Below are 115,343 nucleotides of genomic sequence, written 5' to 3'. Positions count from 1 at the left end.
CGTTCACAACGTGGATGCCACGGTGCTGGGAAGTGACTTTCCTCAGGTGACTCTGTTGGGCAACAGTTTTTTGAGCCGCGTGGATATGCAGCAACAGGATGGCCTGTTGTTGCTGCGCGCGCGCAATTGATCACGCATTTTGATGGATTACGAGGTATCAGTTTGACCATTCGTTTTGTGGAATCCTGCAAACTGCCCACTTCCTGGGGCATGTTCGAGATGCACGGTTTTGAAGAAGTGGAAACCGGCAAGGAACATGTGGTTCTGAGCATGGGGGATCTGGATACGGATGAGCCGGTGCTGGCCCGTATTCATTCCGAGTGCCTGACCGGGGATGGACTGTTTTCCCTGCGCTGTGATTGCGGTGCCCAGTTGCAGCACGCCATGCATCGCATTGCCACCGAGGGACGGGGTGTGGTTTTCTATCTGCGCCAGGAGGGCCGCGGGATCGGTCTGTTGAACAAGATCCGTGCCTACCACCTTCAGGATGCGGGGGCGGATACGGTGGAGGCCAATGAACAGCTGGGATTTGGCGCGGATATGCGCGACTACTCGATTCTGAAGCCGATGATCGAGCACCTGGGGATCCAGTCGATTCGCCTGATGACCAACAACCCCCGCAAGGTAAAGGCACTGCAGGATCTGGGTGTGGAGGTCAGTGAGCGCCTGCCACATCAGTCCGGTCGCAATCCCCACAATGTGAACTACCTGTCCACCAAAAAGGGCAAGCTGGGGCACCTGTTCGACGACGAGAGCGGTACCGAGGAGGGGTGAAGGTGGAAATGGTGACTGCGAGCCGCTTTCGCTGTCACAAACCTTTCATAAAACCGTCACGGTAAGGCAACGGGAAAACGCCAATCTATACGTGAGCAAGATGCAGAGCGCGAGAAATGCTCAGGAAGAGCAAATCAGTTACTCAGGGACAGCGTGCTCAGAAATTGTGTCTATACTCAAAGTTATCTGATCGTTGGCGGTCGAGAAAGGTGATGTACCTCCAGCGCTAAGATATAAGGGCCGGCTTTATGCCGGCTTTTGTTTTTGTGTTTTATGTGCCGTCGAGACAAATGACATCCATGTCATTTTTCTCTCCGACGCAATCGAAAACGCTGGCGCAGAGGCGTGGCTCTGCTGGGTTTTCGATTGCTCGCGCCGGCCTGCGGCCGCGGGCGCTACCTCCTGTAGCGCTGGGCACTTCGTAGCCCGTCTGTTTTTCTATCCTATTGCACAGGGGCGGCTGCCCTGCTAAATTGCGCGAAATTACACCAGCGGAGGCTTGTTGATGAGTGTATCCAACCCCCGCCGGGCCAGCCGCGACTGACCGTAACCTAGTCAGCCACCTGCCCGGCAAGTTCCCTTTTTGTCGGGTTCCCTCGGAACCCCTGAAAAACTACTGCGCGTCTGCCTGGCGATTCCCGGCGGTGCTCGGAATGCTCATGTACTTAAGTACACTCCGCTTCCTGCGCTCCGGCGGTAACCACCAGACAACCGCTCGCTACGTTTTTCAGCGGTCCCGCCCGGAAACCCCATCCAATCGTGCCTGTGTCCAGAATAGCTCTGGATATGAGGCTAGAATGATCTGTGCCTGACAGTCACAAAATCGTGTCAGGCACCTTTGAGGGTTTAGGACATTGAGTAAATCCCTGATTTCACGCCGCCCGGCATTTCGGCGCGGTGCCTCTCCGTGTACGGACAATAACCGTCAGGCCAGTATTTCGCCGCTTAACGCTCTTGGCTGGAAGCCGTTCTTTCAGCAACAGCTGAGCCTGGACGAGTTGAGCGAGTGCGAGCCGGTCAAGGTGATGGCGGTGCATCGCAGTCAGATTGAAGTGGCAGGTGACGCCGGTGACGAGGCGGTGCTGGTAAACGGCCCGCTGTTTGAAGGCGTGGCCGAGCGGCCCACGGTGGGCGACTGGCTGTTGCTGGAGCGGGAAACCCGCAGGCCGGTCCGCAGGCTCGACCGCGTCAGTCTGTTCAAGCGCATGGCGCCCGGGGCCAAGCAGGCGCAGCTGATCGCGGCGAATGTGGATAACGTGCTGATCGTTTCCTCGTGCAATCACGACTTCAACCTGTCGCGGGTAGAGCGCTACCTGGCTCTGGTGAAAGAAGCCGGTTGTCGCGCCTGTCTGGTGCTTACCAAGGCGGACCTGGACCAAGACCATGAACAGTATCGCAACGCCCTCAACGGGTATCGCGACCTGCCAGTGGTGTTAGTGAACGCGTTGGATGCCGAGAGTGTGGAGCCGCTGCGCGAATACTGCCGCAGTGGAGAAACCCTGGCGCTGCTGGGCTCATCCGGTGTGGGTAAATCCACGCTGTTGAACAATCTCGCCGGCACCGAGCTGGCCGAGACCTGTGGTATCCGCGAGGACGACAGCAAGGGCCGGCACACCACCCGGCACCGTGCCCTCTACGCCATTCCCGGTGGTGGCTTGCTGCTGGACAGCCCGGGTATGCGTGAGCTTGGACTCGCCGATGTAAGCGAAGGGCTGGCGGCAACCTTTGCGGATATCAGTGCACTGGCCGCAAAATGCCGCTTTGCCGATTGCGCCCACCAGTCGGAACCCGGTTGTGCGGTGCAGGCGGCGGTCGATTCCGGCGAGCTGGACGAGCGACGTCTGCGCAACTGGCGCAAGCTGGAACGGGAAGTGGCGCGCAACAGCAAGACGCTGGCGGAAACCCGTGCGGACGACCGTGCCCTCGGGCAGTTTTACCGCTCGGTGCAGAGCCACGCGCGGGCCCATAAAAAGCGTGTCGACTGACTGTTAACACCCGTGCAACGCGATAAACCCGCAAGCCATATGCCCACGTGGTATCTGGCTTGCGGGTTTTTTTGTGGGAGTTTTGATAGTCTGCCCGGCAAATAACCCATTCCCCCCGTACCGCTTCATGAACCCCGATCGCAATCTCTACCCCAATCCAGACGCTGCCAGCTGCCGTATTCTGATCGCCGAAGACGACGCCGAGCTCAATCAGCAGATCGCCTCCCTGATCCGCGATGCTGGCTATCAGACCGGCAGTTGCTGGGACGGGGAAGCGGTGTTGCAGGAGGTGGCGGCCCAACCCTATCAGCTGATCCTACTGGATCTGATGTTACCGAAACTGGATGGTCTTTCTGTACTGCGTCTGCTGCGCAAATCCAGTCAGGTTCCGGTCATTATCGTTACCGCCAAGGGCGCGGAAGAAGAGCGGATTACCGGGCTGCGTCACGGCGCCGACGACTATATTTCCAAGCCGTTCAACCAAGAGGAGCTGCTGTTGCGGGTTGAGGCACTTCTGCGCCGCGCGCAACCGCAGGTCGTGCAAAAGCGCGAATTCCTGGAAATCGATCAGTTGCGTCTGCGGTTGTCGGACCTGACGGTGCGGGTAGGGGCACGGGAGATGGAGCTCACCGCGATTCAGTTCAACCTGCTGTGGGAGCTGGCGGCAAATCGCGGAGAAGTCCTGAGCAAGGCCTATCTTTCGCGAGAAGTACTCAATCGCCCCCTCGGCGCCTTTGACCGCAGCCTGGATATGCATCTGAGCCGGGTACGCCGCAAGCTCACCCAGGCCGGCTGGCGCGGTGAGCGCCTGCAAACGGTGCGCGGGCAGGGGTACTGTCTGAAATGAACCGACTTCTGCTGTGGAAACTGATTCTGCTGATCACCGCCGGTATCGTCGCCATGTTTTACCTGATCAATTATGTGACGGTGCGCGCTGAGGAGGAGATGAGCATGCTCAGCCAGGCGCACCGGAACGAGTTGCGCGGGTGGGGACGAGAGGCGGAAACGCGCTACCGCTCCGGGGATATGGCATCGCTGCAAGAGTGGTTGGAAAATTTGCAGCATCGGGAGGAAACCCTTGCGGCAGTCGTTGGCTACAGTATTCGCCACGTCGCCGGCAGCCGCGGCCTCGAAGATCGCTATAGCGGAAACAACCTGGGGCGGGACGTGGAGTGGAAGATTCACCTGTATTTTGAAAATAACCCGGTGATGGAGATTCCGTTTGAGAATTCCGATACCAGTTTCCTGGTACTGCTACCAGACCGGATGCGCCCCGGCAGCCACTGGCAGACCACCCGTCTTCTGCTGCAGATTTTCCTGCCGGCGCTGATCCTGGCCATAGTATCGATGCTGCTGTACCGACATATCATGAAGCCTCTCGGCAGTCTGCAACGGGCCACCCGGGACTTCAGTCGGGGCGATTTTCCTGTGCGGGTGCGCCCGCAACTGGGGCGGCGCAAAGACGAGTTCAGCGAGCTCGCTACCACCTTTGACCAGATGGCCGCGCGCATCGGTGAGCAGCTGGTGAATCAGCGCCAGTTGATCGCTGATTTTTCCCACGAACTGCGCACTCCGCTCACACGTCTGGAAATTGCCATCGAAAGTCTCGGCAAGCAGTACCCCGGGGATCCCGATGTTCAGCGCCTGTATCGGGAATCCCGGCATTTCCGCAAGCTGACGGAAGACACTCTGGCACTGGCGTGGCTCGATAACGAGCAACCGCAATTGAATCAGGAAACCCTGGATCTGGTGGATCTGATCGATGTGATTGTGGATGACGCCCGCTTCGAATTCCCGGACCGGAATATACACACCTGCCTGCCGGATTCCGCCGAGCTCAAAAGCAGCAACCACCAGGCGGTGGGCCAGGCGCTGGAAAATATCCTGCGCAACGCCCTGCGCTATACCCCGACGGGTGAGGCGGTGGAGATAGCGCTGGGGGACTACCCGTTGGAGGGGGGTAAGGCGGGGTTTAGAGTCACGGTTCAAGATCGCGGCCCCGGCGTGCCTGAGGCACTGTTGGAGACCATATTCCGCCCCTTTTTCCAGGCGGACCCCTCGCGTAATACCGGCCAGTCAGGCAATGGTCGCTCCGGTGGGGTTGGGCTCGGGCTGGCACTTGCGCGCCGTCAGCTCAAGGCGGTGGGCGGAGAGGTCGATGCCAGCAACCGCCCGGGTGGCGGTCTGTGTATGACGATTATCTTGCCGGCGACCTAGCTGGTACCGGCGCTCAATGTAACAATTGCAACAGGGCTGTACTTTAAAAGGGCTAATAGGAATAATTCGCGTTTACGGTTAAGTGAAACTGCGAATCCACCTGATTCACCTGAAAAGGAAAGCCCAATGCCCAACAAATCCCTGCTCAACCACTGCGCGCTGCTGCCGCTACTCGCGACCGGCGCGCTTTCTACCAGCGCACTTACTGCGACTTCCGCTTTCGCTGCAGATGAGCAGGCAGAGCGGGAAAGCCTGGAAAGCGTCGTTGTGGTGGGTGTGGCCACTGATTCCGAAATCACTCCGGAGCAACTGGAGAAGCAGCAGGCCAATGATCTGGCGGATATCTTTCGTCATATCCCATCGGTGTCCGTGGGGGGCTCTATCGGTATTGCCCAGAAGGTCTATATCCGCGGTATGGAAGATACCCTGCTGAACGTTACCGTGGATGGCGCTCCGCAGACAGGTACCCTGTTCCACCATATCGGCCGTGTCTCCATCGAGCCGGAACTCCTGGACAAGGTGGAGGTGCAGTCCGGAGCCGGTGAAGCCACCAGCGGTCCCGGTGCCATTGGTGGTGCCATCCGCTTCAAGACCAAGGATGCCGATGATCTGCTGGCCAGCGACGAGCAGTTTGGCGCGCGGGTCAAGGGCGCTTACTTCAGTAACGACGGCAGCAAGGGCAGCGCTTCCGTGTACGGCAAGCTCAGTGAGAACTGGGGTGTGATCGGCTCATTTGTACAGGTCGAGCGCGACAACATGGAAGATGGCGATGGGAATGAAATTCTCGCAACCGCCGCCGACCAGAGCCTGGCCTTTGTAAAGGTCAGCGGTGACATTTCTGAAAACCAGAAACTGACCGTCAGCTATGAACAGCGTGAAGAGTCCGGCGAACTGGGTCGCCGACCAAACTGGTACGTGCGGGAAGGTGACACGCTGTATCCGATGGACGCCGAGCGCGAAACCCTGGTAGCCAATTACAGCGCCAGTCTGAGCGACGCGGTGAACCTGGAAGTTACCGCCTACGATACCAGTGCCGACATGGTTCAAGATGGCCCCTGGGGCCTGTACGGCGGCAATACCGCATCGATTGGTTTTGATATCCGCAACACCAGCAGTTTTGGCCCGCATACGCTGATTTATGGGGTTGAGCGGAGGAACCAGAAAGTGGTTGCCGGTGGGCGCGAGGTGGATTCGACATCCAGCATTTCTGAGACCGGGCGTGTGCAGGGAGTCTACATTCAGGACCACTGGCAGGTGAGCGAGCCTCTGATGCTCAGCTTCGGTGTGCGTTACGACAGTTACGAATTGACTCAGAACAATTTTGACGGTGAATTCAGCAGCGACGATGTCAGCCCGAATGTCGGTTTTTCCTATGCGCTGAGCGATACCTGGACCCTTTCTGCAGGGCATGCCCAGGCCGTGCGCGGCAAGGAAATTGGCGATTCCTTTACCCTGGATATAGCCCAGATCGATCCGGACCTGAAGGCCGAATCCGTGGACAACAATGAGCTGGCTCTGGAATATGCCGGAGACGCCCTGGCACTGAAGGCTGCAGTCTATCAGAGCACCATTGACGATGTGATTTATGATGAGGACCTGTTCGAGAATATCGGAAAGCTGGAGTCGGATGGTTTCGAATTGAGTGCTGCGTACACCTACGATAAGTGGTATCTCTCTGCTGCATACAGTCACAATGACTCCACGTTGAATGGCAACGATATCGAGGGTTACGAGCACAACGGGCTGGGTAATACTCGAGGCGATACACTCACCCTCGCCGTGGATTACGCGCTTACTGATCGCCTGGACCTCGGCTGGAACCTGACCCATGTTCAGGGAATAGACGTTGATGTACTGCACCGCTCCGTGGAGCTGGGCTGGATTGATGAGCTACAGACCATTGATAAGCCGGGCTACCAGGTACACGACATTTACCTGCGTTGGCAGCCGCTGCAGGACGATAGTCTGGCGGTCAACTTTGCGGTACAGAACCTGTTCGACGAGCACTACCGTGATCACTCCAGCGTAGGGGATTACAGCGACATTCCAGGCTGGGAAATCGTATCCGGCCTGTACGAAGCCGGCCGCGATGTACGTTTGTCTGTAGATTATCGTTTCTGATTTCTGCTGTTAATGAACAAAAGGCGCGGTGTGTGAACACCGCGCCTTTTTATTTATCTTAGTCCTTCTTCACTGGCCTTAATCGCAGAATTTTTTTGTTGGCGTATAAGAAAATTCAATAACATCAAATAAAACTATGAAATCCAGAACTCGTTTACTGTGGATTAAACTCCACACTTATTTTTCCTGTTTCTTTCTTCCCCTGGCGGTGATGTATCTCGCCACCGGCATGCTGCATATGATGGATATCGACGGTGGAGTCCGCACCGAGAAGCAGTTTGAAGTTAGCCTGCCCAACGGCATTCCCAAGGACGAGGAAGCCGTGCGGGCAGTGATACTGCCGCTGATGCAGGAGAAAGGGCAGGATATGAAGTTACCTGCGGACTACTATTACGAGCCGAAAGAAAATTATATCGGTTGGTATGGCTACAAGGGGCAGGTGTTCTTCGAGCCGCTGGAAGACCCGAACAAGGCAATACTGCACGTTAAAAAGCACGATCTGTGGCACCAGTTTCTGTTGATTCACAAGGGGCACGCCGGGCCGGTATTCTGGGTGCTCGGTATCATGTTTGGTCTCAGCCTGTTCTTCAGTCTGGTCAGTGGTCTGGTTATCGCCATTGCGGTACCGATGTTCCGAAAAACCTCCATCGTATTTACTTTACTGGGAGCTGCCACCCTTGCGATCGGTATAGCGCTGAGTGTGTAGAGTTCTCATTTTTTGATTTTGGCGTGGACAACTCAAATAAAAGCGCGCCAAAATTTCATAATCTATCAGACCAATTTTTACCGGCAGTCGCGAAAAAAGTGCGACCCGCATCAAAATATTTTTTTCCTTCCGAAAGTATTCGGAACTTTTTTCGCGAAAAAATTCTTTTAGTTTCATTTGTCTACAGTGATTGGTTGACCAATAAGTCACTGTTTGGCGCGAAATTAAATATTGGTGTTGATTTCAATTTCGCTATTTTGTAGCCGGTTCATACGGTGTGCTTTCAGGAAAAAATTTTTCATTTGTTTTCATTGGTTTAGCGAATTTGGTTAACCAATTTTGCTGTTTCTGCAGATTTTTTATTGTTCGGTTTTCGGTGATATCTCTGAAAATTGACAGCCTGTTCCGGCGGACATTAGCCTTCCTCGCGCTTCGTCTTTTCGTTTTTATTACAGATACCTTCCCTTTTTTGGGGGAGATGTTTTTGTGTGTGGTTGGCAAGTGCGAAGCGCTATAGCGAGTAGATGTTCCGAAATAAAAATCAATAATCAGGTCTCTATGCGATGAGAAAATTCACACTGAAAAAAATCAGTCAGAAAATGGCGCAGTCCGCGCTTTATCTGGCGGTCGGCGTATCCACAGCGGTTGCGGCGACCATTGAAAACCCGGGTTTTGAATCCGGTTGGTCCGGTTGGGATGATTCCGATCCTTCCGCTATTTCCGGTGTTGCCCTCGGCGGCAGCAGCAGTGCAAAAATCACCGGCTCCGGTGGGGCTTTTTCCCAGCAGGTTGCGGTAGATCCGTATACGGATTACAGCCTGAGTGCCTGGTTGCGTGGTGCCGGTGGGATCGAGGTCACCGTCGGATCCGAAACCTACCGTGACGCCGATACTTATTCCGATTGGGGTGAGCTGGGGGTGACGTTCAATTCCGGCAGCCACAGCAGTGTGACGGTCACCGGTACCTATAACGGCGGCGAAGGTCGTTTTGACGACTTCTCCATCGTAGATGGCGGCGGTTCTAGTTCTGGTGGTGGCTCCAGTTCAAGTTCCAGCTCCAGTTCCGGATCGGGCTCCAGTTCCGGTTCCGGGGGGGGCGGCACTGACTTGTGTGAAATCCAGTCTTCCAGCGCCAGTTCCGATGACGGCAACGGGCCGGCCAATGCCCACGACGGCAACCTCGGTTCACGCTGGTCCGCCAATGGTGCCGGCGAATACATCACCTTCGATCTGGGTAGCAGTTGCATGGTCAGTGCACTGAATATTGCCTGGTACAAGGGCGACAGCCGTACGGCATCGTTTGAGGTTTACGTAGGCGATAACCAAAACAGCCTTACTTACGTCTACGGTGGCAACAGTTCCGGTAACAGCCTGCAACTGGAGGCGCACAATTTTGACGATTTCTCCGGTCGCTATGTGCGAGTGGTAGGCCTCGGGAATACGTCCAATAGCTGGAACAGTATGACCGAGATTGAAGTGGTGCGCGGCGAAGGCGGCCCGGGTAGCCCCAGTGCGGTGATCGATGTGCCGAGTAATGTAACCGTGGGTATTCCGTTTACTCTGGACGGCAGCGGTTCCTATAATTCCAATGGCGGGTCGCTGAATTACAGTTGGGATTTCGGTGACGGCGTTACCTCGCTGGATGAGAGCCCGGTACACACCTACAACAGCACCGGTGTGTACACGGTGAATCTGCAGGTCACCAACGCCGCTGGCATTACCGATAGTGCCAGTGCCGAAGTGACCGTGAGTGAACTTCCCTCCGAGTACCCGGTGGCCACCATCAGCGGCTCTACCACCACGCGGGTAAACACCAGCCTGAACCTGAGTGGTTCGTCTTCCTACGACCCGGACGGTGGCGACATTACTGCCTACGCGTGGGACTTTGGCGATGGCAGCGGCGGCAGTGGCGCCAATGTTTCGCACATCTACAGCGAGCAGGGCAGTTACACGGTTACCCTGACGGTTACCGATGATGAGGGCTTTGAATCCTCTACGACTGAAACCATTACCGTGGATAATGCGGCAGTGGAAGACCTGTGGCCGCTGGTCAACAACAGCTTTGAGCTGAGTTCGTCCACCGGCGGCTGGGAAGAGCGTGACCCGGCCAACGTGGTTTCCACTAATGGCACCTCCAATCCAATGCCGGTGGACGGTGGCCGTCTGCTGGTGATCAAGGGCGATGGCGGTCGTATGGAACAGGCGATCTACAAGCCGGCTGCGGGCAACCGCTATCAGGTGAGCGCCTGGGTCTACAATCACGGCACCATCGGTATTCAGGACCTGGGTTCGGATAACGTCTACGAGACCACGACCAATCACGGCGATGGCTGGCAGCAGGTTACCGTGGAGTATGTTTCTACCGGCTCACCGGCACTGGCCTATGCCCGCTACGGCGATGGCAGCGGCGATGCAATCTTCGACCTGTTCGAAGCGGAAAATGTCACCACCCAGGCGGACCTCGAAGTACCTCCACCGGCACCCATCATGCGCTACGCCTCTCAGGTGATTGACCTGTCCTGGTGGAAGCTGACCCTGCCGATTAACGGAGCCGAGGAACACTACACGCCGGACCTGTATACCTTCTCCAGTGACGAGTGGTTCAAACTGATCTTCGACGAAGAGGAACAGGAGTACGCGGTTCAGTTCCGGGCCAATCACCACGGGGATTCCACCAGTGGCTCCAGCAACCCGCGCAGTGAGCTTCGGGAGATGACCCAGAACTACCATTTCCAGAACTCGAAAAGTGCCGCAGCCTGGTCCAACACCGATGGCAAAAAGCACACTATGTGGATCAAGCAGAAGGTCACCAATCTGACTCATGTAAAGCCACACGTGGTAGTGGGACAGATTCACGACTCCGGCGACGATGTTGTGGTTTTCCGTATCGAAGGTCATAACGGCACCTGCCCGCCGGGCACCGATGACGACTGGGATAACTGCGGTACCGTGGGGAACCCGGACACTCACGCCAATTTGTGGATCACCAATGGCAACGACCGCCACGGCTACCTGGTGGATGGCAACTACGAGCTGGGTACCGTGTTTACCGTGAAGATGGAATCTTACGACGGGCAGACGCACTTCTACTACAACGAAGAAAAGGTGCCCTACGTACACGACGAAGCGATTTCCGGCTGCTACTTCAAGCTGGGTAATTACACCCAGTCCCACGATGGTACAGCGCCGGGAGAAAGCTACGATAACTATGCGGAAACCTATGTGTACGATTACTATGTGTCGCACGAGTAGGGTACAGCGAGTAGACTGAAGTCGATGTATTGGCTTCGCACATAAAATCAGGGCCGCGAGAGCGGCCCTGATTTTTTCTGAAACGAATATCGATTTTAATGAAGTGCCGCCTGGCCACCGGCATCACTCACCGGGCTGGTAGCGCTGATCGCGCCGCCCTGTGATTCGATCCAGGTATTCATACGGCTTTCCAATACATTCAATGGCAGTGCGCCGGCGCCGAGTAGCGCGTCGTGGAACTGGCGAATATCAAAGTTTTTACCCAGTGCCTCTTCCGCGCGCGCGCGGATTTCCTTGATTTTTAACTGGCCTATCTTGTAAGCCAACGCCTGACCCGGCCACACCAGATAGCGGTCGATTTCCACTACGATGTCGTGCTCAGGTTTTGCGCTGTTATTCATAAAATACTGAATCGCCTCGTCCCGGCTCCAGCCCAATTGATGCATCCCAGTGTCCACCACCAATCGCACCGCTCGCCACATATCGTAGGTGAGTGCGCCGAATTCGTTATAGGGATCCTTGTACAGTCCCAGGTCGTACCCCAGGCTCTCGGAGTAGAGGCCCCAGCCTTCCACAAAGCCCGTGTACATTTTTGTGCGGCGCAGCGGGTGGATATTTTTCTGTTCCTGAGCGAGAGCAATCTGTAGGTGGTGTCCAGGCATCGCCTCGTGCACGGTCAGCGCTTCCATTTCCCAGGTTGGGCGGCTCTTCAGGTTGTAGGTATTGGCGAAGAAGACGCCCGCGCGGCCGGATTCCATGGAGCCCGGCTGGTAATAGGCGGTAGTCTGGGATTTTTCTGAGTAACTTGGAATCGGCTTGATGCCGTAGGGCAGGCGCGGCAGAGTACCGAACTGTGCCGGCAGTTCACCGTCGATGCGTTTGGCGATATCCCGGTAGTTTTTCAGCAGGTCTTCTTTGTTCTCGTAATAGAACTGCGGATCGTTGCGCAGGAAATCCGTAAACGCTTTGAAATCACCATCGAAACCGGTCTTCTTGATGATCGCATCCATTTCATTCCTAATACGGCGCACCTCAGCCAGACCGATGCGGTGGATTTCCTCCGGGCTCAGATCGGTGGTGGTTTCCTCTCGCACTTTATACGCGTACCAGCGGATACCGTCATCATGCTTGGTGAATGCGGTTTCGGTGTTCGCATTCGGAATATAATCCCGCTCAACATACTCGGCAAATCGCTTCCAGTTCTGCACCAGCGTTTTCTGATAAATGTTGACGGCACGGGTCCGCAATCTGTTTTGCTGCGCCGCGGGAATGCTCGCGGACATTTCAAAAAACGCCTTCAGCAGGGGGCTTTGTTTGGGGTCGGCGGGTATCAGTGCGCGGATCTGGCCGGGCAGGTCGCGTAGGGTGATTTGCGGCGGCGTCAGTTTCTGTGCGAGGCCTTTCTCCATCAGAATTCTGGTTTGCTCGATCAGGCCGGGCAGTTTGTCCAGGCGGGCGAGAATATCTTCGTAATCGGCAGCGGTACGTTTGGGCATGGCGTTCAGCACCGCAGGCACTCTGCGCTGGATACCACTCATGTGATTGACGGGCATCAGGTGCTCGGGGAACTGGTAGCCGCGTACCTGCAGCAGCAGGTCCTGATACATCAGCTGGTAATCGAGCTTTTCACTGTCGCTGAGTTTGTCTTCGTCGAGGTGACGGCTGGCGGCGAGCAGTTCGCGGGTCTGGCCTTTGCGACGTTCGATGCCTTTGATGGATTGATCGGTCCAGTTCTGTTCTACGCCGGGGTAGCCTTCGTAGGTGGCGGCTTCGGGGTAGCTTTCCATAATCCAGCGGTAGCGGAGATCTTGCAGTGCTTTAAGTTTGTCACTGGCACCACTTTTCGGAATTTCACCCATGGCGTTGTCGAAGGCTTTATGATCCATGGCCTGTACATGCAGGCTGGCAGCCATAATGGCAATGGATACCCCGAGGCGTTTGGAGTTCAGGATTTGCTTAACGGAATGGGTAAAGGACATCGTACTTCCTGTCTCTGTTTATATTTTACTTTTAGCGAACTGGCTAAGTTGTGAAGCTGCCAGAATATAAGGCGGGGTACTGGGTAAAGCTTTTCGGAAGCATCGGCGACAGGGACGTCGCCGACGGAGCGTACATGGGTTAGGCAAACGTTTGCGAAGCATGGCTTCGCGTGCGGCCTAACGACGCCAATCTGTGATTGGCGGCCGGCCCCGCTTGCGGGTATTTACAGCGGTTCCGAAAAGCTTTACCCAGTGACCCGGCGCCACCGCAGCTCTTTCGGAGCTCGTCATTGGAGCTCTGTCCGGAGCGCGTGGCGGCCGGGCACCAGGGGCGGGTTTTCAGGACCGCTGTAAACCCATCCCTGGGAGCTTCGGCGCAAACATCCTGTTTGCGACGATCCTGAAAACCCGCCCCAGGCACCCGGCCTTAAGTTCGAGTACTCGGCTTCGTAAGTGTTATATTGCTGCAGCTTGTCCGTTGGATTGGGCCTGGTGCATTTGCGATTGGCGTTCGCGAATTTGTTCTTCGATACCAGAGGCATCGAGGCCGATTTCTGCAAGCAGTTTGGGGTGCTTGCCGTGTTCGATGATCTTGTCGGGCAAGCCCAGCTGCAACAGCGGTACCGGAACGATGCGCTGGTTCAGGTATTCTGAAACCGCACTGCCAGCACCGCCAGCAACCGTGTTTTCTTCCAAAGTGACCAACAGCTCATGGCTGTCGGCCAAACGGTCTATCAACTCTTCGTCCAGGGGTTTTACCCAGCGCATATCAACCAGCGTCGTGCCGAGCTTTTCTGCGGCTTCGCGGGCCGGGGCCAACAGGGTGCCGAAACTCAAGATCGCAACGTTTTTGCCCTCCTGAATCACCCGTCCCTTGCCGATCGGCAGCTCCGTCATTGTTTTTTCGATTTCCACACCCGGGCCAGTACCGCGCGGGTAGCGCACCGCAGACGGGCCCTGGTGCTGGTAGGCGGTGTAGAGCAGCTGGCGGCACTCGTTTTCATCACTGGGTGCGGCGATGACCATATTGGGCAGGCAGCGCATAAAGGTCAGGTCGAAACTGCCCGCGTGGGTGGGGCCGTCTTCGCCGACGAGGCCGGCGCGGTCGATGGCGAAGGTGACGTCCAGGTTCTGGATGGCCACGTCGTGTACCAGCTGGTCGTAGCCGCGCTGCAGGAAGGTGGAGTAGATGGCAACCACCGGCTTCTGGTCTTCGCAGGCGAGGCCGGCGGCGAGGGTGACCGCGTGCTGCTCGGCGATGGCGACGTCGTGGTAGCGCTCGGGGAAGCGCTCGGCGAATTCGACCATACCGGAGCCTTCGCACATGGCCGGGGTGATGGCGACCAGTTTTTCATCCTGCTCCGCGGCATCGCACAGCCACTGGCCGAAAATATCCTGATATTTGGGGCCTTTCTTTTTCTGCTGTCCAGGCACTTCGGGGGGCGCGGCGACCTGAACCTTGGGTTCCGGCTCGAGTTTATTGAGCGCGTGGTAACCCACCGGGTCTTCTTCCGCTGGGCCAAAGCCCTTGCCCTTGGTGGTGACGATATGCAGCAGTTGCGGGCCGCGCTGATTGCGCAGGTTGCGCAGGGTGTGCACCAGGTCCTGCATATTGTGGCCATCGAGGGGGCCTACGTAATTGAAGCCCAGTTCCTCAAACAGAGTGCCCGGAGTGATCATGCCCTTCACGTGTTCTTCGGTGCGGCGCGCCAGCTGCCACGCCTTGGGGATGGCCGACAGGATCTTGCGGCTGCCTTCGCGCATATTCAGGTAGGTCTTGCTTGCCAGAATTCGCGCGAAGTAGGTGGCGAGGCCGCCCACGTTCTTGGAGATGGACATGCGGTTGTCGTTCAACACCACCAGCATGTCTTTGCCGGTGTGGGCAGCATGGTTCAGGGCCTCGAAGGCCATACCGGCGGTCATGGCACCGTCGCCGATGACGGCGACCACCTTGCGCTCATCCGGGGAGCCCAGGGCCATACCCAGGGCGGCACTGATGGAGGTGCTGGAATGGCCCACACCGAAGGTGTCGTAGGGGCTTTCGCTGCGCTTGGGGAAGCCGGACAGGCCGCCCTGCTGGCGCATGGTAAGCATCTGCTCGCGGCGGCCGGTAAGGATCTTGTGCGGGTAGGTCTGGTGGCCTACATCCCACACCAGGCGGTCTTCCGGGGTGTTGTAGATGTAGTGCAGGGCAATGGTGAGCTCTACCACGCCCAGACCGGCACCAAAGTGACCGCCGGTCTGGCCCACGCAGTAGAGCAGGTATTCACGCAGCTCGGTTGCCAGTTCCGGCAACTGTTTTTCCGACAGGGCGCGCAGTTGGGCCGGGTCATCAATCTGGTCGAGGAGCGGCGTGGATGGGCGCTGGCGGGGAATCTCGTCGAACATCAAGGGTCCTGAATCGGGCAGCCAGGGGCGTCGCGGTCGTTCAAAAACGGGGCGCGACGACCCAAGGTATCAATTGCAACTGATATAAGAAGCGAATTGTATGCCTCCAGCGGGGAGATTGCATCCCGCGCCGAACCTCGGCTTTCCGGTCATATTTGATGCCTGCCGGTTACAGCCATCCGAGCACCAGGTAGATCCCCAGTAACAGCACCACCCCGGCCACCATACTACCGGTGAGCCAGTTTCGGGCCATTACGCCCTCCGCACGGTGGTGGCTGGCAATGCCGTCCACAAGCCGCTCCACACCCGATAGCGTGGCGCTGCGCAGGCGGTTGTCGAGGGCGAACAGGCGCTCGAACAGGGCGCGCATGGCATCCGGTACCAGCCGGCGGTAGATCCAGTCCACATCCAGGTTCACCGATGGCAGCTCCGGTGGGTACAGGTGGCGCAGATTGAGCCATACGAACGCCAGAGCGGAGAAGAACAGCAGCTGCAACTGGGTCAGCACGTGGGTCACGTCGTAGGGGGTGTAGGACATCGAGTATGGCAGCAGGCTGTACAGCGCCTGTGGGTAGATGCCGATGACAAGACACAGGGCTGCGGCAATACTCATGGCGATCAGCATGTTCACCGGCGGCTCGCGGGCTGGCAGTTTGGCGTCGTGGGCAAAGAAGGCAAAGTAAGGAATCTTGATGCCGGCATGGTGAAATACCCCGGCGGAGGCGAACAGCAGGATCAGCCAGACCCCATCATAGCCGTTCTTGATCGCCGCACTCATCACCATGGACTTGCTGACAAATCCGCTGAACAGCGGGAAGGCGGAAATGGACGCCGCGCCAACAATACACAGCACTGTGGTCTTGGGCATCTTCTTGTAGAGCCCGCCCAGTTCCGAGCCGTTGATCTTGCCGGTCACGTGTAGCACCGCGCCCATGGACATAAACAGCAGCCCCTTGAAGATCACGTCGTTAAAGGCATGGGCCACGGCGCCGTTGATGGCCAGCGACGTGCCGATGCCAATGCCCACCACCATAAAGCCCAGCTGGTTGATCAGGCTGTAAGCCAGTACCCGGCGCAGGTCATTTTCGATGACCGCATAGAAGATGGGGAAGCAGGCCATGGTGGCACCGATATAGACCAGAAGCTCGGTGCCGGGAAAGGTTCGAGCCAATGCGTAGACGGCGACCTTGGTGGTAAATGCGCTGAGAAATACGGTGCCGGTAGGAGTGGACTCCGGGTAGGCATCGGTAAGCCAGCCATGGAAAAACGGAAACGCGCACTTGATGCCGAAGGCGAGAAAGATCATCCAGCTGTAGGCATTGTCGTCGAGACCAATCTCGCCGAAAGCGAGGGTGTTGTGGGTCTGACTGTAGAAAATAATCCCGGCGAGTAATAACAGGCCAGAGAGAATATGCAGGGTGAAATAGCGTAGCCCCGCCGCGTAAGCGCGACCGCTGCGGCGTGCCCACACCAGAAACACCGAGGTTAGCGCCAGCAGCTCCCAGAAGATAAACAGGGTGAGCAGGTCGCCGGCAAATACCGCACCCAGGGCACTGCCCGCGTAGAGCATACTGGCAACCTGTTGCAGGGTGTCGCGTACATGCAGGGCGTAAATTACCGAAATCAATGCGGCGATATGGAACAGGTAGCCAAACAGCAGGCTCAAGCGATCCGCTTTGAACAGCAGCAGGTTGAAGTCGAGAATGGCGTAGTGACCAAACTCAACGCCGGAACCACCGGCGCCCAGTTGCCATAGATTGGCGAGGCCGAGAACCGGTACGGCGATGAATAGAGCAGCGCGCGCCCAACCGCGCAGAAACAGGCCCAGTAGAGCGGCGAGAAAAAACGGAATAAACGGTGCAACGTCAAGCATGATCATGCCCTCCATTGCCCTTCCCGGTAGCCTTCAGGCTTGTGGACTCACCGCTATCGGTGCAATCAAAGTCGGTTAGCGCCCGCTTGTCGTAATAGTCTTCCGGGCGCATGAGGAAGGTACGCATCCACTTGGCTGCAAACACCAGAATCACGCAGCCCACAAACCCGTACATCGGGTAGAAACCTGGCAGCCCCTCCCAGCGGAACTCGGTATGCCGATGAATCACAAAATCCGCCGCAAACAACAGGGCGCAAATAGCGTAAAACACTCGCAGCATTTTGCGGATGTTATCGGGGTTGTCGAAGAAATCCTGCTTATCAGCACTCATGTTAAATCCCGGCCTCAATCAGTGCATAAAATGCATTGGGGAACAGCAGTAGATAAATGCAGCCCGCCGCGGTAATCCCGAGGGCGATCAAAGACGGCAGTGGTGCTTCTCTGATGGCAGAAGCCTCACCGGCAGGGGCGCGGGCGTCAGCAGAATCCTGGGTGCTGCTGGAGAAGAACGCGCGCAGTGGAATTGGCAGCAGGTAGGCAATGCTTAACAGCGAGCTGATCATCAGCAGCACCATCAGTATCCACTGTTCCGCCTCGAAGGTGCCGAGCATCAGGTACCACTTACTCCAGGTGCCGCCAGTGGGTGGAATACCGATAATACACAGGCTGGCTACCAGAAACGCGCTCATGGTTACCGGCATCTGTCGACCCAGTCCGTACAGCTGGTTCACTTCGGTTTTGTGCGCAGCCACCAGAATGGCACCAGCACAGAAAAACAGGGTGATTTTGCCAAAGGCGTGCATCACGATATGCAGTGCGCTGCCAGTCATGCCCGCGCTGGTGGCGAGCAGGGCACCCAAGGTGATATAGCCCAGTTGGCTCACCGTGGAATAGGCCAGGCGTTTTTTCAGATTCTGTTGTCGCAGGGCAATAATGGATGCGAGCAAAATCGAAATGCCGGCCAAGTAGAGCAGCCATTCGGTAGCCGGGATTGCCTGCAGGGTTTCGATACCGAAAATCAGCAGACAGATTTTCAGCAGCACAAATACACCGGCCTTCACCACCGCCACCGCGTGTAACAGTGCGCTCACCGGCGTCGGAGCCACCATGGCCGCAGGAAGCCAGCGGTGGAAGGGCATGATCGCGGCCTTGCCCACGCCGAACACAAACAGCCCCAGCAGAACAGACAGAAGCGCGAGAGAAGTACCCGGCGAGAAAACGCCCCCTTGCTGGAACGAAAGCGTACCGGCGAGCAGCCAGGTGGCGATAATCGCCAACAGGAAAAAGCCCACCGATGTGCCGAGCAGAATACCGAGGTAAATACGCCCTCCGGCGCGGGCCTTGTCGGTACCGGCATGGGTGACCAGTGGATAAGTACAAAGTGTCAGTACTTCGTAAAAGATAAACAGGGTAAACAGGTTTTCCGCAAAGGCGATGCCCATTACCGCGCCAATGGAAAGCGCGAACAGGCTGAAAAACCGTGTCTGGTTTTTCTCGCCGTGGCCACGCATATACCCGATCGCATAAAGGGTGGTGATAATCCACAGAAAGCTCGCCACCAGCGCAAACATCAGTCCCAGAGGCTCCACGCGGAACGCCAGAGCCAGTCCCGGCAGAATATCCAGCCAGTGTGCAGCGATCACGTCGCCATTCAGCATGGGTTGATAGAGTTGGGTGACGGTAAAAAACAGCGCACTGGCGGCAGTCAGTGAGACCGCTTCGCGGATATTTTCCCGACGTGCGGTGAGCTGAATACCGAGCAGTGCCAGCAGCGGAATCAACAGGGTCAGTTGTAACAGGTCGGATTCGTTCACTGCGCGGCCCCTCCAAGCAGGAATTGTGAGGCTGCCGCAGTCACTTCCACCGGCAGGCGGGTGTCAATCCCGAAATAGATATTGGCCGCGATCAGTAGCCAGGTCGGAAGCAGAATACCCAGCGGTGCTTCGTGTTTTTCCGCCGCACCCGCTTTATTCTGTGGCGCCTGGAAATAGGCAGCCTCCACCAGTTTCCAGATATAGGCCACGGCCAGCAGCGATCCCAGTACCACCAGCACCGCCACCCACCAGAGTCGCTGCTCGATAGCCGCAGCAATCAGATACCACTTGCTGACAAAGCCTACGGTAAGCGGCATGCCGATCAGGCTGACTCCGCCGACCACAATGGCGGCCATGGTCCAGGGCATGGTGCGGCCAAGATCGCGGAAGTGCTCAATACGGCAACCGCCCGTCTGATAGACCAATCCCGCCAATGCCAGGAATAGCCCACCCTTCATTAGTGCGTGATTGAACAGGTGCATCAACGTTGCCTGCAGCGCGGTCGCGGTGCCAATACCGATACCCACTACCATATAGCCAATCTGCGCCACACTGGAAAACGCCAGCATGCGTTTGATATTCGCCTGATAGATGGCAACGATGGATGCGGCAAACACACCCACCAACCCAAGGCCAATCAGCAGAATATCCAATGGCAGGTGTGACAGGGAGAAGTCCACACCAAATACGGTGAAGGTGAAGCGCAACAGTAAATACAGTGCGACCTTGGTAGCGGTTGCTGCGAGAAATGCAGTGACAATGGAGGGCGCACAGCTATAGGCATTCGGCAGCCAGAGGTGCAGGGGAAACAGTGCCAGTTTCAGGCAGATACCTACAAAAATAAATGCAAATGCCGCGAGTACCGTAGATGATTCGGCGAGCGGCGGAATACGCGCGGCCAGATCCGCCATATTCAATGTGCCGGTCATCATATACAGAAAGCCGATACCGATCAGGATAAAGGTGGCACCGATGGTGCCCATAATCAGGTACTGAAATGCTGCCCACAGCGCGCGGCGGTCTTTGCCCAGTGCAATCAGTGCATAGGTGGATAGAGAGGAAATTTCCAGGAATACGAATACATTAAACGCGTCCCCGGTGGCGACAATACCCAGCAGGCCGGCAAAGCACAGCAGATAAAGGGTATAGAAAACGGTTTGACGATTGGGCTCCAGCTCCTTCTGTACACTGGTATTGGCGGCAAGCAGTACCACGCTGCTGAGCGCGGAAACGATAAACAGTACCCAGGCGTTAAGGAGGTCGATACGGTATTCGATTCCCCAGGGCGCTTTCCAGCCGCCCAGTTCATAGGTGATGGGGCCTGTGGCATAAACCTGCTGCAACAGCAGAATGCTGACCACCAGTGCAGCCACACTGACCGCGAGAGTAAACAGCCATACCAGGGTGGTCTTACGAATCAACAGACAGGAGGGGGCCGCCATCAGCGGCAGAATGACCTGCAAAATAGGGAGGTGCGACAGCATGGTCTACGGCTCCTTTTCCACCGCGGGCTGGGGTTGTGACGAGGTGCGCTCCTGCTGCGCTTCCGCAGCCTGAATGTCCCGTTCTTCTATGGAGCCATAGGCGTGTTTAATGCGAATGGTCAGCGCCAGTGCCAGTGCGGTGGTCGCAATGCCCACAACAATCGCGGTAAGGATCAGCACATGGGGCAGCGGGTTGGAATAGAGAGTGTCGCCCTCATGCAGAATGGGCGCACTGCCGCCATCCACCTTGCCCACACTGATATAAAAAATGAAAACGGAGGTCTGGAAAATATTCAATCCGATGATTTTCTTCACCAGGTTGCCCTGGGCGATCACTATGTACAGGCCGATCATCATCAGCGCAATGACGATCCAGTAGTTGTAGTGCGATGCCAATAACATCCTAACCTGCCCCCCGTTCCAGTGTTTGTAGTGGGGACAGACCGCGACTGACCTCACCGCCGGTGGTGTCGTCTGCATAGGACGGTGTGCCCTTGATCGCGAGTTCAGCCTCCCGGTCGCGCAGCTGCGCCGAGAACAGATAGGAAATCATGATCATCACCGAGGCGACGGTGATCCCGACGCCGATTTCTATGGCGATAATGCCGATGTGTTGCCCGGTAACCGGGTCCCCGGCCAGTGCGCTGTAATCCAGAAAGTTTTTTCCATTGGCGAGACTCAACAGTCCTGTGCAGCCAAAAATCAGAACACCCATTGCCGCCAACAGCTGGACCAGCTCGTGGCTGGCGACCTTGCGCACTGCGTCCAGGCCAAACACCATGCTGTAGAGAATAAATCCCACCGCAAAGATCACCCCTGCCTGAAAGCCGCCACCGGGGCCGTACTCACCATGGAACTGCACGTACAGTGCGTAAAGCATGATCGGAGCAATCAACACTTTGGCGACAACCCGCAGAACGATATCCCGTGATGCCTGCTGTACCGGTGAAGGCTGCATAATCCGCAAAGGTTGTGCGGCATTGGTCATCAGCAGTGACAGTACCCCGAGTCCGGCGGTAAAGATCACCACCACCTCGCCAAAGGTATCGAAGCCCCGGTAACTGGCCAATACCGATGTGACGATATTGGGGATCCCGATTTCACGCATGGATTCCTGGATATAGTGAGGTGCCACATGCACCTGTGCTGGTGCATTGGCATCACCAAAGGATGGCATATCGACGGTAGCGGTAACCAGCAATGCGCCCACGGTGGCCACAAGCGCAATGGCGAGTCGCGCACGATTGCGGTCTGCGCGTTGGTAGCGGCCACAAAGTGCGAGTGTCAGCAAGATCAGTAGCGGTGAGATTCCGGCGCCCACCGCCGCTTCGGTAAATGCGACATCCACCGCGCCCATGGTCATGAAAAAGCCCGCCGACAGCAGACCGTAAATTCCCGCCAGCATGGCTGCGGCAAACAGGTCTTTGATCCAGGCGATGGAAATGGCGGTGACCAGCAACAGGGCCAGTAGCGCGATATCAAGTAGCAGGTTCATCGGTATCGACCCTCGATGGCTGCCGGTATTGTTTTGGTTGTCGTCATTGTGGTTGTCAATTTCCGAAATTGGCCCCGGTTGCCTGATACATGTGACGCTCAGACGCGGGTGCTGTCGGCGGCTTCAGGCTCGGCGTCTGGCGATGTATCCACAGGTTGTGAGTTAGTCATTTCTGTCGGTGCAGGCTCTGGCGCAATCTGCGGCAGGCGTAGTGCGCTGAGTTGCGCCGAGCGCGCGAGCGCGTGGCTGGCGGTGGGGCTGGTAAAGAAAATAAACAGCATGATCAGCGCCAGTTTAAAAAGCGCAAGACTCCAGCCGGCGGTGAGCATCAGGCCGCTGATAATCAGTAAGGTGGCGAGGGTGTCGGTAATACCCGCCGCATGCATGCGGGAGTAGAAATCGGGAAAGCGCAGCACACCCACGGCGCCGGTCAACATGAAAAAACAGCCCAGTAAAAGCAGGGTGCCACTGGCAAAAGATTGTACTGTTTCAATCACCGGTCACCTCCGGCGCGCCGTTACCATTGCGGGTGCGGAACTCAAAATACCGCAATACCCCGATTACACTCACAAAGTTGATGAGCGCGTAGACGATGGCAATATCGAGATATTCGGGTTCGCCAAAGGTAAAGCAGATAACGGCAATCAACAGAACGGTTTTTGTGCCGAACATATTCACTGCGAGAATACGATCGTGAATCGTCGGCCCCTTTATCGCGCGTATCAGCGCAAGCGTCATAACGACGAGCAGGGCAATCAATGTAGCGTTCAGCATTTTTAATCTGCCCTGTCAGAGTTCAGAAACGGGTGTGTCGTCGGTAAGAGCCGCAACCCGCCGTTCCATCTCGCCCCGCTTGAGATCATCCAGGCCGCTGCGGCGAAGCGCATGTACCAGCACCGAGTTATTATCGATGTCCACTGCTACTGTACCCGGGGTCAGGGTAATGGAATTGGCATAGAGAACCCGGCCGAGATCGGATGACAGGTCGACGGGGATACGTTCACTGCAGGGGGAGATGGTCGTGCGTCGGGAAACGATACCGCCCCACACACAGGCGGCCACTTCCAGATTGCTGACGATGATTTTGCGCAGTAGCCACAGATAGTAACCGGGTAACGTTGCCCACAATTGCAGCGGCAGGGATTCTCCATCCACCACTTTCATGCGCCGGGCAATGAGGATCACAAAGACCGTGGAAGCTAAGCCAAAAGCGAGAATCAGGGCAGTGTATTGCCCGGAGTTACTCAGCCATATAAATGCGAGAACGGCAAAAAGGCACAGGGTATAACGCATGAATAATCTACTACAGAAACCATATTAGAGTGCGAATAAGCCCGGTGTGGTGAGCGCTGGCCAAGTGGGGCAACGAAACCACATCAGGGGTTCGGTACATCTTTTTTACAGCGATAGTGATTTTCAAAAACTGTCAGCATCGCGGATTCCGCCGTTGCCTCTTCGGCAAAGGGCTGTGAAAGTTCTGAGACTTTGCCAATCAGGGTGTCAAGCGTTGCTGCCTCTGGCAGACAGTAGCGGCTGCTGAGCCGTTGGGCCGCGTCGTCGGAGAGGCGGCTGGCACGCGTGCGAATGGCGCGTGCGACAAATTCGGATGGGCGCTCGTCTGCGGCAACAATATCTCTGCTTGCAGACAGGTAGCCGTGGATAAATGCCCGGCAGCTGGTGGCTTGGGCGCTTTGCTGGTCAACCTGGTGGCTTTTGCAAGCCTCTATCAGCTCCGTTGCCGTGAGAGGTTCTGCAAGTACATCGCTTGTCAGGCCAATTGTCAATGCGGCGACGGCCGCGGGGGCAATCACTGAACGCAGTTGTTGCTTCATTCTCGTCACCTATTATTTTTATTTATGTTTTATTTCACCTGTACACACCCAGCACCCTCAGTGTTTTTCTATTTTTGCGGGGCGTGGGGCCTTTCCGTGTGCAGGCTTTGGTAAATCTTGCAGAGTTTTTGTTGTTCGTCAAATTGGTTCGGCTGCCAAGAACTGAGCTTGCCTTGGTATTTTTTGAAAGCGCACGGTTGTAATAAAGCACAGGAAAGCTCTGCGGTCGTGCCGGTATGCAATGTTTCACAAGTTTTGGAGGGGATTTGGGGCGCGGCGTATGGGTGCCGTTTTCGTGGCAGAGGGAGTAAGCCAATCATTTGGCGTTGAGGTCGGTACCGGCGGGAATACGCGAGCGAATAGGGGAAAGTGGCTGGGCGGATCCGCGCCTCTGCCAGGGTGTTGAAAGTGGCGCCTGGTGACGATCGGTCAGACCGATCAATAACGTCGTTTGACGATGTAATCGGCCAGTTGCTGAAGAATGTCGGTGTTGACGCTTTTGGCGCCAGTGGAAAGTTTCCCCAGGGCCAGGCTTGCTTCCCGGTGCAGCTCATCGGCTTTGGCCTGAGCCCCGTCCAGCCCCAGTAGCGAAACGTAGGTGGGTTTGTTGCGCGCTGCGTCAGCCCCCTGGGTTTTGCCGAGTACCTGGGTGTCTGCAGTCACATCCAGAATGTCATCCTGTACCTGAAATGCCAGGCCAATTGCCTCGGCATACTGGGTGATCGCGGCAAGTTGGGCATCATCCGCCCCGCCGATCAGGGCGCCGATGCGCGCACTGGCGACAATCAGCGCACCGGTTTTCAGACGGTGCATCTCTTTAAGTTGCGCCAGGGTCAGGGTGTGATCGACGGCGGCGAGGTCGATGGCCTGGCCGGCGACCATGCCTCGGGCGCCGGCAGCGCGCGCGAGCTCAGCAAGAACGGTCACCTTCAGCTCCGCCGGCAAGTGTGCGTTTACCAGTAACTCGAATGCCTGGCACTGCAGGGCGTCCCCGGCGAGGATCGCGGTGGCCTCATCAAACTGGATATGGCAGGTGGGGCGTCCGCGACGCAGGTCGTCGTCGTCCATGGCCGGCAGGTCGTCGTGTACCAGGGAGTAGGCGTGTATGCACTCCAGAGCGGCCGCCGCCGCGTGGCATTTTGCGGACGCTGATTCACCGGCTAGTGCCAATGCCGAGGCATAAACCAGTGCCGGGCGCAGGCGTTTACCGGGGCCGAGGGCGGCGTACTGCATGGCGGCAAACAGGGCTTCGGCGTCACTCTGGTCGGCCAGGGCGGCCTTGAGGGTCTGCTCGACCTGCTGACTGGAGGACTGCAGGAAGGCTTTCAGCTTGGCGGGCACGGGCGTGGCAGCCGGAGAAGAACTGCTCACTTACTCCGCGTCTCCGGAAAATTCATCGGCGGCGTCGAAGGGCAGCTCCTGCACCTTTCCGTTCTCTTCCATCAGCACCTTCACTTTCTGCTCGGCACTGGCCAGCTTCTGCTGGCATTCGCGGGTCAGTTTTACCCCGCGCTCAAAGTCCGAGAGGGCTTCATCCAGGGGCAGATCGCCACTTTCCAGCCGTTCTACCAGCTGCTCCAGCTCTTCCAATGCGCTTTCGAATGTTGCGGCTCTCTTCTTCGCGGCCATGGGGTAATTCTCTGATAGGACATGCGGGTGCGGGCAACCTTAGCGGCAAGTGGAAAAGGGGTCAATGTCACACCACCTGCGACAATATGGCGCACTTGTGTCGCAGGCTTTTTCGGTAGCATTTATCCATTGGTAAAATCGCCGAACAAGGAAGTTACCGTGTCGCACTCTGCCCCCTATTTACTCCGCCCCCTCGCCCTGATCGCACTGATTCCCGCAACCCTCGCTGCCACGGAGACTGCCTCGCTGCCCGACAATGCACTCGAGCAGGTTATCGTCACCGCCACGCGCGAGGCCAAGACCCGCTCGGAGCTGGCGGAATCCGTCGGCGTGATCAGCGAGGAGGCACTGGAGCATATCGCGCCGGCGCATCCCGCAGATGCCCTCAACCGCGTGGCCGGGGTGCATGTGAATAACCTGGGCGGGGAAGGGCATATGACCTCGATTCGCCAGCCCATCTCCACCGCCGGGGTCTACCTGTTCCTGGAAGATGGCATTCCCACCCGTCCCACCGGCTTCTTCAACCACAACGGCCTGTACGAGATCAATGTGCCACAGAGCGCGCAGCTGGAGGTCACCAAGGGCCCCGCGTCGGCGCTATACGGCAGCGATGCTATCGGCGGGGTGATCAATGCGGTCACCAAGGCGGCACCGGACGCTGCCGAATTTTCCATCAATGGCGAACTGGGTGCGGACGGCTGGCAGCGCGCGCTGATCTCCGGCGGCAACAAGCTGGGGGAGAGCAGCGCCTTTCGCCTGGACCTGAACAGCACCGCCAGCGAAGGTTTCCGTGAGGAGGCCGACTACACCCGCACCTCCATGAGCGGCCGCCTGGACAGCCAGTTTGCCGAGGGCTGGGACAGCAAGACGGTGTTGTCTTACTCCACCATCGACCAGAGCGGTGTGTCCGGTCTTGAAGAAGAGGACTACCGCAACAATGTGCAGAAAAACCTGTACCACGGGGATATCGGCGGTCGGGATATCGAGGCCTTTCGCCTGTCTTCCGAGCTTTCCTACACCCCCGACGAGAAGAGCCTGATTACCGCCACCCCGTTTGTACGCCACAACACCTCGGCGATGATGCCCAGCTGGATGGTGACCTACGACCCGAATATCCGCGATACCGAATTCAGCTCCTACGGCCTGCTGCTGAAGTACCGCCGGGATTTCGACGGCGGCGAAGTGATTGTCGGAGTGGACGCGGACTACACCCCGTCGGAATACCGCGAGGAACGCATCACGGCCACACAGGACGGTGAATACTTTGTGGATTACGCGCGCACCGGCGAGCTGACCTACCACTTTGAAGCGGAGCAGACCTCCGTTTCCCCGTATGTACACGCGGAATTCGCCCCCAGCGCAAACTGGCTGTTGAGTGCCGGCCTGCGCTACGACGTGTTCGAGGTGGACTACGAGGATCAGCTGGGTACGCCGAATACGGACCCCTCTCACTTCCGTCCGGCGTCCCAGTCCCGGGACTACGACAACCTGAGCCCCAAACTGGGGGCGGTGTACAAACTCAGCGACAGCCACCAGCTCTACGCCAGCTATCGCCGCGCTTTCCGCGCGCCCACCGTGGGTACCCTGTTCCGTCCGGGTTCCTCAGAGGGCACCACCGAGCTGGAACCGGTGACCAGCGTCAGCCAGGAAATCGGTCTGCGCGGTATTGTCGCGGAGCGGGTGAATTACGAGGTGGCGGTGTATGACATGACCACCGAAAACGACATTGTCAGTTACATTTCCAACACAGACGAGGGCAATGATCGCAAGACCACCAACGCCGGTGAGACCAGCCACCAGGGGGTGGAGGTTTCCGTGCAGGCGCCAGTAGGGCAGCAGTGGCAGCTGGGGGTTTCCTATGCGGCCATGCGCCAGCAGTACGAGGACTACTCCTACGTATTCAGCCGGTTTGATCCCAGCTGTTTCTGCATGGTCAGCGAAAACCTGAACTTCGCCGGCAACGATATCAGCCGCGCGCCGGAGTCCCTCGCCAACGTCACTCTGGCCTATACGCCCGAGTGGCTCACCGGCCTGCGTATGGAGCTGGAGTGGTCGCACATGGGTGACTACTACACCGACGAAACCAACACCCAGCAATACGCCGGCCACGAACTGTTCAACCTGCGCGCCACCCACGACGTGGGTGAAGACCTGTCTGTCTACGCGCGCCTGTCGAATATTACCGACGAGCGCTACTCCACCTACACCTCCAACCAGGTGGGCGATGAAGACCTGAGTTACCGCCCGGGACTGCCGCGCTCGCTGTTTGCCGGTGTGCGCTACCGCTTCTGATTCCCTGATACACGGCGTAATAAAAACAACAATCAAAAGAGAACAGCATGAACCTGAAAAAGCAGTGGCTGGACTGGCACAACAAGCTCGGATGGTGGGCGCTGGCGGGTATCCTGATATGGGCCACTTCCGGTATCAGCCACCCGATGATGGCCTGGTTTGGGCCGTCGGCGGCCAAGTTCTTCCCGCCCTCGGTGAGCCTAGAGGCCTCTGAACTGGGCAAGCTGCCGGCGCTGCTGGCGGACGGGGAAAAGGTCAGCGGCGCGCGTGTTGTGAAGCTGGTGCCGAGCGTCGGAGCGCCGTTGCTGCAGGTGACCCATTCCGAAACCGAGCCGCGCCGTTATTACGACCTCGACAGCGGCCGTGAAGTGCTCGACGGCGACCTGCACCAAGCCCGCTGGCTGGCGGCCTATTACAGCGGCCGCCCGGCCGATGAGATTGCCGATGTGCAGGTGCAAACCCAGTTCGACAATACCTATCCCTCGGTCAATCGACTGCTTCCGGTGTACCGGATCCGGTTTGAAGGTGATGATGGCCTGACCCTGTTCGTGCACACGGAAACGGCGGCCCTGGCCTCCATGACCGACAGCACAAAAACCCTGATGCAGAGTGTGTTCCGCCAGCTGCACACCTTTGCCTGGCTGGACGATCTGGAATACGGCCGCCTGATCCTGATCGGCCTGCTGATGCTGACCCTGTTTGCTTTTGCGGCCACTGGGCTCGCACTGGTATTTGCCCTGAAGCACAGGAAAATCAAAGACGGCAAACGCCGCTATCACCGCCTGCTCGGCTATGTGCTGTGGCTGCCGCTACTGGGCTGGTCCGCGAGCGGTTTCTATCACCTGCTGCAGTCCTCTCTGGTGGAGTCGGTGCAGGGGCTGCGCCTCGGCGAAGCGGGGGAGTACCGAAACCTGAATACGGACTTTGCCTGGGTAAACGCGCTGGATGGCCGCGCCATCAACAGTCTGTCGCTGATTCGCGGCGCAGAGGGCATGCCGATGTACCGCGTGGGCCTGGCTCCGGCACAAAGTGCAGCGCCCGGCAATCGCAACCAGCGTTTTGATGGCCGCCCATCGGAAGCGGGATCCCTGTTTGTGGATGCGCGCAGTGGCCAGTTACTGACCGAATTTGGTGACCGCGAACAGGCCCAGCTGCTGGCTGCGCGGCTTGCCGGTATTCGGCCCGAGGATATCGCCGGTATGTCGCTGGTGACCCGCTACGGGCCGGGCTACGACTTTCGCAACAAGCGCCTGCCGGTGTGGCAGGTGGACGTCGCCAATGACGATAAGACCATGCTGTTTGTGGATCCGGTGACCGGGGTTCTGGTGGATCAGTCCCGTGGCGTCGATCGTGTCGAGAGCCTGTCTTTCTCCCTGTTGCACAAATGGAGCCACCTGACCCCGTTTACCGGTCGTCAGGTGCGGGATTACCTGATCGTCGCCACTCTGCTGGTGTTGATCGGCAGCAGTGTGATCGGCGGTGTGATGCTCGCGGGGCGCCGTAAAAAGGCGGTGCGCAAATCCCGGAGCGCGAGTACTGGCCCAATGCCCGCCCCCGCGACACAATAGCAATATACGTTTTACCGAGTAGATTGCCCGTGTCATCCCCAGTGCCGCCCTTGGGTGGAGACAAAACCATCATCACCAACCTGCGGCGTCTTACGGCGCTGCGGGCCATCGCGCTCTCGGCCTATATCGGTGTCAGCCTGTGGCTGGCGGATTCTCTCAGTGGCAGTGCACTGGTGTTTGTAGTACTGGGAGTGGTAACCACACTGATCAGCGGCTGGCGCGCGCGCGGAAGCGTTGCGGTGGGGCGGCGGGAGTTTTTCGGTCACCTGCTGATGGACTGGCTGTGGCTGCCGCCGTTGCTGGCCTTTAGCGGCGGCGCTGCCAATCCCTTCGTCACCTATCTGCTGGTTCCCCTGACTATCGCCGCGGCCACCCAGCCGCGCTTTTTTGCCTGGCTGATGGCCGCCATCAGTATCGCCATCTACACCGGGTTGATGGTGTTTTTTCCCGGTGTGGAGAGTGGGCACGGTGCTCACGCCGGCCACAACATGAGTCACGCCAGTGAGGGCAGTGATTTTTATCAACACCTGATCGGCATGTGGGCAACCTTCACCTTCTCTGCGCTGCTTATCGCCGGCTTCGTCAACAGCATGGCGGAGGCCCTGCGCAGCCGCGATCGCCACCTGCACAAGTTGCGACAGGAGCAGGCGCGGCGCGATCAGGTCCTTTCTCTGGGGACGCTGGCGGCGGGCACTGCCCACGAGTTGGCCTCGCCCCTGCAGACGATCGGGTTGCTGGTGGAGGAATTACAGGCGCAACAGCAGGACTTTTCCGAGCCGGTAAAAGACGATCTGGAATTGCTGCAGCAGCAGGTCAATCTGTGCAAGCAGGCCCTGGAGCAGCTGAAAAGCCGCGCGCGGGACCCTGCGGGCAGTGAAGAGCTGCAGTCGGTGGCGGCGTTTATCGAGCGCAGCCTGGAACGCTGGCAGCTGCTGCGCCCGGACGCGCGCTTCACACTGCAGCAGCGTGGTTCCAATCATCAACAGGCGCGCCTGCCGCTGACCCTGGAGCAGACCCTGATCAATATTCTGAACAATGCCCTGGATGCATCTCTGGCTGCAGATATTCCACAACCGGTGGCCCTCGATGTGGACTGGAGCAGAGATCGCCTGCGCATCGAAATTGCCGACAGTGGCCGCGGGCTCGAATCTGAGAACCCGACTGCGGAATCCGGTGGTTTCGGTATCGGACTGATCCTGTGCAAAACCGCTCTTGCGCAGCTTGGCGGCAAGTTGACGCTGACCGCGCGCAAGGATGTTCCGGGTACGGTCGCCACCATCGAACTGCCACTGGAAAACGAACATGAGGAGGCCCTGTGAGTCGCTCCAGCCCACGACTACTCATCGTCGACGATGAATCCGGTACCCGCAATATGCTGGAGCGGGCCATGTCGCGCCGGGGCTTTGACACCCGGGTGGCAGAGTCGGTGGATGAAGCGCAGGGGCTGGTCGCGCGGGAAAAATTTGATTGCGCACTACTGGATCTGAAAATTCACCACGACAGTGGGCTGGAGCTGATAGCGCCACTGCGTTCGGCCAACCCGCGTGCGCGGATCATCGTGCTGACCGGTTATTCCAGTATTCCAACCGCGGTGGCGGCCATCAAACTGGGGGCAGACGATTACCTGTGCAAACCGGCCGGAGGCGATCAACTGGTGGCGGCGTTGACCGGAGAGCAGCGAGCAGCCGATGTTGTTCCGGAGCTACCGGAAATTGCCAGCGCACCACCGTCGGTCAACCGGCTGGCGTGGGAGCATATTCAGCGGGTGCTGGCGGAAAACGAAGGCAATATTTCCGCAACCGCCCGCGCCCTCGGGATGCACCGGCGGACCCTGCAGCGCAAATTGCAGAAACGGCCGAAAGGGCAGTAACTCTTTTCCCACTCCTCCGTCCAATCTCTCCATACCAGCCCCAGAGTCGGGATGATGAGATCCACCGTCATGCCGGACTTGATCCGGCATCCAGCCCGCAACCAGCCGAGTACTCCGCTTCCTAGATCCCGGCCTACACCGGGGTTACGTCGTTTTAAGGCAGAAAATGTTCCAGCTGCCGCCCGCCGCCCTTGATCTCCCGCTCCATCAAGTAGTGGGCCAGGGCACGCTTCTGGCTGTTACTGAAACCGTAATTGGGCATCGGCGGCGTGGGGGTGTCGAAGTAATCCGCGAGCTGCTTGATGGTATAGCGACGGCTCAGGTCTTTTAATGGAAGCTGCTGGTGGCAGCGTGTGCAATTGCGACGCTCGAAGATCTGCGCGCCCTGACGGGCGGCACTACTGTCGATAGCGAGTGGCTTTTTGGGGGCGCTGATGGGCGCGCGTTTATCCTCCGGCGCTGTATCTGCACCGGAGGCTGTCCCCGCACGCACGCGATAGATTGCACCGGCGTAGTCGTCGGAAATATAGATATTGCCCCGCACATCTTCGGCGATATCCACCGGTCGACCGTATACCGTTTCGCGATCTTCGCCTAAAAAGCCCCAGATAAAATCCTCCGCACGAATCTGTCCATCCTCACCCCAGTGCAGAGCCAGCACCTTGTAGCCGTCTTTCACATCCCGGTTCCAGGAGCCGTGCAGTGCCACCAGTGCAGCGTCGCGGAAGGCGGCCGGTTGCAGGGGGCTGCGTAAAAAGCGCATCCCCAGCGGTGCATTGTGCGCACGGAATTCAAATACCGGTGGAATGGACCTTTTAATCATCTGTTGGATACGTGCTCCGCCTTTCACGCCGAGGTCCGGATCTGGAATACGGTCGCCATTGGCGTAGGGCCAGCCGTAAAAGCCGTCTTTCTCAATACGGTTCAGTTCACAGGGAGGGAAATCGTTACCGAGCCAGTCGCGGCCATTGTCTGTAGCGTAGAGGGCGCCATCTTTAGGAGACCAGTCGAAACCGACGCTATTGCGCAGGCCGGTGGCGAATATCTCGAAATGGCTACCGTCCGGTCGAAAGCGCATGATCGTTGCGCGCTGCGGGTCTTCTTCTGCGCAGACATTGCAGGTAGAGCCGCTGGAAAGATACATCCAGCCATCCGGCCCCATGCCGATGGTTTTGGTCCAGTGATTTCCGGTATCGGCAAGGCCGCTCACGACCTTCTGGTAACTACCGGCGATACGGCCATCCGAGTGGTCGAACGGGACCCGGCCAACGCCGTCGCTCTCTGCGATGTACAGCCAGTCTTCAAACAGTGCCAGACCATGAGGGCGCTTGAGTCCGTCGATCAGTACCCGCTTGCCATCCGCCTTACCATCGCGGTTGCGGTCACTCAGAAGCAGGCTGACCTGACCGAGCTTGGGTTGTGATACCAATAGATCGCCATTGCGGGTAATCGTCATAAAACGCGCATTGGGTACCTCATCGTCAAACAGCTCCAGGTGAAACCCGTCAGCAACTTTTAGTTGATGCTGTACTGTGTCATCGCTGGTGCTGGCGCCGAACAATTGGCCCCAGGGTACATTCACCCCCGGCACCCACCCCAGTGACAGGGCTAAAACCAGCACAAACACCCCAATGGCGCCAAATGCAGCGAAAAGATAAAAAACTAGCGCTTTTTTCGACGTAGATCTCACAGTTGTCTTGATCTCGTAACAGAAGTAACTATAGTAAGCCGCTGAATGTCGCACAGACGTACCAGTTGCGATACGCGCCACGCGCCTCCCCCGGACCTGATCAGGTTTAATGTGACGACCGTCACTCGCTTGTAAGACATCTCTTACAACAAGTTCAGCACTTTCCCACTACCCTAATTTTCCCATTCGACCATAATGTATTTGCAAGGACGGAGAACGGATTGCAACGGCGGCAAGGACAGGTCACCAAGGATTGGAGACCGCGCTGCCAGCCCGAAAGGATTTGGGCACCATCCTGTGAGACGCACCGCTTGGGCCGGATTGCTCAAGCGGTGTTTTACATCCTGAGCCTGCAAAATTTCTTTCCTTCCTGAACTCGCCGTATGGTTCTTCTTGTTTTAACGCTTTCACATCTTGTCTATACAGGCTCGCTGCGGCTGTTTGGTAGATTTCTGCAGCGGATTGCCTCCACTGTCTGGAAATCGTAACAAACCTCCGCTTTAATCAGAGCAAGCCGGTCCAATTTTATGACTGGTGGGTATGAGGAGGATAACGAATTCAGTAATCAAATGCTGTACCCGTTCGTACCGCAACCACCCGCTCATCACTGGTGGTCTAGCCTCCATCGGCTCCAGAATTCGCTCCATTCCTCCCGCGCATCGAATTCTTCCTCTCTCTCCGCTTCTTTCTCCAAGTCTTCTGTCCACGTTTTCCCTGACAACTTTTTAAATTCCCCGAGCCTCGCCGGACTGTCCGCGGGGCTTTGTTGTTTATTGAATGGTTTCCTGAGCTCGCAAAAACGGGAGGTGAACTCATGCAAGCGCAAATCCTGAGGCTGAATCTCGCCGGCCAACCCCTCGAATGGCTGACCTGGGAAGAAGCCGCCTGTTTGTATGTGCGGGAACTGGTCACCTGGACTCTTGGTGGTGTTGTACAGACGGTACATGGGGGAATTAACCGCCTCGGTGAGCGCTCAACCCTTGACCTCGCCGCCATCATCGCCTGCGGTGGCGACCGCATGGCCCGCCCCCGAACCCGCCCGCCCCTCACCAACCGCGCCCTGTTCGCGCGGGATCAGCACCTGTGCCTGTACTGCGGTAACGGATTCCCCATCCGCGAACTCACCCGCGACCATATTCACCCCGTCTCCAAAGGCGGCCGTGATACCTGGGAAAACGTCGTCACCGCCTGCCGGCGCTGCAATCAGCACAAGGGCAACCGGCTGTTGGAAAATATCGACATGGAACTACTGGCGCTGCCATTTGTTCCCAATGCGGCGGAATACCTGGCACTTACCAACAGTGCGCGGATTCGTGGAGATCAGATGGAGTTTTTACGGGGGCAGTTTTCGAGAAAACGGCAGGAAGGGTGGCTGGAAAATGGGCTGCCGCAGGTCAGTTGAGTAGGTTTATTTGAAGGGAATTGTGAAGGTGACGATGCCGGGTGCAGCTTTGTAGGCCTTCCGCGAGAGGGGCCGAAGGCGCCGTGAATCCGTGGAGCGGCCGGGCCACCTCGTGGAAGAGCCCCCATGGATGGGTTATCGGGGGGGCGCCTAGCTCGTGTCTTACAAAGCTGCACCCGGTAGCGTCACCGCCACCGGGATAAGTTACTGGACTGCACTTCGGATGAGAGTACCGAGATAAGATGAAAAATCATGCCCCTGGTTTTGCAGCATTTTCGGGAACATCGAAATAGAAGTCATCCCCGGAAAGGTATTTACCTCATTCAGATAAATCTCCCCGTCATCCGTCAGAAAGAAATCAATCCGCGAAAGGTCCTTTAACTGTAAACCCACAAACGCCCGCTTAGACGCCTCGCGAATCCATCCCAGCTGTGCATCCGACAAGCCCTCCGCCACCACATGGGTCCGCGCCCGGCTGGCCTCCGCGTACTTTTCCTCGTAACTATAAAATGTATCCTCCGGCGCACACACCTCACCCGGCGGCGTCACAACCAATTCGCCGTCATAGATGTAAGCCGCCACCTCCAGCTCCCGCACCTTAAGACACTTCTCCACCAGCACATAGGGCGACAGTTTGAACGCCTCCCGCAAAGCCCCATCCAGAGCCTCCGGATCGCTCACCTTGTAACAACCCACCGAAGACCCCTGGTTCGACGCCTTCACAAACACCGAACCCCATTGCTTCAATGCATCCTGCGCCTTCGCCGCCTCCTCTGCATTGTCCGCACACAGAAACTGATACGGGGTATTGTCGATCCCAAGGGCCGTCAGCCAAAGCTTGGTAGTGATCTTGTTAAAACAGATCTTGCTCGCCTCAGGCCCGCAGCCGAAATAGGGTAGTCCGAGAATTTCCAGCTGCGATTGCAGATCGCCGGTTTCGCCCGGATAGCCGTGAATCGCCGGGACTACATAATCCACCGGCTGCGCACTGCCGGAATTGCCGCCCGATGCGCTGTACAACAGCTTGTCTGAGCGTAACTCCCGTACCTGGTCATTCTCATCCACAAAGCGGCCATCGCCGTCCATGGTGACCCGGGTCAGCTGGACCGTCGGTGATTTCGCCAGTTCCCGTTGGATAAAATCCGCGGTGCGCAGGGAAACATCGTGCTCACTGCCGCCACCGCCGCAGATCAGCAAAACGTGAATGGTCCGTGATGGGGTGCTATTTGGGGCCTGTGTATTCATCTGGCTCTCATCAGTTGTTCGGCTCTGCCGGTGCCGTCAGTACCTGGGCGCACTGAGTGGGCATTTCTGGTTTCTTAGGCGGTTTTTCCGGCTTGGGTTTGGTGGGCGCGGTACCGTTTAGAATGGCGTAAAATTCATCGCTAAACCACCAGTCCAGGCCGCCGCCGCAGGGTTTGCCGCGTACCTTCGCCTGCGGCTTGCAATTTTTGTCCCCCGGCGGGCAGTTCAGACGTACATGAAAGTGGTAATTGTGTCCCCACCAGGGGCGCACCTTGCGCAACCATTCGTTATCGCTCCCTGCAATATTGCACATTTTTCGCTTGATGGTGGGGTGCACGAAGATTCGTGCGACGCGAGGATCTTCCGAGGCGAGACGCAGGATATTGGGAATACGCGGATCCCAGTTTTCCTCCAGCAGTACATGCTTGCGCTCGTCGGCCATGGGGATAGCGGAGATATTGTCCCGCTCCCAGGCTGTCAGCGGGCGCTCGGCGGCGCGCTTATCCTGGGAAAACCAGATATCCGCATCCAGCCCCTGCTGGTGGCTCTTGTGCCCGCTGCTAAACGGTCCGCCACGGGCCATGGACATATCACCGATCTGCAGCCGACCGAGGTTGTTTTCTTCCACGGCGTTGGAAAAATCCTTGAGAAACTCCACCAGATACGGATTGCCGTAGTGACGGTCGCGCCCGGTGCGCACCAGCTGAAAGCCTTCGCCGCGCAATGGCATCTGCTCCGCGCCGCTCAGACAGCCGTTGCTGTAGCTGCCGATGCTTTCGGGCAGCTGGTTCGACGGTTTCTTCACCGCTTCCCAGGGGTTTTTGGCGGAAGAGGTGCTCGCCAACAGAGCCAGTGTGGCGGCGGATAGGATTTGAAAGGCTTTCTTGATCTGAGGCGACATGGTTACTGCGGGTACGTCGATTTAGGGTTTGGTGGTCGAGAAATTATAGAGGTTCCGTCCGCTAGTTCTGTGGAAGTATCCGCTTTCGTGGTTTTTGGCGGTTGTCGGCTATTGAGGGGCGGCTTGGCTGGCCGGTGCTCTCTCGCTAGACACGCCGTGAACCCATCCCTGGGGGCTCTGCACCGCCGTCCATGGCGGTGAAGGTCTAGCGAGAGAGCCCCGGCCATCCAAGCCTTCAGAACTACCCAATCCCTTGCCAACTGGTTTGAGGGTGAAAAACTCTAGAGAGCTATAAAACTTCCCGACAAGCCGCCACCAGCGCCTGCATTTCCTCATCGGTTCCAATGCTGATACGCAAGTACTCACTAATCCGCGGCTTGTTGAAATAGCGCACGATGATATTGCGTTCGCGCAGGGCGTTGAACAGATCCTCTGCGGAAATTTTTTGGGGCTTGGCAAAGATAAAGTTGGCGGTGGAAGGGACGATATCGAAACCGATCTCGGTCAGCTCAGAGCAGGTCCACTCGCGGGTCGCGATCACCTTGGCGCAGTTGTCCGCCAGCCACTCCCGGTCGGCAATTGCCGCCGTCGCGACTTTCTGTGCAATACCGTCGATAGGGTAGGAGTTGAAGGAGTTCTTTGCCCGGTTCAGCCCCTCGATCAGGTGCGCCTGGCCCATGGCATAACCCAGGCGCAAACCCGCCAGGGCGTGGGATTTGGACAGGGTGTGAATCACCAGCAGGTTCGGGTAGCGGTCGATCAGGGCGACCGCACTCTCGCCACCAAAATCAATATAGGCCTCGTCGATCACCACCACCCGCTCCGGGTGCAATTGCAGCAGCTTCTCGATTTCTGCCAGCGGCAAATAGCGTCCGGTCGGGGCATTGGGGTTGGGGATAATCACGCCGCCGGCGTTATCGATGGCAAAGTCTTCTACCGCGATGGAGAAGTCGTCCCGCAGGGGCAGCTTTTGTGACTCGATGCCGTAAAACTGGCAGTAGACGGGATAAAAGCTGTAGGTGATGTCCGGGTACAGTAGCGGCTCCGGGCGCTGGAAGAAGCTGTAGAAAGCGTGCGCCAGTACCTCGTCGGAACCGTTGCCCACAAACACCTGCTCCGGTGACAGATCGAACTGGGCGGCGATGGTCTCGCGCAGCTGGGTGGATTCCGGGTCCGGGTAGAGGCGCAGATGGGCAGCCAGGCCTTCTTCCTGCAGCACCGCCTGCGCCTTGGGAGAGGGCGGGTAGGGGCTCTCGTTGGTATTCAGCTTGATCAGGCGCGCGGTGGTCTTGGGCTGCTCGCCGGGGACATACGGCTGCAGCTTCGCCACCGCGGGGCTCCAGAAAAGGCTGTGATCTTTATTGGACTCGGTCATGACATTCACTCCTTGTGCGCGCCAGAAGGCAGCGGCGCGCGGAGATTTTATGCGTTCACGGCACAGAGTTCGACGGTTGGGCCAGATTAAGTGGGCATTTACTCGCCGCGTACCTCCAGATCCGATTCCGTCGCCTTGCTGGCGGTTTTTTTCTTGCCAGACTCCTGATCCAGTGGGATATCGAACAGCGCCGGCGTGGAGGCCAGGAACTCTTCCAGAGGCACCGGCTTGCGCCACAGCAGGCTTTTGGACTTCAGCTCCTTGGACACCTCAGGGGAGTCGCTGAACTCGTCCATCTTGCCAATCTCGACCGCCGCGGCAAAGCCCAGGAAGCACCAGGGCAGCAGTACCGAGGCCACCAGCCGCCAGTGTGGAGCGATATTCAGCGCGAGATAGGCCGCGCACCACAGCATCACCGGCAGGATTACCGCCAATGCCAGGATATTCAGCAGTGGCAGCGCCTGGTGCAGGTTGAAGTTGAAGTTGAGCAGGGAGCCAAACCACTGCCAGGCGGCATAGACCAGCGCCGCGGTGGCAGCGATGGAAAGGTGCGCGAGGAAGTGCGCCTCGTGCTTGACCACCTTGCCGATAAAGGCCCAGGCCGCGGCGTAAATCAGCAGCCCGATCACCGCGTCGGTGAGTACTTCCACCGCCCCGGTCCACTCGAATTCCATGGTGCTGCCGAGGTAGGCCAGCCACAGGCTGAGCCCTGCCACCAACAGGCACAGGGCGATGGCGACAATTGGCGTTGCCGCCCGGTCAAACACATTTTCCGCCGAGTGCAGGGGGACCGCCGGCGCCACGCTCATTTCCGCATCGATAAAACGCACCCGGCTTTTGCCGATCTGCACTTCGTCACCACACTGGATCTGGCGCTCGCGCACGTCCGCCTGCTTGACGGATTTATCGCGAAAGTTGCGCATCAGGCGCATGCCGTTGAGGCTGTTCAGGTCGCGCAGTACATAGCAGCCGTCTTCATCCTGCACCACTTCCGCGTGTACCGGGTCTACGTGCGGGTCTTCCAGCATTACATCGTTGCTGTAGCAGCGGCCCAGCGTGGCGCGCTCGCCGTTCAGGCGGAAGCGGTTACACACCCGGTGGGCACGATTGATTTCTTCGATAATCAGTGCCATTGAACTTCGCTCGCAAACTTCTGGGTAAAGGCGGTGGCGGATTCCTGGGTAAACCCGGACAGGGTGAAGTGGCTCACCAGGGCGCGGTTGTCGTGATCCACCGTGAGGCTCACATAGAAGACGTCAAACAGCTCCGGGTAGTCCTTGTAGCGGCGCACACAGTAGGAGGTACGTGCGATCACCGGCTCACCGCTGCCGTTGGCCTTGGGCGGTGTTTGCGCCTCGTCGCCGGAGTGCTCGTCGCTTTCTTTGTTTTTTGCACCATCGCCAGAGTGCGTCTTGCCGTTGCGCGGGTGGGTGGTGAACTGCTGCTTGCAGTTAAAGTCGGTTACATCGTCCTCGCCGGCACTGTTGCCGGGGAAGAAGCCGCTCATGTTTTCCTCGTAGGCTGCGTAGAAACGCGAAGACAGAAAGTCGTCTTCGGACTCGAGCCAGAAGAACTCATATTCCACCCGCCCAGTATCAAAGGTCTCAGATAGATACACCACATCCTGGCCGGTACAGCCCTTGGCCACCTGCTTCACCAGTTCGTCTTCGTCGTCGCTGGTATTTCCCCAGCACTGGATCGAGGGCACGATTTCCCCCACCACCATGGCATCGCCCAGGGGGCGCAGCTGCCATTTGGCGTCAAGGATCTGGTCGATGATGCGCTGCTGGTTTTTGTGCAACTGGCGGTTGATGACGGGTTGCAGTTCCAAGGCCCCGTTGCCTTCGCCGGCGTCTTTTTTATAGTCCAGCAGCAGGGCCACCAGCTTGTCCACCGGTACCAGGAAGCTGATCTGGTTGCCCGCAGTGGCTACGTTGATGCCCACCACCTGGCCATTGCGATTGATTACCGGGCCGCCGCTCATACCGGGGTTGATGGAGCCGGAGAAATGAATGCGGTCGTAAAAGCTGCCACCGGCGATGCCGTTGTAAGTGCCGGGGACGATGGTCATCCCCAGGTCCAGCGGGTTACCCATGGAGACAATGGTTTCGCCCTTGCTCGGCGCCTGACTGGCCAGCTGCAGGAAATCCGGGCCGGGCTTACCCTTCTGGCGCAGGATTGCCAGATCGTTGACCACGTCCACATCCAACAGCTCAAGCTCGCCTTCCTTGCCATCCACCGACAGGTATTTAAGGACGTACTTGTCGGTATCGTGCACCGCCTCGGAGACTACGTGGTAATTGGTGGCGATCAGGCCGTCTTTGGAAATCTGGAAGCCGGAACCCAACCCCGCCTTGGAATTGGAAGAAAGCTCGATCAGGCGAATCTGATACAGGCTGCCGCGGTAATCGCTGTACAGCTGTTCATAACTCTGTGCCTGGGCGATGGATGCATAAAGCCACAGCGCGATAAAAGCCACAAAGGCGTGGGAAAAGGCGCGGTAATTCTGGCGCGAAAACATTCTCGTCATTGTGGACTCGTGAGTATGGATAAGTCAGCGCTGATTAAATTATGGGCGAAATGACCGCCGATCTTACGGGATCCGCTGCGCACCAACAAGCAATCGTCCCGAAAGGCACAAACCTGTCTCGCGCACAGGGTATCGACTTCACAGTGTAGTGAAACCTCCGCAAAGCGTTGCGGCTTCACCGCAGGCCGGACTTGATCTGACATCCCGCGCAGAACCACTTCCCCGTCATGCCGGTGCCCTGGTGGCGGAAAAAACATCAGGCTGAGGAATAAATCCGCACCCGTGTAATTGCGTGTAATGGCGTGTGATCGACCTGTAATGGCGAAATCCGTAAATTTCACCTCAAGGTTGAAGGGGACGCGATGCCCGGCCCTCACAGGAGCCGCGGCAAGGTGGATTGCAGACACCCTGTTTCCGGTGTCCGTTACGGAAAACGGATCTACGGATAAGGATCAGCGGGAGCGAAGGATCTGCTCTCGTCATCGGCAAACAGCAAAGCGCTCTTTAACCATTTTGCCAAAGGATTGGTAGTTACCTGTCTCCGCAGAGCCTAGGCGGCAGGTAACCAGATCAGGAAGACTTCGGCGCAAGCCGAACCGTCAGGCCGGCCCGGTAACCACAGAGCCTAGGAAGCCGGGATCGTGGAAGGGCCTGACAGAGGCACGGATGCCTCATTTCGCTCTTGATAGTGTTGTTGTAACCGTAGATGGCTGGGACCATCTGATTTATACCGGCAGTAAGCTTGCTTACTGCCGGTTTTTTTTAATCAAAGTGTTCTGGAAACCCGCCAACCGGTTGCAGTAAGCTATGTGACGCAGTTCTCGTCCTGAGTCTGCGTCTGATTCAGATATTTTCCAAGACCATTGATCCCCTGGGCGGTTTGCAGGGCAGGTGAGCAATCGCTCGCTGATTACAATTATAGGGATGACAACATGACTAGTGCCGAACAGAAGTGTGCGGACCTGAATACCCTCAACTGGAACTTCCCAGAAGACGGCCGCAAAATCAAACTGGTATTGAAACCAAAACCCGCCGCAAACGGTATTCCCCAGTACTGGCAGCTGAATGAAGTGGGTAACCTGAGCCCGGATGAAGCATTTGGCAATATGGATTTCAAGATCAAGCGCGACGAGGGCGCGCTGACGTTGATTGTAACTCTGGATACTTCCGAGTTTGGTATCGACGATCTGCAGTTTACGGACTTGAGCGGCCGCGGGCAGATGGACGGCATTGTTGCGCTAACCCCGAACTTCAAGCACCAGTTCCGCTCGCGGGTCAAAAAAGGCAGCGACGGTAAAACGCTGCGTATCAAGATCTGGGATGTGGAAGAAGTGCCGGATGACTTCTCTTTCCTCTGGTTTTGCTATAGCCCGTCTTTGGATGCGCATTTTGTTTCCGGTGATCCTAGGACGCGAATCGAACCGCTTTAATCAGTTGCAGATTGTCGCTGTTACCTCTTCTAGAGCTTGGGGGTGGGCGCAGAGCAGCTGGAAGGCTGGCAATTTAAACCACTCTGCGCTCATACCCTGATCTAAAAGCTCTTTGATATATAAGTTGGCAGATCGCCACTCGCCAGCAGTCGCATAGATTTGACTCGCCGCATGTTTGATGAATGTATCTTCGGGGTTTTCTCTGAGTAGCTTAGTTATTAGTAATATTGCCTCGTTAATATTGTTTGTATTGGCAAGCGCGATAGCTCTATATTGTAAGCTATCAAGTGAGGTTGCCTCACTTGATAGCTCCAGCACTAGCTGGAAATATTTGGTGGCTTTCGTGCGTTCATGTAGCGCCAAATAGGTTTCAGCAAGTTGTCCGGTGGTTGGGATGTCCTTTGGTGCTTGCTCTAATGCTTTTCGAAATTCTGGAAGGGCTTTATGGTACTTTTCTTGTAAAAAGTAGGCAGTTCCGAGATTAGATTTGGTGCGCCAACCTCGCTGCTGCTCGGGAATTGAGGTAATGGCACTCTCTGCAGCCTCGAGATTCCCGCTTTCGAGCTCTATAACGCCAAGTAGCGAGTAGGATGACCAATGTTTCGGGAAGTTTTTGGCGATCCTTCTTAGGGTGGTGCGTGCATTGTGGTAATCGCCACTGGCTGTCTGATTCATGGCCACCAGATAAAAGTTGTCGGCGGATGGGTTGAGTTCAGCAGCTTCTTGAGCTTCGCGTAGACCTTCTTGATACTGCCCATTTCGATAAAAATATCTTGCGCGCTTACTCTTGAGTTCAGAAATCGGGTAATTAGAAGATTCAAGCTTCGAAATGAGCTGTCCAAATTTTTCCTGATGATCCCCCAAGCTATAAAGGAATAGCTTTAGCCCGTCAGTAAAAGTCTCATCGATACCGTAGTCTGGAGCTGAATTTAATATTTGAATGGCTGAGTTGAGGGTTAGAGAGTCCCCATTTAAGACATATAGGATTGCCGCGACATCGGTTACGGTGCGGTATATGGTTGTATTTTTAGGGTAAGTACTACCCAGTAGAGAGAGGAGTTTGAAGTCTTCCTTCGTTACATCTTTGCTTTCCAGACGGCCCACTATGTCCAGGTAGCTGCTGTAGTCGCTGTCTGACATCAGCAGTTGCTTTTCACTATGCTTCGAGTAAATCTGCGAAAACAGTGCGGCACTGCTATTTGCGATCCGGTATTCTGCTTCCTGTCGCTTATCGGCTAAAAAGACAAAGCTTGCTTGTTGCTTTACTTGACTGTCGGCGGGGGCTACTCGTTGCAACGCTATTTCGCAGCGAGCTTCTGCGCATTCCAGTTTAGCATGGAGGGCATCGGTAACCCCCTTATCCCTCAACTTTTGCAGCTGCGTCTCAAAATCCTGCCCCGCCTTCGGCGTAAAACTCACCAACGCACTCGCCTTCAACTGCGAAACCGAATTCATCAACGCCTGCCGCACCATGGTCCGCGTCAGCGCCTTGGCATTCTCCTCCCCGCGAATCTCCCCGTTAATCTCCACCGGCATCACCGCAATATACTGCGGTTCCAGCCGGGTGAATTCCTTCCAGCCCCAGTAGCTCCCGGTACTCAATACCAGCGCGGCGGCAACAACCGCCAGCACCCGCTGCCAGCGGCGGCGGGATTTGATTTTGTGGTGGGTAAACAGGTCGGTGAGGGTCGCGGTGTAGTCTTCGCTTTCGGCCTCCAGCCCCTGTTTATGCAGCAGAGCGAAGCCCTGATACACAATCTGCGCACTCTGCGGGCGCATTGCCGGATCTTTCGCAAGTAGCTTGTCCAGCAGTATCGCCAGCGGCTCGGGGATGCCAGCCCAGGCCTGTTGCGGCGGGGTGTGCGGGTCGTTAGTGACGCGGTGGGCCATGGCCAGGGCGCCGGTGTCGTTTTTGCCGAAGGGGCGGCTGCCGGTGAGCAGCTCGTAGGCGATGGTGCCAAGGCTGAACAGGTCGCTGCGGGCATCCAGGGCTTTGCCGAGGATCTGTTCCGGCGACATGGCGGTGATAGTGCCGGCCAGCTGGTTTTCCGCAGTCAGGGTCTGTTCGTCCAGCTGCTGGGATTTGGCGATGCCGAAGTCGGTGATCTTGGCCACCGGTTCGCCCTTGGCGTTTTCCGCAATCAGGATATTGTCGGACTTCAGGTCCCGGTGAATGATGCCCAGGTCGTGGGCCTGCTGCAGGCCCTGGCAGATCTGCATCAGCAGGCTGAGTTTCTGTTGCAGGTTGGGTGTGCGCTCGCGCATCCAGGCGCGCAGGGTTGTGCCCTCGATATATTCCATCACCAGGGCAACGCTGCGGCCGCCATTGTCCAGGGTGTCTTCCAGCACATCGTGCAGGGCGACAATATTGGGGTGATTGAGCTGGGCGAGCAGGCGCGCTTCCTGCTGGATGCGCTGGTGGGCATTGTCACTGGCGGCGTCGGCCTTGAGCCGCTTGATCGCCACCCGCCGGTGCAGCTTGCGGTCTTCCGCCAGGTAGACCACGCCCATGCCCCCGGCACCGAGAGTGCTCTGGATCTGGTAGCGGTCGCTCAGGTGTGGTGCATCGGTTGCGGGAGATTGCGGTGCAACCTCGGAGTCGGCAATGTCCATCTGCGTGTGTTCTTGTTGTGATTGAGCCCGGACCCGTTACCGCTGGGCCCACATAGGAAACACGAACACTAAAAACGGGCGCGCCGGAGCGTTGAAGAGTGGATCGGTTATGCGATCAAAGCTTCGTGCTGGCTTCACCACTGGCGGCGATCTGGGAATCACCGGCCGGTTTGTTCTTGTGTTCGGCACCGCCGCAGAGCCCGGGGTATTGCTGCCGGAGATCATCGAAGGCGGTCAGACTGCAGATTTTGACAAACTGCGGTGTGCAATACCAGATGGGCGAGATGCCCAAATCCAGGGTGTTGCGGATGTGCACCTTGGCGGAAAGCAGGTCGCCGGTGGTGATATACACCTGGGCCTGGGCGTAATTGACGAAGAGATCATCCGGCGCGCTGCGGCGGATCTTCAGTAGGTTCTCCACCGCTTTTTCCGAATGGCCCAGCTCGGCCTGGGCGCGGGCTCGCATCAGCAGCGCTTCCCAGTCATCGCGGTCGGCGGTCAGGTCCACGGCGCGTTGGGCGAGTCGTCGGGCTTTTTCCGGCAGACCCATATCACTGGCAATTCTCGCCTGGTAAATCAGCGGGTCAGCGTTTCGGGGCGAGAGATCCGCCACCCGCTGGAAGCAATCATTGGCCTGAGAAAGTTGCTTGTTGATGTAATAGGCCTGGCACAGGTTGTATAGATCGAAGGGGCCTATTTTATCGCTGCCGACTTCGGTCAGAAGGCGAATGGTCTCATCGGGCTGGCCCATATCCAGCAGGTTGGCGGCAAGCAAGGAAATAGCATCGAGGTAATGTGGATTGAGGTCGAGTGCTTCTTTCAGTGTGCGGTTAGCACCGGGCATATCGCCATTTTGGGTCTGTGCACTCGCTTTCTGGGTGAGATAGATATAGCTGGTGCGCATTGCCAGCGCCTTGTCGATCTCCTGTATGGCCTCGGTGTACTTACCCTGACGGTGGTGATAGATCGCACTGAGGTAGTAGTAGGTGGCTTTGTTGGGCAGGGTCAGCTTGAGGCGCTCAAGTAGCTCGGCAGCGCGGGTGAAATCCTGAATGTGCGTAGCATGACGAAACTCACCTACGAGAATTTCCGGGGCGTCGGCCAGGGAGGCGGGCACTTTGCGCAGAAACCGAGTGAAGCGTTCTTCTGCTTCCGCAGTGCCAGTGTTGTAATCGCGGTCGATGACAATGTCTGCGTACAGTTCGTAGATCGGTGTAAATGTACTGGCACGCTGCTGCAAGGCTTCCAGTTGGTCCAGCAGCTCTGCCTGATGCAATTGGTCGTTGCGGCTCTCGTAGACTTTCAGGTACTGCTGGTAGTCACTGGCGCCAATTTTCAGAGATTGATCGCTGGCGCGCGATGGAAATTCTGCGAGCAGGTGGTCAAGTTGGTGCAGGGTGCGGGCGCGACTTTCCAGGCTTTCCTCGATTGACAGTCGGGTGCTGCGACTGCCTTTCACGGTGAGTGTTTCACTATCGAGCAGCTCCAGGGATAAGGCACAGTTGACGGTGTCGCAATCCAGGTTGGGCACCAGCAGCAGGTCGGCACTGAGGCTTTTTGCCTGCACAGAGAAAGGTTGCCCGCGCAATCTGTGGGATTCCGAAAAGGAAATCAGGCTGAGCCCCTGGCGATTGGACAGTCCCTGCTTGAGCGCGCTGCGCACGTTGTCGGCAAGCAGGCGCTGCGCCCGGCTGGTGGTTTGTGCGCTCTCCCGGGGTTCCAGCACCGCGATATACCGGCTGTCTGCAGTCGCGTCCTGCGCTCCGGAGAAATGCTTGAGCCCGACGATCACGGCTGCGGTTGCCAGCAGACATAGGCCGAGGGTGCCTGTTATCAGCGTGAGGCGGTGTTTTCGTTTGGGCGCCTGGTAAAAATCCTCAGCCGTTACCGTGGCGGTCAGGCTGTGGGTGCGGGTAAAACTGGTATTGCTGCCGCGCAATTGTGTCAGCAGGACTTCAAGCTCGGTTGCGACGGCAGCCGCGTTCAGCGGGCGCTGTTCCGGTTGTTTGGCCAGTAGTCGGTCCAGCAGGTCGCTCAGGGCCGGGGGAAGTTCTGGGGCCAGTCTGAAAGCTGGGGGATGCGGACTTTTTACGATGCGATCAACGATGACATAGGGGCTGTTGTTGTCCCCAAACGGGTTCTGCCCACACAGTAGGTGGTACGCCAGCACGCCGAGGGAGAAGAGGTCGCTACGGTTGTCGAGGGGTTTACCCTGGGCCTGTTCCGGTGACATGGCGCCCCAGCTGCCCGCGACGTGCTGTTCGCGGGTGAGATCGCTGTCTTCCTGCCAGTGTTTGGCGATGCCGAAGTCGGTGATCTTGATGGTGCCACTGCCGTCCACCAGGATGTTTTCCGCTTTCAGATCGCGGTGGATGATGCCGGCGCTGTGAGCGCGGGTGAGTCCGGTGCAGATCTGTTTGAGCAGTTGCAGCTTCTGCAGCAGGTCCGGGGAGCGTTCCCGGTTCCAGCGGTCGAGGTTGCAACCATCGACGTACTCCATAACCAGTGCGATACCGCTGCTCTCATCGACAACATCGTAGATCTGCACAATGTTGTTGTGATTGAGTTGCGCGAGCAGCATAGCCTCACGGCGGATGCGTTCGTCAGCGTTGCCGCTGTTGGGATTGCGGAGCAGTTTCTTGATTGCAACCTGGCGGTTGAGGCGCTCATCGGTGGCCAGGTACACCACTCCCATGCCGCCGGAACCCAGTCTGGCGGTGGCGTGATAACGGCCGATATAAAACGGTAACTGCTCTGACTGCATGTTGCTGACTGCGGTAATTAAATCTACGGGAGAACCGCCGTCCGTGGATTCAGTTCTAGTCCTCTCCGGAGGCCGGTGTTATGCCGGCTCTCCTTCGATACTCGCATGCACCGGATACTCGCCGGTGGATGCTTCCAGTTCTTCTTTTTGCGAGCCTTTGAAAATATCCAGTTGCGTGCAGCCCAGGCGCATCTCATAAGAGCGGCGCTCCACCAGACGCGAGGTATCGATGGCGTCTGGCAGGCTGTCGGCAATCTGTTTGCGGGCGCGGAAAATCTGGGTGTTCAGGTGGTTGACGGTAATGCCCAGTTCACGGGTGGCGAGGTCGATGGCGACCCAGCCCTGATCTGCCTCATCCACACCGCGCTGGATATCGCGGATACGCGCGCGCGCCAGGTACAGCAGCAGGTAATTGTGTGAGCGCGCAGCCAGGTCCAGCTTCATTTCGTCTTTGGCCAGCTGCAGCTGCACGTGCTCCTCGTGATGGCTTACGGTATAGCGCAGGCGAAAATCAGAGATGCACAGGTTCTTGAATGACAGCTCGGTAGTGGTGCTCTGGCTGTTGCCGAGGAACAGTTGCCAGCTGCTGCGGGCGCAATCGATGCGTGCGCCGTGGTTGACGACTCTGGCGCTGTCGCGGTTTTCCGCGCAATCGAGAATGTCGTAGATCCACACGCCGTTGACCGGGTTGAAGTGCAGGCTGGCAATAGGATCGTGTTCGTCCGGTAACAGGTGGTAGGACTCCAGCGGCATGCCTTCACCGGTTTCCATATCGATTAGCAGGTTTTCTGGGGGATCGAGGTTCTCCACCACCCATTCCGGGTTGGCGGCGCGGCCAAACGTCAGTCTGTCGCCCAGTTGCAGTTGCTGGTTTTTGGCGGGAATCAGTTGCTGACCATTGACCCAGGTACCGTTGCGGCTGAGGTCGCGGATAATCCAGTGGCTGCCGGTCCACTGGATGGCAGCGTGGATGCCGGAGATCTCCGGCAGTGTAATGCGCGTGTCGGCGACTCCCTGGCGGCGGCCGACGGTGTGGTGCGCCATCAGGTAGACCGGTTGATCGCGGTCAGGATGTTGCAAGCAGGCCATGTTCAGTCCATTCCCCAAAAAGCTGTCTGGAAATCCTGCGCTATGCCCGCTCAGTTCTGATACTCGCGGGGTCGGGATTCCATGCAGAAGTTGCAAGACAGGGCGGCCGGAGTGGCTTTTTGCCGAGCACGGCCATGTGCTCGGATGAAGAGAGGGCTATTGCCGCTCTCACCGGATTCTTGCCGGTAGGTTTCACCGGGGCGCGATCGCGGGTGTGGGGGTAGGCACCGTGCCTGCCAGAGATGACTCCTGCAGGGAATGCGTCCACCCATCGTTGGTTCTGGCCTTTAGGGGCCGTTTTGGTCTGCCGCGACAGTGCGGTGCGCCGCTGTCTTGAGTTGGTGCCCACTTACCGCTGGCCAGCCAGAAAACGGGTCGGGCAGCCGGCGAGGAGGCACCTCGTATTGTCGCCCCATTTATACCCGACTGCAGCCTGAATGCAATGATTGGATGAGAATTGTTACGAAATAGAACAAACCTTGCACTGGCGCGGGACTCAACGTGTGATTTTTGCGCCAGCTGTTCAGTTTTCGTGGTCGCTCTTTGTGGGTCTGGTGGTGTCCTGGGCGGGCAGATTGCGGCCATCTTTGCGGTCAAGGTCGCCCACGTCCAGTACCGGAGAGGCGTCGATGTGTTCCGCGTCCATCATCAGGGCCACTCGCTGCAGCGAGGAGATGATCATCGATTGCTCCCACTCCCGCAGATCGCGAAATTGTTTGACGAAATGCTCCTGTAGCGGGGTTGGCGCGTCGCGAATGATGTCGGCCCCCTTGTCGGTGAGGTAGGCGTGCACCTTGCGCTTGTCTTCCGATGAGCGCTCCCGGTACACCAGGCCGCGCCTTTCCAGTCGGTCCAGAATGGTGGTGACCGTGGCCTGGCTGAGGCTGATCTCCTTGGCCAGGGCGCCGATGGTGACCTGCCCCTGTTCCCGAATCGCCTGCAACAGGAGCAGTTGCGGAGCGGTCAATCCGGCGGTCTTCACCAGTTGTTTGGAGTGCAGGTCGGTGGCGCGGATCAGGCGGCGCAGGGTGATCAATACTTCTTCAATTTTATCCATCAGCAGCAGGCTCTTGAAATCGGGGTGGCTGGCGCGGCGGCTTATTTGCCCGCGGCCGATTTTGGATTCTGTGCCGCTTTTGTCAATTGCCGGGCCGTCGAAGACGGGCTGGAAATCGGATTTTGAATCATCGGTCGGTTCTCGCGTGGAACCTGGCGACACTTTTGCCCGGGGCTCTGGAGAGGGATTTTCGTGCCCGCCCATGGTGCGCCGGCCCTTTGCCTGCGCGGGTTTCGCCTGATTCTGGTGCTTTTTGCTGGCGCCGGAATTGGCTGTGTTCTGATCAAGTTGCATAAGGCTTGGCCTTGCACCCTCGCTAATATTTAGAGTACTATGGATTTAATTGTTTAGAGCAGTAAATAACTTTTTGCGAAAAAGGTCAAATTTCAAGCGGAACACGGTTTTAACGACGGGGTTCCGCTTTTTGCCAAGTGTGTTAAGGAAATTTGATATTGTTCTAACAATTTGATGACTAAAGAATTAAGCGAAAGGTATTGGTTTGAGCGCGACAAGCGAACAGAAAGAAGACGACTCAATCGACGACAAGGTACAGCTGGCGCAGCCGGCGGACACTCCCAGAGCTGGCGGTTCAGTCGAGCGGAGTGCCCAGGTTCAGCTGCGCCGCCCGGTCAGTGAGGATGGTGCCAATGTGCATCAGCTGATCGGGAACTGCCCGCCCCTGGATACCAATTCCCTCTACTGCAACCTACTGCAGGCCAGCCATTTTGCCGCCACCAGCGTGGCGTCCGAACTGAATGGCGAGCTGGTGGGTTTTATTTCCGGCTACATCATCCCCGAGCGCCCCGAGACCCTGTTTATCTGGCAGGTGGCGGTGGCGGAAAACGGTCGTGGGATGGGGCTGGCCAGCCGCATGCTGCACGAGATTCTCGCGCGCCCGGCCTGCGCTCAGGTGAATCATCTCGAAACCACCATCACTCCGGACAACGACGCCTCATGGGCGCTGTTCCGCAGCCTGGCACGCAAGCTCGACGCTGCTCTGGCTGAATCGGTGATGTTTGACCGCGACCGCCACTTCAATGGCCAGCACAGCAGCGAAATGTTGCTGCGCATCGGCCCGTTTGATGTGTCTGCTGCGCAAGCGAGTGCCGCCGGCTGAGTGGTAACACCACTCTATGACCTGTTTCCCTGTTCCTAATTTGTAATTGAAATCAACGACTCAAGAAGGGTTGTCACCATGAAAGTATTTGACGAAATCGAATCTGAAGTAATGAGCTATGCCCGCGCTTTTCCGCGGGTTTTCAACAAGGCCCAGGGTGAATACCTGTACGACGAGGAGGGCAACCAGTACCTGGACTTCCTCGCCGGTGCCGGCACCCTGAATTACGGTCATAACAATCCGATCTTCAAGGAAGCGCTGCTGGAGTACATCCAGCAGGATGGCATCACCCACGGTCTGGATCTGCATACCAAGGCCAAGCGCGAATTTCTGGAAGCCTTCTACGAGAACATCCTGAAGCCGCGCGACCTGAGTTACGTGATGCAGTTTACCGGCCCCACCGGTACCAACGCGGTGGAAGCGGCACTGAAGATAGCCCGTAAATATAAAGGCCGCGAGAACATCATTTCCTTCACTAACGGTTTCCATGGCTGCAGCCTGGGGGCGCTGGCCGCAACTGGTAACTCCCACCACCGTGGTGCCTCCGGTGTGAGCATGAGCAGCGTGGCGCGTATGCCGTACGACGGCTACCTGGGTGATGAGTTCGATACCACCGCGTATCTCGACAAGGTCCTCAGCGATTCCTCCAGTGGTGTCGACCACCCCGCAGCAGTGCTGGTAGAAACCGTACAGGGCGAGGGTGGTATCAATGCTGCCAGCGTCGAGTGGCTGCGCAATCTGCAGGACGTGTGTAAGAAGCACGACGTGCTGCTGATCGTCGACGACATTCAGGCGGGCTGTGGTCGTACCGGCAGCTACTTCAGCTTTGAGGAAGCGGGCATTGTTCCGGACATCGTGACCCTGTCCAAATCTCTCAGTGGTTACGGACTGCCGTTCGCGGTAGTGCTGATGAAGCCGGAGCTGGACCAGTGGAAACCGGGCGAGCACAACGGCACCTTCCGCGGCAACAACCTGGCGTTTGTGACTGCCACTGCTGCCATCAAGCACTTCTGGAGCGATGACAAGTTTGCCAAGGAAGTACTGCGCAAGGGCGAGTACATCGAGAAGCGCCTGCAGACCATTGTCGACAAATACGGCGACGGCAACATGACCACCCGCGGTCGCGGTATGTTCCGCGGTCTCAACTGCGTAAGCGGCGAGCTGGCCGACAAGATCACCACCGAAGCCTTCCGCAACGGGCTGGTGATCGAGACCAGTGGTGCCGACGACCACGTAGTAAAAACCCTGTGTCCGCTGACCATCAGCGATGAGAACCTGACCAAGGCGCTGGACATCGTGGAAGCGGCTGTCGCCAAAGTACTGAAGGGCGAAGATGTGCCGGAAGAGCACGACTTCTTTGCCGATGAATCGGGTCAGCACGACAACACCCTTGCTGGTGCCGCCTGATCCTCACTCGCTTTGTGAAAACCCGGCCGGCGTTTGTTATGCAGGCCGTTTTACAGCGCTCACGCTGAAGAGCGCACTGAAGACCTAATTTAGAAAGATTGAGTAAGAGTTAGCAATGATCGTAAGAAAACTGCAAGAAGCCGAAAAAACAGATCGTCGTATTGTATCTGAGGGCTGGGAGAGCACCCGCCTGCTGCTGAAAAACGACAATATGGGTTTCTCGTTTCACATCACCACCATTTATGAAGGTGCCGACCTGCACCTGCACTACCAGAACCACCTGGAGTCTGTGTACTGCATTTCCGGTGAAGGTTCCGTGATGGCGGAAGACGACGGCGTGGTTCACGAGATCACTCCGGGCACCATCTATATTCTGGACAAGAACGACAAGCACGTACTCAAAGCCAAGTCTGAAATGAAAATGGCGTGCGTATTCAACCCTCCTCTACACGGTAAAGAAGTGCACAACGCGGAAGGCGCCTACGAGCTGGATGCGGAAGAGGTACAGGACGAAAAATAAGCCGGTCGCCAACGTCATCGCAATGCACAACAAGGCAGCGGAGTTTTGGAGCACCACCCGGGAATATTTTGATACTGGCAACAGTCGCGGTGCTCCCAACTTGAAACTCGAAAACGGTCAACGCAAGGATTCCATGAAAGCACATACGGTTGAAAAGATCGGCGGTACGTCCATGAGTGACTATCGCGCGGTACGCGACAACATCATTCTCAAAAATGGCAAGGCGAAAGCGGAAGGCCTTTACCGCCGTGTTTTCGTTGTTTCTGCCTATGGCGGCATCACCGATATGCTGCTGGAACACAAAAAATCCGGTCGCCCGGGTATTTTTGCCCTGTTCGCCGGTGCCGATGACGAGCGCGAGTGGTCTGACGCCGTTGCCGGCCTGCGTGCGCGCATGGAAGAAGTGAACGCAGAGCTGTTTGACGATGAAGTGACCCTAGCCAAGGCCAATGGTTTTATCGGTGAGCGTCTGGACGACGCGGCCAATTGCCTGGCGGACCTTGAGCGGGTGTGTCAGCACGGCCACTTCGCCCTGGAGGGGCACCTGGACGTGGTCAGCGAAATGCTTGCCAGCCTTGGGGAAGCACACAGTGCCTGGAATATGGCGCAGCTGCTGAAGCAGGAAGGTATCAATGCGCGCTTTGTGGACCTGACCGGTTGGCGTGATGGCGAGCACCTGACCCTGGATCAGCGCATCGAGCGCGCTTTTGCCGATGTGGATTTTGATACCGAACTGCCCATCGCCACCGGCTATGCGCACACCGCCGACGGCCTGATGAAAACCTTCGCCCGCGGCTACAGCGAAATGACCTTCAGCCGTATTGCGGTAATTACCGGCGCCAGCGAAGCGATCATTCACAAGGAATATCACCTGAGCAGTGCCGATCCGCGCCTGGTAGGTGAAGAGCAGGCGGTGCCCATCGGTCGCACCAACTACGATGTGGCGGATCAATTGGCCAACCTGGGTATGGAAGCCATTCACCCGCGTGCGGCAAAAGGTCTACGTCAGCGGGAGATCCCCCTGCGTGTGATGAATACCTTTGAGCCGGAACACCGGGGCACCCTGGTTACTGGCGACTATGTAAGCGACACACCGCGGGTGGAAATCATCGCGGGGCGTAAAAACATCTATGCTGTTGAATGTTTCGATCAGGACATGATGGGCAGCATGACCAGCTACGACCGGGCGATTAATGAAATCATTGCGCGCTTTAAAGGCAGCGTCGTGACCAAGGACACCAACGCCAATACCATTACGCACTACCTGAGCAACAATCTGAAAACCGTCAAGCGCATCAAAAAAGCCATTGGCGAGTTGTTCCCGGATTGTGACATTCAGGTGCGCAAGGTGGCAGTGGTTTCCGCCATTGGTAGCGACATGAAAGTCTCTGGCATGTTGTCCCGCGCGGTTGGCGCACTGGCCAACTCGGCGATCAGTATTCTGGCCGTGCACCAATCCATGCGTCAGGTGGACATGCAGTTTGTAATCGACGAGAGCGATTACGAAAGCGCCGTCAAAAGCCTGCACGCCGCACTGGTGGAAGTCCATGAACATGGCGAAGCCATATGCGCCGCGTAACCGCTAGCCTGTGCCCGAAACTGCCGTCAGCTTTGCTGGCGGCAGTGTTGGTTGTGGCCGGTGGTTTTTTCCCGGCTCACCTGGCTCTGGCGCAGCAAGATACGGATGTGCCACCGCCGGTCATCAGCGACGAGGAAAAAGAGGCAAATCAGAAGAAACTCGCAGAGCTTGAGCGGGTTGCCGAGGAAGCTGACAAACTCGATAAAGCACTGTACACGCCATTTATTGAACGCTACGTGCTGGATGAGCTGAAGCAGTTGCGTGTCGATATGGCTGCGCAGAAAGTCTCCCTGACCGAAAATATTGTCGATCGTCAGTTGAGCGCCGCCGACAAGGCGATCACCTATGCCACCGATACCATCACCTATTTCTTTTACCTGATCGCCGGATTCAGTTCCCTGCTGGTGATCATGGGCTGGACCTCTATCCGGGATGTGAAGGAAAAGGTACACACCCTTGCCAATCAGGAAATCTCCAGCCTGGTGGAGCAGTACGAGGCGCGTCTGCGTAGCATTGAAGAGCAACTGTCTGAAAAGACTCAGCATATCGAGGATAACCGGGACGAGATTGAGCTGACCCAGGAAATCCACTCCCTTTGGCTGCGCGCCGGCCGCGAACAGACGCCCACGGGTAAAATTGCGGTGTATGACCAGATCCTCAAGTTGCGTCAGGACGACGGCGAAGCCCTCACCTACAAGGCGGATGCAGTACTGGAGCTGGACGAGCCACAGTGGGCCATCAATCTGTGCCTGCAGGCGCTGCAGATCGACAGTCAGAACGGCAATGCCTATTACCAGTTAGCCTGTGCCTACGCCTATCTCGAGCAGTGGGAAGAGTCCATCAGCTATCTGCAGAAGGCTCTGGATATCTCCCCGGCCTATCGGGATGAGGCGCTGGAGGATTCAGCGCTAAATGGACTCTACGGCTCGGAAGAGTTCGCAGCGCTGCTCGGGATCCAGTCCGAGTCTGGCGGTAAGCCTGAGGAACCGCGTTAGCGCTGCAGGTAAATCCCGCGCCGAAAATAAAAACGATGTGGGCCGCTACGAAAAATTTCAATAACAAACAAACTGCTTAGGGGGAATGGACGTGCTGATCAGTTTCCTGTTTTTTCTTTCGCTATTCGCTGCGATAGGAGTCAGCTCCTACCGCAAAAGTCGCGGGACCAAAAAAGACTACTATCTCGCGAGCCAGGATGTCTCGCCGATGCTGGTGGGGCTTTCTGCGGTGGCTACCAATAACAGCGGTTATATGTTTATCGGTGTGATTGGTTACACCTACGCCACCGGCCTCGCTTCCATCTGGCTGATGCTGGGGTGGATACTCGGGGATTTCCTCGGTTCCCTGTGGATGCACAAAAACCTGCGCGAGGCGGCCAGGCGCAGCGGCGAATCCAGCTACGCCGGCGTACTGGCCTGCTGGCAGGGCACGCGGTTCGGTCACTGGCAGAAGCTCGCCGGAATTCTCTCTCTTCTTTTTCTTCTTGCTTATGCCAGTGCCCAGTTGGTGGCCGGCAGTAAAGCGCTGTACGTAGTGCTGGACCTTCCGATCTGGAGCGGTGCGGTGATCGGTGGCGTGATTGTTGCGGCCTATTGTCTTGCCGGGGGGATTCGCGCGTCCATCTGGACCGATGCGGCCCAGTCGATGGTGATGGTGGTCGCCATGAGTATTCTACTGATTGTGGCGACGCAATCGGTGGGGGGGATCGGCGCTGCCTGGCAGCAGATGGGGCAGGTGGAGGGCTTCCTCAACTGGTATCCACAGGACCTGCTGTTACCCGGTGTTGCCGGCGGTGTGCTGTTTGCGTTGAGCTGGTTGTTCGCGGGTATCTCCGTGGTAGGCCAGCCCCATGTGATGGTGCGCTTTATGGCCCTGAATGATTCCGGGCGCATGCTACAGGCACGTTGCTGGTACTACCTATGGTTCACCATTTTTTACTTTATGGCGACCGGTGTTGGCATGTTGTCGCGAATCCTGCTGAATGATCCGGGCACTTTTGATGCAGAGCTGGCGCTGCCGATGATGGCAATGGAGTTGTTGTCGCCCGTCTTGGTAGGTCTGATTCTCGCCGGCATTTTTGCCGCGACCATGTCCACCGCGGATTCTCTGGTGCTGAGCTGTTCAGCGGCTCTGACCCACGATCTGTTGCCTCAGCGCACGGAAAATACTCGCCTGCTGAAGATCGCGACCCTAGGTATTACTGCAGCAGCAGTAGTCTGGGCGCTGGCGAATAAGCAGAGTGTTTTCAGCCTGGTGGTGATGAGCTGGTCGGCGCTCGCCTCGGCGTTTGCGCCGCTGTTAATGGTGCTGGCTGCTGGCGGTAAACCTTCCCAGAAACTGGCGGTTGTGATGAGTGTGCTCGGATTGGCTACAGCGTTAATCTGGCGCTGGCTCGGCTGGCATGCGCATATCTACGAAGGAATGCCGGGGATTCTGATGGGGCTTGTGGTTTACGCTGTGGGTTACTTTGTCGCTCGAGAGCCTGTTGGGCGTACCGTCAACGCATAGTGGCAAATCGGTGGATGCGCTGCGCTTATCCACCCTACGAATAAACTACGCGCCATACCCGTAGGGTGGATAAGCGCAGCGCATCCACCAATCCCATCCACCAGATCTTTTCCCAAAAACAAGAAACCCGGCACCAAGGCCGGGCTTCTTGTCCATCCTGTGAGACGGCAATCGAAGGCTTACTGACGGATGCCTTCCACATCCAGAATCATTTCCACGGTTTGGGAAGCCGGACCCAGGTCGTAGTCGATACCGAAGTCTTTCAGTTTGAATTCGGTCTTGCCGGTGAAGCCCTGACGGTAGCCGCCCCAGGGGTCCTTGCCGCCGCCGATTTCTTCAACGTCAATGGTGATTGGCTTGGTCACACCGTGCAGGGTCAGGTCGCCTTTCAGCAGTGCTTTACCATCGCCCTTGGGTTCAAAGCTGGTGCTTTTGAAGGTGGCGGTGGGGTACTTGGCCACGTTCAGGAAGTCGTCACCGCGCAGGTGCTTGTCGCGCTCCGCGTGGTTACTGTTCAGGCTGGCGGTGTCCACAGTGACCTGAACGGTGGAAGCCTCCGGCTTGGCTTCATCGTAGGTGAAGCTGCCGTCGAACTTGTCGAAGCGGCCGTACAGCCAGCTGTAGCCCAGGTGCTTGATCCGGAACTGGATAAACGCGTGGGCGCCCTTGGTGTCGAACTGGTAGTCGGCAGCCTGAACGGAAGTGCCGATGGTGCTGGCAACCAGTGCCGCGAACAGCAACGAAGCGAATTTTCTCATGGAGTATTTCCTTTGTGGGTTAACGGTATGTTGGTTAGTGACAGTAACGTTTTGGTATCAGCGGTTCAGTGAACCAGTTTTGGGCCCCAGCCCCAGCATTTTGCGCAGGGTATTGTCTTTGTTGACGAAGTGGTGCTTGAAGGCCGCAAGCCCGTGCAGCAGTACCAGCCCCATCAGCGTCCACGCCAGCCACTCATGGAGGGTGCCGGCAATATCCTCCTGATTTTCCAGCCCCTGAATCGTCGCCGGCACACGAAACCAATTGAACACTTCAATCGCTCGACCATCGGCGGTGGAAATCAGGTAGCCGGTGAGACATATGACAATCAGCAGGAAATAGAGGGCGCCATGAGCTGCACTTGCTGCGCGCTGTTGCCAGCGCGGCGCCGGTTCCGGATTTGGAGCGGTATTTACTGCACGCCACAGCAGGCGTGCCAACAGCAGTATCAGTAACAGAATGCCAACAGACTTGTGTATGTCTGGTCCCTGGCGATACCAGGGGTCGTAATACCCGAGCCCGACCATCCACCAGCCGAGAGCAAACATGCCGATGATGACCGGTGCCATCAGCCAGTGAAACGCGACGGCGACCCAGCCGTAATGGGAATTACTGTTTCGGGACTGCACGGGGGGTGCCTCCATCAGGGCAGACTCAGTTTCAATGGAAGGGGATTATAAAAATTTTCCCGGCAGGGACTAGCGCAAAAAGCTGTAAGAATTCTTCGAAAAAATCGCAAGAGCGCCTGCTGTTCGGGCGAGTACAGCTATCTGAGGGGCAGGGCGGGATTAGTGGTGGGTTGCGTGCTGGCGCTCAGCTGCGTTGAGAACCTTACCGAGTAGGCTCGGGTCGAGCTTGGTGCGGTCACTCAGTTGGTGGGTGAGCCAGTTCAGATCATGGGCAGATCCGCGGTTTGCTCCGTTTTCCATCGCCATCTGTTCCAACTGCCAGATCACATCCAGCAGCAGTTCTGGCTCCAGAGATTGCTCGTCTTCATCGTTGAAGAGTTGACCTTCCAGCCGGTCCAGATCGCGGCGTCGTACCACCAGTTCGGCGTAATTGGGGTACCAGCGTGCGCTGAAAGGCTCCGGGCGATTGTTGAAATCGAAAGCGATACGCAGACGATTACCGTCGCCGTCTACCAGCGTGGGCGTGTCATTTTCTTCTGCGGGCAGCGCGGGGCGCTGGCGCAAAATGCCGACAATGGCGCGCCAATCACTGTTGTGTTCGGGGCACAGGCGCAGGGGCTGGGTGAGTTCGATGGTGCCCCAGCCGGGTTTGTCGAGGTAGGCCAGTTTCTGGCCGGGGCGGTACCAGTAGAGGTCGAGTTGATGATCTTCGGCGAGGCTGGCGAGGTCGTCGCTGGTGAGAGGGTCTTCAGAGAGCGCGCTCAGGTGATCGACTGCTTGCTGGATGCTGAGCCAGCGGCGCATATGGAAGGGTTTGGTGCTGGTTTTTCCTGGATTGTTGCCGTCCGACGTCGCCATTATTGCCCTGCTTCCCTGCAATGACCTTTATCCCGTTTTACCCATAAAGGTTAGCAGCTGGCGGTGAATTTGGTGGTCGCTTTGTAAAGGGTTGTGGCGGCGACGCTGCCGGGTAGGCCCCTGCAAGACACGAGCTAGGCGCCCCCCCGAAAACCCATCCATGGGGGCTCTTCTGCGAGGTCCCTCTCGCAGAAGGTCTTGCAGGGGCCTACCCGGCATCGCCGCCTTCGCATCTGAGAATTGTGATTATTTAGAGCCAGCCTTTCTTTTTGAAATAGAGATAAGGCGCCATACCCGCCATCAACATCAACAACAGCGCCCAGGGGTAGCCCAGCAGCCACTCGAGTTCCGGCATATGTTCGAAGTTCATGCCGTAAATACTCGCCACCATGGTGGGGGGCAGGAAGACGACGGCGGCGATGGAGAAAATTTTGATGATCTTGTTCTGCTCGATGCTGATAAAGCCCTGGGTGGAGTCCATCAGGAAGTTGATCTTTTCGAACAGGAAGGTGGTGTGAGACATCAGTGTGTCGATGTCACGCAATATACCCCAGCAGTCTTCGCGCAGCTCCGGGTCGTCTTTCAGGTGGCGTTGCAGGAAGGCAATAGAGCGTTGGGTGTCCATCAGGCACAGGCGGATTTTACCATTGGAGTCTTCCAGCTTTGCCAGGTGATCGATGGCTTCTTCCAGGTCGGCTTCTTCATCTTCCAGCACCAGGTGGCTGACTTCACCCAGCTTGAGATAGTTGTCTTCCAGGGCGTCGGCGAGGTTTTCCACCTTCTGTTCAAACAGCAGGATCAGCAGTTCCTGGGCGTTATGTGCCTCTACCTGATTGCGGCGGGCGCGCATGCGCAGCAGGCGGAAGTCGGCCAGTTCGCTGTCGCGTACGGTGATCAGACGCTGGGGCTGCAGGATGAATGCCGCGGTCGCGGTGTCGTGGCGGCCTTCGCTCTGGGTCAGGTAGAGAGAGTGCACGTGAATACCGGCGGAATCGGTGAAAAAGCGCGCGGAGGATTCGATTTCGTCGACATCGTCAGATTCGGGTAACTCGGTGCGCAGTAGTTGTTCCAGCAGATCGCGTTCGTCTTCTTCCGGGTCCTGCAGGTCAATCCAGGCGGCGTCAGACAGCGGCTGGCTGTGGTAATCGCTACCGGCATAGGTCTCTTTGATCTTACCGCGCTGGATTTGGAACAGTCTCAGCATACCGCTTCCTTATTGATTGGGATCTTTTATGGAATCTGCTCAAGATGCCGGGCGTGTCACGGCCGGCTGCTCGAGGGGCATGGTCTCAGGGTGGGGGGGACAAATCAATTGGCGCGCCCGGCAGGGATGGCCGGGCGCGCAGGTGGGATTTAGACATGAAAAATACCGTCCGAAAACGGCACGGTGTCACAACCACATGGGCAGCTGCGCGCGAATCTCTTCCGCATCGCTGGTGGTGAGATTCTTGCGCGCCTCACCGGCGATGGTGGCCAGACACGGAGAGCTCATCGACAGGCGCAGGCTGCCGGCCATCGAAGGTTCCGCGACGATGTACAGTCGGTTGAACCGTCCTTCCTGGCGGCCTCGCTCCAGGGTGTGTGCAATATCTTTGGCGAACTTCTGTGCGCCCTGCTTCCGCAGGCTGGTGGGTTCGGCCATGGCGTGTCGACCTTGGCCCTGGCTGTCGAACGAGCGCCCGGGGGCGTCGCGACGCAGTTCCTCCCCTTTCATGCGCCCTTCCGGGTACACTAGGGATTCGATTTCAGTGAGAGTGCCCGCACGTTTTTCCGCTTCAAACACGCGAGCGTGAGTATGGTTGGCTACCAGAACCCAGGCTTTTGGCATGGCGGTTACCTCTCTTTTTCTGGGGATTCCGCTGAATGTTAGGACCGTTGTCTGAGGGTTCCTAACCGACATTGCACCAGGAGCCACGGGGCCAGCTTTACAGTGAATTGAAAAAAAGTGCGTCCCTGCACTCACTACGCCAGCCGGTGGGCGTATAACACCGGCTTGCTCCGGAATAGCAGATGCGGAGGTATTCCAGAGACAGTGCGTCCGTGCACTGCGTACTCAAGCGCGCTTACCGGAAACCGCCTGTGACCGGTCTCCCGCGCAAAAAAACGTCGTCCGCAACGGGATGAAATGCCGAACTGAAGACTCTCCGTTCGCGAACTGTGACGGGAGCAGATGGTAACACCATTAAATGCGAATTGTTAGCATTTGCATATATTGATGCCGATTTCTTTTTTGTCCCGGGTTGTCAGGCTGCCATGAATAACGGGGGATCCGCGGACTCGCAGTATCGGGTGGGTAGTGCCCCGCCGGGTAGGTGGGAGAGCCGTGGCACCACACAGACCGTTGCCGGTGGCACGTAATCGGTTTGTCATAAAACGTACATAGACTGCGAGGCTGAATCCACAACCTGCGTGTCGTGACACAACCGCAATGTCGCCGCTTTTCTTTGTCAGCCAACGTGTGTATGTCGCTACCCTGTGCATGATCCTGGCACTTGGGGTGGGGGTGAGTCTGTGGCTGTCACAACAGGAAGCGGCGGCACCGGTACTGCGCGATTATCACGTCTATCAATGCGTCACCGGGGCCGAAGCCCGCGCGCCTGGCCAAAAACGCGAGATCTTTAACCTGCTTACGGTATCTTCCATTTTTGCCCGGGAGATTGCCGATAACCTCTGTCGCTCCGCAGATATGGCGCGCCACTACCACGGCGTGCAGATCTCCTGGAAACCCCGCAGCCAGTTGCGCGCAGAGGAAGTGTTGAACGAGGATTATGACCTGATATGGAGCCGCACGCACAGTCTCAGTGGCTTGGTACCGGAATACTCCACTTATTACGAGCCCCTGTTGCGCTACGACCAGTACAAGGTGTACTGGTTCAGCCGCGACCAGAAACCCCGGCTGGAGCGCGACTACTTTCAGGGGAAAAAGATCGGGCTGTTGAATGACAAGCTCAGTCACACTTTCCACCTGCTGCCCCTGGCCTCACTGAAAGAAGTCGGTCTGGATATCTCCCAGCAGCAACTGTTTTATTTTGATGACGCTATCAGCCTGTACCGCGCGTTCAGAAGCGGAGATCTGGATCTGGTGAGTGGTGGACTGTTTCTCGAGCAGGATATGGACATTCCGCTTCAGCGTACTCTGATGGCCGACAATGTAACCGCCGCCACCTTATTTGTACGCCGCGCGCGTCCGGCCAATATCGATTGCGCGATCGCCGATGCGTTCGATCGTGCCAGCAGCGGCCTGTTCAGTGCGCACCGTGATTTTCCCGGCGCGCATAAATGCGTGGGAGTGGGCGGATGACACGCCACTTCTACCGCGGGCTTGTTGTGTGGTGTCTGCTGACCACGGTATTGAGTGGATTGGCTTTCTGGCATGCACAGCACAGTTTCCGCGCACACCTCAGCCAGTCGCTTCAGGAACAATTGCCCGAGCGTCTGCAACTGGCTCTGCAAAACCGTTTGTCCCATGGGGGCGCACAACCCTGGGTGACAGAGCGGCTCGAGCAGGATCTTGCTTCAATTGTCACGGCGGGCCGGCTGCCCGTGTTAGGGCCGTGTCGCGCCCATGTGATCCAGCTGCTGGATGACCACGGGAGCGCGGTCAACACCGGTACAGTGACGGCCAGCGCTGAGGTGATTGTGCCCTGGCGGTTCGGGGATAGCGAGATATTCGAGCGCGCGCGACTGGCGGTCGACTGTGAAACCAATATGCCTTTGCTCGTGGGCAGTCAGGGGCTGCTGGCGTTGCTACTGCTGGGTGGAATGGCTCTGCTGCCGCGGCCGCTGAACAGCAGTGCGCGGGCCCAGGTCCAGTCGCTGATGGCGTCCGGCACCGGTTACCGCGCCGCGCGGCGCCTGCAGCGGCAGCTTGCGCAATTAAACTCTGTACAGAGGCAGCTTTTCTCATATTTTAGTCAGGCGTCTCCCCTGGCACCTGCGGAAATTCTGCACCGTTTGTCCCAATCGGATATTGCCGTGCTGAGCGCACCGCAGCTGCCCTGGTTTCACCGCGCCCTGTCGGTGGACACCTTGCCCGCGCAAAAAGCGCCCTGGCTGGAAGCTATGGACACCGCGCTGGCTGTCGCCAATGCGCCGGATCAGCTGACGTTCGATTGCCGGCGGTTGCGGGTGTCTATTCACGGTATCCATATTGCCCTGTCCAAAACTCCGTTCTTCTATTACCTCTGGTATGCGCGCCTGCGAACACAGGGTGAGGGCTGGGTACTGAATCCCCCAGTCAATCGACCGGATCGGGAAAATGCCCAATCGCTGATCGAACTGATGGAGTTCCACGGCGGCCACGCCAAGTCTATTAACGATCTTCGTGAAAATGGCCTGCGGGCAAAAACGCTGGACCAGAACCGCAATAAAATCCGCGATGAGCTGGTCTCGGCACTGGGAGAAGATCTCGCCAGCGCCTATCTGTTTACTTCCGAGCGCGATTTCAAAAGTGGCCGCTACCGCTATCGGCTGGGGCTCGATGCCGCGTCCATCACCTTTATAACTCACTGATTTCAAAGAAAATTCCGTTTTAGGGATATCTCTTTTCTCGCTGTAAGCCTCTTTTTAACCCCCTTGTCATACGCAGTTTTGATCATGTGTCCCGAGCGGCCCGGCATCTCCACAGGGCCATTTTGCAAGACCTTACAGGCACAACTACCCGAACCGTTTTCGGAGCAAAACAATGATCAATTCGCGTAAAAATGATTGGCCGCGCAACCGCCTGGCGTTACTGATATCCCTTTCCCTCGCTGCGGCCGCCGCGCCGACGCTGGCTCAGCAGAGCGTGGATGCGGCACAACTGGAGGAAGTGGTGGTGATGGCATCTCCGATTCGAGACAGCCAGAAAGCGGCGATCGATGCCAAGCGCGATGCCGACAATACCGTCGATATTATCTCGGCAGATACCATCGGCCGCTTCCCGGATCAGAACCTGGCGGATTCGCTTGGCCGCGTTCCCGGTCTCGCCATTGAGCGCGACCAGGGCCAGGCCCGCTACATCAACTTCCGCGGTGCGCCTTTCCGTTACACCTCTCTGGCTATCGATGGCCTGAGCATTCCGGGTGCAGAAAATGGCCGCGTGCCGCGTTTTGACAGTTTCCCTTCAGTAATCACCAGCCGCATTGATTCCAACAAGGCGATCACGGCGGATATGCCGGGCAGTGCGGTGTCGGGTCATATCAATATCTCCACCTTCGACCCGTTTGTAAACGATGGCTGGGCCTTGTCCACAGATCTGGGGATGGGCAATCAGCAACTGGGTGATGGGGATATCGAGAAATTCGCGCTGCGTACTTCCTGGTCCAACGAAAACTTCGGCTTCTCCCTGTTTACCTCGGAAAATAGCCGCGAACAGATTACCGACAACCGCGAATACGATATCGCACGCGATGACAGTGGTGAGCTGCTGGTCAACGAGCTGGATTTCCGCAGCTACAAGGTCGTGCGTGAAGACCGCGCCTACGGTGGTCGTTTTGAGTTCCGTGGAGATGGTGCGCTGGAGCGTGTATTTGTCTCCACCCTGTATAACGAATTCCAGGACTTTGAAGAGCGCAACCAGTACGTATTCGACTTTGCCGGAGGTGCAGCTGCCGTTGGCGCACCCCAGGCGACCGGTGCTGTGGGAGAAAATCAGTTTGCACTGGTTGGACGCGCCCTTGAATACGGTCTTTACGAGAACTCTACCTTCACCAACACCCTGGGGATGGACCTGGCGCTGGGTAGTTGGGTGGTCGAATCCCGAATCAATTTCACCGAAACAGAAAATACCATGTTCCTGCCGCTGCCCCGCAGCGAAGGCGGTTTTGCGGTGGCCAGCTTCGACGTGAGCGATCTGCACGACCCGGCGGTTTACGGCCTGTTTGATCCCATCGCACAGACACCGATGGATGTCAGCGATATCAATTACGCCGTTGATCTCGGCATGCTGATCGGTACGGAAATGGCGATCGATGCCACCAAATTCAAGCTGGATGCCGAGCGTGACCTGACGCTGTTTGGCCGCGACGCCGTGGTAAAAACCGGTATCGAGTTTGACGCCCGCGAGGCGGAAGGTCTTGGTTTTGTACTTTCCTACGGTCTCTTCCCTGGCGATGTGAATATCGGTGATTTCGCTACAGACGAAGCCTGGGATACCCAGTTCAGTAACGGCATCGACGGTGCCACTTACTATGACAACAAGGGCTTGCGTGCGGCCTGGGATGCCGCTGTTGGCGGGCTGGAACTGAGCCCGAATGATTCCCAGGGGATCCGCCTGCAAGAGGACGTCAGCGCCGGTTACGCCATGGTGACCACACAGTATGACTGGGGCAACCTGGTATTGGGCATGCGCGTGGAGAATACCGATTACCTGAGCGAGGGCCCCACGGGTAACTTCGAAGACAGCTTTACCAACGTGCTGCCCAGTGCGCATCTGAATGTCGACCTGGCCGACGACGTCAAACTGCGTATGTCCGTTTCCACCGGTGTCAGCCGCCCGACCTACGCCGAATGGCGCGGTGACGACATGGTGGATTTTGTTCAGAGCAGCGTCACTGCGGGCAACCCCTCCCTGGAGGCGGAAGAGTCGATCGGCGCGGACCTTTCCCTCGAATGGTATGCCGGTGAGGCCAGTCTGATGAGCGCGGGCCTGTTTACCCGCAACATTGACAACGTGATCTATGCACAGAGTGATGTGATCGCCGGCAGCGCCTATATGCCGGAAGTGGGTGCCGACTATTGGGTATACACCCAATATCTGAATGGCAGTAACGGCAAGATGAGCGGAGCCGAATTCAATGTTATCGCCCAGGCGGCAGACTTCATGCCGGTACTGGACGGCTTCGGTATTAGCGCCAACCTCACTCTGCTCGACAGTGAGTTTGAAACGGTCGCTGGTGCGCGCCACAGCCTGCCGGGTACATCGGAGACCATTTTCAACGCGTCAGTGTTTTATGAAATGGAAGGCTTTTCCATTCGCTTAAATCACCAGTATCGGGACGACTGGCTCTCCACCACCGAAAACGTCGGCATGACCGATTACTGGGCGGCGCAGGAGCGCGTGGACCTGTCGGTGAGTTATGACCTGCCAATGGCGATGTTCGGCTCCGACGTCACCCTGTACGCCAATGCCAACAACCTGACCGACGAGCAGGATGTGCGTTACACCGGGGACGAAAGCAATCCGAATCAGGTTGAGAGTTATGGCCGACGCTATCTCGCGGGCTTCCGCGTGAATTTTTGATCATTGATCTGGTTATCAAGAAAACATATTGAGGTGAACCATGAATAAACGGATAACGAATACGCTGGTTGCCGCGCTTGCGGCACTGGCACTGGGTGGCTGTGCTTCTTCTGACGTGATGCGCGGCAACGCACTGTCTCAGGTTAAAACCTTGCCAGCTGAGCAGGCTGCTGTCCCGGCAGCCATCGAGCACACCCGGGTACTGCCACTGGAAGGCGGGCGCAATTTCCGTGACCTCGGCGGTTATAAGACTGCCGATGGGAAAACCGTAAAGTGGGGCAAGCTTTACCGCTCCGGTGTGTTGACCAACCTCACCGAAGGGGACTACGAGTTTCTCTCGAACCGTGACATTGCCACCGTGGTGGATTTCCGTTCAAGTGAAGAGCGCTCGAGCGAGCCCACGCACTGGCAGGCCGGTGAAATCGATCATATGACCTGGGACTACCAGATGATGGCGGATTGGGAAGCAGAATTCGGCAAGGTGCTGCGCAAGCCGGACTTCACCAGGCAGGATCTGGTGGCGCTGATGGACAAAGGCTACGTTGGCCTGGTCCGGCAACAGACACCGCACTACAAAGCCATGTTTCAGAAACTGATCGAGTCCGACGACGCGCTGTTATTCCACTGCTCTGCCGGTAAGGATCGCACGGGTATCGGTGCCGCATTGATTCTCACCGCTCTGGGGGTGGACCGCGCAACCATTGAGCAGGATTACCTGTTGACCAATGAAGTCATCAAAAACAGTAAGCACGACATCATGCAGCTGCCGGAAGATGCCAGCGAAAAACAGAGGCAGATGTATGCATTCTTTGCCCAGCTGCCGCCGGAAGTTCGCAATGTACTGGCCGGCGTGGAAGTATCCTGGCTGGAGTCCGCATTTGCCGAAATGGAGCGCCAGCACGGTTCCGTAGAAGGCTATATTCAGCACGCCCTGGATGTGGATGCTCAGGAGCTGGCCCTGCTCAAGGCGCGCTATCTTCAGTAGTGTCGACTCGTTCGCTCCCGGGGCCAGATTCTGAATCTGGCCCGCAGGTTGCAAGGGATAGTATTCGTGCAGCAAACTGGTATTTCGCCTACTGGCCGCACGATCTATTAACCCGAAGACCCGGGAGCGACACTATGCCCCTAGACACTATGCCCCTAAGATTACCCCTAAGCCATTTTCCCACGCCCGAATCTCACCCTGTTCACTCTCCGCGATCCAAAACCCTGCCGCTTGTCCTGGCGCTGATGCTGTCTTGTCTGACTGCCTGGTCCCCGGCGCTTTCTGCCAACACCGCAAGCGGCTGGTCCGGCTATACCGGCGGTGAGCCGGAATTCTGGCTGTCGGTAGCGCCTTCTGATATTCGTGTCGAAGCACCCACCCCGCTTACCGGCAGTAACCTGCAGATACTTTTGGCGCTGTCGGGCAGTAATAGTGGCCTGGGGGAAATGCGCAAGAAAGCCAATGATGCGTTTGCTGTGTACCTCAACCAGCAGGTTCAGCAGCAATTTGGTGAATTCTTTGACGATGAGCGGGTGCGTGTTGTGGATAGTGCCGCACCGCTGACGCTGCATACCGAATTTGATGTAACGGTGCGGCAGAAAATTCTCGATATATTCAGCAGCAGTGATTATGACGTGGAAAAGGGCACCATGACGGCCTATGGAAAATTTCACTACCGGCTACTGGGCTCGCAGGCCGGCGCACCAGCTCTGCGGGAAGGGAGTGTGGACATCGCCGACCTGAAACTGCAGGCCCGCTACCGTACCAAGGCCCCGAAAGATGGTGGTACCGTGGAAGATACCACCCGTGAGGCTACTGAGCGTCTGCTGGAGGAACTTGCCGAGGAAGTACTCGACGAGATGGAAGATATTCTGGAAGTGGATGCTCTGCAGGATCTGGCCCGCAAGTAACCAGGCGTTACCCCCCGGCACTCGCGGTCTGCCTGTTCCGTTTAACGGGAGGCAGGCGGTCAGCGGATCACGGGCTGGCCGCGATACATCCTGCGTGGCTGCGCTTGAGACCCCCGCCCATCGTGTAGCGCAAGTTCATCGCCATAAATCATTTCATAGATATCCTTGTGCGCGGATTCCCGTAAAACTTTCTGCCCGCGATACAGTCGTTCCGGTGGCTCCTGGCCGGTGAGGAACGGCCCTCCTTTCATGGCTTCCAGTTGTGCGATCAGAGTGAGCGACTCCGTATCTTTACTGCGGTGCTTGAGATCAGCCAGCTGCTGCTCAAAATTAAAATCGGAAAAACGCAGGTTGATGCCAAACTCGGCCTGAATACGTTTGCGCAGTTTCCGCAGTGAGTTGAGTGCCTGGGAGGTCATCAGCCATTGGTGGTCGGTCATCGTCATTGAGCCTTTTGTTGTCCTTTATCCATGGCGGAGCAAGGAATGGGCCAGCTCTGCGGAACCCGCCGGGCTCCGGTGTTATGGAGCCGAGCGGTGAATCTCCGGCACCAGGAAAGGGCGTGAGAATTGATCTCTGATGTAAAACAGTGCGACAGCGGCGGCGACCAGTGTATTAAAGACAGGCAGGCATGTTCTGATCTGTTAAGCTTTCCGCCCAAAGGGCCATCAGAACAAACAGGAGAGCTACATGTCAGCGGAGCCGATCAAGTGTAAAGCCGCGGTCGCCTGGAAAGCCGGCGCGCCACTGTCCATCGAAGAAGTGGAAGTTGCACCGCCCAAGGCGGGCGAGGTACGAATCAAACTGATGGCGACCGGTGTGTGTCACACCGATGCATTCACCCTGTCTGGCGATGATCCTGAGGGGGTATTCCCAGCCATTCTCGGCCATGAAGGCGGCGGTGTGGTGGAGTCCATCGGCGAGGGTGTCACCAGTGTCGCGGTGGGTGATCACGTGATTCCGCTGTATACCCCGGAGTGTGGCGAGTGTAAATTCTGCACCTCCGGCAAGACCAATCTGTGCCAGAAAATCCGCTCCACCCAGGGCCAGGGCCTGATGCCCGACGGTAGCACGCGCTTTTCCGTCAACGGTGAACCGATTTATCACTATATGGGCACCTCCACCTTCTCCGAATATACGGTACTGCCGGAAATTTCCGTGGCCAAGGTAAACAAGTCGGCCCCCCTGGAAGAGATCTGCCTGCTGGGGTGTGGTGTGACCACCGGAATGGGAGCGGTGGCAAACACGGCGAAGGTGGAAGAGGGCGCGAGCGTTGCCGTATTTGGCCTTGGCGGAATAGGTCTTGCCACCATTATCGGTGCGCGCCTGGCCAAAGCGGGCCGGATCATTGCCGTCGACATTAATGAAAGCAAGTTTGAGCTGGCGAAGAAGCTGGGAGCTACCGACTGCATCAACCCGAAAAATTTTGACAAGCCGATTCAGGAAGTCATCGTGGAGCTCACCGACGGTGGTGTGGATTATTCCTTCGAGTGTATCGGCAATGTGAATGTTATGCGCTCGGCCCTGGAGTGTTGTCACAAGGGGTGGGGCGAATCCGTGATTATCGGCGTTGCCGGAGCGGGCCAGGAAATTTCCACCCGGCCGTTTCAGCTGGTCACCGGGCGAGTGTGGCGCGGGACCGCGTTTGGCGGCGTGAAAGGGCGCTCCCAGCTGCCCGAATACGTGGAGCGCTACCTCGCCGGCGAGTTCCAGTTGGATGATTTTATCACCCACACCATGCCGCTGGAGCAGATCAACGAGGCGTTTGATCTGATGCATGAAGGCAAAAGTATTCGCAGCGTGATTCATTACAACCATAGTCACCATAACTGAGGTGCTTCCCGCATGCTAGAACTTGTCAGCAAGACCCAGAGCTTTGACGGCAACCAGTGCCAGTATCGCCATCGCTCGGACGCGCTCGATTGTGAAATGCAATTTTCCATTTTCCTGCCATCCCAGGCGGAAAAGGATCAGCGGTTTCCGGTGCTGTACTGGCTCTCAGGCCTTACCTGTACCGATGAGAACTTTTCCCAGAAAGCCGGCGCTCAGCGTATGGCGGCGGAGTTGGGTATTGCTCTGGTGATTCCGGATACCAGCCCCAGAGGTGACAGGGTGGCGGATGATGAGGCGTATGATCTCGGCAAGGGCGCTGGCTTTTATGTGAACGCCACCCAGGCGCCGTGGAAGCCGCACTATCAGATGTACGATTATGTGGTGAAAGAGTTACCGGCGCTGATTGAGGAAAATTTCCCGGTGAGTGATCGCCGTGCCATCAGCGGCCACTCCATGGGAGGGCACGGTGCGCTGACCATTGCGTTGAAAAACCCCGGCCGCTATACCTCGGTGTCTGCTTTCAGTCCCATCTGCAATCCCATGGCCTGTGCCTGGGGAGAGAAGGCCCTGGCGGCATACCTGGGGGCGGATAGAGCCCTGTGGGAGGAATACGATGCGACCGCGCTATTGAGCCGCGCCACTGCGCAATTACCGATGTTGGTATCCCAGGGGGAAGAGGATCAGTTCCTGGATCAGCAGCTGAAGCCCAATGCCCTCAAGGCGGCGGCAGACGCGGCGGGTTATCCACTGAAACTGGAGTTTCACGCGGGCTACGACCACAGTTACTATTTTATTGCCACCTTTATCGAGCAGCACCTGCGTTTCCACGCAGACTATCTGCTGCATAACCCCTGAGTAAATTCAGCCGCCTCGGGGGTCAGTGCCCCCAGGGTGCCGGTGGGGCCTGTACGGGCTTGCTCAGATCAAACTGCACGCGGAATTCCCGCCCATTGGGGCGGGTTAATTCATAGATGAAATATCGGTCCGGGTGAATTTCCATGGCCCAGATATTCTCCAGTGACGCATTCAGTCCCTCACGCTTAAACGTCTCAATGGATTCCTGATCCACCGGAAATTCCTGGCGGTTTTCTGTTCCCGCACTGGCGGTATCGCCACCATACATGGTGACAGCATCCTCACTGCCGTCTTTGTGGCGATGATCGTGCTTGAGTCGAAGCCCGTTTTCCGTGCGTGTCAGAATCCAGGTGCGGGATCGATCGTCGCCCACGTGAAAGGGAATGTGAATTTCCTGTACCGGGTTCTCGCAGCCGCGCACATGCATGACCAGTTCCTCGCCTTCAAACGGATCGGGTTTATCGGAGGGCGGCTCATTGGCGGTAATGTCTCCGGCAAAAGCCTGGCCGCAATGGGCTGCGATGTTTTTCAGAAATTGGTCGGCAGGATGTTCCTGTGCAGTTGGGTGAGACTTGGTGTCACAGCCTGACAGCCACAGCGCGCTGACAGACAGTGACAGGATGGCACTGGCCCGAATTTTCATTGATAACGCCCAGAGTTGGATTTATTCAGGCCAGTTTACGCTATCTCACGGAGAATCGTAGGGTCCTCAACGGGCTCGGCACTCTCCTTTAACCTCCACATTGCCCCGGTCTGCTGTTTTTTCGATAACAAACCACCCATGTGGGCAGTAGTTGGTTTCTGCGAGCACCAGGTCCAGACGTTCCATGGCGGCCTCGCTGGCGTTTTCGCGCATTTTGGCCGGCATCCCGCCCGCGCCGCCGCCTTTACCTCCACCCATGCCGCCGCCGGGGCCTCCGCCTCCCTTGCCACCTCGACCGCCGCCGCCCGGTTTTCGGCCACCTCCTGCATTTTCCATGCTCAGACTGGCGGTGTAGGTAAACAGATGGTTGCCCTGCGGGGTGATACTGGTAATGAAGGACTCGGAAAAAACCGGCGGCGCTTTCGGGGCGCTGGCGCATCCGGTCACCGTGGCAATGGCCGCGAAAGCGGCAGCGCTGTACAGACGTTTCATGGTGTCTCCTATGTGGTGTGCGCTGGTTGAGACAATCGCGGTCGCATTTTCGTTGAATTCCGTTGGGTAAAGATCCGTTAACGAGTGTTAACCGGGAGATGTCGAGGGGGGAGCCTGGCCTGTGAAAGTTTCTAACATTAATAAAATTTAATGTTGAAAGTTATTTTCCTGGTTGGTATGTTTTCCAGTATGCGCTGGTACCACCAGTCCATTTTTTAGATCTTCACCTTGTATCGCTCGCAGTCGGGGCTCGCTCTGGTACCACCGGGTTGGCCGGGGGAACCGGCTTAGAGAGTTCCCGGAGCTTTTTTTACCTCCTGCAATGATTGGAGTAGGGGCAGCGTCCAGGAGTTGTGTGTTGGGGGCGTTTATCGGGCCTTTTCAGGGGGAGTGGCAGGGTGCGCACGGGTGTAGAAAATGCCCAGGTGGCCGCGCAGATACTAATAATCAAACAAGCCGATACGAATAAAAAATAAACATCACCGAGGGTTCGCCATGCCAAGGAAATTCCATCCCACATTTAACAGAGTGTTCAACAGGAAACTGCTGAGTATCGCCGTATGCGGCGCGGTCTACGGCCTGTTGCCAGGACAGCTCGCTGCACAGGAAGCAGAACAAATCGACGATGCACTGGTAGAAGAGGTTGTGGTCTACGGTGATTTGCGTTCCAACCTGCAGTCCGCACAGGACCTGAAGCGGGATGCGGACACGGTAAAAGACGTGATTACCGCATCGGACATCGGCGCACTGCCAGACAAGTCCGTGACCGAGGCCCTGCAGCGGGTGTCGGGCGTGACCATCGAGCGCTTTGCCGCGTCCGACGACCCCAACCACTACGCCGATGAAGGCACCGGTGTGCTGGTGCGCGGTCTCGACCGGGTACGCAGTGAGATCAATGGTCGCGATGCCTTCAGTGCCAATCCCTGGGGTGGCCTGAACTACGAAGATATCTCCCCGGAACTGCTGGGCGCGGTAGAAGTGGTGAAGAACCAGACCGCGGACCTGACCGCCGGTGGTATCGCCGGCACGGTAAACCTGATTACCCGCAAGCCGCTGGACTCCGACGAGCAGATTCTGGCGTTTACCGCCAAAGCTAATTACGGCGATTTTCGTGAGGAGGCCACGCCGTCCTTTTCCGGACTGTTTTCCGATTCCTGGGAAACCGATATCGGTAAGATCGGCTTCCTGGTAGCGGGCTCCGGTTCCGAATACAAAACCCGCGGCGATGGCGTCGGCGTAGCCAACTACTATTCCCGCGGCGATGCATTTATTGGCGAAATGGCCTGGGGTGCGGTGGTTCGCCCGGCAGAGGACTCGCCGCTGGAAGGCCCGATGATTCCCGGTCAGGAACCCGGCAGTGTGGTGTATGCCCCTGGCCAGTTCTCCCTGCGCACCGCAGAAAATGACCGCACCCGCGAAGGCTTTGCCAGCTCCGTGCAGTGGCAGAGCAACGATGAAAGGATCACCGCTACCTTGGAACACATCAGTTCCAAGGCCGAGCTTGAGTGGGAAGAGCGTGTGATCGGTACCCAGGGGCAGGGCTTCCACCCCACCACCTGGTTTGCCGCCCACTGGCTGGAGGACGAATCGCATCCCATCACCTTTGACGACGGTTACCTCACCAGCGGTATCATCCGCGCCGACGCCGAACTGCCGATGCTGGCTTCCTCCCGTTACAACCAGAACATCAACTCGGTGGAAGATACCTCGCTCAATGTGACCTTCCGGCCGACGGATCGCATGACGGTATCCGTGGACTACCAGCACGTTGAATCCGAAGAGATTGTGCACAACTACGGGATCAATGCCCGCGTTGCCCCGGGCTCCAATGCCTCGGATGTGTTCCTGGACCTGCGCGGCTCACTGCCCAGCGTTGAGTTCCTGAACCCCACCTGGAACAACCCGGGCTACTGGTCAAACTGGGCCGGTGAAAACCAGACCCACTATATTGCCACCGCACTGGATCACGAGGTCAATTCCGACGCCGAGGGCGACAGCTTCCGTCTCGATCTCGATTACGAGCTGGATGGCCTGTTCAACAAAATCCACACCGGTATGTATTACTCGGATAAAGCGTTGACCATGCGCAACACCGAGTACGCCAACTGGGGCTTCGTGAATGAAGGCTGGGTGAAGGCGCAGGTGGATAAGGCCGGTCCAGATGTCGCTCCGGAAGCCTGGGAGACCGTCGACTTCAGTGATTTTTACGATGGCCAGGTACTGCAGGGTGATATCACCAGCAACTTCTACTTCCCGCGTATGAGCCTGGTGAAGAATTTCAGTGAAGCCATGCGCAGTGGTTGTGGCACCTGGAACAATGCGCCGTTCGGCTCCGCCGGTCAGCCCAATGCAGAGTGTTATTCGGGCTCCGAAGATCTCGCCGACCGCGTCAATGGCCCGTTCGCCGCTCACGATATTTCCAATACCGGGGAAGAGCGTCTTGAGGCATATATCCGCGCTGATTTCGCTATAGATGACAGCGTTGTCCCGGTGCGCGGTAATGTGGGCCTGCGCTATGTCAGCTACCAGCTGGACTCCGACGGCTACGTGGTACTGCCCCCGGCCATTTCCGGCAGCGACAGTCTGATCAGCGTATTCCAGGAAACCTACCCGGACCTCTACGCGTTTGCCGATGGCACCGGTTCCGTACAGAGTGTTGAGGGCACGGACTACGATACCGTACTCCCCAGCCTGAACCTTGTGTTCAACCTGTCTGACGATGTACTGCTGCGTTTCGGTGCCTCCCGCGGCTTGTATTTCCCGACGCTGGATCAGGCCCGCAGCACAAAAACCCTCGGCATCAGCTACACCGCGATTCGCGAGAACCCGGGCTCCGACGACACCGACGATGCCAGCAACCCGGTGGTTGGCGTGACTGACGTCAATCTGTTTGGTACCTCGCTGAACCCGAATCTGGAGCCGGAGAAAGCCGACAACTTTGATCTGACAACGGAATGGTATTTCTCCGACGCAGGCTCGGTGTCCATGGGCCTGTTCTACAAGAAAATGCACGACATTATCCGCAATCGCAGTTTCGTCGAAACTGTGACCAACCCGGACAATGGCATTTCCCAGGAATTCAGCCTGACCGGCCCGGCGAACACCGGCTCCGGTTCCATTCAGGGTGTCGAGCTGTCCTACTCGCAGTTCTACGACTTCCTGCCCGGTGCGCTGAGTGGTCTGGGACTGCAGCTCAACTACACCTACATCGATCAGAATGACCTGAACGATCCGGAGAGCGGCCTGGGTGCTCAGCGCTTCACCGCCGATGGACAACCCATCAGTGATCAGCGCGATACCTTCCGCAACTTCTCCGGGCTGCCGCTTGAGGGATATTCCGATCAGAACTACAACATCGTGGGCATGTACGAGTACAACGACTTCTCCATGCGTCTCGCCTACACCTGGCGCTCGGATTACATGGTGACCCGCCGCGACTCCAACGAGTTCGCCCCCATCTACACGGAAGCTGCCGGCATGATGGATGCGAGCCTGTTCTACTCCCTGAATGACAACTGGCGAGTGGGCTTGGAGATCGGCAATCTGCTGGATCTTGAAACCAAGACCCTGGCGCAGGTCAGCCAAGACGGTACCACCAAGGAGTCTCTGACCTTCAAAACCGACCGTCGCTATGGTCTGACGATCAGCGGTAATTTCTGATCGCGCGTTAATCCGACAATGTTGTTCAACAAAAAAGGTGTGCCACGAAAGTGGCACACCTTTTTTGTTTTATCTACTTTTTCAGCTAGTGAGAGTCACGGACCTCAGATTTACTTCCTATTTTCTAGCGCAGTCAGTGAGGAATAGAGAAATACTCAATGGCACCGCGCTTCTGCATGGTCACGTACCCGATGCTTCCATCGGAGCTCAAAGCGATATTGGTCGGGTGTTGTCCTTTCAGGCGGATCGTTGCAAGAATGTCACCGGTGGGGGAAACCTTGAGTACGGTGCCGGCGCCGTAGCGGGTGATATACAGCTTTCCCTCTCTATCCGTCTGCATTCCGTCCAGTCCAAAGTCATCAAACGCGATCAGTAGCTGTTTGTTGGCTACATCGCCATTCTCCAGCACGTCGTAAACCCACACCCGACGCTGCACACTTTCATTGAGATACAGCTTCTTACCATCCGGGCTCAGCTCGATACCATTGGTGGTCCCCATGTCCTTTTCCAGTAGCGTAAATTCACCGTCTGGTGAGATACGCCACAGCTGCCCACTGTCGTTCGCCCAGTCCGGATCGCTCGCATACATGGTGCCGTCACCCGCAATAGTAATATCGTTCGGCTGGTGCATCTGCGGGTTGTGGAACCTGTGCTGGATCTCTTTATTGGCCGGGTCGATTTTCAGCACATTGTGGCCGGTGTAATCCGCTACATACAAAAAGCCTTGGTGAAAGCGCAGGCTGTTGCCGATACTGCCTTTGGGTAGCTTCAGCCAGACTTCGCCGGACTCTTTTGCTATGACGCGGCCGATGGTGCCTTGCTCTGAATAATTTACCGCATACAGGCTGCCATCGGGGCCGACCACAGGTCCCTCCACACCGCTGGTGAAGCTGCCCTCGGGCATCCAGTCGGTAGTGTCCGGTTTTTCGTTGATCTCTGTAGAAGCCGCGGCGTTTGCGGCAATCGCCAGGGCCAGCAGGGAGGTTGTTAAGGTCTTAACCATATTCAAGATATTGTCCGTTTACTTTGTTTGGTTCTTCGTTAAAGCGTACTGCAGCTGATCCAGCAGCCGCTCCAGAACATAAACCGCCGGCAGAGTCACCTCTGTGTGCATTCCTTTAAGCGCTGCCAGTCGCATGCGGATATTGATTTCCTCACTTTCCGAGAAGGTCTGTTGCTTCTGGTAGCGCTCGGTAATCAGCACGGCCAGTTCCAGCTGTTGTTGCACTTTTTCTGCCAGCTGCTGGACCTCAGGGGAAAGCTGACCTTTTTGATTCAGTAGAATCTCAGCGGCGGCACCTGCGCGTTGCATGCTTTCGAGGCCGCTCAGCACCCGTGTGCGGGTGAAGTCGGATTCGGAATTTTCCGGCAGGCTATCCAGAAGCTGGCGATAATCTCGCAGGGCCATACTCTCAACCGGCAGGCTGTCGGCAAAGCGGTGCAGGGAATCCCGGCGGGAGTAGGTTTCATTGGCCGATTTTTCGTGGTGGCGGTGGTAGTAGTGGGCGGGCTCCAGTACGGCCGAGAATGCCAGCGCCTCTGCCTGCAGGTCTTTCGGGAATAGTTTTTCCTGCGCATCCGTTTGCTGGATGTTGTGTTGAAGCCCCAGCGCAGTTTCCGCCCATTGATCGATTCCACTTAGCCGTTGATAGAGAAAATCCTCGTACTTCAGCTCCTTGTCCGACCAGAGTCGCTCGGCGACCGCAAAGGTACGGGGCCACAGGCGCAGGTCGATATTGTGTTCGTCGACCATCTCCGCCCAGAGTGCCGCTTCGCCACCCAGGATATTCTTTTTCTGTGCGTCGTTCAGCGCGGCAGTACCAGAAGAGCCGGAAGAAAACGTGGGGACTTTACTCTCCTGGTTGTTGCTGGCAATCAATTCACCCGTTGGGTGGTAGGGTGCGTTACCCACAATAAATTCACCGCCCAAAGCTTCATCCTGCAGGTTCACACGCGCGCGCAGCGGGCCCATCCAGGTGTCCAGTCGGAAGTAGGTGTAGGAGCCGGTACGCCTGACCTGGTGCAGAATCGCGGGTTTTTTGCCATTGAATACCATCACCCCGCGCAGCTCGCCGCTAGAGGATTCCACAATGGTAAAAGATCCGGTAACCGCGCTGCCCCGTTTGCGCGGTGCTTCGAACTGCCAGGTCTGCCACTTCTCCCCGGGCTGAATGGCATCAAATTCCAGTGGCGCGGGGATAATGTTATTGCGGTAGTGGTAACTGGTGTATTGGGGCTGATCCACATAGAAGCCTGTGGACAAAATGCCGTAGTGTCCGGCGCGGGCAATCTCCCCCAGCGCATCCGGACCGCGCCAGGACTGTACCGCGGCGGTAGGTGCCAGATCCGGGTGCAGGGTTTCATCCCAGCCGATCATCTTGCGGTGGAGCCCTTTCAGAATCTCTGCCAGCCGGCTGTTGAAGTAATTGTGCAGTGCGTGGCTGTCGGCAAGTTCGTGTTCCTGCATATAGCGCTGTATCTGCGGGTTCTGTTCCCAGTGTTCCGGGTCCACCTCGTCCCCGCCGATATGTACATACTCAAACGGAAACAGCTCGGCGACTTCCCCGAGAATTTTTTCAGCAAAGGTGTACACCGCCGGGTTGGCGGGGTTGAGCAGCGGCTTGTGCACGCCCCAGCGGTCTTCCGGCTGGTAGGGCCCGGGCGCAGACATCAATTTAGGATAGGCGACGGCAATGGCGCTGGCGTGGCCGGGCATATCGATTTCCGGTACTACAACTATGCCGCGCTCGGCGGCGTAGGCGACGATTTCTCGCACCTGTTCCCGGGTATAGAAGTTGCCGCCGGGCGCTGTCTGGTGAAGTTTTGGATAGGCGCGACTTTCCAAGCGCCAGCCCTGATCGTCTGTCAGGTGCCAGTGGAAGACATTCAGCTTGGCCGCGGCCATACCGTCCAGTTGGCGTTTGATGGTGTCGACCGAAAGGAAGTGGCGTGCGGAGTCCAGCAGCACTCCGCGCCAGCGGAATCGCGGGTAGTCGACAATCTCGAGCGCCGGCAGACTTATGCCATTCGCGCCTGATGTGTTTTCCCCGACGCCGCTCAATTGTGAGAGCGTTTGCAGGCCGTGAAGCAGTCCAGTGTCGCTGTGGGCACTCAGCCGCACCTTGTCTGCCTCGATACGCAAGCGGTAAAACTCGCGGCTGACGTCGAGTGCCGCCAGCGTGTTTTCATCAATATGTTTCTGTTTGCTTTCAAACACGATTTCGATCCGTGCCGCCGCGTTATTGTCCGCGATTTTTTTGCAGTCGACGGCAGCCTGCAATGCGATATTGCGCTGGCGCTGCAGCTGCGCGCGGAAACGCTCGGTGGCCGCGATCAGTTTAGGAGAGGCTGCGTGCGCAAAGCAGAGCTGGCTATTCGCATCCAGTCGCATCGGGTCGGCGGAAACTGGCTGGATCTGGCGGGGGTAGGGCATCAATGGCGTGAGTAGTTTGACTTCCCCGCGGCCTGTAGATTCAGCGCTACCAATCGGGGTGGCCAATGCGAGAGCCAGACCTGTCAGTGCGCTGACCTTGAACAATAGATTTCCCATATCTTTTTTTATTCTTGTTGTGATGATTAGAAACAGGTTTCCGCCGTTTCCAGCAGGTTGTAATCATCGTCGATGATCAGTACCTGGCGCCACTTGTCGAAGGTGAGGCAGGGGTGCGAGGTGGAGAGGGCGAGCATATCGCCCACCTGAAGATCGGCGTCCTGCGGAATCTGCAGCATGGCGTGCTGGTCCATGATGTTGGTAAGCCGCCAGTCTTCCGTGATTGTATGCGGGGTTGTGTCCCGGCCCGGACGAAAGTGCAATTCCGGTCGCGGCAAGCCCGCATCGTAGGCGGCGTCGCGCTTACCGAAATTTAGAATCGCCATGCCCGGTTCCGGCAGCGATTGCACATAGGCCCAGACTTCCAGGCTCGACTGCAAATCTCCGCTTGGGCAACAGTGCCCGTCCAGCCGCGCCATCACCGCGGCCTGTGCTTCCTCATAAATGCCCCGGTCATGGGTGAGGTAACAGCCCGGGCGCAGCACCGGCAGGATGCGCGGCGCCTTGTGATCGGTAAATACCTCGGCCACCAGATCGTACCAGGCGGAACCCGCTCCGCTCAGAATGACCGTTTCGGTGGCAAACTCTTCTCGCTTGAGCAGTGACAGGCAAATATCGCGCACCATTTTCAGGTGTTCGGTCACACGCGCTTCCGCGTTTTCTCCATGGATGAGTCCCTCGTAGGTTTCCACACCCGCCAGCTGCAACTGGGGCCAGCGTTTAAGCTCCTCACACAGCGCATTCACATCTTCGGTATTGCGGCAGCCGGTGCGCCCCCCGGGCACGCCGACTTCAATCAGTACTTTCAGTGGCTGCTTAGTGGAGCCGAAAAATTCTCCCAGCTGGCGGATATTGTTTGTGGAGTCCACCAGGCAATAGAAATCCAGCTGTGGGTAATCCCGCAGTAAGTCACTTGCCAGCTGCATATTTGCCCGGCCAACCAGCTGGTTGGCCATCAGTATCCGGGTTGCCCCGGCTTCTGCCGCTGCCCTTGCCTGCTGCGGGTTGGCAAGGGTCATACCCCAGGCACCTGCGGCCAGCTGCATGCGGAACAGTGCCGGGGTCATGGTGGTTTTGCCGTGGGGGGCCAGCTTTACCCCGCGCTGGTCGGCAAATGACTGCATCCACTGCAGGTTGTGCTCCAGGCGCGAGCGGTAGAGGACCGCTGCGGGCAGGGGGATTTCCTCGCGCAGCAGGTTGGCGGCCGGGGAAGACTGTGGGTTTGTGGGCTCGGCGCTCATGGGCCAACTCCGTCTCAAAACAATCAAGGCTGTTAATAAATTGTGGTAGAAAGTATCACATACTTAAATGCAGTATTGAAAGTAACAAACACGATACATATACTGCACCGAGTTCAGTAACATCCCTATCCGTTTCAAATGGGGCGCATCAAAGAGTCGTTTCTAAGTGTCACAGCGTGCGGCCTAAAGAACACCAGGAAAACAGGAACCCTGCCGTGAGTCACGAACCGGATATTGTTTCGAAGATCAACGCCCATTATGGCCAATTGCGCGATGCCGAGCAGAAGATCGCGCGCCTGGTGATGGACGATATCGGCTTTGCCGCCCACGCGAGTATCAGTGAGCTCGCGGATAAAGCGAGCGTGAGCGAGGCCACCATTACCCGCTTTGCCAAAGCGGTGGGCTGCAAGAATGTACGCGACCTGAAATTGCGTCTTGCCCAGGCGCTGGCGGTGGGGCAGCGGTTCTACACCGAAGTAAAGGCAGAGCCCGGTGCCAACTACGGCGTTTACGACGAGATCAAAGCGGCACTGGATCACAACGCACGACTGATTACCGAGGCGGTGATCGAGCCCGCGGTAGAGGCTCTGGTAAAGGCCCGTCAGATTCTGATTTTTGGGGTAGGTGGCGGCTCCACCGTGCTGGCTCAGGAATGTCAGCACCGGTTTTTCCGCCTGGGTTTTCCGGCCACTGCCTACTCGGATCCCATGCTGATGCGCATGGCGGCGTCCACCATCGACAACAACGATGTGGTGCTGTGTCTTTCCATGGGCGGTTACAGCCCGGATGTGCAGGAAGCGGCGGAGATTGCGCGGGAGTACGGCGCAACCACACTGGGCGTCACCGTTGCGGATTCGCCACTGGCGAAAATTCTGCACCACCTGGTGCCGATGGAACCTCTGGAAACCGATTACATTTTCAAACCGACCGCGGCGCGCTACGTGATGCTGGCCGCGATCGATGTGCTGGCCACCGAGCTGGCGGTTAAACAAAAACGCAAAAGCCGTGAGACGTTGCGGCGTCTCAAGCATACGCTCGACAGTCACAAGCACGGCGAGGATCGCTTGCCGCTGGGAGACTAGCAGCCTGCTGGGACCGAAAGGAAATGGAATGATTTACGATACGGTGATTCGCAAGGGCTCGGTTGTCGACGGCAGCGGTGCTGCTATTTTTACCGCCGACATTGCCCTTGCCAATGGCCGTATCCAGCGCATCGCCGAGCCCGGCACTATCACAGACACTGCGCGAGAAATTATCGAGGCCGAAGGCCTGTACCTCGCTCCCGGTTTTATCGACGTCCACACCCACGACGACCTCGAAGTTATCCACAATCCGCAGGTGCCTGCCAAAATCAGCCAGGGGGTTACCACGGTGATCGTTGGCAACTGCGGCATCAGTGCCAGCCCCGTTACCCTGCAAAGCGATCCGCCCGATCCATTGAATCTGCTGGGCGATCGCAATCGCTTCGCCTACCCGCAGTTTTCCGATTACGCCCGCGCGGTGCAAAAATCCAGCCCCAATGTGAATGTGGCGGCACTGGTAGGCCATACCTCCCTGCGCAACAACCATATGGATGACCTGCAGCGCACCGCCACCGAATCAGAACTCACCGCCATGCGCGCGCAATTGCGCGGTGCCCTACAGCAGGGCGCCATCGGACTCAGTTCCGGCCTCGCCTACGGCAGCGCCAAGTGTGCGGATACGGCCGAAGTTCTGGAAATGGTTGCGGAGCTCGCAGAGCAGGGCGGCGTGTACACCACCCATCTGCGCACCGAGTTCGATCGCATTCTGGAAGCGATGGACGAGGCATTGATGACTGCCCGGGAACATCGGGTACCACTGATTGTTTCCCACCTGAAATGCGCCGGGCGCGGTAACTGGGGGCGCAGCGAAGAAGTGCTGGGAACCCTGGAAGCTGCCACCGAGTATCAGCAGGTTGCCTGCGACTGTTACCCCTACACCGCCAGCTCCAGCACCCTGGATCTGGCGCAGGTCACCGACGATGTGGCAGTGTTTATTACCTGGTCCGAGCCATTTCCCGAGCAGGGTGGCCGCTCGCTGGCGGAAATCGCACGTGAGTGGAATCTGTCCAACTTTGAGGCCGCGGAAAAGCTGATGCCCGCCGGTGCGGTGTATCACTGCATGAGTGATGAGGATGTAAAAAACATTCTCAAGCACCCCCTCACCATGGTCGGCTCCGACGGTCTCCCCAACGATCCCCATCCTCACCCACGTTTGTGGGGTGCCTTCCCGCGGGTGCTCGCCCACTACGGCCGCGATCTCGGCTTGTTCGACCTGCCACAGGCGGTGCACAAAATGAGCGGACTTTCCGCGACCAATTTTGGCCTGGCGAATCGCGGGTTTATTCGCGAAGGGTATTGCGCGGATCTGGTGCTGTTCGATTACGCCGCGCTGGAATCCATGGCGAGTTATGCACAACCGCAGCGTCCGGCGCAGGGAATATCCCGGGTGTGGGTAAACGGGGTTTGTGCCTACTCCGGCGGTGTTGTTCATGACAGCCGGAGTGGGGCCTTTTTGTTTCGCGATTAGTTGCGGTGGCTGGTTCGGACTCTGTGGTGCTCTGTTCTCGTGTGGTGGCGGCAGATCATCGGGTAGGGCTTTTTGAAACCGCTGTGAATACATCCCTGTTGCCGACGCTTTCAAAAAGCCCTACCCGACGCTCTGCCTAGAATTCGGAGCCCTGCACTTCGTAAGCTTGACCTTGCTTCCGCTTTCGAAGTGATTGGTTGGGCGTGAAGGTGGAGTACCGGGTGAAGACTTTTGGGAGCGTCGCAAACAGGATGTTTGCGCCGCAGCGCCCAGGGATGGGTTCACAGCGGTTCCGAAAGTCTTCACCCGGTAATCCACCGCCACTGAAATTGCTTTGACATGTACCACTAAATTTTCAACAAGGGTAGTAATCATGATTCAGAGATTCGGCGCCGAAGGTGGAACGGGCACGGGTGGCCAGCATTTGCCATTTTCCAGTGCGGTAGAGGCCGGTGGTTTTCTCTATGTGTCGGGCCAGACGCCGATGCGCGATGGGGAAGTGGTGGAAGGAGGGATTGTGGAGCAGTCCCAGCTCGCCATCGACAACTGCTTTGCGATTATGGACAAGGCTGGCTACAGCGCCGCGGATGTGATCCATGTGACGGTGATTCTTACCGACGCGAGATACTTTCAGTCTTTTAATAAAGTCTTCAAAGAAAATTTCGGAGATCATCCACCCGCGCGAATCTGCTCTGTATGCGACCTGGTAGTAGACTGCAAAGTAGAAGTTGGCATAGTGTGTTACAAACAGCCAAAACCCTGAGTTAAATATCAGGGTTGTCAAAGTAGTAAAAAAATAATCCAACAATTCGCGTTCAATAAAAATAATTTTTCAGTATGAATGCCAGTATTTTCCTGGGGGCCTTCGGCCTCTATATCGTTTTCCTGATCGCCGTTGGCTGGTTCGTCTCCCGGCGCAGCACTGATGAGGACGACTTCCTGCTCGCCGGTCGCAGCCTGCCGATCTTTCTGACCATCGGCACCACCGTTGCCACCATGGTCGGCACCGGTTCCTCCATGGGCGCGGTAGGCTTTGGCTATGCCAATAGCTGGGCCGGGGCCCTGTATGGTATCGGCGGTGCGGTGGGAATTCTGCTGCTTGGCTTGCTCTTCGCTCCTGCACGGGCCCGGGGCTTTTCCACCATGAGTGAAGAGCTGGCCTCCTATGTGGGTAATCACCCGCTGGTAAACAAGGTAGTAGCCCTATTGATTCTGCTGGCCTGCCTGGGCTGGCTCGGCGCGCATATCCTGGGGGGAAGCCTGTACCTTGCCTGGATTACCGGTATCGACCTGCAACTGGCAAAACTGCTGGTCGCCGCGGGCTTTGGAGTTTTTGTGATCGTGGGTGGTTACCACGCGGTGGTGTGGACCGATACCCTGCAGGCTCTGGTGCTGTTTGCCGGGTTCCTGCTGATGGGAGTGTTTGCGGTGCACACCGTGGGTGGTTGGGAAGTAGTTATGGAATCCCAGCGCGCCGTTGAACAAGCACAGCCGATGGCATTCCTGCCGGCACTTTCCCTGGTTACCGTTATTGCCGTTGGTGTGCTGGCCACACCATCTTTCCGTCAGCGTATTTATTCCGCACGCAGCGTCGGCTCGGTGCGCAAGTCGTTTTATATTTCCGGTGGTCTTTACCTGTTCTTTTCTCTGATACCGGCACTTATCGGTATCTGCGCCTTCGTACTGAATCCCGCCCTGGAAAATCGTAACTTCGCCTTCCCCTATCTCGCGATCGAAGTGCTTCCGCTGGGCATCGGTGTGGTGGTATTGCTGGCGGGTTTGTCGGCCACCATGTCCAGTGCTAGTTCCGATGCCATTGCCGGTGTAACCGTACTGGTACGCGACATAAGAAAGACTCCGCCGCAAGAAGCGAGTGGTGGGTTGCGACAGTCACGTATTGGATTGCTGGTTGTTATCGGTATTGCGTTGGCGCTGGCGATGATGTCCGATGACCTGATCGGATATATCAGTAAAATGATTTCTACAGTGATGGCGGGACTGTTCGCCTGCGGATTGCTGGGGCGCTTCTGGCCCCTATATAGCTGGCAGGGCGCCCTGGCATCCCTGTTGGCTGGCTCCATTGTCTCAATGTTGGTGCTGGCAACGGCTAATAGTTTTTGGGGGAATCCGATTATTCCGGCCGTAGCTGCAGCGCTGGTTTGCGGGGTTGTCACAAGCTATTTATGTTCGCGTAGCGAGAGGGAAGTGACTGAGGCAGCCGTTGCGCCTTCCGCAGAATAAAAAAGGGCCGGTGGGGAACCGGCCAACGGATGGTTGTGGCTTGGGGGAGCCACAATGTGTCTGCAGGAGATCCTGTGAGAAATGGGGTAGTCGTGCAGGTTAGCCGGAAACTTTCAGTTTGTTCTCCACCTTGTCCACATCATTGGTGTTGCGCGCAATCGCTTCTGCCAGATCTTTTTCCGCCCCGGATTGAACTAAGCCACGTAGAATGATGGTGCCGTTTTTCGAGGTAACATCGATATCCGTACCAGCTACTTCTCGATCCATCAGCAGTCGCGTCTTCACAACCGTGGCGATTTTTGCATCGACATACTCACGATTGATTTTTTCACCAATCGGTTCATTGTTGGCGATACTCAGTTTATTCTCCACGCTTTTCACACCGTCTACGCTGGAAATCAATTCTTCCGCAAGACGTCGGTCTACATTGCTCTCCACTTCACCAGTGAGTAACACTACGCCATCGGAGACGTCGGTGTTGATCGTGAAGTTGTTAAGATTTTCATTCAGCAACAGAACAGTTTCTGCTTTTCCGTCGAGCCAGGCATCACTCACAGCACTTTTTTCTGCACTGTCTTCTGCATGAGTTAACGCTGACATGCCCAGGGCTGCACCAGCGATGGCAGAGAACAGAGCGGATTTGGAAAAGTGAATATGACGTTGCATTTCTGAGATCCTTTTTTGCTGTTGACGACCGGATAATTGCAACCACCATGCCAATTTAAAATTTTCGCCTGTCACCGACTTAATTGTGCGCGGCAAAGGCGGCCATTCGATCTATGGTGACCTGTAACATCGCTGTCTGCGCGGAGATCGAAATCTTCAGCGACGCGTCACCCAGTTCTTCGAGTAACTCCCGGTGTAAGCGCTTCTGACGGCGTTCGGTGGTAACCAGGTAGTCAATCAGGTCCGGTCCGGGCTTGGGGACCAGTAGGGAAAGAGAGCGGTAGCGCAGAGCGATCTCCGTGGCTCTCGAGTCAGTCTCCAGGGACGATTTGTCTTGGCCTGAAGCGTGGTGTTGCGTATGTGCTCGTAACTCCGCGGATAGAATATTTTTCAGGTTGCCATGTAAATTTTTCAGGTTCTGGAAACATTTTCGTAGTGGATAGTCCAAGCTGGGGCTGAGCCGGGAACCGTAAAACCTGGCTGCATGGGTGCTTGTGTGATGTAGTTCCGCCATTCTGCGGAAAATAACCGACGGATAATCGGATTTTAACGGGGAATTCGAAAATTTCTGGTTGGCCACAATGTCCTCCTGTTCGTCCTCGCTACCGAGTGAGGGTAGAGCGAGTGCGAAAACATTCGCGTTTACATGGTGATACAATTCAATCCCCGTGCCAGTGGGGCCTTGCGCTCTGGCGTTACTGTTGTTGAGCATTCATATGTTGACTTTATAAGGAACTGGGAATGAGCCGGAGACGTGTATTTCTGAGAATCAAGGACGCGGCCATTCGTGAGCGGGTAATCGGCTCACTGGAAAGCCCCCTCGCAAAAGATGACTTTAGCGATGACGACAAGTGGCTGGATGCATTGCTCGCCAATTGCTATGACCTGGCGGTTGTTGACACCGCTGAGTGCGATATTGATGCGCTGTGGCCGCTTGCGGAATCCCATACTCTGGCAGAGTGCGAATACCTCTTTCTCAGTGACGGTACCCCCAATGAGGCACTCGATAAGGCGACCTCGCGGTCTGGTGGCTTTCATTTCCGGCAGCCTTACGATGCGGAAGATATCGGAGAGGCAATCGCAGAGATCGTGTCTGAGCTGGATGTCGAGTCGGAGCCCCAGGAGAGACCGGTCAGCAGCCAGCTGGATCAGTACGGTCTGTTGGTGGGGTCCGCACGCCCCATGCGCAAACTTTATCGGACTCTGCGGAAGGTGGCAGGTTCCGAGGCGAATGTCATGGTGGTGGGGGAGAGCGGCGTCGGTAAAGAGCTGGTGGCCAATACACTGCACCAGGCCAGTGGTCGCTCGTTGGCTCCGTTTGTGGCTGTCAACTGTGGTGCCCTGAGCCCTGAACTGGTTGAGAGCGAGTTATTTGGCCATGCCAGAGGGGCATTTACCGGTGCCCATAAAGCCCACCATGGATTGTTCGCACAGGCCGAGGGAGGCACGCTGTTTCTTGATGAGGTGACAGAAATGTCACTCGAACATCAGGTCAAGTTACTTCGGGTGCTCGAGACCGGTGAGTATCGTCCTCTGGGCAGCAGCCAGCTGCGGAAAACCGACGTGCGCGTGGTCTCGGCGACAAACCGTGACCCCGAGGCGGCGGTCAATGAGGGCATTTTTCGCGAGGACCTCTATTTCAGACTTTGTCAGTTTCCTATTCGCGTCCCGCCGCTGCGCGATCGCGGTGACGATATTACGGGCCTGGCTCAACATTTCCTGGTGTATCGCAATAGTGAGGAAGACACTGCCAAGGTGTTCAGTGCGGAGGCTCTGAAACTGCTGGCACAACACCGGTGGCCCGGAAATGTGCGGGAGCTCAAATACTGTGTCGAGCGCGCATTTATTCTTGCCGAAAATGTCATAGAGCCTCAGCATATTATTCTTGGAGAGGTTGATGGGGAGCAGAGCCCGGCTTCGGTGACAACGCAGGTGCCCGCAGGTGTGCCGTTAGATGTGCTCGAACAGGCGGCAATTGAACGCACTCTTGAGCAGAACGATGGCAATAAAACGGAGACCGCAGAGCAGCTTGGGATCAGTGTGAAAACGCTGTACAACAAGCTGGAGAAATACGAGAAAGCTGGCAGCGACGCCAGTGCGCAATCGGTGATTGATTCATTGAATGGCGAGTAGCTTTGTTCAGCTCAGCCTTTTATCTCAACCTTAAAAAAGGGAGCGCAATGCGCTCCCTTTTTTCTGTCCGAAAATTGTTTTCGGGGCCAACGGTTAGCAGTCGGTATCTTCCGCATTTGCTTCCTCTTTCATATCTTCACAGGTGTCTTCAATCGCGTTTCCTGTATCAGTGACCGTCTCGTCGATGGTTTCTCCGATCGACTCCGCATCTTTCTCTTCACTGCAGGCTGCCAGGCTCATGGCTGCGGTAATGGCCAGTACCATAAAAAAAGCATTCTTGAAGATTTTCATAGGTTTGCTCCTTGGTTGAAATCAATAGTCAGATTTATAGGTCAAGAGTGCGGCCTGTTAAGGCTTCGGGCCCCGGCCGCGAATGGCGTTTGCGGCCAGTGCAATTAGCCACAGGACGATAAAGATAAAAAAGATGACCTTCGCAATACCGGCTGAGGCGCTGGCGATACCGGTAAATCCGAATAGCGCCGCTATCAGGGCAATAATGAGAAAGGCAATAGACCATCCAAGCATGTCGTATCTCCGTATGGGTGCAGTGCATGGCTGTGTGTCGATGGAGGTTTCGCAAACACCGTGCCAATTCTCGCCAGGCGGCAAGGTGCCTTGCTTTGCGCAAAATTGCGGATAAATTTCTGTCTGTACCGGGAAAGGTCAGTGGTAGATTTTTCAGACCTGTGTGAAATTTTTACGTGAGCGTGACGCTGAACCTGCTGAATGCCGGTTTCATCGCCTCCTGGCTACTAATTCCCATGGATTTATGTCATTTTTACCGCCAGTTTTGGTGGATGGTTCACGTGGCGACCTTGATGATTATGAAACGATTAGCTGTTCCTCTGGTTTTGTCTGTTTTCTCGGGATTTTGCGCTGCCGAGCAGCTCACGATCGACCGAATCTTCTCCGATCCCGCCTTGAGCGGTATAAGCCCTCGCGCTTTGCAGTACTCCCCGGACGGCAGTCGGGTCACTTTTCTTAAAGGTCGCGAGGAAGATTACAACCGCTACGATCTGTGGGAGTACCGCCTGAGTGACGGTGAAACCCGTATGCTGGTGGATTCCGATACGCTTCACAGTGGCGAAGAAAATCTTTCCGATGAAGAAAAGGCACGGCGCGAGCGCCAGCGGATTTTTGGCAGCGGTATCATGGAGTACAGCTGGTCTAAAGATGGCCGGTCACTGTTATTTCCTCTGGCCGGTGATGTCTTTTATTACTCCCTGGATGCCGGGAAGTCCAGACGCCTGACGGAAACCGAAGCCTTTGAAACCGATGTGCGGGTGTCGCCCAAAGGTAATTTTGTTTCGTTTATACGCGACCAGAATATTTTTGTGGTAGACCTGGAGAGCGGTAAGGAACGTCAACTGACCAGTGATGGTAAGGGCCCGATCAAAAACGGTATGGCGGAATTCGTCGCCCAGGAAGAAATGGACCGCATGACCGGTTACTGGTGGTCGCCGGATGAAAGGCGCATCGCTTTCCTGCAGGTGGATGAGAGTCCGGTGGATGAAGTTACCCGCAGCGAGATCTATGCGGATCGCATCGATATGATCAAGCAGCGCTACCCTGCTGCCGGCCGCCCCAATGTAAAAATCAAACTGGGTGTGCTGGATCTCGCCAGCGGAAAAACCCAGTGGCTGGATCTCGGCAAAGACGAAGATATCTATATTGCGCGGGTGAAATGGGCGCGGGATAACCTGCTTTCCTACCAATGGCAGAACCGCAGCCAGAACAGACTGGAACTGCGCTTTGTGGATATCCCCAGCGGCAAGACCCGCAACGCACTGGTGGAAACCAGCGATACCTGGGTGAACCTGTTCCACGACCTGCGCTTTCTGAAAGACAGCGACCGCTTTATCTGGGCGTCGGAAAAGGACGGTTTCAAGCACCTTTACCTGTATGATTTTTCCGGCAAACAACTGGCGCAGCTAACTCGTGGTGACTGGGCTATCGACGAACTGGAAGCGCTGGACGAGAAATCCGGCAATGTCTATTTCTCCGGTCGCAAAGACACGCCGCTGGAGCGCCACCTGTATGTGACCGACCTGAACGGCAGCGGCAAGATTGAAAAAATCTCCTCCCGCGCCGGCATGCACAGCATCAAATTTGCCGCTGATGCCTCTGGCTATATCGATACCTACTCCAATCCAAGCACACCGGCTCAGGTTAGCCTGCACGGTACCGATGGCAAGCGCGTGACCTGGCTGCAGGAAAACAAGGTGGAGAAAGACCACCCGCTGTACCCGTATATGAGTGACTGGATCGAGCCGGAGTTTGGTCAAATTGAGGCACCGGAAGGGCACACGCTTTATTACCGCTTATACAAGCCCGCGGGCTTTGATCCCAAGAAGTCCTACCCGACCATGGTATTCCTGTACGGCGGCCCCCACGCGCAGCTGGTTACCAACAGCTGGGACAGGCCCTTCAACCAGTTTATGGCCCAGCAGGGTTATGTGGTTTTCACGCTGGATAACCGCGGTTCCGCGAATCGCGGCAAAAAATTTGAAGATCCCATCTTCAAAAAAATGGGCGGCGTGGAAGTGGAAGATCAGGTGACCGGGGTGAAATTCCTGCGCTCACTGCCGTTTGTAGATCCGGACCGCATTGGTGTTTACGGCCACAGCTATGGCGGCTATATGGCGCTGATGACCATGTTCAAGACCGGGGATTATTTTAAGGCCGGTATTTCTGGTGCGCCGGTGACCGACTGGGGGCTGTACGATACCCACTATACCGAGCGCTATATGGGCAACCCGAATCAGGTGCCGGAAGCCTATGAGGCAGCGTCGGTCTTTCCCTATGCCAAGGATCTGAAAGGCCCACTGCTGATTTATCACGGCATGGCGGATGACAATGTGCTGTTTACCAACACCACCAAACTGATCAAGCAGTTGCAGGACAACGGTCAGCAGTTTGAACTGATGACTTATCCCGGCAAAAAGCACAGCCTGCGCGGCAAGGAAACCCGTAAGCACTGGCATCAGATGATGAAGGACTTTTTTGATCGCACTCTGAAGGCATCGGAATAACACGCTTGTGGTGTAAAAAAGGGGGCTTCCGATCCGGAAGCCCCCTTTTTTATGAAAGGCGGAAAGCCATGCCGCAGATTAATTGCTACAGGTCGCTTCCAGTCGCAACAGCGGGCCCTGACCGGTCTCTTTGGAGGTCATATCCACACCGTTGCTGCCATTGTTAGGAGCAATTACCAGACCGGTATTGGCGCCGGCCAGCCAGGTTTCCACAATGCCGGAAGACAGCAGGTCAATCTGCCGGGTGCCGGTGGAGCTGGGCACGAAGGTGGTCAGCTGGTTACCGAGCATGGCGCTGCCGCCGACACTGTTCCAGGTGGCACTGCCTTCCTGCCAGTTGGATGCGGCGCGGTACACGCCATAGGTATTGCCGGAGCGGTCGGTGACATTCAGTTCCAGCATGGCCCGGGAGAAGTTGCTGCAGTTTTCCACGCCGCTCAGATCAAACTTGATCAGGGTATACAGTTCGCCGTAGTAGCGGTCGCTGCCATCAGCCAGAAGACCGTCGCTGTCGCCGTCATAATTGCTACCGCTGCGGCCGGAACTTACAAATACGTCATCAGATGCCGCCTGCACGAACTGCTGGGTGCTGCCAGAGCCCGATGAGCTGCCCGAACCTGAACCAGAGCCCGATGAACTGCTGGAAGAGCTGCCGGAACCGCTGCAGTCTGCGTTTACTGTCAGCACCGGGGCGACACCGGTCTCTTTCGAGTTCATGTCCACACCGTCGCTGCCACCGAGCGACGCAATCACCAGGCCGGTATTGTTGCCGCTCAACCAGCTCTCTACCGCACCGCCGGACAGGCTGATCTGGCGCAGACCGGTAGAAGAGGGAGTGAAGGTCGCGAGCTGGGTACCCTGAATGCCACTGCCGCCGATATTGCTCCAGGTTGCGGATTCTTCCTGCCAGTTGCTGTTGGCCAGGAATACGCCAAAGCTGCTGTTGGAATAATTGGTGACGTTCACTTCCAGAGTCAGGTTGCTGAAATTGCTGCAGCTGGCCACTTCGTCCAGGTCGAATTTCAGCAGCGTCATCATCTGCCCGTAAGTCGAGTCGGAACCGTCCGCGAGCAGACCTTCATTGCTGCCATCGTAATTGGTGCCGGTCTGGTTTGCGGTGACAAATACATCGTCGGTGACCGCCATGTTGATCGCATTGCCGCCGGAGCCGCCGCTCGATGAACTGCCCGACGAACTACTTGAGGAACTGCTTGATGAACTACCGCCGCTGATCACACTGCGATTGCTGCTATTGCGCACCAGGGTCATGGCTTCGCCTACCTGGTTGGCACTCCACCAGTTGACGTTGGCGGGCAGTGCCAGCGGATCGGCGGCACGGTCGGCGCGGCTCAGGGAGCCGGCGGAGGTATTGAACTGCGCAGTGCGCACGGTCAGTTCACTGGGGCTTACCTGAATCACCTTAAACTGCTGAATACTGGCGAGATCGATGGTCCAGGATTTGGGGTCGTTGGCGGAGCGCGCCGGTGCCCCCCAGCTGCCTTCACCTACATATACGGTGCCGCCGTTGGATGCGGTGGTAAAACCGTTACCGCTGGGCGCTACCGACTGGGTGAGTTTGGTCATATGAGTGTCGGACTCCACCACCAGGTTCATGGCGTAGTCATAGAAGTTCTGTGCCCACCAGCTGTGCAGAATTACATTGTCGGATTTGCCGGTGTAGTGGGGGAACATCGGTTTGTGGTACTGGGCAAAGCGCCACTGAGCGCTGCTGCCGTAGCTGGCGAGATCACTCTGCAGCCAGTTGTTCATGGCGGAAGCATAGGAAGACCAGCCGCTGTTTTTAAACTGGCTGTTCAGGGTGTATACACGCAACAGCGGAGAAATCTGCACCGCACCGTAGGTGTCGCTGGGGTTACAGTTACCGTCACCATTGAAGTCCGCTCCGAACACCTGGCACAGAGTGGAGTAGTTATCGTCTTCGTGGTTGCCATGGGTGGGGATCAGTGGATAGATCCGTTTATAGCTTACTCCATCGATGGTGTCACTGGAGTAGGTGAGTTCCCAGTCTTCCAGAAAAGCGCTCATCTGTGAGGCGCTGTTGGCATCGGTGAAGTCGCCACCGTGCATGACTGCAAGTGGGCGGATTTTTGCCAGCAGCTGGTTGCCCTGGCGACGGTTGGTGTGACCGGTGCGGGTGTCACCGCCGGCAATTACTACAAAGGGGGAGTTATCGTCGGGGGCAGTCTTGAACCAGAAACGATCGCCACAGCCATCCTGGTCACACACGCGGAAGAACACATCGGAATCGGCGGAAAGATTTTCTAGGCGCACAAAGCTGCTGTCGATACTGCCATCGAAGGTGTAGCTGGCGTCCACAGCGGCACTGCTCCAGCTGCTTTCATTGGTGGAGTAGCCGTAACTCACATACGGATTCGTGCTGTTGCCATCGGGGGAGAAGCCAATCACCGCGCTGGTGCGGCCGTCGGTGTCCCAAACCAGACGGTGGTGTTTGGTGGCGGCACTGGCGTCTGCCGCGCACAGGGCCATCAGCAGGCTCGCGGAGCCAGCCAGGCGAATAGGGTTACTTCCCAGAAACTGTTTCATGGGTTTTCCTGTCCAGGTTTTTATAGAAAGAAAATAAATGGAAATCAGAAGAACGAAAAAATACAGCGCAGTCAGTGTGCAGGGGATTAGTGACAGCTTTTTGAATTGTCGGAAACGAGGCGCACAAAGGCTGCATTGCGGTGTGGAATTGTGATGGGTTGCCCATCCACAAAGCTGACCGCCACCGCGCCGGACTTCAAATAGTTGTAAACGGTCTGTAACGATTTATCTTGCTCGGAAGTCCAATAATCACCGCGTTTGGTTTTTGGAAAGAACGCAGTATCGATGGTGGGCTGGCCGGCTTTTGCATCTGTGTAGATCAGTGTTTGCAGTTCGGCCGCAGTGGGCAGCCGCCAGTCCTGACCGCCACATAATTTTTCTTCGCGGGTGCGCCGGATCAGGTCGGCGGTATCGCAGCGTTCTTCCTCAAAGTAACAGTCGCCGTTATTCGGGGTGCCGATGGTTGTGGGAGCCCCTCTGTGAGCAGCGGGCTGGGCAGTAAATTGATCGTTGTCAGGCACGTCAGCCCAGGAATTGTCGTACCAGGAGTAAGTCCAGAGGCCGTCGTGAATATTTTCGCTGTCGGTTTTCACTTCCCATAAACGCCCGCTGCGGTGGTCGCACACACAAGACCAGGGGCCGGACCAGATCGGCAGCGGCCCACCGGAAGCATCAATTTTTGTGAAATGGTATGGGGCGGGCCTGGGATCTTGCGGCTGGTGCAGCGCGGTGGTCAGCAGTGCGCTGGAGGGCAGTAAAAGCAGAATCAGTGAGCGTTGCCAGATTTTCATTGGAGGGGCTCCGCGGAAAACTGCAGGCGGAGGGCGCGGGTATGACGGGTGTGGGCTATCTGGGAGCGGTCAAACGCCGAAACCCACAGACAGGTGCCCTCTGCAATGGGGACATCCAGGGCCGAGCCGGTAACCCGTTTGCGCGCCATTTCCAGGTTCCAGTAGCCATCTTTCCATTCGCCGCGGGCACGTACATCGGCACGGTCGCCTTCGAAGCGGTTGGAGTTGTACATCACCGAAGGCATCCGGGTACCTTCGGGGAAGCGTGCATCCTGCGCGGCGGAGTATGGTTGGTAGTCAAACCAGGGGATCACCCATTCGGCCTTTTCTCTGAGGTTTTCTCTGTCATCGTTTTGCAGCGCTGCCAGTTGCATCGGATCTGCGGGCAGGCGTTTGGGAACGATGGTGGTGGGTTTGTACCACTGCCAGTTCATCACATAGGCGCCGGATTCTTTCCCGTCCTGCTGGTAACCGGCGGTGTAGCGGCGCTCTCCTGGGCGCATCTGGTCTGGCGGGCCGATAAAGTTATCGTCGGCGAGATACATATCGTTGGTGCGCACCGCTTTCCAGTGCCACAGGTCGTGCAGCTGCCCGTCGCTGCTGTAGTGGTAGCCTTTGCCGTGCCAGTTGGCGGGGCGATCGGATAGTGGCTTGCGACCCAGATGCGCGGTGCCGGCGGCGCCAAAGCTGCAGTTGGAAGAAAGCAGCACTGCAAATTTGTCTTCGTAATGGCGGGTTTCATCGAAATGGTGAAAACCCTGTTGCTGCACTTCCCAACCATTTGCTGTTTTCAATAACGGCAAATGCACTAGGCTGCGGGTGGCATCTCGCCAGCGCGCCGACAGAAAAAATTCTTCACCGTTGGTCAGGGCACGCAGCGTGATCTCGGTGGCGCCATCGTCAAAGTTGGCGCCGCCGTCGGTGTAAACGGTAATGGGCGCGGCCCGTTGCCACTGGGGTTCATTCGCGCGGCCGTCGATTTCGATGGGAGGGTGTTGCGGGTCAGTCAATGGTATCTGCGTGACAGGCAATGGCAGCTGGCTCTGGTCGACGGTAGCAATCCAGCCGGTGGTAAACAGTAACAGTGTGAGGGCGAGAGTCCCTGCGCCCGCAAGCAGGCGAGTGTGTGAGCGCTGCCCGCCCTGGGGGAGACAGATACGCAGCAGCGAATGTCGCCCCCAGCGGGCCAGGTAGAGCCCCGCGTGCAGTGCCAGGTAGCAGAGCATCGCCAGGGCACCCAGATAGTGCCAGTCGCGGAGATGCCACTGTGTGCCTATAAATAGCAGCCAGCCACTGGCCAGCGACAGCAGCAAGACGGGGTAGCCAGCGCGGATAATAGCCCGATGCCAGCCTGGCCAGCGCCAGGCACTGAGGGAGCGCAACCGGTAACTCAGGGTTGCGCCGTCGCGAAAAGCGGTGAGCAGACGGTGGCCGACATAGAGCGCGGCAGCGAGAGTGATCGCGAGGGCACTGAGGAAGTGCAGTCCCACTACTTCTCCCTGAGGCAACAGCTCTTCAAAGCGGGCGACTTCCGGGCGCGCGAGGCTCGCAATGCGCAAGCCGGTGAACAGGCTGCACAGTACCGCGATAGCGGCAACGCCGTGCAGCAGAACCCAGCGCAGGCTTTTGCGATCAGCTGCCACGTGATCCCCTTATTCCCTCAGCCAAAGGGCGGCAGAGTAAACCGGCCGGATGGCAATTCAATGACACCGGCCGTTCGACCTATTGAATGAACTTTTGCAGAAAAATCTAAATGAGAATCTATTGCATTACGTGTTGTGGTTCTTTAGACTCGCGTTCCAAATTCAAGGGGTAGTTCCTGGGGACTCAATAATGCAATCAAATCAACGTATTTTCGCCGGCTCTCTGCTGGCTGTTGCACTGGCTGCGGCCAATAGCGCCATTGCGGCCGAGGAAGGCGAAGCGGCAACGTCGATCGAAGAAATGACCGTTGTTGGTGTGCGTGAAAAGCGTGTCAGTCGTGGTGCCACTGGCCTCGCGCTGGCCATCAAGGACACCCCCCAGTCCATCAGTATCGTCGATCAGCGCACGATGGAAGACTTTGGTGTCACCGGCGCCAACGATGCGCTGGAGCTGAGCACCGGGGTAAACGTCGATCAGTACGAGACCAACCGCGCCACCTACAACTCCCGCGGTTTCGAGATCCAGCTGACACAGGTGGATGGTCTCGGGATGACCAATGACTTTGGCACCGTTGTGGGACAGCTGGATACCTTCCTGTTTGAAAAAATCGAGCTGATTCGCGGCGCCAATGGCCTGCTGACCGGTGTGGGCAACGCCTCCGGCACTATCAACTATGTGCGCAAGCGCCCTACCAATGAAACCGGTGGCATCGTCGATTTCCGTGGTGGCTCCTACGGCTACAAACGTGCCGCAGCAGATTACAACCAGGTGCTGACCGAAGATGGCAGCTGGGCCGGTCGTGTGGTTGTTGCCTACGAGGACAAAGATTCCCATATCCGCGACCAGCACGATGAGAAGCTGTCTGTATACGGTGTGGTTGACGGCCAGATTGGCACCAACGGTGTACTGACCGCGGGCCTGACCATCCGCGATGACAAGCAGGATTCTCCCATGTGGGGATCGTTGATCCTGTTCTACCCCGACGGCAGCATGGCGGACTTCGATACCTCCACGTCCACCGCGGCGGAATGGGCTTACTGGGATACCGAATCCAGAACCGCATTTGTTGAATATACCCACCAGCTGCCCGAGGGCTGGGAAGCCAAGTTCACCTACAACCGCCATGAGAACGAAACCCAGTCCAAACTCCTGTACGCCTGGGGCAGTTACATTAATGAAGATGGGACTGGTCCCCTCGGCTGGCCGTATCGCGGTGCTACTGACAGCACCAATGATCTGCTGGACGTGAACCTCTCCGGTGCCTTCACTGCCTTCGGTCAGGAGCACACGCTGATCACCGGCCTCAGCCACTCCATGCGCGAAACCGCTTCCGCATCGGCGGCATTTTCCGATGAATTTTTCTATCTGCCGCTGCCAATTCCACACGGTGGCAAAGACTACCCGGAACCCGACTGGGGAGATATGTCTCCCGCGTCCGCCGGTGAACAGGAGCTGACCCGACTGTACGCCGCCGCGCGCCTGAGCATCACCGACGCGCTCAACGCGATCGTGGGCGTGAACTCCATCAAGCTGGCGCGGGAAGGTAGCTCTATCTACGGCGGTGGTGTGTCCCAGACCTACTACCCGGATACCGAAGAGACCAGCCCGTATATGGGGCTGACCTACGATTTCACCGACAATATTCTCGGCTACGTTTCCTACTCCGATATTTTCCAGAATCAGGACCAGACCGATATCAACCGTGTCTATCTGGACCCGATGAAAGGTGTGAATATGGAAGCGGGTGTTAAGGCCGAGTGGTTCGACAACCGCCTGTTGACCACCGCCGCGGTATTCAGTGCAGAGCAGCAGGGCCTGGCGACTTACGCAGGCCAGATAGATGGTACTTCCTGGTACGCCCCCAAAGACGTCAAGTCGGAAGGCTTCGAGATCGAAGCGGTGGGGCAGGTCACCGACAATACCAACCTCACCGTGGGGCTGACCCATCTGGATCTGACCGGCCCCGATGGCAACGACATCTACGAGTGGGTACCGCGCACCACCGCCCTGGTACGTTTTGATACTCGCCTGGATGCCGTGCCGCAGCTGCGAGTGGGTGTGAACGGTCGCTGGCAGTCAGACATTGTCGGCAGCTACGCCGAGCAGGACGCCTTCTTCCGTGCGGATGCTTTTGCATCCTATGAAGTGAGCGAAGCGGCGACGGTGCGCCTCAATATCAACAACCTGTTTGATGAGAAGTACGTGGAAGGCCTCGCATACGGTGCCATTTACGGGGCTCCCCGTCACGGCCAGGTGTCTTTCCAGTACAGCTTCTGACACCTCCAGCCTGGTCTGATGATCCGCCAAGGGGCCGTGCAAACCAGAAGTTTGTCCGGCCCTTTTGTCTTTGGGCCAGCATATATTTTACGGCAGGCTTCGATTGCGAGAAGCTAAATGAGAATGCGTTGTATTTGATTGGGTGGAGGGCTAGACTGCCGTCCAGGTTGATATCTACATATTGGTCAGCCCAGTGTGTCCTTCGCTGTTATTTAAATTGTGCGCAAGCGCCCGTTTAGAGCTCTAACACCAAGAATCATGAATAAAACCCTGTTCAAACTGCACAGCTGGATGGCACTGGCCGCCTTTGTCCCGCTGCTGGTTATCTGTATCACCGGTAGCATTCTGGTGTTCAAACACGAGATCGACACTATGCTCGCGCCAGACCTGGTGCGGGTGGATGCCGCCGGGCGCGAGCGCCTGAGCCTGGATGCGCTGGAAGCGTCCATGCACAAGAACTTCCCGGATTATGAGGTCACCGGCTGGGCGCTGTTCCAGGATCGGGACCGTGCGGATGTGGTCTACACCATGCAGTACGGTACCGACGAGTGGACCTTTGCGCTGATGGACCAGTACACCGGCGAGCCGCTGCGCGGCCCCACCGGCCTGACCGACGACCTCACCAACTGGCTGCTCGATCTGCACTACACCCTGCTGCTGGGTGACTGGGGTATGCTCATCAGCAGTGTCTTCTCCATCCTGCTGTGCGGGCTTGGAATTACCGGTTTTATTCTGTACCGCAAGTTCTGGAAGAACTTTTTCACCCTGCGCTGGAACGCGCGCATGATCGTGTACTTTTCCGACCTGCATAAAATGACCGGCATCATCGGTGCCCCCATCCTGCTGATTCTCGGCTTTACCGGTGCCTGGTGGAACATCACCCATTTTGCCCACGAGGTGGCAGAGCACGCGGACGGTCACGAGCACTACAAGATGGCCGAGCGTCTGTACAACGACGACCTCTCCCTGCAGGGGCTGATGGACGATACCGGTAACCGCATCCAGAATTTTGAGACCACTTATATCTCATTTCCCTGGGAGCCCGGTGCCAATTTCACCTTCTGGGGCGACGTTCACACCGGCAACCCGCTGATCAGCGAGTACGCGAGTAACGTCACCTATAACGCTCAGACCGGCGAGCATATGCTCAGCTACGATATCCGCGATGCGTCGGTAGGGGCGGTGATCGTGGACAGCTACCGTCGCCTGCACTTTGGCAACTTCGCCGGCTTGGTGAGCAAGATCCTGTGGTGCCTGGTGGGCCTGTCGCCATTGCTGCTGTCGATCACCGGTGTCTATATCTGGTACCAGCGCCGCGAGAAGCGCCGCAATGCGCGGGTCAAAAGACGGGCGAAGGCGGCGGCTCTGGCTGGGGCTACTGCCTGAATAGCAGTCTGAATAGCCAGGAAACCAATGCATTCTTTGAGCCGGGCCAGCCCCGGCTTTTTTGTGCCTGTTCCTTCCTTGCGGTGCTTTTGCTAACATTATTTGGCCTTACCAAATAATGGATTCCTGCCTGACAGGATCGATAGCGAGTCCTACTATGACCTTGCGACCAGTACCGCCTGCACGATGGACCGGCGCCGCCCGTCTGTTTTCCCTCAGTCTTGTGTTGTTGTTCTCCGGTGGGTGCAGTCCGGAAGTGGAAAATGCAGATGCGTACCAACCCGCCCGCAATATGGAAGACTATCGTGCGCTCTCCCGTTTCTTCTCCGAGCTGGATCAGCAGGCTCTGGTCGTTGAGCGCAAGGCGGCAGGTATCAAAAAAAGTACCAAGCCCACCAAAGCCAGGCTGTTTGGTTTCGACGTCAAGAAAGCGCGTTACGATCGCGACTATATTGCCAGTGACGAAGGCCTCGCCCTTGCCGACAGTCTGCTCAGTTACCAGACGCCTTCCGGCGGCTGGTCCAAGCGCACCGACATGCGCGAACCACGCCAGCCGGGGCAGTACTACGGCACCGAAAAAAAGTATATCCCCACATTTGATAACAACGCGACCAGTGTGCAGTTCTGGGTGATGGTGAACGCGTGTAATACTACCGGAGAGGCGCGTTACTGCGACTCCGCCAGCCGCGCTCTGCGCTACATTCTTCTGGCCCAGTACCCCAATGGGGGCTGGCCGCAAACGTTTCCCCTGCGTGGTGGTTACCACGATGACATTACGTTCAATGATGATGCCATTGCCAACCTGCTGGAAATAATCGGTGTGGTGGCGCAGGGGGATGCCCGTTTCGCGTTTTTACCGGAACAACTAAAAGCCTGGGCCAGAGACAGTCTGCGCCGCGCTCTGGATATGCTGGTAGCGACGCAAGTAAAAGTGAACGGTGAGCCCACTATTTGGGGTGCCCAGCACCACCCGCTTACCCTGGAGCCCACGTCCGCGCGCGCCTTTGAGCCGGCTGCCCTGGCCACCAGTGAAAGTGCGGATCTGATGCTGTTTCTGATGACTCTCGAGAATCCGTCACCGCCGGTGCGCGACGCAATCGACAGCGCGGCTGGCTGGTTCGAGAAGCGCCGGATCGACGGCCTGCGTTACCGACGTGGCGAAGTGTTGCCGGCACTGATGCCGGATGAAAACGCCGATCCGCTGTGGGGGCGTTTTTACGATATCGACAGTAATCGCCCGGTTTTCGGCGACCGCGATGGCAGTATCCAGTTCGAGATTGAGAAAATATCCGCCGAGCGTCGTGAGGGCTACGCCTGGTACAGCGAGCGCCCCTACAAGGCGTTGAAAGAATACCGCAAGTGGAAGCAGTAGCTTCTCACCGGGCAAGCACCTTTCCTGCGGGAGCCTGCCCGCAGGTGAACCCAAAAAGCCCTGAAAAATCAGGGCTTTTCGTATCTGCGAAACCAACGACCTTCAATGGTAGTGCAACTCGGTCGCTTTCCCGCGAAACACCCGGTAAGAAAACGCCGTGTACAGCAGTATTACTGGAATCACGATTACGGCTCCCACCAGAATAAACTGCAGGGATTCCCGTGCACTGGCCGCCTCCCAGATATTCATCTGCCCGGGAACGATTTCCGGAAAAAAGCTGAATCCAATCCCGCTGAAACACAGGGTGAAAATCCCCACCACAATGGCGAAGGGCACGGCGCTGTGGCGATCATCGGCCTTGGGCAGACGCGCCAGCAGTATGTCGTTGCAGACAAACCCCAGGAAACACAGCGCCGGGATCAGCAGCACAAACATCACCAGTGGAAAGGTAAACCAGCGGTCGAAAACGCCGGGGTTCACCAGCGGGTTGATAGCGCACACGGCAATCACGCCCACCAGGGAGGCGCGGCCAGCCAGGCGGGCCCAGCGCACTGCCCGTGCCTGCAGGGTGCCTTCGGTTTTCAGTACCAGCCACGCGGCTCCAATATAGCTGTAAGCCGCGGTGACACCGAGTGCGGATACTCCGCAGAAAAGCAGTGACGGCAGGCTCTGGTCGAAGCCCATTACATATTGCCCGAGCATATAGCCCTGGGTAAGCGTGGTCAGAAGGGAGCCGATTTTGAAGGTTCGGTCCCAGGCCAGCTTGTGGTCCACTGCCGCCTTGGCGCGGAAGTCGAAGGCCACCCCGCGCATGATCAGACCGATCAACATGATTGCGACGGGAATATACAGGTGCATCAGGATCAGGCTGTGGGCCGCGGGGAAGGCAATCAGCAACAGCCCGATAGCCAGTACCAGCCAGGTTTCGTTGGCATCCCAGAACGGGCCGATGGAGGCAATCATGGTGTCCCGCTGCAGCTCGTCCTGTGCGCCCATTGGCAACAGGATACCCACGCCCAGGTCGTAGCCATCGAGAATCGCGTAGGCCAGTACCGCCACACCCATCAATGCGATAAAGACCACCGGCAACCAGTCGCCGCTGTGGTTGATCATCTCGTTCATACTGTACCTCCACGAGTGTCGATGTGGGTTTGCGAGTGGGGCAGATTGGTCAGGCTGCCATCCGCTACCGGCTCGGCGGTTTCAAATTCCTCCACGGTGACCGACTTGAGCGCCATACGTTTCAGGGTGTGGATATAGGCCCACATTAGAATCACATACACGGTCAGGTAGAGCGCGAGGGAAAGACCCACGTTGGCGGGTGCCACCGGGGTTACCGCATCCGCGGTTTTAAGAATCCCGGTAACCAGCCAGGGTTGCCGCCCTACCTCGGTGACGTACCAGCCTGCGAGAGTGGCGACCCAGCCAGAGAAGGTCATGGCTACCAGCAGCTTGAGAAAAATTGGTGGCAGCGATTTCTTGCGGCGCAGCAGATAGCAGCCGGTCCAGGCGGTGGCCAGCATCAGCAGGCCCATCCCCACCATAATGCGGAAGCCGAAAAACAGCGGTTTTACCGGTGGGTGATCGCCTTCAAATTCGTTGAGCCCGCGAATTTCGCCGTCCGGTTCATGGGTAAGGATCAGGCTGGCGAGACTGGGGATACCCACGGCAAAGTCGTTGCTGCGGGTTTCTTCATTGGGCACGGCGAATAGCAGCAGCGGTGCGCCGCGCTCGGTCTCCCACACACCTTCCATGGCAGCGATTTTCTGCGGCTGATGTTCAAAGGTATTCAGTCCGTGTAGGTCGCCCACAAAGGCCTGCAATGGCGCGAGTATGGCGGCCAGAATCAGGCCTGTTTTCAGTGCCAGCCGCGGCGCCTGCTTTCCGTCGCCCTTCAGAATCCGGTAGGCGGAAAGTCCGCAGACAAAAAATGCCGCAGTGAGGCCGGAGGCCAGCAGCATATGCGCCAGCCGGTAGGGGAAGGAGGGATTGAAGATCACCTCCAGCCAGCTGGTGGCATGCACAACACCATCGCGGATTTCATAGCCGGCCGGTGTCTGCATCCAGGAATTGAGCGCGAGAATCCAGAAGGCAGAAAGCGTTGTGCCGATGGCGACCATCAACGCGGCGAAAGTGTGTACCTTGCTGGGTACCCGCTTGATCCCGAACAACATGATGCCGAGAAAGGTCGCTTCGAGAAAAAATGCAGTCAGTACTTCATAGCCCAGTAAGGGCCCTGCAATATTGCCCACGGTTTCCATATATCCGGGCCAGTTGGTGCCGAACTGGAACGACATGGTGATACCACTTACCACGCCAAGGGCAAACGTCAGTGCGAAAATTTTTACCCAGAAGCGATAGGCTCGCATCCACACCGGGTTGTCGGTGAGATCGAAGCGCAATTTGAAAAAGAACAGAATCCAGCAGAGAGCAATGGTGATGGTAGGGAAGAGAATATGAAAGCTGATATTGGCAGCGAACTGTATGCGCGAAAGGATCAGAGTATCCAGCATGGGCACCTCTTTAAAACCGCCGCGGTCGGAGTGGCCGGGGCGTAAAACTGGGCGCGGCAGGATTTATCCCGGTGCCGCGGACCGGGGCGGTGTTGGCTGTAGAAGAAGCGTATAAGAAAGATTGGGTCGACTATTTGCGTGCTGGGGCTTTCTTCGCCCCGGCCTTACCCGCAGCCCCTGTCGCCCTGGATTTCAGTTCCAGCAGCTTGCTGAGTCCGGAGCCCAACTTCATCAGCTTGAGCAGGTCCTTTTCATCCAGCTTGCTCAGGGTATTGGCGAACTGGTCGAGCATTTCCAGCAGGCTGTAAACCTCCTGGATTTTCTTCTGCGCCTCGGCCTCCTGCTCGTCACCGGGCTCCGTCAGGAGCAACTGGCGCAATAGAGTAAGTGTCGGGTCCAGCTCGCGTTTGCGCCGCTCCTCGAATACGGTGCGCGCCAGGTCCCAGATAGAGCCTGCCGCGGTAAAGTAATCCTTGCGGTCACCCGGCTGGTGGTGCAGCTCAATCAGGCGCCAGGCCTGCAGTTCCTTGAGCCCCATGCTCACGTTGCCGCGGCTGATCTTCAGCGCTTCCGCCAGTTGATCGGCGTTTACCGGCTCGCTGTGAATGGTCAGCAGTGCAAACATCTGCCCAACGGTCCGGTTGAATCCCCAGCGGCTACCCATTTCGCCGAAGTGCAGTACGAAGGCCTGAGCCTGACTGGAAAGTTTCATTAGTTTTGGTTTCTTCTTAACTTTCAGAAATTTCTGAAAATTGTAAAGCTGTTTTGATCTGTGTCAAGTAATTATCAGGTGCCGTGTCGGGCGCGGGTGAGCCAGTCCGAGGGCACCAGGAAGCCCCGGCTCAGTTCGCCGTGGTGATTGACCGCGGCTACACAGATGGGACCGCGAGTGAGATGTGCCTCTGCCACGGGGAAGGACGGCGGCGGCTGCTCAGGTTCGGCGGAGGCCAGCCAGCAGGTTTTAGGTAGCAGCCACCAGTCCCCCTGTCCGGACAGGCGGGTGTGGAAGCTGGCCAGATCCGCCCACCAGAAGCGCCTGGTTTGAGGGCTTTCGGCTGGGGACAGCGGGTGGAAAAGTCGGCCGGGCATCACCGCCCACTGCCTGTCGATGGATAGCCCCGAGGTGTCTAACCAGGCCGAGGCGATGGCACTGTGGGCGATCGGCAACTGGTGGTCGCGCATGCGTGCGAGTTTGATAGCCAGCCGGTCCCTGAGCCCGGGCCCCACCCAGTCATTGTCCACCTGCAGGTAAAATTTCAGCGCAACTTCCCAGTGCTCGAGCACATCGTCGGGCTTGTAGTGCACTACAAAATCCAGCTCGCCAAGGGTCCTGCCCTGGTCGCGAATGGGAAGGTTGTTGGCCTCCAGGGCGTAGTCCGGGTGGTGGGTAAACGCGAAGGCCCACAGGCGCTCAAAGTAGATTCCGAGGCGGTGGCTGTTGTGCTGCTCCAGTTGTGCGAGCAGGGCGGGTTCCAGTTGCGTCTTGATTTCAGGGCGGGAAAAGAACTGCGTGAGTGCCTGGTGCCGGTGTGGCGGCAGCCAGGGAAGGGAAAAATTAGGTGCGATATCCGGCGCACCCAGAGCCCACAGGAAATTGTGCCAGTGATTTGGCGTCCGTGTGGGGAGAGCGGCGGGGCGGTTGCGGGGGCCTGGGCTGGACATGGCCGGAGTATAGGGAATTACACTCGAGCCCGAAACAGCTGCGCTATCACTACATTACCCAGTACATTACCACTTGAAACGGAAGCCGAAGGTCAGTTGCACGCTATCGCTGTCACCGAGGTTTTCCACACTGCTGGCATAGTCCACTTCACCATAGACCGAACAGCGATCGCCGCACTGGTCGTAGGTAAAGCCCAGCCCCAGCTGCGCCCACCACTCGTCCCGCGCCTGATACAGAGAAGTGCCGGAGACGTTTACTTCCGTTTTATCATCGAAGTAGTAGTAGGTATTGGCAATGGCGTATAAGCCGATGCGCTCCAGCAGCAGATTGCCATACATATTGCGGTTGACGCGCTGGCTCACCCGTTGCTCAAACGCCAGTCCGAACCGGGCAAAACCTCCCTGATTTTCGGTATCCTCTAGGCGCACTCCGTAGGGGTCGTGATTATCGTCGATATCCTCAGCGGTATACGCCAACTGTATCTGTGGGGTCAGCGAATAAAAATCGCAGAGCTTGAAGCTGTGCCCGCCCTCCACGGAAAAATTGAATCCGATGGCGTCATTGCCGGTACCCAGATACCAGAGCTCTCTCGAGTAGAGGTCGGAGTCAAACCAGTTGAATTGCGCCTGTAGATCGATGTAGCTACTCTGACTGCCGTACCAGGTCAGGGTGCTGCCGATACCCCAGTTGTAAGTATCGATATCTCCCTGGCCAAAGTAGCTGTCCAGCTCGGTACTCCCGTAACCGTACTGAGCAAAAATGCCGAGCATCAACCGCCCGCGGTATACCGAGGGGTCAAAGGAAAAATCCGAGCCGATCTGCACCTGTCCGAAGTCCTGCTGCCAGTGCGCGTTAGCAGTGGACTCTTCCGGGGCGTTGTCGTTGTAAACCGTGTTGACTCGCATCCACAGGCCGCCGCCATCGATGGTGCGCTCCACCGCATCGCCGTAACAGCAGATGCCGCGGTCTTTGAAACTGGTGCCCGCCCAGAAGCGATTACCCACGCGCTTGCGCAGGGTAGTGGGCTGGTTCATCCGGCGCAGAGCCTGGGCGTAGGTTTCGTAGAGTACGGCCCCCGGCTGCCAGCGGGGGACCAGCTGACCGCTGTCGTTGAACGGGTCCGGCAGAGTGGAGCGCAAATACCAGTTTCCGTCCTCAGGATCGCTCTGGTCCCCATAGTGCAGGGTATAGCCATAGGCGCCGCCAACCGTGACGGGCTGGCCGTCATAGCCGATATACTCGCCGTCCAGGGTGAATGCATCCGGTGATGAGTTCCCCGCAACATCAATGATCTTGATGCCGTCGCCAGTGGTCTCGGCGCCATCACCAGCAAAATTGTAAATCCGCACAAACGTATGGCCGGCGGTATCTCCCGCCACCTTCAGTAGATCGGTGGGGCTGTCGTCGCCGGCAAGCGTGGTTTCCATCCATAGTCGGCCGTCGTCGCCGGTGTAATTGCCGAAGCGACCGTCGTCGTGAGGAGCGAGCGTCAGCTGGTTAAAGCGTCCATCGTTCATCCACAGGGTGCCGGCATTGACGACATCGCCGTGGATGGTAAACGCTCTGGGAATAAATTCGACCACACCACCCCGGCGGATGGTCAGCCCCAGGCGCTCGCCGTTGGCCGCGGTTCCACCGCCCACCGCGAGAGTGCCGAAAAAATCAATTTTCGAGCTGCCGTTGACGATCACCTGCTCCCAGTTTTGCAGCAGCCGGCCGTCCAGGTCGTGATCGAGAACGAATTTGATGCTGTCGATATAGCCATCGTCGGCAGTCAGATCGTCGCCGCCGTCGAACAGGGTGGTCGCGTCGTAGGCGAAAGAGTCCACGCGGGCGGTATCAGACCCGTCGCCACCGATAAAGTGCTCGATAACCCCTTCGTCGTAGTGAAAGGTGTCATCCCCGGCGCCCATGTCAGCGCGGTGAAAAATATACCCCTCGTCCAGTATCAGTGTGTCGTCGCCGTCGCCGGTCAGTACTTCAAACGCGACGCCATCGAGAATTTCGACGTAGTCGTTGCCCGCGCCGGTGTGGATACCGCCGGAAAAATAATTGCCAATTTTCGAGCTGCGTCCATCCACAATCACCGTGTCGTTTCCGGCACCGGTGGCGAGATTGGTATCGATCTCACCTTCGAAGATTTCCACCCTATCGTGGCCGGTACCCGTATCCACGGTGCCCAGGGTTACCGAATCAATGGCGACAGAATCACTTCCGCCGAGGGTACTGACATCCGCACCTTCGGGATCATTGTCCGGATCGCAAAGGATCTGGTCCGGTCCTTCTGTGCCGATATTGCCCGGTGTACAGTCCGCTCTTGCGCCAGCGGAAAATAGGGTGCTGAGGATAAACCCGATAGCCACTGGCAGCAGCGCGGCAGCCTGCGCCCGCCCACTAGAATTCATAGGTGATACCCAGATTCAGAGTCCATGGATTGACTTCAAAGTCCGAGTAGAGCCGTTGGTAGCCCGGGTTCGATGTGTAGGTGACGATCGTATCGGCGTTGGCATCGGTATAGATAACCGCTGCATTGATCAGCCAGGAACGGGCCATGCCGCGACCCAGGCGCCAGTCGATACCCAGTTGCGCACTGGCACCCCAGCTGTGGCTCATGCCGAAGTCGCTGGGGCCGGAGGCGATGTCGCTATCGATCAGGAAGTCCTGGAATTCCGTGGTGAGATCGCCGTCGTAAAAATCCGAGTAGTTGAGGCCAATACCCAGGTAGGGTTGGCCCAGACACTCCAGATCCATCATGTACCAGTTGATAAAGAGATTGGCGGAAGATGCGCTGAAGCGCCCGAAGTCGATGCGCTCGTATCCCGGGCGCCCTTTCAAGTGGTCCAGCCGCAGATTGAAATTCGCTCCGTCCGTATACATCAGCTCAACGCCGAAATAGGGTAGCGGGCGCCAGACCCCGGAAATATTCCAGCCCACATCATCCTCGATATGCCACTCCGTGCGATAGAGGTTCCAGTCCTGGAAGATGTGGTATTTCAGGGAGGTATTGTTGTCATCGGGGTAAATGAAACTGGCACCCACCCGTGCGTAAAAACGTTTGAGGTCCACATCGGAAACAGGAATCTGTGCGTGCGCCAAAAGCGGGAACAGGAATGTTATGCAAGCGGCCAGCCTGAGACTTTTCATTGTTAACTCCGTTTAACACCGATTAGCCCGGCTTATGCGTTATTGGCCAACGGTCTTTGTAACAGCTTGTGTGGCGCGGCATTTATTGAGCTGTGGGCTGCCAGAGGAATTTCTAGGGGCACCTGTAAAAGTAGCAGGAGGGGCGGAGGTTGCAGGGAAATTGGTGACCGGAGGTGGCGGCTCAGGCGCCATGAGAAAATGGCGCCAGGCAGTTAAAGTGAAGAGGGGAATAGCTGTGTGCTGGAACTAGGCAAGCGCAAATTCAATTTTCCGACGTTCCATATCCACCCGCATGACGCGTACTCGCACTACGTCGCCAATTCCGAAACCGGTTTTATTGCGCTCGCCGCGCAGGCGCTGCTGGCCGGCATCGAAGTGGTAGTAGTCTTTGGTCAGTGCCGAGATGTGAATAAGCCCCTCCACCCGGGTTTCTTCAATTTCCACAAACAGGCCGAAATTCATTACGCTGCTGACCACACCCTCAAAAGTCTCTCCAATAAAATCCTGCATATATTCACACTTGAGCCAGGCGTCCACATCCCAGCTGGCCTTATCAGCGCGTCGCGATGCCTGGGAGCAATGGGATGCGAGTGAAGTGACCACAGATTTCGGATAAGGATAAGCCGTCCCTGAATCCAGAACTGGCGCGCCCGCAAAGCGGCGAATGGAAATTGCGGTGCGACCTTTAAAGAGCTGCGCAAGGCGGCGTAGCAGAGGGCGACCTTTCTGTGACCGGATAACGGAGCGGATGGCCCTGTGCACAAGTAAGTCGGGGTAGCGACGGATTGGAGAGGTAAAGTGGGTATAGGCCGCATAAGCCAGGCCAAAATGCCCGCTGTTGGCCGCACTGTATTCCGCCTGGCTCAGAGAACGCAGTAGCATGGTACGTATGGTCTGGGCGTCTTTGCGTTCCGCGATGTTTTTGAGTATCTGGTCGTAGTGCGCAGGTGCAGGTTTATCGCCGCCACCAAGTTTCAGACCTCGGGAGGCGAGGAACTCACGCAACAGCGCCAGTTTCTTGTCACGGGGACCGTCGTGTACCCGGAAGAGTGACGGAATTTTCTCCCGCTTGAGGAAATCTGCAGTAGCCACATTGGCGCTTAGCATGAACTCTTCGATCATCTTATGTGCATCGTTTCGCACTACCGGGATAATCCGCTCAATTTTCCTATCCCCGGTAAATTCGAAGCGCACTTCCGTTTTTTCAAAATCCATTGCGCCACGCTTGTCCCGCGCTTTTTTCAGAACCCCATAGAGCTGATGCAGTGCGCGCACGGGAGTGGTCACGTCTTTGAGCGATTTGTCTGCGCCTTGCCCGTCGCTGGACAGGGGGGCGGTAATAAAAGTATTCACCTGCTGGTAGGTGAGCCGGGCGTGGGAGTGGATGATACCTTCGGAAAAGGTATAGCTTGCCAGCTTGCCGTGCTTGTCGATGGTCATCTCGCACACCATTACCAGTCTGTCTACCCGCGGGTTCAGTGAGCAGAGACCATTGGAGAGGGATTCCGGCAACATGGGCACCACACGCCCGGGAAAATAGACGGAGGTGGCGCGGTGTTGCGCCTCTTTGTCGAGAGAGCTGTCTGGCTTTACATAGTGGGATACATCGGCGATCGCCACGAAGAGGCGCCAGTGGCCCGCGTCTGTTTTTTCGCAGTAGACGGCATCGTCAAAGTCTCTGGCATCCTCACCGTCGATTGTGACAAAGGGCAGGTGGCGTAAATCTGCGCGATGCTGCTTGTCACTCTCGGGTACTCTGTCACCAAGCTGCAGCGCCTCCTGTGCCGCCGCCGCAGGCCAGATGTACGGTATGCCGTGGGTACGGATAGCGATATCGATCTCCATTCCGGGGGCCATGGCATCGCCGAGAACCTCGGTGACTCTGCCGAACGCATTGTAGCGATGGGTGGGAAAATCGATAATATCGACCGCGATGTATTGCCCCGGAGTGGCTCCCATCAACTGGCTGGCGTCGAGGTCAATTTCGTGGGTGATACGGCTGTTTTCCGGCTTGAGGTAATACTGGCCTTCCTCCTGCTGAAGGCGGCCAATCAGCCGTTGGGTATTGCGCTCCAGTACTCGTATAATTGCACCGGTTTTTCGGCCGCGGCGATCTTCGCCGCTGATACGCACCTGTACTTGGTCGCCATCAAATACCGTCAACATCTCGTCGTCCGGTAAAAACAGGTCTTCGCTGGAAGCGTCACTCTTTACAAAGCCAAAGCCGTCCGGGTGACCAATAACGTGACCGCTGATCAATTCGTCGGGATTTATCAGACTGTAGCCCTCGTGACGGTCCCACTGTACCTGGCCATCTCGCTCCATGGCACGCAGGCGACGACGGAGGGCCTCTTGTTGGTCAGGGTCGGAAAGCTGAAGGACCTGGGCCAATTGATCGCGGTTGAGCGCCTTCTGGTTTTTTTCCAGTAAGCTCATAATAAACGCGCGGGTGGGAATCGGGTTGCTGTACTTTTCTTTGTCGGCCGGATCAAACGCGGCCACTGGGGTCTTTCGCATAGTTTGCTCTCGTAGAAACCGCCAGGAAGATTGTGCTAGGTAAGAACTTGAAAATTGTGGGAGGTAAATCAGGTGTTACTTGGCAAGGCAGGTTGGCGGAAATCGCTCAACGGGAGTTGAGTCGGTAATTGTCGGTGACAACCAATCTATATCAATTATAGACGTCGTCGCTCAGGTTGGGGCACCGAAGAAAGTGCTCCCAACAGGCGCGGTCAGGCCGCGCAGCAGCAACCCCGGAAGGGGCTGCTGGCACCAGAGGGCTCAGGCGCAAACGATATTTTCAGCTTGCGGGCCTTTCGGGCCCTGAGTTACGGAGAACTCGACCTTTTGGCCTTCGGTCAGTGTTTTGAATCCGGAGCTCGCAATCGCACTGAAATGTGCGAAGACGTCCGGGCCAGACTGCTGTTCGATAAAGCCAAAGCCTTTGGTCTCGTTAAACCATTTGACGGTGCCGGTAGTAGTGTTGGACATGATCATTCCTGTAAACAAAATAGGGTACGCCTTCATTAGGCATGAATAGCAAAAATAAAGACTTGAATTTAGATGCTACAGGACGAAGAAAACTGCTACGACGAAACTGAGGATTTAAACAGGAGGCTTACTTTTTAACTGACTCCACTGTAGGCCCGTCGGTGGAACAAGTCAAAGGATTTCGCGTTATCTGCGATTTAGTGAGTAAATACGGGGGGCCGCGGAAGCATCATTTTTTGACGCGGTAGTCAGGACTCTTCGATAGCGTCGTTTAAAACCACACACTTATGTACAGCACGTCTTTTACCCGCCTGCGAGAGCGAGAACTCGCAAAATCCACCAAACCCTTTCTTGCCAAAGGAAAAAGCGTTCGACGCTGCAGCAGCTGCCAGATGGGTGCGTTTGCCTGCATGTGTGCATGGCGACCGCCGGCCGGTGCAGTACAAGCCAGCGTGGAATTTGTGCTGTTGATCCACCGCAAGGAACTGTTCAAGCCGACCAATACCGGCCGCTTGATTGTGGACGCCTTTCCCGACACTCCGGTCTTCCTGTGGAGCCGACTTCAAGCGCCGCAGGAGTTAACGGGTATTCTGCAGGACCCCGCGCGTAACTGTTTCGTGGTGTTTCCCGCAGATGGTACAGAAAACTGTGCACGCGATGTGGTGCGCGAGATCCCGCGGAGCGAAAAGAAAACCACATTGATCCTGTTGGATGGTACCTGGAAGCAGTGCAGTCGAATGATCGGACTGAGCCGCTGGCTGGATGAGGTTCCCTGCCTGAGCCTGCCGGAATCGCTGGTGCGATCCTACGCGGTACGGGACTCGGGCAGAAATCATCGTTTTTCCACTGCGGAAGCGGCCATCAGTTGTCTGCTGTTGACCGGAGAAGAGAAGTCGGCGCTAACCCTGCAGAAGTATTTCGGAGTATTCAACCAACACTATCTGGCGACGCGCGGCTGCTATCCGCCAGAGCGTGGCGAATGCCATGAGCAATTGGAGAAACTTTTGGCGGGATAATCTATAAAAAAGGGGAGAGCGGTTTGCTCTCCCCCTGTGGGGCTGACATTCAGAGCTGCCAGAAATTATCGATCAGAAGTTATAGGTCACCTTGCCGTAAATAAAACGGCCGCGGGGATCATGCTGACTGGATACGTATCCGTACAGATCCGAATCGCCGTCGCCAATGGCAAAAGGCGGCTCCTCGTCGAAGGCGTTATCTGCACCGAGGCTCAGCACCATATCCTCAAATCCCGTATAGCGGGCCTGAAGGTTGACCGTCATAAACGCATCCACCATACGGGACTTGTTGGTGTCGTAATCCAGCGTGCCATCGAAATCGATATCCGGGGTATCCTCAAACTCGCCCACATAATTCAGGCCCACGGTAAACGCGAATGTATCTCGCGCCCAGTCCGCAGATGCTGCCCAGCGGTGCTCGGGGTACTCGTATTCACCGGCCAGATCGCGGCTGATAAACGCATCGCCGGCAGAGTTGAGTTCCACCCGCTCGAATTCCGTCAGATAGGAGTAATCCAGACGCAGGCCGAGATCGCCACCGGCTACCGTGAGTGCGGAATACACCACGCTCAGGTCAATACCGGAAACATTCTGTTCGCCAATATTGATAAAGCCGCTATTGATGGATTGCAGCGAACCGAGAGACTCGCCGGGAAGTGGTGCAGAACGCACACAGACGCTGCTGTTCTGATCGTTACAGAACTGGCTGTAAAGGTAACCAAACGGTACCTCATCAATCTTGCCTTCCTGGGTAATGCGCCAGATATCCAGGGACATCTGCATACCATCAATCGGCTTAAGCACTGCCCCCAGGTTGAAGGATTCGGATTCCTCCGCTTCCAGATCCGGGTTTCCGGAGAACACGATGTTGTAGTCAGTACTCGCACAGTAGGCATCGTTGATGGCGCAGCCGTAGGTATCGGTGAAGAACTGCGATTCCTGAGATGGCCCCAGTCCGATTTGCGCGAGCGAGGGTGCACGGAATCCGGTGCCCCAGGAGGCGCGCAGAGATAATTGCTCATTGGCGGTCCACAGCAGGTTGGCCATCGGATTGCTGGTGCTGCCGAAATCACTGTAATCGTCGTAGCGCCCCGCCAGGGTCAGATCCAGGCTGGCAGCCAGGGGGATGGCGAACTCCAAAAATGCGGAGTTGATGTCGCGGCTGGCGGCCGCGGAGACCGACTCGGTACCGAAAATAAGACCGCGCTGGAACTGGTCATCGGGAATATCGGAAGCACTTTCCTCGCGCCGCTCGATCCCCGCCGCCATGGCCACGGCACCGTTGCTGGTATCGAACAGCTCGCCGTTTATGGTGAAGTCCATACCGCGCAGTTCCGACTTGCCCTGACGTACCAGGCTGGTGGTAATGGCATCAATGACAGACTGCGGGTTCTGCACACCGCCGAAGGGGTTGTAGCGGCCCGCATCGATTTCCTGCTGTAACAGGTCGGTGCGCACCCAGCCCTGAGAGCGGTCACCGGTCTGGGTGGATTCACTGCGCGAGCGCTGTACCGAAGCCTCCCAGTTCCAGTCTGCGAAATTACCGCGCAGACCGAACACGCCACGCAGATTGTCGGTCTCGATATCCCACTGCCGGGCACCGGCATCCACTGTACGGTAGCGGCCGATATCCACGTTGGTTGCACTGGTAAAGGGATTGTCCGGGTGTGTCACCGGTACGGTCAGACCGGCGTCTTCGTCCAGTGGCGTCGGTGCACCCTGAGCTATGGATGTATTGTGCTGCACCGCGATTTCACTGAAGAACTCCACACTGTCGCTCAACTGCGCGTGGCCGAGCATCAGCACGCCGGTGCGCTCCGCCTCCGGTGTCAGCAGTGTCCAGGGGCCGTAGTCATACACACAGGTGGCACCGAAGGCGCTGTCTGCCGGGCAGTCGGGATCGATCGTGGTCTCACCATCCACAATAAAGCGGCCTGGATAACCCCGCGACGAACGGAAATCCATACCACCGCGCGGTGCCTGGTTTGCGGTATCCAGTCCGGGGCGCTCCACGCTGGCCAGTGTGGAATTCGAGCGGTGATCAAAAATCAGCGTCAGGTTGGAATCCTCACCGTTGACACCCCAGATCGCCGATACCGACTGCTCGTCATAGCCATCGGCGCCGCCAAAGTCGGCGGAAACCTCCGCGCCCTCAAAATCCTTGCGCAGCACCAGATTCACTACTCCCGCCACGGCATCGGATCCGTAAATCGCCGAAGCACCATCCTTCAATACTTCCACCCGCTCAACGGCGGCGATGGGAATACTGTTGATGTCGACAAAGTTGGTGGTGATGCTTTCGGCAAAGGCACTGATCGCCACCCGTTTCCCATTGACCAGTACCAGGGTCGCATCCGCCCCCATACCACGCAGGCTGACAGCCGCAGCCCCGTTGGCGGTGGAATCCTGGTTATTTCCCCGGGTCGAAAAGGTGCCGTTACCGGCCGCCGGGTTTTTCTCGAACATCTGTTGCAGATTGGTGTAGCCGGATTTTTCGATGGCATCGCGATCCATTACCTGAATAGGTGTCGCGGTCTCAAACTCCGCATTGCGCTGAATCCGCGAGCCCACAACCGCAACCTCCTCCATCGTGTTTGCGGTTTCCTCGGCGGCAGACAGCATTTGCGGAGCTGCTGATGTGGTAAGCGCGATGATGGCGCTCGAAAGAACATTGCGGCGTGATATTGCTTTTTCCATGGTTGTTACTCGTCCTGAATTATTTGTTATTTTGAGTGACCGAAACTGCATGGCCGTTCAATAGCACGAGCAACACTAACAATGGTGTAACAGTGTGGCAATTAGGCTGTAACGCTTTTATGACGTTAATTGTGATGGGTTGATGGTGGTTGTGTTGATTGTGTGATGGGGGTTTCGTTTAAAGGGGGAGTTCGACGACAGGGCGTGTAGTGAAATTTTATCAAGGGAATGATAAGTCTCAGCACGTTAAATCTGTAAGACAGTCTGTGGCTATCTTAGTGCGTGGGGCGCGAAGATCGAATCCGATACTTTGTATTCTTTTCGCGACAGTTCGGTTAAAAAACTGCAGCCTTTCGGTTGCAGGCTTTTGTTGTTTGGTTGGATAGCGGGAGTCGAAAAGTGTTTAGGAGTCCTCGTATTTACTGATGGCATGTTCGTCAGCTAGCGATGAGTAAGCGATCAGTCTTCCCCGCCCTCGACGCGAGTATTGCTTTCAGGTAGCCCAGCAGCCCTGATCTTCCACGGTAG

Annotated in this window: 89 protein-coding genes and 1 other RNA gene (1 of these 90 only partly in view); 39 read left to right on the top strand and 51 right to left on the bottom strand. The window is 57.1% G+C overall.

Translation table 11 applies throughout. The features are described 5' to 3' along the window. The 9 genes from AAFH99_RS16400 to AAFH99_RS16360 all read left to right on the top strand — a co-directional run. A protein-coding gene (locus tag AAFH99_RS16400; protein WP_051687172.1) for a TIGR02281 family clan AA aspartic protease crosses the window boundary here: on the top strand, window positions 1-130 show its end. Its footprint begins 512 nt before the window's first position; 130 of the gene's 642 nt are visible here — the last part of the coding sequence; its start codon lies beyond the left edge, outside the window; it ends in the stop codon at window positions 128-130. Between the two features lie 32 nt (window positions 131-162). Beyond that, complete coding sequence (gene ribA, locus AAFH99_RS16395) at window positions 163-774, top strand: GTP cyclohydrolase II (RefSeq protein ID WP_043320400.1); 612 nt, start codon at window positions 163-165, stop codon at window positions 772-774. A gap of 659 nt (window positions 775-1,433) precedes the next feature. Beyond that, a non-coding RNA gene (locus AAFH99_RS16390) (sX9 sRNA) lies at window positions 1,434-1,507 on the top strand. Window positions 1,508-1,628: 121 nt separating this feature from the next. After that, entirely contained in the window at window positions 1,629-2,759 is a 1,131-nt protein-coding gene (rsgA, locus tag AAFH99_RS16385; protein WP_406828277.1) for a ribosome small subunit-dependent GTPase A, read from the top strand. A gap of 127 nt (window positions 2,760-2,886) precedes the next feature. Then, window positions 2,887-3,606, top strand: a complete 720-nt coding sequence (locus AAFH99_RS16380; RefSeq protein ID WP_051687171.1) for a response regulator transcription factor — start codon at window positions 2,887-2,889, stop codon at window positions 3,604-3,606. Continuing rightward, window positions 3,603-4,976: a histidine kinase sensor domain-containing protein gene (locus tag AAFH99_RS16375; RefSeq protein ID WP_406828276.1), complete on the top strand. Its 1,374-nt coding sequence runs from the start codon at window positions 3,603-3,605 to the stop codon at window positions 4,974-4,976. The genes AAFH99_RS16380 and AAFH99_RS16375 overlap by 4 nt, the downstream gene beginning before the upstream one ends. Before the next feature lie 126 nt (window positions 4,977-5,102). Continuing rightward, the gene (locus AAFH99_RS16370; RefSeq protein ID WP_406828275.1) at window positions 5,103-7,097 is read left to right on the top strand and encodes a TonB-dependent receptor; all 1,995 of its coding nucleotides are present in this window, start codon (window positions 5,103-5,105) and stop codon (window positions 7,095-7,097) included. A 136-nt stretch (window positions 7,098-7,233) separates the two neighbouring features. Further along, window positions 7,234-7,803 (top strand): hypothetical protein, encoded by a 570-nt coding sequence (locus tag AAFH99_RS16365; RefSeq protein ID WP_406828274.1) that lies wholly within the window; start codon window positions 7,234-7,236, stop codon window positions 7,801-7,803. 563 nt (window positions 7,804-8,366) lie between these two features. Continuing rightward, window positions 8,367-11,054 (top strand): PKD domain-containing protein, encoded by a 2,688-nt coding sequence (locus AAFH99_RS16360; protein ID WP_406828273.1) that lies wholly within the window; start codon window positions 8,367-8,369, stop codon window positions 11,052-11,054. Window positions 11,055-11,149: 95 nt separating this feature from the next. Here the strand turns inward: AAFH99_RS16360 and AAFH99_RS16355 are convergent, their stop codons facing one another. The 14 genes from AAFH99_RS16355 to xseB all read right to left on the bottom strand — a co-directional run bounded on the left by AAFH99_RS16355 (window position 11,150) and on the right by xseB (window position 25,548). Continuing rightward, window positions 11,150-13,033, bottom strand: coding sequence for a DUF885 domain-containing protein (locus AAFH99_RS16355; RefSeq protein ID WP_406828272.1), 1,884 nt, complete (start codon window positions 13,031-13,033; stop codon window positions 11,150-11,152). Window positions 13,034-13,489: 456 nt separating this feature from the next. Continuing rightward, window positions 13,490-15,421: a 1-deoxy-D-xylulose-5-phosphate synthase gene (gene dxs, locus AAFH99_RS16350; RefSeq protein WP_156035277.1), complete on the bottom strand. Its 1,932-nt coding sequence runs from the start codon at window positions 15,419-15,421 to the stop codon at window positions 13,490-13,492. A gap of 169 nt (window positions 15,422-15,590) precedes the next feature. After that, window positions 15,591-17,294, bottom strand: coding sequence for a Na(+)/H(+) antiporter subunit D (locus tag AAFH99_RS16345; protein WP_197023821.1), 1,704 nt, complete (start codon window positions 17,292-17,294; stop codon window positions 15,591-15,593). Next, window positions 17,287-17,625 (bottom strand): hypothetical protein, encoded by a 339-nt coding sequence (locus AAFH99_RS16340; RefSeq protein ID WP_043319252.1) that lies wholly within the window; start codon window positions 17,623-17,625, stop codon window positions 17,287-17,289. Before AAFH99_RS16340 ends, AAFH99_RS16345 begins: the two co-directional genes overlap by 8 nt. A 1-nt stretch (window position 17,626) precedes the next feature. After that, entirely contained in the window at window positions 17,627-19,108 is a 1,482-nt protein-coding gene (locus AAFH99_RS16335; RefSeq protein ID WP_406828271.1) for a proton-conducting transporter membrane subunit, read from the bottom strand. Next, on the bottom strand, window positions 19,105-20,592 hold the full coding sequence (locus AAFH99_RS16330) for a monovalent cation/H+ antiporter subunit D family protein (protein ID WP_043319248.1): 1,488 nt from the start codon (window positions 20,590-20,592) through the stop codon (window positions 19,105-19,107). Before AAFH99_RS16330 ends, AAFH99_RS16335 begins: the two co-directional genes overlap by 4 nt. Before the next feature lie 3 nt (window positions 20,593-20,595). After that, on the bottom strand, window positions 20,596-20,994 hold the full coding sequence (locus tag AAFH99_RS16325) for a cation:proton antiporter subunit C (RefSeq protein WP_051687168.1): 399 nt from the start codon (window positions 20,992-20,994) through the stop codon (window positions 20,596-20,598). Between the two features lies 1 nt (window position 20,995). Then, entirely contained in the window at window positions 20,996-22,087 is a 1,092-nt protein-coding gene (locus AAFH99_RS16320; protein ID WP_043319246.1) for a DUF4040 domain-containing protein, read from the bottom strand. Window positions 22,088-22,185: 98 nt separating this feature from the next. Beyond that, complete coding sequence (mnhG, locus tag AAFH99_RS16315; protein ID WP_156035275.1) at window positions 22,186-22,584, bottom strand: monovalent cation/H(+) antiporter subunit G; 399 nt, start codon at window positions 22,582-22,584, stop codon at window positions 22,186-22,188. Continuing rightward, the gene (locus AAFH99_RS16310) at window positions 22,577-22,861 is read right to left on the bottom strand and encodes a monovalent cation/H+ antiporter complex subunit F (protein WP_043319243.1); all 285 of its coding nucleotides are present in this window, start codon (window positions 22,859-22,861) and stop codon (window positions 22,577-22,579) included. Before AAFH99_RS16310 ends, mnhG begins: the two co-directional genes overlap by 8 nt. Before the next feature lie 15 nt (window positions 22,862-22,876). Beyond that, window positions 22,877-23,380, bottom strand: a complete 504-nt coding sequence (locus AAFH99_RS16305; RefSeq protein ID WP_043319241.1) for a Na+/H+ antiporter subunit E — start codon at window positions 23,378-23,380, stop codon at window positions 22,877-22,879. Window positions 23,381-23,463: 83 nt separating this feature from the next. Next, window positions 23,464-23,919, bottom strand: coding sequence for a Rap1a/Tai family immunity protein (locus AAFH99_RS16300; protein ID WP_043319239.1), 456 nt, complete (start codon window positions 23,917-23,919; stop codon window positions 23,464-23,466). Between the two features lie 438 nt (window positions 23,920-24,357). After that, window positions 24,358-25,290 (bottom strand): polyprenyl synthetase family protein, encoded by a 933-nt coding sequence (locus tag AAFH99_RS16295; RefSeq protein WP_231491829.1) that lies wholly within the window; start codon window positions 25,288-25,290, stop codon window positions 24,358-24,360. Further along, a complete protein-coding gene (gene xseB, locus AAFH99_RS16290; RefSeq protein WP_043319238.1) occupies window positions 25,291-25,548 on the bottom strand; it encodes an exodeoxyribonuclease VII small subunit in 258 nt (85 codons plus the stop codon). Between the two features lie 159 nt (window positions 25,549-25,707). Between xseB and AAFH99_RS16285 the strand changes: the two genes are divergently transcribed. Genes AAFH99_RS16285 through AAFH99_RS16270 form a run of 4 tightly spaced genes read left to right on the top strand, consistent with a single transcriptional unit; the run spans window position 25,708 to window position 31,278 of the window. Further along, window positions 25,708-27,840 (top strand): TonB-dependent receptor, encoded by a 2,133-nt coding sequence (locus tag AAFH99_RS16285; protein WP_406828270.1) that lies wholly within the window; start codon window positions 25,708-25,710, stop codon window positions 27,838-27,840. Window positions 27,841-27,887: 47 nt separating this feature from the next. Continuing rightward, window positions 27,888-29,408 (top strand): PepSY domain-containing protein, encoded by a 1,521-nt coding sequence (locus AAFH99_RS16280; RefSeq protein ID WP_043319234.1) that lies wholly within the window; start codon window positions 27,888-27,890, stop codon window positions 29,406-29,408. Between the two features lie 50 nt (window positions 29,409-29,458). After that, window positions 29,459-30,727: a sensor histidine kinase gene (locus AAFH99_RS16275; RefSeq protein ID WP_406828269.1), complete on the top strand. Its 1,269-nt coding sequence runs from the start codon at window positions 29,459-29,461 to the stop codon at window positions 30,725-30,727. Beyond that, complete coding sequence (locus AAFH99_RS16270; RefSeq protein WP_406828268.1) at window positions 30,724-31,278, top strand: response regulator transcription factor; 555 nt, start codon at window positions 30,724-30,726, stop codon at window positions 31,276-31,278. Before AAFH99_RS16275 ends, AAFH99_RS16270 begins: the two co-directional genes overlap by 4 nt. A 154-nt stretch (window positions 31,279-31,432) precedes the next feature. Here the strand turns inward: AAFH99_RS16270 and AAFH99_RS16265 are convergent, their stop codons facing one another. Continuing rightward, window positions 31,433-32,899, bottom strand: a complete 1,467-nt coding sequence (locus AAFH99_RS16265) for a PQQ-dependent sugar dehydrogenase (protein WP_406828267.1) — start codon at window positions 32,897-32,899, stop codon at window positions 31,433-31,435. 883 nt (window positions 32,900-33,782) lie between these two features. Here AAFH99_RS16265 and AAFH99_RS16260 point away from each other — a divergent pair. Next, window positions 33,783-34,370 carry an HNH endonuclease gene (locus AAFH99_RS16260; RefSeq protein ID WP_043319224.1) on the top strand — a complete coding sequence of 196 codons (588 nt, stop codon included), beginning with the start codon at window positions 33,783-33,785 and terminating at the stop codon, window positions 34,368-34,370. A gap of 204 nt (window positions 34,371-34,574) precedes the next feature. Here AAFH99_RS16260 and AAFH99_RS16255 read toward each other — a convergent pair whose 3' ends face one another. From AAFH99_RS16255 to AAFH99_RS16235, 5 genes are all read right to left on the bottom strand, one after another. Beyond that, window positions 34,575-35,615, bottom strand: coding sequence for a D-alanine--D-alanine ligase (locus tag AAFH99_RS16255; protein ID WP_406828266.1), 1,041 nt, complete (start codon window positions 35,613-35,615; stop codon window positions 34,575-34,577). Window positions 35,616-35,625: 10 nt separating this feature from the next. After that, complete coding sequence (gene mepA, locus AAFH99_RS16250; RefSeq protein WP_051687166.1) at window positions 35,626-36,516, bottom strand: penicillin-insensitive murein endopeptidase; 891 nt, start codon at window positions 36,514-36,516, stop codon at window positions 35,626-35,628. 289 nt (window positions 36,517-36,805) lie between these two features. Next, on the bottom strand, window positions 36,806-37,891 hold the full coding sequence (gene hisC, locus AAFH99_RS16245) for a histidinol-phosphate transaminase (protein ID WP_043319223.1): 1,086 nt from the start codon (window positions 37,889-37,891) through the stop codon (window positions 36,806-36,808). Between the two features lie 98 nt (window positions 37,892-37,989). Further along, window positions 37,990-39,024 (bottom strand): FHA domain-containing protein, encoded by a 1,035-nt coding sequence (locus tag AAFH99_RS16240; RefSeq protein ID WP_406828265.1) that lies wholly within the window; start codon window positions 39,022-39,024, stop codon window positions 37,990-37,992. Beyond that, window positions 39,015-40,421: a S1C family serine protease gene (locus tag AAFH99_RS16235; RefSeq protein ID WP_406828264.1), complete on the bottom strand. Its 1,407-nt coding sequence runs from the start codon at window positions 40,419-40,421 to the stop codon at window positions 39,015-39,017. Before AAFH99_RS16235 ends, AAFH99_RS16240 begins: the two co-directional genes overlap by 10 nt. A 932-nt stretch (window positions 40,422-41,353) precedes the next feature. Here AAFH99_RS16235 and AAFH99_RS16230 point away from each other — a divergent pair. Then, window positions 41,354-41,851 (top strand): hypothetical protein, encoded by a 498-nt coding sequence (locus tag AAFH99_RS16230; protein WP_406828263.1) that lies wholly within the window; start codon window positions 41,354-41,356, stop codon window positions 41,849-41,851. Here the strand turns inward: AAFH99_RS16230 and AAFH99_RS16225 are convergent, their stop codons facing one another. The 4 genes from AAFH99_RS16225 to AAFH99_RS16210 all read right to left on the bottom strand — a co-directional run bounded on the left by AAFH99_RS16225 (window position 41,852) and on the right by AAFH99_RS16210 (window position 49,374). Beyond that, a complete protein-coding gene (locus AAFH99_RS16225) occupies window positions 41,852-44,464 on the bottom strand; it encodes a protein kinase domain-containing protein (RefSeq protein ID WP_406828262.1) in 2,613 nt (870 codons plus the stop codon). It abuts the gene before it with no gap. Window positions 44,465-44,579: 115 nt separating this feature from the next. Further along, a complete protein-coding gene (locus tag AAFH99_RS16220; protein ID WP_406828261.1) occupies window positions 44,580-47,228 on the bottom strand; it encodes a protein kinase domain-containing protein in 2,649 nt (882 codons plus the stop codon). Window positions 47,229-47,306: 78 nt separating this feature from the next. Further along, a complete protein-coding gene (locus AAFH99_RS16215; RefSeq protein ID WP_043319217.1) occupies window positions 47,307-48,317 on the bottom strand; it encodes an FHA domain-containing protein in 1,011 nt (336 codons plus the stop codon). Window positions 48,318-48,840: 523 nt separating this feature from the next. Further along, window positions 48,841-49,374: a MarR family winged helix-turn-helix transcriptional regulator gene (locus tag AAFH99_RS16210; RefSeq protein ID WP_051687337.1), complete on the bottom strand. Its 534-nt coding sequence runs from the start codon at window positions 49,372-49,374 to the stop codon at window positions 48,841-48,843. Between the two features lie 499 nt (window positions 49,375-49,873). On the opposite strand from AAFH99_RS16210, the gene ectA reads away from it, so the two are divergent. The 6 genes from ectA (at window position 49,874) to AAFH99_RS16180 (ending at window position 56,502) form a co-directional block, all read left to right on the top strand. Next, window positions 49,874-50,491, top strand: coding sequence for a diaminobutyrate acetyltransferase (ectA, locus tag AAFH99_RS16205; RefSeq protein ID WP_406828260.1), 618 nt, complete (start codon window positions 49,874-49,876; stop codon window positions 50,489-50,491). 78 nt (window positions 50,492-50,569) lie between these two features. Next, window positions 50,570-51,898: a diaminobutyrate--2-oxoglutarate transaminase gene (gene ectB / locus AAFH99_RS16200; protein ID WP_406828259.1), complete on the top strand. Its 1,329-nt coding sequence runs from the start codon at window positions 50,570-50,572 to the stop codon at window positions 51,896-51,898. Window positions 51,899-52,013: 115 nt separating this feature from the next. Beyond that, complete coding sequence (locus AAFH99_RS16195) at window positions 52,014-52,418, top strand: ectoine synthase (protein WP_043319213.1); 405 nt, start codon at window positions 52,014-52,016, stop codon at window positions 52,416-52,418. A gap of 22 nt (window positions 52,419-52,440) precedes the next feature. Continuing rightward, window positions 52,441-53,997 carry an aspartate kinase gene (locus AAFH99_RS16190; protein ID WP_406828258.1) on the top strand — a complete coding sequence of 519 codons (1,557 nt, stop codon included), beginning with the start codon at window positions 52,441-52,443 and terminating at the stop codon, window positions 53,995-53,997. Next, complete coding sequence (locus AAFH99_RS16185) at window positions 53,985-54,992, top strand: tetratricopeptide repeat protein (RefSeq protein ID WP_051687162.1); 1,008 nt, start codon at window positions 53,985-53,987, stop codon at window positions 54,990-54,992. The genes AAFH99_RS16190 and AAFH99_RS16185 overlap by 13 nt, the downstream gene beginning before the upstream one ends. 91 nt (window positions 54,993-55,083) lie before the next feature. Further along, a complete protein-coding gene (locus AAFH99_RS16180) occupies window positions 55,084-56,502 on the top strand; it encodes a sodium/proline symporter (RefSeq protein WP_406828257.1) in 1,419 nt (472 codons plus the stop codon). Between the two features lie 179 nt (window positions 56,503-56,681). Here the strand turns inward: AAFH99_RS16180 and AAFH99_RS16175 are convergent, their stop codons facing one another. From AAFH99_RS16175 to AAFH99_RS16155, 5 genes are all read right to left on the bottom strand, one after another. After that, window positions 56,682-57,260 (bottom strand): YceI family protein, encoded by a 579-nt coding sequence (locus AAFH99_RS16175; RefSeq protein ID WP_406828256.1) that lies wholly within the window; start codon window positions 57,258-57,260, stop codon window positions 56,682-56,684. A 57-nt stretch (window positions 57,261-57,317) separates the two neighbouring features. Next, a complete protein-coding gene (locus tag AAFH99_RS16170; protein WP_406828255.1) occupies window positions 57,318-57,887 on the bottom strand; it encodes a cytochrome b in 570 nt (189 codons plus the stop codon). A gap of 159 nt (window positions 57,888-58,046) precedes the next feature. Next, window positions 58,047-58,745 carry a hypothetical protein gene (locus AAFH99_RS16165; protein ID WP_406828254.1) on the bottom strand — a complete coding sequence of 233 codons (699 nt, stop codon included), beginning with the start codon at window positions 58,743-58,745 and terminating at the stop codon, window positions 58,047-58,049. 250 nt (window positions 58,746-58,995) lie between these two features. Continuing rightward, window positions 58,996-59,949, bottom strand: a complete 954-nt coding sequence (gene corA, locus AAFH99_RS16160) for a magnesium/cobalt transporter CorA (protein WP_043319206.1) — start codon at window positions 59,947-59,949, stop codon at window positions 58,996-58,998. A gap of 186 nt (window positions 59,950-60,135) precedes the next feature. Next, window positions 60,136-60,573, bottom strand: a complete 438-nt coding sequence (locus AAFH99_RS16155) for a host attachment protein (RefSeq protein ID WP_043319204.1) — start codon at window positions 60,571-60,573, stop codon at window positions 60,136-60,138. A gap of 600 nt (window positions 60,574-61,173) precedes the next feature. On the opposite strand from AAFH99_RS16155, the gene AAFH99_RS16150 reads away from it, so the two are divergent. The 5 genes from AAFH99_RS16150 to AAFH99_RS16130 all read left to right on the top strand — a co-directional run bounded on the left by AAFH99_RS16150 (window position 61,174) and on the right by AAFH99_RS16130 (window position 67,863). Continuing rightward, entirely contained in the window at window positions 61,174-62,046 is an 873-nt protein-coding gene (locus AAFH99_RS16150) for a hypothetical protein (RefSeq protein WP_406828253.1), read from the top strand. Beyond that, a complete protein-coding gene (locus AAFH99_RS16145) occupies window positions 62,043-63,257 on the top strand; it encodes a hypothetical protein (protein ID WP_406828252.1) in 1,215 nt (404 codons plus the stop codon). The genes AAFH99_RS16150 and AAFH99_RS16145 overlap by 4 nt, the downstream gene beginning before the upstream one ends. A 172-nt stretch (window positions 63,258-63,429) precedes the next feature. Further along, window positions 63,430-65,967 carry a TonB-dependent receptor gene (locus AAFH99_RS16140; RefSeq protein WP_406828251.1) on the top strand — a complete coding sequence of 846 codons (2,538 nt, stop codon included), beginning with the start codon at window positions 63,430-63,432 and terminating at the stop codon, window positions 65,965-65,967. 40 nt (window positions 65,968-66,007) lie between these two features. Beyond that, window positions 66,008-66,952, top strand: coding sequence for a tyrosine-protein phosphatase (locus AAFH99_RS16135; RefSeq protein WP_406828250.1), 945 nt, complete (start codon window positions 66,008-66,010; stop codon window positions 66,950-66,952). Between the two features lie 245 nt (window positions 66,953-67,197). Then, complete coding sequence (locus tag AAFH99_RS16130) at window positions 67,198-67,863, top strand: hypothetical protein (RefSeq protein WP_406828249.1); 666 nt, start codon at window positions 67,198-67,200, stop codon at window positions 67,861-67,863. A gap of 59 nt (window positions 67,864-67,922) precedes the next feature. Here AAFH99_RS16130 and AAFH99_RS16125 read toward each other — a convergent pair whose 3' ends face one another. Further along, window positions 67,923-68,309 (bottom strand): hypothetical protein, encoded by a 387-nt coding sequence (locus AAFH99_RS16125; RefSeq protein ID WP_156035271.1) that lies wholly within the window; start codon window positions 68,307-68,309, stop codon window positions 67,923-67,925. A gap of 244 nt (window positions 68,310-68,553) precedes the next feature. Here AAFH99_RS16125 and AAFH99_RS16120 point away from each other — a divergent pair, with 244 nt between their 5' ends. Both AAFH99_RS16120 and fghA read left to right on the top strand, forming a co-directional pair. Continuing rightward, window positions 68,554-69,696 carry an S-(hydroxymethyl)glutathione dehydrogenase/class III alcohol dehydrogenase gene (locus tag AAFH99_RS16120; RefSeq protein WP_043319195.1) on the top strand — a complete coding sequence of 381 codons (1,143 nt, stop codon included), beginning with the start codon at window positions 68,554-68,556 and terminating at the stop codon, window positions 69,694-69,696. Between the two features lie 12 nt (window positions 69,697-69,708). Further along, window positions 69,709-70,551 carry an S-formylglutathione hydrolase gene (gene fghA, locus AAFH99_RS16115; RefSeq protein WP_406828248.1) on the top strand — a complete coding sequence of 281 codons (843 nt, stop codon included), beginning with the start codon at window positions 69,709-69,711 and terminating at the stop codon, window positions 70,549-70,551. 22 nt (window positions 70,552-70,573) lie between these two features. Here the strand turns inward: fghA and AAFH99_RS16110 are convergent, their stop codons facing one another. Both AAFH99_RS16110 and AAFH99_RS16105 read right to left on the bottom strand, forming a co-directional pair. Further along, complete coding sequence (locus AAFH99_RS16110; protein WP_197023819.1) at window positions 70,574-71,194, bottom strand: hypothetical protein; 621 nt, start codon at window positions 71,192-71,194, stop codon at window positions 70,574-70,576. A gap of 66 nt (window positions 71,195-71,260) precedes the next feature. Continuing rightward, window positions 71,261-71,686, bottom strand: a complete 426-nt coding sequence (locus AAFH99_RS16105; RefSeq protein WP_043319191.1) for a hypothetical protein — start codon at window positions 71,684-71,686, stop codon at window positions 71,261-71,263. A gap of 528 nt (window positions 71,687-72,214) precedes the next feature. On the opposite strand from AAFH99_RS16105, the gene AAFH99_RS16100 reads away from it, so the two are divergent. Further along, the gene (locus AAFH99_RS16100; protein ID WP_406828247.1) at window positions 72,215-75,346 is read left to right on the top strand and encodes a TonB-dependent receptor; all 3,132 of its coding nucleotides are present in this window, start codon (window positions 72,215-72,217) and stop codon (window positions 75,344-75,346) included. A 133-nt stretch (window positions 75,347-75,479) separates the two neighbouring features. Here the strand turns inward: AAFH99_RS16100 and AAFH99_RS16095 are convergent, their stop codons facing one another. From AAFH99_RS16095 to AAFH99_RS16085, 3 genes are read right to left on the bottom strand one after another with little or no spacing between them, the layout of a single operon-like run. Then, a complete protein-coding gene (locus AAFH99_RS16095; RefSeq protein WP_406828246.1) occupies window positions 75,480-76,349 on the bottom strand; it encodes an SMP-30/gluconolactonase/LRE family protein in 870 nt (289 codons plus the stop codon). Between the two features lie 18 nt (window positions 76,350-76,367). Then, window positions 76,368-78,896, bottom strand: coding sequence for a beta-N-acetylhexosaminidase (locus tag AAFH99_RS16090; RefSeq protein WP_406828245.1), 2,529 nt, complete (start codon window positions 78,894-78,896; stop codon window positions 76,368-76,370). A gap of 26 nt (window positions 78,897-78,922) precedes the next feature. Then, entirely contained in the window at window positions 78,923-80,137 is a 1,215-nt protein-coding gene (locus AAFH99_RS16085) for an amino acid deaminase (RefSeq protein ID WP_406828244.1), read from the bottom strand. Between the two features lie 215 nt (window positions 80,138-80,352). Here AAFH99_RS16085 and AAFH99_RS16080 point away from each other — a divergent pair, with 215 nt between their 5' ends. The 4 genes from AAFH99_RS16080 (at window position 80,353) to AAFH99_RS16065 (ending at window position 84,928) form a co-directional block, all read left to right on the top strand. Continuing rightward, window positions 80,353-81,219 (top strand): MurR/RpiR family transcriptional regulator, encoded by an 867-nt coding sequence (locus AAFH99_RS16080; RefSeq protein WP_043319185.1) that lies wholly within the window; start codon window positions 80,353-80,355, stop codon window positions 81,217-81,219. 28 nt (window positions 81,220-81,247) lie between these two features. Further along, window positions 81,248-82,687 carry an amidohydrolase family protein gene (locus AAFH99_RS16075; RefSeq protein WP_406828243.1) on the top strand — a complete coding sequence of 480 codons (1,440 nt, stop codon included), beginning with the start codon at window positions 81,248-81,250 and terminating at the stop codon, window positions 82,685-82,687. A 373-nt stretch (window positions 82,688-83,060) separates the two neighbouring features. Continuing rightward, window positions 83,061-83,450, top strand: coding sequence for a RidA family protein (locus AAFH99_RS16070; RefSeq protein WP_231491821.1), 390 nt, complete (start codon window positions 83,061-83,063; stop codon window positions 83,448-83,450). Window positions 83,451-83,524: 74 nt separating this feature from the next. After that, window positions 83,525-84,928: a sodium:solute symporter gene (locus AAFH99_RS16065; RefSeq protein WP_406828242.1), complete on the top strand. Its 1,404-nt coding sequence runs from the start codon at window positions 83,525-83,527 to the stop codon at window positions 84,926-84,928. A 99-nt stretch (window positions 84,929-85,027) separates the two neighbouring features. Here the strand turns inward: AAFH99_RS16065 and AAFH99_RS16060 are convergent, their stop codons facing one another. Both AAFH99_RS16060 and AAFH99_RS16055 read right to left on the bottom strand, forming a co-directional pair. Then, complete coding sequence (locus AAFH99_RS16060; RefSeq protein WP_043319181.1) at window positions 85,028-85,594, bottom strand: BON domain-containing protein; 567 nt, start codon at window positions 85,592-85,594, stop codon at window positions 85,028-85,030. 79 nt (window positions 85,595-85,673) lie between these two features. Beyond that, window positions 85,674-86,042 (bottom strand): hypothetical protein, encoded by a 369-nt coding sequence (locus tag AAFH99_RS16055; protein ID WP_406828241.1) that lies wholly within the window; start codon window positions 86,040-86,042, stop codon window positions 85,674-85,676. Window positions 86,043-86,335: 293 nt separating this feature from the next. Between AAFH99_RS16055 and AAFH99_RS16050 the strand changes: the two genes are divergently transcribed. After that, window positions 86,336-87,727 carry a sigma-54 interaction domain-containing protein gene (locus tag AAFH99_RS16050; protein WP_406828240.1) on the top strand — a complete coding sequence of 464 codons (1,392 nt, stop codon included), beginning with the start codon at window positions 86,336-86,338 and terminating at the stop codon, window positions 87,725-87,727. 93 nt (window positions 87,728-87,820) lie between these two features. Here AAFH99_RS16050 and AAFH99_RS16045 read toward each other — a convergent pair whose 3' ends face one another. Together AAFH99_RS16045 and AAFH99_RS16040 are read right to left on the bottom strand one after the other, a co-directional pair. Further along, complete coding sequence (locus AAFH99_RS16045) at window positions 87,821-88,018, bottom strand: hypothetical protein (RefSeq protein WP_043319175.1); 198 nt, start codon at window positions 88,016-88,018, stop codon at window positions 87,821-87,823. A 57-nt stretch (window positions 88,019-88,075) separates the two neighbouring features. Continuing rightward, window positions 88,076-88,252 carry a DUF1328 domain-containing protein gene (locus AAFH99_RS16040; protein ID WP_043319173.1) on the bottom strand — a complete coding sequence of 59 codons (177 nt, stop codon included), beginning with the start codon at window positions 88,250-88,252 and terminating at the stop codon, window positions 88,076-88,078. A gap of 299 nt (window positions 88,253-88,551) precedes the next feature. Between AAFH99_RS16040 and AAFH99_RS16035 the strand changes: the two genes are divergently transcribed. After that, entirely contained in the window at window positions 88,552-90,759 is a 2,208-nt protein-coding gene (locus AAFH99_RS16035) for a DPP IV N-terminal domain-containing protein (protein WP_406828239.1), read from the top strand. Window positions 90,760-90,837: 78 nt separating this feature from the next. Here AAFH99_RS16035 and AAFH99_RS16030 read toward each other — a convergent pair whose 3' ends face one another. The 3 genes from AAFH99_RS16030 to AAFH99_RS16020 all read right to left on the bottom strand — a co-directional run bounded on the left by AAFH99_RS16030 (window position 90,838) and on the right by AAFH99_RS16020 (window position 95,758). Continuing rightward, a complete protein-coding gene (locus tag AAFH99_RS16030; RefSeq protein ID WP_406828238.1) occupies window positions 90,838-93,324 on the bottom strand; it encodes a DNRLRE domain-containing protein in 2,487 nt (828 codons plus the stop codon). An 86-nt stretch (window positions 93,325-93,410) separates the two neighbouring features. After that, entirely contained in the window at window positions 93,411-94,115 is a 705-nt protein-coding gene (locus AAFH99_RS16025; RefSeq protein WP_406828237.1) for a DUF1566 domain-containing protein, read from the bottom strand. Next, window positions 94,112-95,758, bottom strand: a complete 1,647-nt coding sequence (locus tag AAFH99_RS16020) for an ethylbenzene dehydrogenase-related protein (protein ID WP_406828236.1) — start codon at window positions 95,756-95,758, stop codon at window positions 94,112-94,114. Before AAFH99_RS16020 ends, AAFH99_RS16025 begins: the two co-directional genes overlap by 4 nt. 190 nt (window positions 95,759-95,948) lie before the next feature. On the opposite strand from AAFH99_RS16020, the gene AAFH99_RS16015 reads away from it, so the two are divergent. The 3 genes from AAFH99_RS16015 to pelA all read left to right on the top strand — a co-directional run bounded on the left by AAFH99_RS16015 (window position 95,949) and on the right by pelA (window position 100,794). Beyond that, window positions 95,949-98,036 carry a TonB-dependent siderophore receptor gene (locus AAFH99_RS16015; protein ID WP_043319169.1) on the top strand — a complete coding sequence of 696 codons (2,088 nt, stop codon included), beginning with the start codon at window positions 95,949-95,951 and terminating at the stop codon, window positions 98,034-98,036. 258 nt (window positions 98,037-98,294) lie between these two features. Next, window positions 98,295-99,422, top strand: a complete 1,128-nt coding sequence (locus tag AAFH99_RS16010; protein WP_043319168.1) for a PepSY domain-containing protein — start codon at window positions 98,295-98,297, stop codon at window positions 99,420-99,422. Between the two features lie 157 nt (window positions 99,423-99,579). Beyond that, complete coding sequence (gene pelA, locus AAFH99_RS16005) at window positions 99,580-100,794, top strand: pectate lyase (protein ID WP_406828235.1); 1,215 nt, start codon at window positions 99,580-99,582, stop codon at window positions 100,792-100,794. Between the two features lie 102 nt (window positions 100,795-100,896). Here pelA and cydB read toward each other — a convergent pair whose 3' ends face one another. From cydB to AAFH99_RS15965, 8 genes are all read right to left on the bottom strand, one after another. Further along, a complete protein-coding gene (gene cydB / locus AAFH99_RS16000; protein ID WP_406828234.1) occupies window positions 100,897-101,916 on the bottom strand; it encodes a cytochrome d ubiquinol oxidase subunit II in 1,020 nt (339 codons plus the stop codon). After that, entirely contained in the window at window positions 101,913-103,307 is a 1,395-nt protein-coding gene (locus AAFH99_RS15995) for a cytochrome ubiquinol oxidase subunit I (RefSeq protein ID WP_406828233.1), read from the bottom strand. The genes cydB and AAFH99_RS15995 overlap by 4 nt, the downstream gene beginning before the upstream one ends. 130 nt (window positions 103,308-103,437) lie before the next feature. Next, window positions 103,438-104,019 carry a GbsR/MarR family transcriptional regulator gene (locus AAFH99_RS15990; protein WP_043319162.1) on the bottom strand — a complete coding sequence of 194 codons (582 nt, stop codon included), beginning with the start codon at window positions 104,017-104,019 and terminating at the stop codon, window positions 103,438-103,440. 74 nt (window positions 104,020-104,093) lie between these two features. Next, entirely contained in the window at window positions 104,094-104,969 is an 876-nt protein-coding gene (locus tag AAFH99_RS15985; protein ID WP_406828232.1) for a DUF1853 family protein, read from the bottom strand. Between the two features lie 66 nt (window positions 104,970-105,035). Beyond that, window positions 105,036-107,375 carry an autotransporter outer membrane beta-barrel domain-containing protein gene (locus AAFH99_RS15980; RefSeq protein WP_043319160.1) on the bottom strand — a complete coding sequence of 780 codons (2,340 nt, stop codon included), beginning with the start codon at window positions 107,373-107,375 and terminating at the stop codon, window positions 105,036-105,038. Beyond that, window positions 107,365-108,114: an OmpW/AlkL family protein gene (locus tag AAFH99_RS15975; protein WP_406828231.1), complete on the bottom strand. Its 750-nt coding sequence runs from the start codon at window positions 108,112-108,114 to the stop codon at window positions 107,365-107,367. The genes AAFH99_RS15980 and AAFH99_RS15975 overlap by 11 nt, the downstream gene beginning before the upstream one ends. Before the next feature lie 246 nt (window positions 108,115-108,360). Next, complete coding sequence (gene rnr / locus AAFH99_RS15970) at window positions 108,361-110,631, bottom strand: ribonuclease R (protein WP_043319156.1); 2,271 nt, start codon at window positions 110,629-110,631, stop codon at window positions 108,361-108,363. 261 nt (window positions 110,632-110,892) lie between these two features. Beyond that, window positions 110,893-111,102 (bottom strand): cold-shock protein, encoded by a 210-nt coding sequence (locus AAFH99_RS15965; RefSeq protein WP_043319154.1) that lies wholly within the window; start codon window positions 111,100-111,102, stop codon window positions 110,893-110,895. A 287-nt stretch (window positions 111,103-111,389) separates the two neighbouring features. Between AAFH99_RS15965 and AAFH99_RS15960 the strand changes: the two genes are divergently transcribed. Then, window positions 111,390-112,118 (top strand): tRNA-uridine aminocarboxypropyltransferase, encoded by a 729-nt coding sequence (locus AAFH99_RS15960; protein ID WP_043319152.1) that lies wholly within the window; start codon window positions 111,390-111,392, stop codon window positions 112,116-112,118. A 72-nt stretch (window positions 112,119-112,190) separates the two neighbouring features. Here AAFH99_RS15960 and AAFH99_RS15955 read toward each other — a convergent pair whose 3' ends face one another. Further along, complete coding sequence (locus tag AAFH99_RS15955; protein WP_406828230.1) at window positions 112,191-114,815, bottom strand: TonB-dependent receptor; 2,625 nt, start codon at window positions 114,813-114,815, stop codon at window positions 112,191-112,193. Window positions 114,816-115,343 lie beyond the last annotated feature (528 nt).

It is taken from the genome of Microbulbifer sp. ARAS458-1 (genome assembly GCF_045348205.1).
In the GTDB taxonomy this organism is placed as follows: domain Bacteria; phylum Pseudomonadota; class Gammaproteobacteria; order Pseudomonadales; family Cellvibrionaceae; genus Microbulbifer.
Note: the sequence above shows the minus strand (reverse complement) of the source record. Positions and strands in the feature narration are given on the sequence as shown.

Excerpts from the sequence above, each read along its gene's own strand:
- AAFH99_RS16380 (WP_051687171.1), top strand. The coding sequence starts at position 2,887 with ATGAACCCCGATCGCAATCTCTACCCCAATCCAGACGCTGCCAGCTGC.
- AAFH99_RS16375 (WP_406828276.1), top strand. The coding sequence starts at position 3,603 with ATGAACCGACTTCTGCTGTGGAAACTGATTCTGCTGATCACCGCCGGT.
- AAFH99_RS16370 (WP_406828275.1), top strand. The coding sequence starts at position 5,103 with ATGCCCAACAAATCCCTGCTCAACCACTGCGCGCTGCTGCCGCTACTC.
- AAFH99_RS16365 (WP_406828274.1), top strand. The coding sequence starts at position 7,234 with ATGAAATCCAGAACTCGTTTACTGTGGATTAAACTCCACACTTATTTT.
- AAFH99_RS16360 (WP_406828273.1), top strand. The coding sequence starts at position 8,367 with ATGAGAAAATTCACACTGAAAAAAATCAGTCAGAAAATGGCGCAGTCC.
- AAFH99_RS16355 (WP_406828272.1), bottom strand. The coding sequence starts at position 13,033 with ATGTCCTTTACCCATTCCGTTAAGCAAATCCTGAACTCCAAACGCCTC.
- dxs (WP_156035277.1), bottom strand. The coding sequence starts at position 15,421 with ATGTTCGACGAGATTCCCCGCCAGCGCCCATCCACGCCGCTCCTCGAC.
- AAFH99_RS16345 (WP_197023821.1), bottom strand. The coding sequence starts at position 17,294 with ATGCTTGACGTTGCACCGTTTATTCCGTTTTTTCTCGCCGCTCTACTG.
- AAFH99_RS16340 (WP_043319252.1), bottom strand. The coding sequence starts at position 17,625 with ATGAGTGCTGATAAGCAGGATTTCTTCGACAACCCCGATAACATCCGC.
- AAFH99_RS16330 (WP_043319248.1), bottom strand. The coding sequence starts at position 20,592 with ATGCTGTCGCACCTCCCTATTTTGCAGGTCATTCTGCCGCTGATGGCG.
- AAFH99_RS16325 (WP_051687168.1), bottom strand. The coding sequence starts at position 20,994 with ATGTTATTGGCATCGCACTACAACTACTGGATCGTCATTGCGCTGATG.
- AAFH99_RS16320 (WP_043319246.1), bottom strand. The coding sequence starts at position 22,087 with ATGAACCTGCTACTTGATATCGCGCTACTGGCCCTGTTGCTGGTCACC.
- AAFH99_RS16310 (WP_043319243.1), bottom strand. The coding sequence starts at position 22,861 with ATGCTGAACGCTACATTGATTGCCCTGCTCGTCGTTATGACGCTTGCG.
- AAFH99_RS16305 (WP_043319241.1), bottom strand. The coding sequence starts at position 23,380 with ATGCGTTATACCCTGTGCCTTTTTGCCGTTCTCGCATTTATATGGCTG.
- AAFH99_RS16300 (WP_043319239.1), bottom strand. The coding sequence starts at position 23,919 with ATGAAGCAACAACTGCGTTCAGTGATTGCCCCCGCGGCCGTCGCCGCA.
- xseB (WP_043319238.1), bottom strand. The coding sequence starts at position 25,548 with ATGGCCGCGAAGAAGAGAGCCGCAACATTCGAAAGCGCATTGGAAGAG.
- AAFH99_RS16280 (WP_043319234.1), top strand. The coding sequence starts at position 27,888 with ATGAACCTGAAAAAGCAGTGGCTGGACTGGCACAACAAGCTCGGATGG.
- AAFH99_RS16260 (WP_043319224.1), top strand. The coding sequence starts at position 33,783 with ATGCAAGCGCAAATCCTGAGGCTGAATCTCGCCGGCCAACCCCTCGAA.
- AAFH99_RS16255 (WP_406828266.1), bottom strand. The coding sequence starts at position 35,615 with ATGAATACACAGGCCCCAAATAGCACCCCATCACGGACCATTCACGTT.
- mepA (WP_051687166.1), bottom strand. The coding sequence starts at position 36,516 with ATGTCGCCTCAGATCAAGAAAGCCTTTCAAATCCTATCCGCCGCCACA.
- hisC (WP_043319223.1), bottom strand. The coding sequence starts at position 37,891 with ATGACCGAGTCCAATAAAGATCACAGCCTTTTCTGGAGCCCCGCGGTG.
- AAFH99_RS16240 (WP_406828265.1), bottom strand. The coding sequence starts at position 39,024 with ATGGCACTGATTATCGAAGAAATCAATCGTGCCCACCGGGTGTGTAAC.
- AAFH99_RS16235 (WP_406828264.1), bottom strand. The coding sequence starts at position 40,421 with ATGACGAGAATGTTTTCGCGCCAGAATTACCGCGCCTTTTCCCACGCC.
- AAFH99_RS16230 (WP_406828263.1), top strand. The coding sequence starts at position 41,354 with ATGACTAGTGCCGAACAGAAGTGTGCGGACCTGAATACCCTCAACTGG.
- AAFH99_RS16225 (WP_406828262.1), bottom strand. The coding sequence starts at position 44,464 with ATGGACATTGCCGACTCCGAGGTTGCACCGCAATCTCCCGCAACCGAT.
- AAFH99_RS16220 (WP_406828261.1), bottom strand. The coding sequence starts at position 47,228 with ATGCAGTCAGAGCAGTTACCGTTTTATATCGGCCGTTATCACGCCACC.
- AAFH99_RS16215 (WP_043319217.1), bottom strand. The coding sequence starts at position 48,317 with ATGGCCTGCTTGCAACATCCTGACCGCGATCAACCGGTCTACCTGATG.
- AAFH99_RS16210 (WP_051687337.1), bottom strand. The coding sequence starts at position 49,374 with ATGGATAAAATTGAAGAAGTATTGATCACCCTGCGCCGCCTGATCCGC.
- ectB (WP_406828259.1), top strand. The coding sequence starts at position 50,570 with ATGAAAGTATTTGACGAAATCGAATCTGAAGTAATGAGCTATGCCCGC.
- AAFH99_RS16195 (WP_043319213.1), top strand. The coding sequence starts at position 52,014 with ATGATCGTAAGAAAACTGCAAGAAGCCGAAAAAACAGATCGTCGTATT.
- AAFH99_RS16190 (WP_406828258.1), top strand. The coding sequence starts at position 52,441 with ATGCACAACAAGGCAGCGGAGTTTTGGAGCACCACCCGGGAATATTTT.
- AAFH99_RS16185 (WP_051687162.1), top strand. The coding sequence starts at position 53,985 with ATGCGCCGCGTAACCGCTAGCCTGTGCCCGAAACTGCCGTCAGCTTTG.
- AAFH99_RS16175 (WP_406828256.1), bottom strand. The coding sequence starts at position 57,260 with ATGAGAAAATTCGCTTCGTTGCTGTTCGCGGCACTGGTTGCCAGCACC.
- AAFH99_RS16165 (WP_406828254.1), bottom strand. The coding sequence starts at position 58,745 with ATGGCGACGTCGGACGGCAACAATCCAGGAAAAACCAGCACCAAACCC.
- corA (WP_043319206.1), bottom strand. The coding sequence starts at position 59,949 with ATGCTGAGACTGTTCCAAATCCAGCGCGGTAAGATCAAAGAGACCTAT.
- AAFH99_RS16155 (WP_043319204.1), bottom strand. The coding sequence starts at position 60,573 with ATGCCAAAAGCCTGGGTTCTGGTAGCCAACCATACTCACGCTCGCGTG.
- AAFH99_RS16150 (WP_406828253.1), top strand. The coding sequence starts at position 61,174 with ATGTCGCCGCTTTTCTTTGTCAGCCAACGTGTGTATGTCGCTACCCTG.
- AAFH99_RS16145 (WP_406828252.1), top strand. The coding sequence starts at position 62,043 with ATGACACGCCACTTCTACCGCGGGCTTGTTGTGTGGTGTCTGCTGACC.
- AAFH99_RS16140 (WP_406828251.1), top strand. The coding sequence starts at position 63,430 with ATGATCAATTCGCGTAAAAATGATTGGCCGCGCAACCGCCTGGCGTTA.
- AAFH99_RS16135 (WP_406828250.1), top strand. The coding sequence starts at position 66,008 with ATGAATAAACGGATAACGAATACGCTGGTTGCCGCGCTTGCGGCACTG.
- AAFH99_RS16130 (WP_406828249.1), top strand. The coding sequence starts at position 67,198 with ATGCTGTCTTGTCTGACTGCCTGGTCCCCGGCGCTTTCTGCCAACACC.
- AAFH99_RS16125 (WP_156035271.1), bottom strand. The coding sequence starts at position 68,309 with ATGACGATGACCGACCACCAATGGCTGATGACCTCCCAGGCACTCAAC.
- AAFH99_RS16120 (WP_043319195.1), top strand. The coding sequence starts at position 68,554 with ATGTCAGCGGAGCCGATCAAGTGTAAAGCCGCGGTCGCCTGGAAAGCC.
- fghA (WP_406828248.1), top strand. The coding sequence starts at position 69,709 with ATGCTAGAACTTGTCAGCAAGACCCAGAGCTTTGACGGCAACCAGTGC.
- AAFH99_RS16110 (WP_197023819.1), bottom strand. The coding sequence starts at position 71,194 with ATGAAAATTCGGGCCAGTGCCATCCTGTCACTGTCTGTCAGCGCGCTG.
- AAFH99_RS16105 (WP_043319191.1), bottom strand. The coding sequence starts at position 71,686 with ATGAAACGTCTGTACAGCGCTGCCGCTTTCGCGGCCATTGCCACGGTG.
- AAFH99_RS16095 (WP_406828246.1), bottom strand. The coding sequence starts at position 76,349 with ATGGTTAAGACCTTAACAACCTCCCTGCTGGCCCTGGCGATTGCCGCA.
- AAFH99_RS16090 (WP_406828245.1), bottom strand. The coding sequence starts at position 78,896 with ATGGGAAATCTATTGTTCAAGGTCAGCGCACTGACAGGTCTGGCTCTC.
- AAFH99_RS16085 (WP_406828244.1), bottom strand. The coding sequence starts at position 80,137 with ATGAGCGCCGAGCCCACAAACCCACAGTCTTCCCCGGCCGCCAACCTG.
- AAFH99_RS16075 (WP_406828243.1), top strand. The coding sequence starts at position 81,248 with ATGATTTACGATACGGTGATTCGCAAGGGCTCGGTTGTCGACGGCAGC.
- AAFH99_RS16070 (WP_231491821.1), top strand. The coding sequence starts at position 83,061 with ATGATTCAGAGATTCGGCGCCGAAGGTGGAACGGGCACGGGTGGCCAG.
- AAFH99_RS16065 (WP_406828242.1), top strand. The coding sequence starts at position 83,525 with ATGAATGCCAGTATTTTCCTGGGGGCCTTCGGCCTCTATATCGTTTTC.
- AAFH99_RS16060 (WP_043319181.1), bottom strand. The coding sequence starts at position 85,594 with ATGCAACGTCATATTCACTTTTCCAAATCCGCTCTGTTCTCTGCCATC.
- AAFH99_RS16050 (WP_406828240.1), top strand. The coding sequence starts at position 86,336 with ATGAGCCGGAGACGTGTATTTCTGAGAATCAAGGACGCGGCCATTCGT.
- AAFH99_RS16045 (WP_043319175.1), bottom strand. The coding sequence starts at position 88,018 with ATGAAAATCTTCAAGAATGCTTTTTTTATGGTACTGGCCATTACCGCA.
- AAFH99_RS16040 (WP_043319173.1), bottom strand. The coding sequence starts at position 88,252 with ATGCTTGGATGGTCTATTGCCTTTCTCATTATTGCCCTGATAGCGGCG.
- AAFH99_RS16035 (WP_406828239.1), top strand. The coding sequence starts at position 88,552 with ATGAAACGATTAGCTGTTCCTCTGGTTTTGTCTGTTTTCTCGGGATTT.
- AAFH99_RS16030 (WP_406828238.1), bottom strand. The coding sequence starts at position 93,324 with ATGAAACAGTTTCTGGGAAGTAACCCTATTCGCCTGGCTGGCTCCGCG.
- AAFH99_RS16025 (WP_406828237.1), bottom strand. The coding sequence starts at position 94,115 with ATGAAAATCTGGCAACGCTCACTGATTCTGCTTTTACTGCCCTCCAGC.
- AAFH99_RS16015 (WP_043319169.1), top strand. The coding sequence starts at position 95,949 with ATGCAATCAAATCAACGTATTTTCGCCGGCTCTCTGCTGGCTGTTGCA.
- AAFH99_RS16010 (WP_043319168.1), top strand. The coding sequence starts at position 98,295 with ATGAATAAAACCCTGTTCAAACTGCACAGCTGGATGGCACTGGCCGCC.
- pelA (WP_406828235.1), top strand. The coding sequence starts at position 99,580 with ATGACCTTGCGACCAGTACCGCCTGCACGATGGACCGGCGCCGCCCGT.
- cydB (WP_406828234.1), bottom strand. The coding sequence starts at position 101,916 with ATGAACGAGATGATCAACCACAGCGGCGACTGGTTGCCGGTGGTCTTT.
- AAFH99_RS15995 (WP_406828233.1), bottom strand. The coding sequence starts at position 103,307 with ATGCTGGATACTCTGATCCTTTCGCGCATACAGTTCGCTGCCAATATC.
- AAFH99_RS15990 (WP_043319162.1), bottom strand. The coding sequence starts at position 104,019 with ATGAAACTTTCCAGTCAGGCTCAGGCCTTCGTACTGCACTTCGGCGAA.
- AAFH99_RS15985 (WP_406828232.1), bottom strand. The coding sequence starts at position 104,969 with ATGTCCAGCCCAGGCCCCCGCAACCGCCCCGCCGCTCTCCCCACACGG.
- AAFH99_RS15980 (WP_043319160.1), bottom strand. The coding sequence starts at position 107,375 with ATGAATTCTAGTGGGCGGGCGCAGGCTGCCGCGCTGCTGCCAGTGGCT.
- AAFH99_RS15975 (WP_406828231.1), bottom strand. The coding sequence starts at position 108,114 with ATGAAAAGTCTCAGGCTGGCCGCTTGCATAACATTCCTGTTCCCGCTT.
- rnr (WP_043319156.1), bottom strand. The coding sequence starts at position 110,631 with ATGCGAAAGACCCCAGTGGCCGCGTTTGATCCGGCCGACAAAGAAAAG.
- AAFH99_RS15965 (WP_043319154.1), bottom strand. The coding sequence starts at position 111,102 with ATGTCCAACACTACTACCGGCACCGTCAAATGGTTTAACGAGACCAAA.
- AAFH99_RS15960 (WP_043319152.1), top strand. The coding sequence starts at position 111,390 with ATGTACAGCACGTCTTTTACCCGCCTGCGAGAGCGAGAACTCGCAAAA.
- AAFH99_RS15955 (WP_406828230.1), bottom strand. The coding sequence starts at position 114,815 with ATGGAAAAAGCAATATCACGCCGCAATGTTCTTTCGAGCGCCATCATC.